Origin of the sequence: Bradyrhizobium sp. RDI18 (assembly GCF_043203335.1) — a bacterium.
Taxonomy (GTDB): domain Bacteria; phylum Pseudomonadota; class Alphaproteobacteria; order Rhizobiales; family Xanthobacteraceae; genus Bradyrhizobium; species Bradyrhizobium retamae.
Genome location: NZ_JBICRN010000008.1, coordinates 5,062,138 through 5,177,084 on the forward strand (window position 1 = coordinate 5,062,138; position 114,947 = coordinate 5,177,084).

The 114,947-nt window shown below is 63.4% G+C and carries 97 protein-coding genes, 2 tRNA genes and 10 pseudogenes (2 of these 109 only partly in view); 62 read left to right on the plus strand and 47 right to left on the minus strand.

What is annotated here, in order from left to right; genetic code table 11:
- The 6 genes and pseudogenes from ACFXS9_RS33545 to ACFXS9_RS33570 all read left to right on the plus strand — a co-directional run.
- On the plus strand, positions 1-831 hold the 3' portion of the coding sequence (locus ACFXS9_RS33545) for a cytochrome c oxidase subunit II (protein WP_392696652.1). 3 nt of this gene lie to the left of the window's left edge; 831 of the gene's 834 nt are visible here — the last part of the coding sequence; the start codon falls outside the window, past its left edge; the stop codon is at positions 829-831.
- Positions 832-907: 76 nt separating this feature from the next.
- A complete protein-coding gene (locus tag ACFXS9_RS33550) occupies positions 908-2,686 on the plus strand; it encodes a cytochrome c oxidase subunit I (RefSeq protein WP_392696655.1) in 1,779 nt (592 codons plus the stop codon).
- Complete coding sequence (locus ACFXS9_RS33555) at positions 2,683-3,387, plus strand: cytochrome c oxidase subunit 3 (protein ID WP_392696657.1); 705 nt, start codon at positions 2,683-2,685, stop codon at positions 3,385-3,387. The genes ACFXS9_RS33550 and ACFXS9_RS33555 overlap by 4 nt, the downstream gene beginning before the upstream one ends.
- 11 nt (positions 3,388-3,398) lie before the next feature.
- On the plus strand, positions 3,399-4,121 hold the full coding sequence (locus tag ACFXS9_RS33560; protein ID WP_392696660.1) for a heme-copper oxidase subunit III family protein: 723 nt from the start codon (positions 3,399-3,401) through the stop codon (positions 4,119-4,121).
- A 9-nt stretch (positions 4,122-4,130) separates the two neighbouring features.
- A pseudogene (locus tag ACFXS9_RS33565) lies at positions 4,131-4,534 on the plus strand (cytochrome C oxidase subunit IV family protein).
- A gap of 66 nt (positions 4,535-4,600) precedes the next feature.
- Positions 4,601-5,512: a heme o synthase gene (locus ACFXS9_RS33570; RefSeq protein ID WP_392696663.1), complete on the plus strand. Its 912-nt coding sequence runs from the start codon at positions 4,601-4,603 to the stop codon at positions 5,510-5,512.
- A 48-nt stretch (positions 5,513-5,560) separates the two neighbouring features.
- Here ACFXS9_RS33570 and ACFXS9_RS33575 read toward each other — a convergent pair whose 3' ends face one another.
- A complete protein-coding gene (locus tag ACFXS9_RS33575) occupies positions 5,561-6,631 on the minus strand; it encodes a DUF2336 domain-containing protein (protein WP_392696666.1) in 1,071 nt (356 codons plus the stop codon).
- 337 nt (positions 6,632-6,968) lie between these two features.
- On the opposite strand from ACFXS9_RS33575, the gene rimP reads away from it, so the two are divergent.
- The 9 genes and pseudogenes from rimP to ACFXS9_RS33620 all read left to right on the plus strand — a co-directional run bounded on the left by rimP (position 6,969) and on the right by ACFXS9_RS33620 (position 18,261).
- Positions 6,969-7,733 carry a ribosome maturation factor RimP gene (rimP, locus tag ACFXS9_RS33580; RefSeq protein WP_392696669.1) on the plus strand — a complete coding sequence of 255 codons (765 nt, stop codon included), beginning with the start codon at positions 6,969-6,971 and terminating at the stop codon, positions 7,731-7,733.
- Positions 7,734-7,736: 3 nt separating this feature from the next.
- A pseudogene (nusA, locus tag ACFXS9_RS33585) lies at positions 7,737-9,346 on the plus strand (transcription termination factor NusA).
- 75 nt (positions 9,347-9,421) lie between these two features.
- Positions 9,422-10,105 carry an RNA-binding protein gene (locus ACFXS9_RS33590; protein ID WP_392696672.1) on the plus strand — a complete coding sequence of 228 codons (684 nt, stop codon included), beginning with the start codon at positions 9,422-9,424 and terminating at the stop codon, positions 10,103-10,105.
- 75 nt (positions 10,106-10,180) lie between these two features.
- On the plus strand, positions 10,181-12,832 hold the full coding sequence (gene infB / locus ACFXS9_RS33595; RefSeq protein ID WP_392696675.1) for a translation initiation factor IF-2: 2,652 nt from the start codon (positions 10,181-10,183) through the stop codon (positions 12,830-12,832).
- 184 nt (positions 12,833-13,016) lie between these two features.
- Positions 13,017-13,430, plus strand: coding sequence for a 30S ribosome-binding factor RbfA (gene rbfA / locus ACFXS9_RS33600; protein WP_028347857.1), 414 nt, complete (start codon positions 13,017-13,019; stop codon positions 13,428-13,430).
- Complete coding sequence (truB, locus tag ACFXS9_RS33605; RefSeq protein WP_392700158.1) at positions 13,430-14,542, plus strand: tRNA pseudouridine(55) synthase TruB; 1,113 nt, start codon at positions 13,430-13,432, stop codon at positions 14,540-14,542. Before rbfA ends, truB begins: the two co-directional genes overlap by 1 nt.
- Before the next feature lie 2 nt (positions 14,543-14,544).
- Positions 14,545-14,814 (plus strand): 30S ribosomal protein S15, encoded by a 270-nt coding sequence (gene rpsO, locus ACFXS9_RS33610; RefSeq protein ID WP_028347859.1) that lies wholly within the window; start codon positions 14,545-14,547, stop codon positions 14,812-14,814.
- 319 nt (positions 14,815-15,133) lie between these two features.
- Positions 15,134-17,290, plus strand: a complete 2,157-nt coding sequence (pnp, locus tag ACFXS9_RS33615; protein ID WP_392696679.1) for a polyribonucleotide nucleotidyltransferase — start codon at positions 15,134-15,136, stop codon at positions 17,288-17,290.
- A gap of 224 nt (positions 17,291-17,514) precedes the next feature.
- Positions 17,515-18,261 (plus strand): superoxide dismutase, encoded by a 747-nt coding sequence (locus ACFXS9_RS33620; protein WP_334379593.1) that lies wholly within the window; start codon positions 17,515-17,517, stop codon positions 18,259-18,261.
- Positions 18,262-18,342: 81 nt separating this feature from the next.
- On the opposite strand, the gene katG is transcribed toward ACFXS9_RS33620, so the two are convergent.
- A complete protein-coding gene (gene katG / locus ACFXS9_RS33625; RefSeq protein ID WP_392696682.1) occupies positions 18,343-20,496 on the minus strand; it encodes a catalase/peroxidase HPI in 2,154 nt (717 codons plus the stop codon).
- A gap of 103 nt (positions 20,497-20,599) precedes the next feature.
- Between katG and ACFXS9_RS33630 the strand changes: the two genes are divergently transcribed.
- From ACFXS9_RS33630 to ACFXS9_RS33640, 3 genes are all read left to right on the plus strand, one after another.
- A complete protein-coding gene (locus ACFXS9_RS33630) occupies positions 20,600-21,538 on the plus strand; it encodes a LysR substrate-binding domain-containing protein (protein ID WP_392696685.1) in 939 nt (312 codons plus the stop codon).
- A 29-nt stretch (positions 21,539-21,567) separates the two neighbouring features.
- Positions 21,568-22,023, plus strand: a complete 456-nt coding sequence (locus ACFXS9_RS33635) for a GNAT family N-acetyltransferase (protein WP_392696688.1) — start codon at positions 21,568-21,570, stop codon at positions 22,021-22,023.
- A 167-nt stretch (positions 22,024-22,190) separates the two neighbouring features.
- Entirely contained in the window at positions 22,191-22,787 is a 597-nt protein-coding gene (locus ACFXS9_RS33640) for a glutathione S-transferase family protein (RefSeq protein WP_392696691.1), read from the plus strand.
- 110 nt (positions 22,788-22,897) lie between these two features.
- Here ACFXS9_RS33640 and fabI read toward each other — a convergent pair whose 3' ends face one another.
- The 3 genes from fabI to fabA all read right to left on the minus strand — a co-directional run bounded on the left by fabI (position 22,898) and on the right by fabA (position 25,680).
- Positions 22,898-23,698 (minus strand): enoyl-ACP reductase FabI, encoded by an 801-nt coding sequence (gene fabI / locus ACFXS9_RS33645; protein ID WP_392696694.1) that lies wholly within the window; start codon positions 23,696-23,698, stop codon positions 22,898-22,900.
- Between the two features lie 171 nt (positions 23,699-23,869).
- Positions 23,870-25,093 (minus strand): beta-ketoacyl-ACP synthase I, encoded by a 1,224-nt coding sequence (gene fabB / locus ACFXS9_RS33650; RefSeq protein WP_065746426.1) that lies wholly within the window; start codon positions 25,091-25,093, stop codon positions 23,870-23,872.
- Positions 25,094-25,155: 62 nt separating this feature from the next.
- A complete protein-coding gene (fabA, locus tag ACFXS9_RS33655) occupies positions 25,156-25,680 on the minus strand; it encodes a 3-hydroxyacyl-[acyl-carrier-protein] dehydratase FabA (protein WP_171578877.1) in 525 nt (174 codons plus the stop codon).
- Positions 25,681-26,014: 334 nt separating this feature from the next.
- Here fabA and irrA point away from each other — a divergent pair, with 334 nt between their 5' ends.
- Positions 26,015-26,506, plus strand: a complete 492-nt coding sequence (irrA, locus tag ACFXS9_RS33660; protein WP_057844747.1) for an iron response transcriptional regulator IrrA — start codon at positions 26,015-26,017, stop codon at positions 26,504-26,506.
- Positions 26,507-26,635: 129 nt separating this feature from the next.
- Here irrA and ACFXS9_RS33665 read toward each other — a convergent pair whose 3' ends face one another.
- Positions 26,636-27,163 carry an SH3 domain-containing protein gene (locus tag ACFXS9_RS33665; RefSeq protein WP_392696699.1) on the minus strand — a complete coding sequence of 176 codons (528 nt, stop codon included), beginning with the start codon at positions 27,161-27,163 and terminating at the stop codon, positions 26,636-26,638.
- 345 nt (positions 27,164-27,508) lie between these two features.
- Here ACFXS9_RS33665 and ACFXS9_RS33670 point away from each other — a divergent pair, with 345 nt between their 5' ends.
- Positions 27,509-28,510, plus strand: a complete 1,002-nt coding sequence (locus ACFXS9_RS33670) for a 2-hydroxyacid dehydrogenase (RefSeq protein ID WP_392696702.1) — start codon at positions 27,509-27,511, stop codon at positions 28,508-28,510.
- A gap of 311 nt (positions 28,511-28,821) precedes the next feature.
- Here the strand turns inward: ACFXS9_RS33670 and ACFXS9_RS33675 are convergent, their stop codons facing one another.
- The gene (locus ACFXS9_RS33675) at positions 28,822-29,859 is read right to left on the minus strand and encodes an IS110 family transposase (protein WP_392696705.1); all 1,038 of its coding nucleotides are present in this window, start codon (positions 29,857-29,859) and stop codon (positions 28,822-28,824) included.
- Between the two features lie 142 nt (positions 29,860-30,001).
- Positions 30,002-30,961, minus strand: a complete 960-nt coding sequence (locus ACFXS9_RS33680; protein ID WP_392696708.1) for a LysR family transcriptional regulator — start codon at positions 30,959-30,961, stop codon at positions 30,002-30,004.
- 118 nt (positions 30,962-31,079) lie between these two features.
- On the opposite strand from ACFXS9_RS33680, the gene ACFXS9_RS33685 reads away from it, so the two are divergent.
- A complete protein-coding gene (locus tag ACFXS9_RS33685; protein ID WP_392696710.1) occupies positions 31,080-32,075 on the plus strand; it encodes an aldo/keto reductase in 996 nt (331 codons plus the stop codon).
- A 3-nt stretch (positions 32,076-32,078) separates the two neighbouring features.
- Here the strand turns inward: ACFXS9_RS33685 and ACFXS9_RS33690 are convergent, their stop codons facing one another.
- Positions 32,079-32,882: a HesA/MoeB/ThiF family protein gene (locus ACFXS9_RS33690; RefSeq protein ID WP_392696712.1), complete on the minus strand. Its 804-nt coding sequence runs from the start codon at positions 32,880-32,882 to the stop codon at positions 32,079-32,081.
- A 164-nt stretch (positions 32,883-33,046) separates the two neighbouring features.
- Between ACFXS9_RS33690 and ACFXS9_RS33695 the strand changes: the two genes are divergently transcribed.
- Together ACFXS9_RS33695 and ACFXS9_RS33700 are read left to right on the plus strand one after the other, a co-directional pair.
- The gene (locus ACFXS9_RS33695) at positions 33,047-34,426 is read left to right on the plus strand and encodes a serine protease (protein WP_392696715.1); all 1,380 of its coding nucleotides are present in this window, start codon (positions 33,047-33,049) and stop codon (positions 34,424-34,426) included.
- A gap of 273 nt (positions 34,427-34,699) precedes the next feature.
- Entirely contained in the window at positions 34,700-35,467 is a 768-nt protein-coding gene (locus ACFXS9_RS33700) for an AAA family ATPase (RefSeq protein ID WP_392696717.1), read from the plus strand.
- A 116-nt stretch (positions 35,468-35,583) separates the two neighbouring features.
- Here ACFXS9_RS33700 and ACFXS9_RS33705 read toward each other — a convergent pair whose 3' ends face one another.
- Both ACFXS9_RS33705 and mutM read right to left on the minus strand, forming a co-directional pair.
- A complete protein-coding gene (locus ACFXS9_RS33705) occupies positions 35,584-36,102 on the minus strand; it encodes a GNAT family N-acetyltransferase (RefSeq protein WP_392696719.1) in 519 nt (172 codons plus the stop codon).
- Between the two features lie 35 nt (positions 36,103-36,137).
- The gene (gene mutM / locus ACFXS9_RS33710) at positions 36,138-37,019 is read right to left on the minus strand and encodes a bifunctional DNA-formamidopyrimidine glycosylase/DNA-(apurinic or apyrimidinic site) lyase (protein ID WP_392696722.1); all 882 of its coding nucleotides are present in this window, start codon (positions 37,017-37,019) and stop codon (positions 36,138-36,140) included.
- A 79-nt stretch (positions 37,020-37,098) separates the two neighbouring features.
- On the opposite strand from mutM, the gene ubiE reads away from it, so the two are divergent.
- The 12 genes and pseudogenes from ubiE (at position 37,099) to ACFXS9_RS33770 (ending at position 55,424) form a co-directional block, all read left to right on the plus strand.
- Entirely contained in the window at positions 37,099-37,860 is a 762-nt protein-coding gene (gene ubiE, locus ACFXS9_RS33715) for a bifunctional demethylmenaquinone methyltransferase/2-methoxy-6-polyprenyl-1,4-benzoquinol methylase UbiE (protein WP_392696725.1), read from the plus strand.
- Positions 37,857-39,431 carry a 2-polyprenylphenol 6-hydroxylase gene (gene ubiB, locus ACFXS9_RS33720; protein WP_392700160.1) on the plus strand — a complete coding sequence of 525 codons (1,575 nt, stop codon included), beginning with the start codon at positions 37,857-37,859 and terminating at the stop codon, positions 39,429-39,431. The genes ubiE and ubiB overlap by 4 nt, the downstream gene beginning before the upstream one ends.
- 57 nt (positions 39,432-39,488) lie before the next feature.
- Positions 39,489-40,931, plus strand: a complete 1,443-nt coding sequence (gene coaBC, locus ACFXS9_RS33725; protein WP_392696728.1) for a bifunctional phosphopantothenoylcysteine decarboxylase/phosphopantothenate--cysteine ligase CoaBC — start codon at positions 39,489-39,491, stop codon at positions 40,929-40,931.
- 5 nt (positions 40,932-40,936) lie between these two features.
- Entirely contained in the window at positions 40,937-41,386 is a 450-nt protein-coding gene (gene dut, locus ACFXS9_RS33730) for a dUTP diphosphatase (protein ID WP_392700161.1), read from the plus strand.
- 291 nt (positions 41,387-41,677) lie between these two features.
- Positions 41,678-44,176 (plus strand): ATP-binding protein, encoded by a 2,499-nt coding sequence (locus ACFXS9_RS33735; RefSeq protein WP_392696731.1) that lies wholly within the window; start codon positions 41,678-41,680, stop codon positions 44,174-44,176.
- The gene (gene tsaE, locus ACFXS9_RS33740) at positions 44,173-45,693 is read left to right on the plus strand and encodes a tRNA (adenosine(37)-N6)-threonylcarbamoyltransferase complex ATPase subunit type 1 TsaE (protein ID WP_392696734.1); all 1,521 of its coding nucleotides are present in this window, start codon (positions 44,173-44,175) and stop codon (positions 45,691-45,693) included. The genes ACFXS9_RS33735 and tsaE overlap by 4 nt, the downstream gene beginning before the upstream one ends.
- 90 nt (positions 45,694-45,783) lie before the next feature.
- Positions 45,784-46,107, plus strand: coding sequence for a PilZ domain-containing protein (locus ACFXS9_RS33745; protein ID WP_057844762.1), 324 nt, complete (start codon positions 45,784-45,786; stop codon positions 46,105-46,107).
- 131 nt (positions 46,108-46,238) lie between these two features.
- Positions 46,239-46,961 (plus strand): nucleotidyltransferase family protein, encoded by a 723-nt coding sequence (locus ACFXS9_RS33750; protein ID WP_392696737.1) that lies wholly within the window; start codon positions 46,239-46,241, stop codon positions 46,959-46,961.
- A 255-nt stretch (positions 46,962-47,216) separates the two neighbouring features.
- Complete coding sequence (gene addB / locus ACFXS9_RS33755) at positions 47,217-50,363, plus strand: double-strand break repair protein AddB (protein ID WP_392696740.1); 3,147 nt, start codon at positions 47,217-47,219, stop codon at positions 50,361-50,363.
- Positions 50,357-53,882, plus strand: a pseudogene (gene addA, locus ACFXS9_RS33760) (double-strand break repair helicase AddA). The gene addB and the pseudogene addA overlap by 7 nt, the downstream one beginning before the upstream one ends.
- Positions 53,883-53,955: 73 nt before the next feature.
- Positions 53,956-54,276 (plus strand): thioredoxin, encoded by a 321-nt coding sequence (gene trxA, locus ACFXS9_RS33765; protein ID WP_016847387.1) that lies wholly within the window; start codon positions 53,956-53,958, stop codon positions 54,274-54,276.
- A gap of 139 nt (positions 54,277-54,415) precedes the next feature.
- A pseudogene (locus ACFXS9_RS33770) lies at positions 54,416-55,424 on the plus strand (ATP-dependent DNA ligase).
- A 31-nt stretch (positions 55,425-55,455) separates the two neighbouring features.
- Here ACFXS9_RS33770 and ACFXS9_RS33775 read toward each other — a convergent pair.
- The 14 genes from ACFXS9_RS33775 to aroA all read right to left on the minus strand — a co-directional run bounded on the left by ACFXS9_RS33775 (position 55,456) and on the right by aroA (position 68,969).
- Entirely contained in the window at positions 55,456-56,196 is a 741-nt protein-coding gene (locus tag ACFXS9_RS33775; protein ID WP_392696747.1) for a metallophosphoesterase family protein, read from the minus strand.
- Between the two features lie 252 nt (positions 56,197-56,448).
- The gene (locus ACFXS9_RS33780; RefSeq protein WP_392696749.1) at positions 56,449-57,789 is read right to left on the minus strand and encodes a bifunctional folylpolyglutamate synthase/dihydrofolate synthase; all 1,341 of its coding nucleotides are present in this window, start codon (positions 57,787-57,789) and stop codon (positions 56,449-56,451) included.
- Positions 57,786-58,727 (minus strand): acetyl-CoA carboxylase, carboxyltransferase subunit beta, encoded by a 942-nt coding sequence (gene accD, locus ACFXS9_RS33785; RefSeq protein WP_392696751.1) that lies wholly within the window; start codon positions 58,725-58,727, stop codon positions 57,786-57,788. Before accD ends, ACFXS9_RS33780 begins: the two co-directional genes overlap by 4 nt.
- A gap of 157 nt (positions 58,728-58,884) precedes the next feature.
- Positions 58,885-59,721 (minus strand): tryptophan synthase subunit alpha, encoded by an 837-nt coding sequence (gene trpA / locus ACFXS9_RS33790; RefSeq protein ID WP_392696754.1) that lies wholly within the window; start codon positions 59,719-59,721, stop codon positions 58,885-58,887.
- Positions 59,718-60,935, minus strand: coding sequence for a tryptophan synthase subunit beta (trpB, locus tag ACFXS9_RS33795; RefSeq protein WP_392696757.1), 1,218 nt, complete (start codon positions 60,933-60,935; stop codon positions 59,718-59,720). Before trpB ends, trpA begins: the two co-directional genes overlap by 4 nt.
- Positions 60,932-61,591 (minus strand): phosphoribosylanthranilate isomerase, encoded by a 660-nt coding sequence (locus ACFXS9_RS33800; RefSeq protein ID WP_392696760.1) that lies wholly within the window; start codon positions 61,589-61,591, stop codon positions 60,932-60,934. Before ACFXS9_RS33800 ends, trpB begins: the two co-directional genes overlap by 4 nt.
- Before the next feature lie 61 nt (positions 61,592-61,652).
- Positions 61,653-62,045, minus strand: coding sequence for a DUF1049 domain-containing protein (locus tag ACFXS9_RS33805; RefSeq protein WP_392696763.1), 393 nt, complete (start codon positions 62,043-62,045; stop codon positions 61,653-61,655).
- A gap of 72 nt (positions 62,046-62,117) precedes the next feature.
- Positions 62,118-62,423 (minus strand): integration host factor subunit beta, encoded by a 306-nt coding sequence (locus tag ACFXS9_RS33810; RefSeq protein WP_057844774.1) that lies wholly within the window; start codon positions 62,421-62,423, stop codon positions 62,118-62,120.
- A 171-nt stretch (positions 62,424-62,594) separates the two neighbouring features.
- Positions 62,595-63,575 carry a signal peptide peptidase SppA gene (gene sppA, locus ACFXS9_RS33815; RefSeq protein WP_392696766.1) on the minus strand — a complete coding sequence of 327 codons (981 nt, stop codon included), beginning with the start codon at positions 63,573-63,575 and terminating at the stop codon, positions 62,595-62,597.
- Positions 63,576-63,858: 283 nt separating this feature from the next.
- Positions 63,859-65,562, minus strand: a complete 1,704-nt coding sequence (gene rpsA, locus ACFXS9_RS33820; protein WP_028347899.1) for a 30S ribosomal protein S1 — start codon at positions 65,560-65,562, stop codon at positions 63,859-63,861.
- Between the two features lie 429 nt (positions 65,563-65,991).
- A complete protein-coding gene (gene cmk, locus ACFXS9_RS33825; RefSeq protein WP_057844776.1) occupies positions 65,992-66,624 on the minus strand; it encodes a (d)CMP kinase in 633 nt (210 codons plus the stop codon).
- 6 nt (positions 66,625-66,630) lie between these two features.
- Positions 66,631-66,945: a hypothetical protein gene (locus tag ACFXS9_RS33830; protein WP_392696769.1), complete on the minus strand. Its 315-nt coding sequence runs from the start codon at positions 66,943-66,945 to the stop codon at positions 66,631-66,633.
- 70 nt (positions 66,946-67,015) lie between these two features.
- The gene (locus tag ACFXS9_RS33835; RefSeq protein ID WP_392696772.1) at positions 67,016-67,621 is read right to left on the minus strand and encodes a hypothetical protein; all 606 of its coding nucleotides are present in this window, start codon (positions 67,619-67,621) and stop codon (positions 67,016-67,018) included.
- 10 nt (positions 67,622-67,631) lie between these two features.
- Entirely contained in the window at positions 67,632-68,969 is a 1,338-nt protein-coding gene (gene aroA, locus ACFXS9_RS33840) for a 3-phosphoshikimate 1-carboxyvinyltransferase (protein WP_392696774.1), read from the minus strand.
- A 143-nt stretch (positions 68,970-69,112) separates the two neighbouring features.
- Here aroA and ACFXS9_RS33845 point away from each other — a divergent pair, with 143 nt between their 5' ends.
- From ACFXS9_RS33845 to ACFXS9_RS33855, 3 genes and pseudogenes are all read left to right on the plus strand, one after another.
- On the plus strand, positions 69,113-69,538 hold the full coding sequence (locus ACFXS9_RS33845; protein ID WP_392696777.1) for a TIGR02300 family protein: 426 nt from the start codon (positions 69,113-69,115) through the stop codon (positions 69,536-69,538).
- A gap of 65 nt (positions 69,539-69,603) precedes the next feature.
- Positions 69,604-69,679 (plus strand) — tRNA-Ala (locus ACFXS9_RS33850).
- 157 nt (positions 69,680-69,836) lie between these two features.
- A pseudogene (locus ACFXS9_RS33855) lies at positions 69,837-70,061 on the plus strand (GIY-YIG nuclease family protein); the annotation flags it as partial.
- A gap of 16 nt (positions 70,062-70,077) precedes the next feature.
- Here the strand turns inward: ACFXS9_RS33855 and ACFXS9_RS33860 are convergent.
- Complete coding sequence (locus ACFXS9_RS33860) at positions 70,078-70,536, minus strand: MarR family winged helix-turn-helix transcriptional regulator (RefSeq protein ID WP_392696779.1); 459 nt, start codon at positions 70,534-70,536, stop codon at positions 70,078-70,080.
- A gap of 165 nt (positions 70,537-70,701) precedes the next feature.
- Between ACFXS9_RS33860 and ACFXS9_RS33865 the strand changes: the two genes are divergently transcribed.
- From ACFXS9_RS33865 to ACFXS9_RS33900, 8 genes and pseudogenes are all read left to right on the plus strand, one after another.
- Positions 70,702-71,127: an organic hydroperoxide resistance protein gene (locus ACFXS9_RS33865; RefSeq protein ID WP_392696782.1), complete on the plus strand. Its 426-nt coding sequence runs from the start codon at positions 70,702-70,704 to the stop codon at positions 71,125-71,127.
- 174 nt (positions 71,128-71,301) lie between these two features.
- Complete coding sequence (locus ACFXS9_RS33870; protein ID WP_392696785.1) at positions 71,302-72,498, plus strand: CaiB/BaiF CoA transferase family protein; 1,197 nt, start codon at positions 71,302-71,304, stop codon at positions 72,496-72,498.
- Between the two features lie 269 nt (positions 72,499-72,767).
- Positions 72,768-74,081, plus strand: coding sequence for a sn-glycerol-3-phosphate ABC transporter substrate-binding protein UgpB (gene ugpB, locus ACFXS9_RS33875; protein WP_392696787.1), 1,314 nt, complete (start codon positions 72,768-72,770; stop codon positions 74,079-74,081).
- Positions 74,082-74,166: 85 nt separating this feature from the next.
- The gene (gene ugpA / locus ACFXS9_RS33880; protein ID WP_065746392.1) at positions 74,167-75,048 is read left to right on the plus strand and encodes a sn-glycerol-3-phosphate ABC transporter permease UgpA; all 882 of its coding nucleotides are present in this window, start codon (positions 74,167-74,169) and stop codon (positions 75,046-75,048) included.
- On the plus strand, positions 75,048-75,896 hold the full coding sequence (gene ugpE, locus ACFXS9_RS33885) for a sn-glycerol-3-phosphate ABC transporter permease UgpE (RefSeq protein WP_392696790.1): 849 nt from the start codon (positions 75,048-75,050) through the stop codon (positions 75,894-75,896). The genes ugpA and ugpE overlap by 1 nt, the downstream gene beginning before the upstream one ends.
- 16 nt (positions 75,897-75,912) lie before the next feature.
- Positions 75,913-77,000, plus strand: a pseudogene (locus tag ACFXS9_RS33890) (sn-glycerol-3-phosphate import ATP-binding protein UgpC).
- 185 nt (positions 77,001-77,185) lie between these two features.
- On the plus strand, positions 77,186-77,611 hold the full coding sequence (locus ACFXS9_RS33895) for an Hsp20 family protein (protein WP_027538067.1): 426 nt from the start codon (positions 77,186-77,188) through the stop codon (positions 77,609-77,611).
- A 52-nt stretch (positions 77,612-77,663) separates the two neighbouring features.
- Positions 77,664-77,930, plus strand: coding sequence for a DUF1150 domain-containing protein (locus ACFXS9_RS33900; protein WP_057844784.1), 267 nt, complete (start codon positions 77,664-77,666; stop codon positions 77,928-77,930).
- Between the two features lie 256 nt (positions 77,931-78,186).
- On the opposite strand, the gene ACFXS9_RS33905 is transcribed toward ACFXS9_RS33900, so the two are convergent.
- From ACFXS9_RS33905 to ACFXS9_RS33950, 10 genes and pseudogenes are all read right to left on the minus strand, one after another.
- On the minus strand, positions 78,187-79,875 hold the full coding sequence (locus ACFXS9_RS33905; RefSeq protein ID WP_392696795.1) for a methyl-accepting chemotaxis protein: 1,689 nt from the start codon (positions 79,873-79,875) through the stop codon (positions 78,187-78,189).
- A gap of 116 nt (positions 79,876-79,991) precedes the next feature.
- A complete protein-coding gene (gene ptsN / locus ACFXS9_RS33910) occupies positions 79,992-80,453 on the minus strand; it encodes a PTS IIA-like nitrogen regulatory protein PtsN (protein WP_028347914.1) in 462 nt (153 codons plus the stop codon).
- Positions 80,454-80,684: 231 nt separating this feature from the next.
- Positions 80,685-81,287 (minus strand): ribosome hibernation-promoting factor, HPF/YfiA family, encoded by a 603-nt coding sequence (hpf, locus tag ACFXS9_RS33915; protein WP_392696799.1) that lies wholly within the window; start codon positions 81,285-81,287, stop codon positions 80,685-80,687.
- Positions 81,288-81,416: 129 nt separating this feature from the next.
- Positions 81,417-83,064: pseudogene (rpoN, locus tag ACFXS9_RS33920) on the minus strand (RNA polymerase factor sigma-54).
- 206 nt (positions 83,065-83,270) lie between these two features.
- A pseudogene (lptB, locus tag ACFXS9_RS33925) lies at positions 83,271-84,280 on the minus strand (LPS export ABC transporter ATP-binding protein).
- A gap of 193 nt (positions 84,281-84,473) precedes the next feature.
- Positions 84,474-85,156, minus strand: a pseudogene (locus ACFXS9_RS33930) (LptA/OstA family protein).
- Positions 85,153-85,884, minus strand: a complete 732-nt coding sequence (gene lptC / locus ACFXS9_RS33935) for an LPS export ABC transporter periplasmic protein LptC (protein WP_392696803.1) — start codon at positions 85,882-85,884, stop codon at positions 85,153-85,155. The pseudogene ACFXS9_RS33930 and the gene lptC overlap by 4 nt, the downstream one beginning before the upstream one ends.
- 130 nt (positions 85,885-86,014) lie before the next feature.
- Complete coding sequence (locus ACFXS9_RS33940; RefSeq protein ID WP_392696806.1) at positions 86,015-86,629, minus strand: ribonuclease H-like domain-containing protein; 615 nt, start codon at positions 86,627-86,629, stop codon at positions 86,015-86,017.
- A 352-nt stretch (positions 86,630-86,981) separates the two neighbouring features.
- Positions 86,982-87,173 (minus strand): hypothetical protein, encoded by a 192-nt coding sequence (locus ACFXS9_RS33945; protein ID WP_392696809.1) that lies wholly within the window; start codon positions 87,171-87,173, stop codon positions 86,982-86,984.
- A 61-nt stretch (positions 87,174-87,234) separates the two neighbouring features.
- A tRNA-Leu gene (locus ACFXS9_RS33950) sits at positions 87,235-87,321 on the minus strand.
- Positions 87,322-87,470: 149 nt separating this feature from the next.
- Between ACFXS9_RS33950 and ACFXS9_RS33955 the strand changes: the two genes are divergently transcribed.
- Complete coding sequence (locus ACFXS9_RS33955; protein ID WP_392696811.1) at positions 87,471-88,451, plus strand: complex I NDUFA9 subunit family protein; 981 nt, start codon at positions 87,471-87,473, stop codon at positions 88,449-88,451.
- 197 nt (positions 88,452-88,648) lie between these two features.
- On the opposite strand, the gene ACFXS9_RS33960 is transcribed toward ACFXS9_RS33955, so the two are convergent.
- On the minus strand, positions 88,649-89,455 hold the full coding sequence (locus ACFXS9_RS33960; RefSeq protein WP_392696813.1) for an undecaprenyl-diphosphate phosphatase: 807 nt from the start codon (positions 89,453-89,455) through the stop codon (positions 88,649-88,651).
- 289 nt (positions 89,456-89,744) lie between these two features.
- Between ACFXS9_RS33960 and ACFXS9_RS33965 the strand changes: the two genes are divergently transcribed.
- Complete coding sequence (locus ACFXS9_RS33965) at positions 89,745-90,437, plus strand: glutathione S-transferase family protein (RefSeq protein WP_392696816.1); 693 nt, start codon at positions 89,745-89,747, stop codon at positions 90,435-90,437.
- Positions 90,386-91,573: a tRNA epoxyqueuosine(34) reductase QueG gene (gene queG, locus ACFXS9_RS33970; RefSeq protein WP_392696818.1), complete on the plus strand. Its 1,188-nt coding sequence runs from the start codon at positions 90,386-90,388 to the stop codon at positions 91,571-91,573. Before ACFXS9_RS33965 ends, queG begins: the two co-directional genes overlap by 52 nt.
- A 21-nt stretch (positions 91,574-91,594) precedes the next feature.
- Here the strand turns inward: queG and ACFXS9_RS33975 are convergent, their stop codons facing one another.
- Both ACFXS9_RS33975 and ACFXS9_RS33980 read right to left on the minus strand, forming a co-directional pair.
- The gene (locus ACFXS9_RS33975; RefSeq protein WP_392696821.1) at positions 91,595-92,065 is read right to left on the minus strand and encodes a nuclear transport factor 2 family protein; all 471 of its coding nucleotides are present in this window, start codon (positions 92,063-92,065) and stop codon (positions 91,595-91,597) included.
- Between the two features lie 146 nt (positions 92,066-92,211).
- Positions 92,212-93,018 carry an alpha/beta hydrolase gene (locus tag ACFXS9_RS33980; protein ID WP_392696824.1) on the minus strand — a complete coding sequence of 269 codons (807 nt, stop codon included), beginning with the start codon at positions 93,016-93,018 and terminating at the stop codon, positions 92,212-92,214.
- Positions 93,019-93,242: 224 nt separating this feature from the next.
- Here ACFXS9_RS33980 and infC point away from each other — a divergent pair, with 224 nt between their 5' ends.
- Positions 93,243-93,782, plus strand: a complete 540-nt coding sequence (gene infC / locus ACFXS9_RS33985) for a translation initiation factor IF-3 (RefSeq protein WP_028347926.1) — start codon at positions 93,243-93,245, stop codon at positions 93,780-93,782.
- A 65-nt stretch (positions 93,783-93,847) separates the two neighbouring features.
- Here infC and ACFXS9_RS33990 read toward each other — a convergent pair whose 3' ends face one another.
- Positions 93,848-94,276 (minus strand): hypothetical protein, encoded by a 429-nt coding sequence (locus tag ACFXS9_RS33990; protein ID WP_392696827.1) that lies wholly within the window; start codon positions 94,274-94,276, stop codon positions 93,848-93,850.
- A gap of 262 nt (positions 94,277-94,538) precedes the next feature.
- On the opposite strand from ACFXS9_RS33990, the gene rpmI reads away from it, so the two are divergent.
- The 6 genes from rpmI (at position 94,539) to ACFXS9_RS34020 (ending at position 101,250) form a co-directional block, all read left to right on the plus strand.
- Positions 94,539-94,739 carry a 50S ribosomal protein L35 gene (gene rpmI / locus ACFXS9_RS33995; RefSeq protein ID WP_008539890.1) on the plus strand — a complete coding sequence of 67 codons (201 nt, stop codon included), beginning with the start codon at positions 94,539-94,541 and terminating at the stop codon, positions 94,737-94,739.
- 77 nt (positions 94,740-94,816) lie between these two features.
- Entirely contained in the window at positions 94,817-95,176 is a 360-nt protein-coding gene (gene rplT / locus ACFXS9_RS34000) for a 50S ribosomal protein L20 (protein ID WP_028347928.1), read from the plus strand.
- A gap of 225 nt (positions 95,177-95,401) precedes the next feature.
- Positions 95,402-96,475: a phenylalanine--tRNA ligase subunit alpha gene (gene pheS, locus ACFXS9_RS34005; RefSeq protein WP_392696838.1), complete on the plus strand. Its 1,074-nt coding sequence runs from the start codon at positions 95,402-95,404 to the stop codon at positions 96,473-96,475.
- A gap of 83 nt (positions 96,476-96,558) precedes the next feature.
- A complete protein-coding gene (pheT, locus tag ACFXS9_RS34010) occupies positions 96,559-98,967 on the plus strand; it encodes a phenylalanine--tRNA ligase subunit beta (RefSeq protein ID WP_392696841.1) in 2,409 nt (802 codons plus the stop codon).
- A 217-nt stretch (positions 98,968-99,184) separates the two neighbouring features.
- The gene (locus ACFXS9_RS34015) at positions 99,185-99,955 is read left to right on the plus strand and encodes a sulfite exporter TauE/SafE family protein (protein ID WP_392696844.1); all 771 of its coding nucleotides are present in this window, start codon (positions 99,185-99,187) and stop codon (positions 99,953-99,955) included.
- A 314-nt stretch (positions 99,956-100,269) separates the two neighbouring features.
- Positions 100,270-101,250, plus strand: a complete 981-nt coding sequence (locus tag ACFXS9_RS34020) for an IS110 family transposase (RefSeq protein WP_392695954.1) — start codon at positions 100,270-100,272, stop codon at positions 101,248-101,250.
- 214 nt (positions 101,251-101,464) lie between these two features.
- Here the strand turns inward: ACFXS9_RS34020 and ACFXS9_RS34025 are convergent, their stop codons facing one another.
- A complete protein-coding gene (locus tag ACFXS9_RS34025) occupies positions 101,465-102,142 on the minus strand; it encodes an ATP-binding protein (RefSeq protein ID WP_392696847.1) in 678 nt (225 codons plus the stop codon).
- Entirely contained in the window at positions 102,142-103,539 is a 1,398-nt protein-coding gene (locus tag ACFXS9_RS34030) for a flavin monoamine oxidase family protein (RefSeq protein ID WP_392696849.1), read from the minus strand. Before ACFXS9_RS34030 ends, ACFXS9_RS34025 begins: the two co-directional genes overlap by 1 nt.
- A gap of 189 nt (positions 103,540-103,728) precedes the next feature.
- On the opposite strand from ACFXS9_RS34030, the gene ACFXS9_RS34035 reads away from it, so the two are divergent.
- Complete coding sequence (locus tag ACFXS9_RS34035) at positions 103,729-104,712, plus strand: YiiX/YebB-like N1pC/P60 family cysteine hydrolase (protein ID WP_392696852.1); 984 nt, start codon at positions 103,729-103,731, stop codon at positions 104,710-104,712.
- A 100-nt stretch (positions 104,713-104,812) separates the two neighbouring features.
- Here ACFXS9_RS34035 and ACFXS9_RS34040 read toward each other — a convergent pair whose 3' ends face one another.
- The gene (locus ACFXS9_RS34040; RefSeq protein WP_392696855.1) at positions 104,813-107,020 is read right to left on the minus strand and encodes a TonB-dependent receptor; all 2,208 of its coding nucleotides are present in this window, start codon (positions 107,018-107,020) and stop codon (positions 104,813-104,815) included.
- Positions 107,021-107,150: 130 nt separating this feature from the next.
- On the opposite strand from ACFXS9_RS34040, the gene nikR reads away from it, so the two are divergent.
- A complete protein-coding gene (nikR, locus tag ACFXS9_RS34045) occupies positions 107,151-107,597 on the plus strand; it encodes a nickel-responsive transcriptional regulator NikR (RefSeq protein ID WP_392696857.1) in 447 nt (148 codons plus the stop codon).
- 77 nt (positions 107,598-107,674) lie between these two features.
- On the opposite strand, the gene ACFXS9_RS34050 is transcribed toward nikR, so the two are convergent.
- On the minus strand, positions 107,675-107,950 hold the full coding sequence (locus tag ACFXS9_RS34050; RefSeq protein WP_057844804.1) for a metal-sensitive transcriptional regulator: 276 nt from the start codon (positions 107,948-107,950) through the stop codon (positions 107,675-107,677).
- A 49-nt stretch (positions 107,951-107,999) separates the two neighbouring features.
- On the opposite strand from ACFXS9_RS34050, the pseudogene ACFXS9_RS34055 reads away from it, so the two are divergent.
- Positions 108,000-110,397, plus strand: a pseudogene (locus ACFXS9_RS34055) (heavy metal translocating P-type ATPase).
- A 165-nt stretch (positions 110,398-110,562) separates the two neighbouring features.
- Here the strand turns inward: ACFXS9_RS34055 and ACFXS9_RS34060 are convergent.
- On the minus strand, positions 110,563-111,501 hold the full coding sequence (locus ACFXS9_RS34060; protein WP_392696860.1) for a hydroxymethylglutaryl-CoA lyase: 939 nt from the start codon (positions 111,499-111,501) through the stop codon (positions 110,563-110,565).
- A gap of 121 nt (positions 111,502-111,622) precedes the next feature.
- Between ACFXS9_RS34060 and ACFXS9_RS34065 the strand changes: the two genes are divergently transcribed.
- Positions 111,623-112,375 (plus strand): sulfate transporter family protein, encoded by a 753-nt coding sequence (locus ACFXS9_RS34065; protein WP_392696863.1) that lies wholly within the window; start codon positions 111,623-111,625, stop codon positions 112,373-112,375.
- A gap of 43 nt (positions 112,376-112,418) precedes the next feature.
- On the opposite strand, the gene nth is transcribed toward ACFXS9_RS34065, so the two are convergent.
- Positions 112,419-113,177 carry an endonuclease III gene (gene nth / locus ACFXS9_RS34070; protein ID WP_392696865.1) on the minus strand — a complete coding sequence of 253 codons (759 nt, stop codon included), beginning with the start codon at positions 113,175-113,177 and terminating at the stop codon, positions 112,419-112,421.
- Between the two features lie 22 nt (positions 113,178-113,199).
- On the opposite strand from nth, the gene ACFXS9_RS34075 reads away from it, so the two are divergent.
- Together ACFXS9_RS34075 and ACFXS9_RS34080 are read left to right on the plus strand one after the other, a co-directional pair.
- A complete protein-coding gene (locus ACFXS9_RS34075; RefSeq protein WP_392696868.1) occupies positions 113,200-113,721 on the plus strand; it encodes a DUF2244 domain-containing protein in 522 nt (173 codons plus the stop codon).
- A gap of 56 nt (positions 113,722-113,777) precedes the next feature.
- Positions 113,778-114,674 carry a methylated-DNA--[protein]-cysteine S-methyltransferase gene (locus ACFXS9_RS34080; RefSeq protein ID WP_392700162.1) on the plus strand — a complete coding sequence of 299 codons (897 nt, stop codon included), beginning with the start codon at positions 113,778-113,780 and terminating at the stop codon, positions 114,672-114,674.
- A gap of 50 nt (positions 114,675-114,724) precedes the next feature.
- Here ACFXS9_RS34080 and ACFXS9_RS34085 read toward each other — a convergent pair whose 3' ends face one another.
- Positions 114,725-114,947, minus strand: the 3' end of a protein-coding gene (locus tag ACFXS9_RS34085; protein WP_065746367.1) for a 2,3-bisphosphoglycerate-dependent phosphoglycerate mutase. It continues 401 nt past the right edge of the window; 223 of the gene's 624 nt are visible here — the last part of the coding sequence; its start codon lies off the right edge, out of view — the gene reads right to left on this strand; the stop codon is at positions 114,725-114,727.

Here is a 114,947-nt window from a genome sequence, read left to right on the forward strand (position 1 = left end):
ATTGTCGCCATCATATTGCTTCTGGTCGCAGTCGGCTCGGTGCTGTTTCACATCTACAGCCCGTGGTGGTGGACGCCGATCGCTACTAACTGGCGCTACATCGACGACACGATCAACATAACCTTCTGGATCACTGGGGCGGTTTTCTTCGCCGTCATCGCTTTCATGGCCTATTGCGTCTTCCGCTTCCATCACAAGGAAGGAAGACAGGCACACTACAATCCGGAGAACAAGAAGCTCGAGTGGTGGCTCAGCATCGGCACGGCCATCGGCGTCGGAGCGATGCTGGCGCCTGGACTGTTTGTCTGGCACCAGTTCGTCACGGTTCCGGCGAACGCTACCGAGATCGAGGTCATGGGCCAGCAATGGCAATGGAGCTTCCGCCTGCCGGGGAAGGATGGCCGGATGGGCACGACCGATGTCCGCCACGTCAGTCCCGAGAACCCTATGGGCCTGAATCGCGACGACCCGCACGGGCAAGACGACGTCGTGATCGAAAGTGGCGAGATGCACCTCCCGATCGGAAAACCGGTCAAGGTTTTGCTCCGCTCAGTCGATGTCCTGCACGATTTCTATGTGCCTGAGTTCCGGGCCAAGATGGATATGGTGCCCGGCATGGTCACCTACTTCTGGATGACTCCGATCCGAACCGGAACGTTTGATGTGCTGTGTGCCGAGTTGTGCGGCGCAGCGCACGCCCAGATGCGGGCCAAGGTCATCGTCGAGGAAGAAAGCGAATATCAAGCCTGGCTAGAGCAACAGAAGACGTTTGCGGAATTGTCAGGCCGAAGCGCCGTTACGAAGGCGACATACAGATCAGGCGGCAAGTAGGTGCCGCTACGAGGATAGATCGGGCGCGTGAGACCGAATCTTCACCCCCGACGGAAACGACCGAGGAGGTATTTCTATGGTCGATGTTCCATATGAAGCAACCGTCGACGTTCCGCCTGCCGAAGTGGCAGAGGTTGAACTCTATCACCCCAAAAGCTGGTGGACGCAGTACGTCTTTTCGCAGGACGCCAAAGTCATCGCCATCCAATACTCGCTGACGGCGACGGCAATCGGCCTGGTGGCCCTGGTGCTGTCGTGGCTGATGCGCCTGCAACTGGGATTTCCGGGCACATTCTCCTTCATTGATGCGAACCAATACCTCCAGTTCATCACCATGCACGGCATGATCATGGTGATCTACCTGCTTACGGCCTTGTTCCTGGGAGGCTTCGGCAACTACCTGATCCCGCTGATGGTCGGCGCCCGGGACATGGTCTTCCCTTATGTGAACATGCTGAGCTACTGGGTCTACCTGCTTGCGGTCCTGGTGCTGGCCTCGACGTTTTTCGTGCCCGGCGGGCCGACCGGCGCTGGCTGGACGCTGTACCCGCCGCAGGCGATTCTCTCCGGCACTCCCGGGCAGGATTGGGGCATCATTCTCATGCTGGCGTCGCTGATCCTGTTCATCATCGGCTTCACCATGGGCGGGCTGAATTACGTGGTGACCGTGCTGCAGGCGCGCACGCGCGGCATGACGTTGATGCGCATGCCCCTGACGGTGTGGGGCATTTTCACAGCCACCGTCATGGCGCTGCTGGCCTTCCCGGCGCTGTTCGTCGCCTCCGTCATGATGCTGTTCGATCGCTTGCTGGGAACCAGTTTCTTCATGCCGGCCCTCGTCGAAATGGGGCAGCAGATGAAGTATGGCGGCGGCAGCCCGATCCTGTTCCAGCACCTGTTCTGGTTCTTCGGCCATCCCGAAGTCTATATCGTCGCGCTGCCCGCCTTCGGCATCGTTTCCGATCTGATCAGCACGCATGCGCGAAAGAACATCTTCGGCTATCGCATGATGGTTTGGGCCATTGTGGCGATCGGCGCACTCAGCTTTATCGTGTGGGCGCACCACATGTACGTGAGCGGCATGCACCCGCACTTCGGGTTCTTCTTCGCCACGACCACGCTCATCATCGCCATCCCCACCGCCATCAAGGTCTACAACTGGGTACTGACCCTGTGGCGCGGCGACATCCATCTCACGGTGCCGATGCTGTTCGCCCTCGGCTTCATCATCACGTTCGTGAACGGCGGGCTGACCGGCCTCTTCCTTGGCAACGTCGTCGTCGATGTCCCGCTTTCGGATACCATGTTCGTCGTCGCGCATTTCCACATGGTGATGGGCGTGGCGCCGATCATGGTGGTGCTGGGCGCGATCTATCATTGGTACCCCAAGGTAACGGGACGGATGATGGACGACTGGATGGGCAAGTTTCATTTCTGGGTCACGTTCCTCGGTGCCTATCTGATCTTCTTCCCCATGCATTATCTCGGGCTGCAGGGTGTCCCGCGCCGTTATCACGACCTTGGCGAAGCGACGTTCATCACGCCGTCGGTCCATACGCTCAACGCCTTTATCACCGTCGTGGCTTTGATCGTGGGCTTCGCCCAGATGGTGTTCCTGTTCAACCTCGTCTGGAGCTATTTCAAGGGCCGTCCGTCCGGAGGCAATCCGTGGCGGGCGACAACACTGGAGTGGCAGACGCCGGAGACACCGCCCGGACACGGCAACTGGGGCAAGGAGCTCCCGGTGGTCTATCGCTGGGCGTATGATTACAGCGTGCCAGGTGCCAAGGAAGATTTCATTCCGCAGAACCAGCCGCCGCGACCGACACGGGCCGTTCAGGAAGCTGCGCCATGAGCGCCATCATCCTGTTCATGGCTGTGATAGCGGTCATCATTGGATGGTGGCTGTCGCAGCAACGGCTGACAGCCAAACCCTGGCTGGAAGAAGGTTCGATCGATCACTTCCCGGGCACGGGAGCAATGACCCTGCCGGCAGCGAAGATCGGACTGGGAGTGTTTCTCGCGGTCGCCAGTTCGTTGTTCGCACTTTTCATGAGCGCTTATTCCATGCGCATGAACATGGTGGACTGGCGGGCGCTGCCCGTGCCGGGGCTGCTGTGGTTCAACACCGGCGTCCTGGTCGTGAGCAGCGTCGCGCTGCAATGGGCATACGTGGCCGCGCACCGGAACAACATGGACGGTGTAATCGTCGGTCTGTGCGCAGGGGGAGCGTCTGCCGTAACATTCCTGGTTGGGCAACTGCTGGCGTGGCAACAGCTAAGGGCCGCGGGCTATTTCGTGGCGTCCAATCCAGCCAATTCCTTCTTCTACATGATCACCGCGGCGCACGGGTTGCACCTGATGGGCGGTCTGGTGGCGCTCGGCAGAACGACTGGCAAGGTGTGGCGCGGCGCTGAGATGCCCCAGGTGCGCCTGAGTGTGGAGCTCTGCACGATCTACTGGCATTTCCTGCTGTTGGTCTGGCTGGTCTTGCTTGGTCTGTTGACGGGCTGGACCGACGATTTCGTCGACATCTGTCGCCGGCTGCTCAGCTAGGGAGAGACCAGATGGCAGAGACGGTGCTGACAAACCCTGGAAAATCGCCTGCGCAGACTGCCGGCTGGAAGGGTATCGCCGCCGATTGGTCCTCCGATCAGCGCGCCTTCAAGAATGTTTCCTGGGGGAAGGCCATGATGTGGATCTTCCTCCTGAGCGACACCTTCATCTTTAGCTGCTTCCTGCTCTCGTACATGACGGCGCGGATGTCCACGACCGTGCCGTGGCCCAATCCGAGTGAGGTCTTCGCTCTCGAGATTGCGGGGCATCACATTCCGCTCATCCTGATCGCCATCATGACCTTCATCCTGATCAGCAGCAGTGGGACGATGGCGATGGCCGTTAATTTCGGCTACCGCCGCGATCGCGTCAAAACCGCAATCCTGATGCTCGTTACGGCAGCACTTGGCGCAACGTTCGTCGGGATGCAGGCTTTCGAGTGGACCAAGCTGATCCAGGAGGGAGTGCGGCCCTGGGAGAACCCCTGGGGTGCGGCGCAGTTCGGCTCCAGCTTTTTCATGATCACAGGCTTCCACGGAACGCACGTGACGTTCGGCGTGATTTTCCTGATCGCTATCGCGCGAAAGGTCTGGCGCGGAGATTTTGATCACGGACGACGCGGATTCTTCACGAGCAGGAAGGGGAACTACGAGATCGTCGAAATAATGGGCCTGTACTGGCACTTCGTCGATCTTGTCTGGGTTTTCATCTTTGCCTTTTTCTATCTTTGGTGAGGGCGACGCATGAGCGAGGCAGCAATACCATTAGAAGGTCGACGACATCAGCTACACACCCATGCGCCTGATACGGCCGCATCAGGTGCCACCACGCACGCAGAGGGCCAGCAGCACCCGATCAAACTCTATCTTGTGGTTTGGGGATGGTTGTTCGTCCTCAGCGCCTGTTCCTATCTCGTCGACTACTTCGGCTTGCACGGCTATCTCAGATGGTCGCTGATCCTGCTGTTCATGGTGTTGAAGGCCGGCCTGATCGTCGCCGTCTTCATGCATATGGCCTGGGAGCGGTTGGCCCTGAGCTATGCCATCCTGCTGCCGCCGATCTTGGTGTTGGTATTTGTGGCGATCATGGTGTTCGAATCGAGTATACGCACCTCATACGGGTCCTGTTCTTCGCGTCACCGACGTAGTCAGTCTTGCTTCGCGGAGGTGCTTCAGATCTCGCCAGTTCGCTTGCAACAGGGGGCATCAGTCTCATGCAAATCAATCGTTCGATTCTCCTTCGCGGCAGGTATGCCAACGTCGGAGATTATGTCGCGCTGACAAAGCCGCGCGTCATGTCGCTAGTCGTCTTTACGGCACTCGTCGGTCTGATAGTCGCGCCAGGCGACATCGATCCATTCGCCGGTATGGCTGCCCTTCTTTGCATAGCTGCCGGAGCCGGCGCTGCAGGTGCTCTCAATATGTGGTACGACGCCGACATCGACGCGGTAATGGCGCGTACTGCCATGCGTCCCATTCCTGGCGGCCGTGTATCTCGCTCGGAAGCATTGGTTTTTGGACTGACGCTCGGCGTGTGTGCCGTTCTGGCTCTCGGCACTTTGCTGAACTTGGCCGCGGCTGCGCTGCTTGCTTTCACAATTTTCTTTTATGTCGTCGTCTACACGATGTGGCTCAAGCGCCGAACACCGCAGAACATTGTCATTGGCGGTGCTGCTGGCGCACTCCCTCCTGTGATCGGCTGGGTTGCTGCCACCGGAAACGCCGGGATCGAGCCGCTCATCCTGTTCCTGATCATCTTCCTTTGGACGCCACCCCACTTCTGGGCACTGTCGCTCAATCTTGCCGGAGAATATACCCGGGCCGGCGTGCCGATGCTGCCGGTCGTAGCCGGCGAGGCCGAAACAAAACGCCAGATTCTTCTCTACAGCGTTTTTCTCGTTCTGATCTCACTGCTACCTTGGGCGCTGGGATTCGCCGGAGCGATCTATGGCGCGGCTGCGGCGATCCTTGGGGCAATCATGGTTTTTCTTTCATGGCAAGTACATCGGAGCGACGATAAGCAACGGCGGCCTGCTCGTCGGCTGTTTGCGTTTTCCATACTCTATCTGGTTCTTCTGTTTGGTGTGCTGCTGATGAATGCTACACCCTACGCTCAGCCCCGCTAGAACGAAGTCCGCCGCTACGCGCAATGACGCCGGCGGCCGGCAAGACCGTTACCGCGTCTTCCAGAACTCGACGACGCGCTGGGCGGTCATGGGCATCAGGCGCACGTAGTTCACACGCGCGCTTTCGATGTCGGCAGGTGATGCCGTCCGGTTCGGACCGAGCCGAAGGATGATCAGCGCGCGCACCGTTGCCCATTCGAGATCGATGGCTTTGCCGGCGATCAGGATCGGATCGTAGCGATCGCCGCTGATCAGGCGGTCGAGGGTTTCGATCTTGACGCCGGTCATCGCCGACAGCGCGGCGATCGATTCCTCGTATTTGAAGGCCCTGGCAAAGTTGAGCAATGCGCCTTCGCCGAGTGCGCCTTCGCGGTGAAGTTTCAGCACCGTGCGCTGCGCCGGCACGAAGTCGCGTCGTTCCTCGCGTTCGGACGGGCCGGTGATGGCAGTCATTGCCTGCTTGATATCGGCCTGCCGCTCGGGCTTGACGACCTGGAACAGGCGGCGACGGATGATGTCGATGGAGCCGGAGAGCAGCTCCTTCAATTGCTCAGAAGACAGATCGTCGCGCTGGCCGAGCCTGATCGTCAGCACGCCGTCCTGGCCAGCGCGCTTGATCAGCGTCGAATAGCCATCCGATGAAAAGGCCGCGCCCGAATTGCCGGCGGCGCGCCTGACCACCGCGCGGTCGCCGCGGGCGATCATGACGTCGGTGAGATCGGCCGAAAGCGTCGGCCGCTCCGCCATCGCCAGCAGATGACCCTGGCCCTTCATGGACGCAATTTCGAGCAGCATCTTTTCGTCGATGACCGGCGAGCAGCGCAGCAACGGGCCTGCAATGGCAATTTCATCCTCATGGACGAGTTGGCCGACCAGGCCACGCGGCGCATTCGCCAGCGTCGACAAGCGCTCGGCCAATTCGGCGCGCGCCTCGATCTCGGCATGCGGAACGAGGCTGGTCAGAACGCCGTCGAAAAAATCGACGTGATCGGGACGGAAGCTCGCTGCCCCCTGCAGGAAAAGCTCGCTGATACGACGCGCGGCATCGGCGCGGCGCTTGGGGTCGCCACGACTGACAATGTCGTCGAGTTCCGGGATCAGCGATGGTGAAACAATCATAAACCCACCCAAACCGGCCAAAATTGGCTGGTTTTCGCGAAATCTAGGCAGCGTTCATGAATGAAGAGTTAGACTTTACCCCGCTCTCAAAGCTTGGCAAAATCGCCCTTAACGGGATTGCGGGCCTTGTCGGATTGCGGAAAAACCGCTATATCCGCGGCAACTTATGGTTCTCATACGATCGCGTATTGAGAGTGGGCCCCCCGGGGCCCGCTCTTTTTTATTACCTGAACCCGCCTTGCCCAGAACGGGCGTCAAGGGCGGTTCGGGGAACCGGCCGGACCTCCGGTTAGGCCTGGCCTAAACCCATGCATGTAAGACGCTTTTGACCCTGGACATGACCGATCCAACTGCTGTTCCCGAGGATGCCGACCTCTTGGCCGAGCCCCGTCTCGTCGTCGAGCCGGGCGTGGCGGCGCGGGTGTCGGCCGTTGCCGGGCCGGTTTTGCAGGGAATGGGCTACCGGCTGGTTCGGATCAAGATTTCCGGCGAGGCCGGATGCACCGTCCAGATCATGGCAGAGCGGCCCGACGGCTCGATGCAGATCGAGGATTGCGAGGCAATCTCGCGGGCGCTGTCGCCGGTGCTCGACGTCGCCGATCCGATCGACCGCGCCTACCGTCTGGAGATTTCATCGCCCGGCATCGACCGCCCGCTGGTGCGCCGCTCCGATTTCGAACGCTACGCCGGTCATCTCGTGAAGATCGAAATGGCAGTCGCCCATCAGGGCCGCAAGCGCTTCCGTGGTACGCTGGCCGGTGTCGAAGGCAATGCCGTGCGGCTACATCGGGATGACACACGCGCGGACGAAGATGCCGACGTGCTCCTGGTGATGGAAGACATCTCCGACGCACGGCTGGTTCTGACCGACGAGTTGATTGCGGAATCGATGCGGCGCGGCAAGCAGGCCGAGCGCGAGTTGAAGCAGAATCTCGGGCTGGCGCCGCCGCCTCCGCCGCACGCAAAGAAGAGTGATCCGGCCAAAAGCAACAAACCGAAGCCGAAGCCCGGCAAGAAGCCGGAGCCGACGAATACCAAGAAACACCGCCTCGCCGCAGAAAGGCTGCGCAGAGGCGAGATCGATCCTACCGAAGGAGACTAAACCATGGCAGTCAGTGCCAACAAACTCGAGCTGCTGCAGATCGCAGACGCGGTCGCCCGCGAAAAGTCGATCGACCGCGGCATCGTAATCGCCGCGATGGAAGACGCCATCGCCAAGGCGGCCCGCGCCCGTTACGGCAGCGAGACCGACGTTCACGCCGAGATCGACGCCAAGAAGGGCGAACTGCGGCTGTCCCGCCACATGCTGGTGGTCGATCACGTCGAGAACTCGGCGAACCAGATTTCGCTGGCGGACGCGCAGCGCGCCAATCCGGGCGCCCAGGTCGGCGACACCATCGCCGATACCCTGCCGCCGCTGGAATATGGCCGCATCGCCGCGCAATCCGCCAAGCAGGTGATCGTGCAGAAGGTCCGCGAGGCCGAACGCGACCGGCAATACCAGGAATTCAAGGACCGCATCGGCGATATCGTCAACGGCGTCGTCAAGCGCGTCGAATATGGCAGCGTGATCGTCGATCTCGGCCGCGGTGAAGCCATTATCCGCCGCGACGAAATGCTGCCGCGCGAGGTGTTCCGCAACGGCGACCGCGTCCGCGCCTATATCTTCGACGTCCGCCGCGAAACCCGCGGACCGCAGATCTTCCTCTCCGCACCCATCCGCAGTTCATGGCCAAACTGTTCGCGCAGGAAGTGCCGGAGATCTACGACGGCATCGTCGAGATCAAGGCGGTGGCCCGCGATCCCGGCTCGCGTGCGAAAATCGGCGTGATTTCCCGGGATTCCTCGGTGGATCCGGTCGGCGCCTGCGTCGGCATGCGCGGCTCGCGCGTGCAGGCGGTGGTGAACGAACTGCAGGGCGAGAAGATCGACATTATTCCCTGGTCGCCCGATATTGCGACCTTCGTCGTCAACGCGCTGGCGCCCGCCGAAGTGGCCAAGGTCGTGATCGACGAGGACCGCGAGCGGATCGAGGTCGTGGTTCCCGACACCAACAACCAGCTCTCGCTGGCGATCGGCCGGCGCGGCCAGAACGTGCGCCTCGCTTCGCAGCTCACCGGCTGGGATATCGACATCCTCACCGAGCAGGAAGAATCCGAGCGCCGCCAGGCCGACTTCGAGAATTCGACCCGCGTCTTCATGGAAGCGCTGAACGTCGACGAAGTGGTCGGTCAGTTGCTGGCATCCGAAGGCTTCACCTCGGTCGAGGAACTGGCGCTGGTCGATGCCAAGGAATTGGCCGGCATCGAGGGTTTCGATGAGGAAACCGCCAACGAGCTGCAGAGCCGGGCGAGAGAATATCTGGAGCAGCTCGAAACCGAGCTGGAAAACAAGCGCAAGGAACTCGGCGTGGAAGATGCAATGAAGAAGGTCCCCGGCGTGACCTCGAAGATGCTGGTGAAGTTCGGCGAAAACGACATCAAGACGGTCGAGGATCTGGCGGGCTGCGCCACCGACGATCTGGTCGGCTGGACCGAGCGCAAGGAAGGCGGCGAGCCGACCAAGCATCCCGGCATTCTCGACGCCAACGAGATCTCGCGCGAAGATGCGGAAGCCATGATCATGCAGGCTCGCGTCATTGCCGGCTGGATCACCGAGGCCGAACTCGCCAAGCAATCCGAGACGGCTGAAGCCACCGAAGACCAGACGGCGTAATGCGGGTGTTCCGCAAAACCGAAACCCTTTTCTGCGCGCAGACCGTGCGCAGATGACTGGAGCCATAAAACAGGCATGCTTGCTTTGGCTGACCCCGATCTCGACCATGGGCCGCGGACCGACAAGTCCGCGACCATGCGGATGTGCGCGGTCAGTCGCGAGGCGCGTCCGGTCGACGAGCTGATCCGGTTCGTTGTCGCCCCCTCGGGCGAGGTGATCCCCGATTTGAAACGCAAGCTGCCCGGCCGCGGCCTCTGGGTATCGGCCTCGCGCCGGACGGTTGCGGAAGCGGTGCGGCGTCACCAATTTAACAGAGGGTTCAAGCGCGACGTCCGGGTCGCGGCGACCCTTCCCGCCGATACCGAGGCCCTGCTGGAACGAAGCTGCACCGAGGCACTGGCCATGGCGGCCAAGGCCGGTCAGGTGATTTCCGGCTTTGCCAAGGTCGAGGGCCTGCTCGAACAGGGCAGGGCCGAAGTCCTGGTCCACGCTTCCGACGGCGCGGCCGACGGAATCCGCAAATTGGACGCGATCGCCGGGCAAAGGGGCCGAAATATCGGTGAATCGCGGGATTTGCCGATTGTTACTGCTTTAACCTCGGCACAATTGGATTTGGCACTGGGCCGGTCAAATGTGATACATGCTGCGCTGCTCGCGGGCCCGGCGAGCAAGACGTTCCTGTCGCGCTGCCAGATCCTGGTTCGATACCGGACGGACGATGACGACAAGACCGGGATGGCGGCCAGAAATTCTGACTGACGAAGATTGGTTCCGAAGACCTGCTTCAATGACGGTGCGGAAAACGCACAACGCTAACGAGATTAGGACTGCTGAATGGTTGATACCAAAACGCCTGGCGACAAGACTTTGAGTGTTCCGACCAAGACCTTGACGCTGAAGCCGCGGGTCGAGACGGGCACCGTGCGCCAGAGCTTCAGCCATGGCCGGACCAAGCAGGTCGTGGTCGAAAAGCGTGGCAAGCGCCGCGTCGGCGGCGACGCGCCCGCCACGGAGACGCATGCGCCCGAGCCGGCCGCCGCCAAGGCGGCGCCCGCCGCAAAGGCCCCCCTCTCCCGCCCTGCAGCAACGCCGGGTGCCGCGCCGCGCGGCGGTTCGGGCGTGGTGCTGCGAACATTGACGGAAGACGAGCGTTCCGCCCGCGCCAGCGCGCTGGCCGACGCCAAGATGCGCGAAATTGAGGAGCGCCGTCTGGCCGAGGAAGAGGCCAAGCGCCGCGCCAGCCGTGAAGGCATCGAACAGGCCGAACGCGAGGCCGCCGAGGCCCGCCGCAAGGCCGAGGAAGAACGGCACCGCCTGGAAGAGGAAGCCAAGCGCAAGGCCGAAGTCGAGGCCAAGAAGCGATTTGGCGAGACCGAGGCCAAGCCCGCGGCGACGCCGGCACCCGCCGCAGCGCGACCCGCCGCCGCCCGCCCGGCCGGCGCCCGTCCGGCTGCAGTGCCGCCCGCGCGCGCCCCGGGCGTTGCCGCCGACGGTTCCGATGAAGACGAAGGTCCGCGTCTCGTTCGGCGTGGCCCCGGCGGCGCCATGCGCCCCGCAACCCCTCCCAAGACCACCCACAAGCCCGGCCCGCAAAAGGAACGCGGCCGCCTGACGGTGGTCACCGCGCTCAATGACGACGTGCGCGAGCGTTCGATCGCCTCGTTCCGCCGCCGCACCCAGCGTCTGAAGGGCCACGCCTCCAATGAGCCAAAGGAAAAGCTGATCCGCGAGGTCACGATCCCGGAAGCGATCACCATCCAGGAACTCGCCAACCGCATGTCGGAGCGCGCGGTCGACGTCATCCGCCTGCTGATGAAGCAGGGCGCGATGCACAAGATCACCGACGTGATCGATGCCGACACCGCGCAGCTGATCACCGAGGAAATGGGCCACTCCGTCAAGCGCGTCGCCGCCTCCGACGTTGAAGAAGGCCTGTTCGACGTCGTCGACGATTCCACCGATACCGAGCCGCGCTCGCCGGTGGTCACCGTGATGGGCCATGTCGATCACGGCAAGACCTCGCTGCTCGACGCGCTGCGCCACGCCAACGTGGTGTCGGGCGAAGCCGGCGGCATCACCCAGCATATCGGCGCCTATCAGGTGACCTCGCCCGAAAGCGGCAAGAAGATCACCTTCATCGATACGCCCGGCCACGCCGCGTTCACCGCGATGCGTGCGCGCGGCGCCAAGGTCACCGACATCGTGATCCTGGTGGTGGCGGCCGATGACGGCGTCATGCCGCAGACGGTAGAGGCGATCAACCACGCCAAGGCGGCGAAGGTGCCGATGATCGTGGCGATCAACAAGATCGACAAGCCGGACGCCAAGCCGGAGCGCGTGCGCACCGAACTCTTGCAGCACGAGGTTCAGGTCGAATCGTTCGGCGGTGAAGTCGTCGACGTCGAGGTCTCCGCCAAGAACAAGACCAATCTCGACAAGCTGCTCGAAATGATCGCGCTGCAGGCCGAGCTTCTCGACCTCAAGACCAATTCGGAGCGGCCTGCCGAAGGCACCGTGATCGAAGCCAAGCTCGATCGTGGCCGCGGCCCGGTTGCGACCGTGCTGGTTCAGCGCGGCACGCTCAAGGTCGGTGACATCATCGTGGCCGGCGCCGAAATGGGCCGTGTCCGCGCACTGATCTCCGATCAAGCCGAGAACATCGACGAAGCCGGCCCCTCGGTGCCGGTCGAGGTGCTCGGCTTCAACGGCCCGCCGGAAGCCGGCGACCGCCTTGCGGTGGTCGAGAACGAAGCCCGCGCCCGCCAGGTGACGAGTTATCGCGCCCACCAGAAGCGCGAGAACGCCGCCGCCTCGATTTCCGGCATGCGCGGCTCGCTCGAGCAGATGATGTCGCAGCTCAAGACCGCGGGCCGCAAGGAATTCCCGCTGATCGTCAAAGCCGACGTGCAGGGCTCGCTCGAAGCCATTTTGGGTTCGCTGGAAAAACTCGGCACCGACGAGGTCGCCGCGCGCATCCTGCACGCGGGCGTCGGCGGCATCTCCGAATCCGACGTCACGCTGGCGGAAGGCTTCAATGCCGCGATCATCGGCTTTTCGGTGCGCGCCAACAAGGAAGCTGCCGCGGCCGCCAAGCGCAACGGCATCGAGATCCGCTACTACAACATCATCTACGATCTCGTCGACGACATCAAAAAGGCGATGTCCGGCCTGCTCGCGCCGACGCTGCGCGAAACCATGCTGGGCAATGCGCAAATCCTGGAAGTGTTCAACATTTCCAAGGTCGGCAAGGTCGCCGGCTGCCGCGTCACCGACGGCACCGTGGAGCGCGGCGCCAATGTTCGCCTGATCCGCGACAACGTCGTCGTGCACGAGGGCAAGCTGTCGACGCTGAAGCGCTTCAAGGACGAAGTGAAGGAAGTGCAGTCCGGGCAGGAATGCGGCATGGCGTTCGAGAATTACGGCGACATGCGTGTCGGCGACGTGATCGAGTGTTATCGCGTGGAGACGATCCAGCGCAGCCTGTAAGTCTGAACCTTACGGCTTCGTTAGAAGGATATTGAACTAGTTCGGCGTCATGCCCGGCCAAAAGCGCGAAGCGCGTCTTCGCATTGATGTGCCGGGCATCTACGCCCCAGGATTCAGCAGCCAAAGAAGACGTGGATGGCCGGGACCAGCCCGGCCATGACGATTTGTTTTCGAAGGACGACAAATGCCCCGCCACCACAGCAAGGGTTCCGCTCCCGGCGGCTCGCAACGACAATTGCGCGTCGGCGAAACGGTGCGCCATGCGGTCGCCGATATTCTGTCGCACGGTAACGTGCACGACCCCGACCTCGAAGGCCACATCATCACCGTTCCCGAGGTGCGAATGTCGCCGGACCTGAAACTCGCGACGATTTACGTGATGCCGCTCGGTGGACGGGACACCGACGTCGTGATTGCGGCGCTCGAACGCAACAAGAAGTTCCTGCGCGGCGAGATCGCGCATCGCGTTAACTTAAAATTTGCTCCCGACCTTCGCTTTCGCGTCGACGAACGATTCGACGAAGCGGAACGGATCGAGAAATTACTGCGAACACCTGCGGTGCAACGAGACCTCGCACCCGATTCGGACGACAAATGATGGTTACGTCCACTGCCAACCGCGCGATCGAGCAGCAAACTGCCGATTCGCACGACGCGGAAAAAAATAATTCTTCCGATTCGCGCAACGATGGTGAACGCCGCGTCAACAACGATCCGCGCCACACCAAACAGCCGCGCCAGAACAACCAGCCGCGACGTGACAAGCGCGACGTTCATGGCTGGGTGATCCTGGACAAGCCAATCGGCATGACCTCGACGCATGCGGTTGCCATTCTCAAGCGCCTGTTCCAGGCCAAGCGCGCCGGCCATGCCGGCACGCTCGATCCGCTGGCGTCCGGCGGTCTGCCGATCGCGCTCGGCGAGGCCACCAAGACGGTTCCGTTCGTGATGGACGGCCGCAAGCGCTACCGCTTCACGGTCGCCTGGGGCGAGGAGCGCGACACCGACGATACCGAGGGGCGGGTGACCCAGAGCAGCGAACTCCGCCCGTCAGCGGACGCGATCCGGGCCCTGCTGCCCCAGTTCACCGGGCTGATCGAGCAGATCCCGCCGCAATATTCGGCGATCAAGGTCCAGGGCGAGCGCGCCTATGACCTTGCGCGGGACGGCGAAACCGTCGAATTGAAGCCTCGGCCGGTCGAGATTCACGAATTAACCCTTGTAGAACATGGAGATAACGGTCAATCCGTGTTCGAGGCGGAGTGTGGCAAGGGCACCTATGTCCGGGCACTGGCCCGCGATATCGGCCGAATTCTTGGCTGTTTCGGCCATATCTGCGCGTTGCGGCGGACGTTGGTCGGCCCGTTCCGCGAAACGGACATGATTCCGCTGGAAGAGTTGGAGGCTTTATGCAATAGAGCCGCGTCTGGCGAGGGAAGCCTCGCCGACGCGCTTTTGCCCGTTGAGACCGCGCTGGACGACATCCCGGCACTGGCCGTCACACGGGCTGATGCGGCAAGGCTCCACAGGGGCCAGGCCGTTTTGTTGCGCGGACGGGATGCGCCCAATAGTAGCGGCACAGTCTATGTCACGGTGGCAGGCCGCCTTTTGGCGCTTGCTGAAATTGGCAATGGCGAACTCATCCCCAAGCGCGTGTTCAACCTGACCGGGCTGACTGCCAGTCCCGGTCGCAGCAATGAGAGAGTTTGACGATGTCGATTACCGCCGAACGCAAAGCGGAAGTCATCAAGACGAATGCCACCAAAGCCGGCGACACCGGCTCGCCCGAGGTCCAGGTTGCGATCCTGTCGGAACGCATCAACAATCTCACGGGCCACTTCAAGACCCACGTGAAGGACAATCATTCACGCCGCGGCCTCCTGAAGCTCGTGTCGACGCGCCGCTCGCTTCTCGACTACATCAAGAAGAAGGACGAGGCGCGTTACAAGGCGTTGCTCGAAAAGCATAACATTCGCCGTTGATTTGAGTGTGCGCGCGCGCAGTTTGCGCGCGTTTTCGCATGATTTTCCGCAGAAGCGGACTCCGGTTTTTGGAGACGATCATGCGCAAGGAGCATCATCCGACAAGGATCGTGCTCGACAAACGTCCAGCAGCAATCCGGCCGCTGGACAGGGCAAGGTGCCCATGACTGCCGGGAGGATGGACGCCATCCGAAAGATGAAGACCATGGCAGGATCGCCGGATGCTGATCTCATGTTGCGATCAGCGGCCCGCCATCTTGCGCATGGTCTTTGTGTTTTTGGGCTCCGCCCTCTCGTGAACCCATGAAAGAAGACCACTATGTTTAATACGCATTCCGTCGAGATCGACTGGGGTGGACGTCCCCTCAAGCTGGAAACCGGCAAGATCGCCCGTCAGGCCGACGGCGCCGTGATGGCGACCTATGGCGAGACCGTCGTGCTTGCCACCGTCGTTGCCGCCAAAGCGCCGCGCGAAGGCGTCGACTTCCTGCCGCTGACCGTGGACTACCAGGAAAAGACCTACGCCGCGGGCCGCATTCCCGGCGGCTACTTCAAGCGCGAGGGACGTCCGACCGAAAAGGAGACGCTGGTCTCCCGCCTGATCGACCGCCCGATCCGTCCGCTGTTCGCCGACGGCTGGCGCAACGAAACCCAAGTAATCGTTACCGTGCTCTCGCACGACATGGAGAACGATCCCGACGTGGTGGCGATGGTCGCCGCTTCGGCCGCGCTGACGCTGTCGGGCGCGCCGTTCAAGGGACCGATCGGCGCCGCGCGCGTTGCCTTCAGCAACGACGAATACATCCTCAACCCGACGCTCGATGAAATGACCGACACGCAGCTCGAGCTCGTCGTCGCCGGCACGTCGGACGCGGTGCTGATGGTCGAATCCGAAGCCAAGGAGCTCTCGGAAGAGATCATGCTCGGCGCGGTCATGTTCGGTCACCGCCATTTCCAGCCGGTGATCAAGGCGATCATCGAGCTGGCCGAAAAGGCCGCCAAGGACCCGCGCGAAGTCACCACCATCGACAACAGCGAGATCGAGAAGGAAATGCTCGGCCTGGTCGAGCAGGACCTGCGCTCGGCCTACGCGATTCCGATCAAGCAGGAGCGCTATGCGGCGGTCGGCAAGGCCAAGGAAAAGGTGATTGCGCACTATTTCCCGGAAGGCCAGGAGCCGAAATACGACAAGCTGCGCATCGCCGGCGTGTTCAAGGAGCTCGAAGCCAAGATCGTTCGCTGGAACATCCTCGATACCGGCAAGCGCATCGACGGCCGCGACGTCAAGACCGTGCGCAACATCATCGCCGAAGTCGGCGTCCTGCCGCGCGCCCATGGTTCGGCGCTGTTCACCCGCGGCGAGACCCAGGCGATGGTCGTGACCACGCTCGGCACCGGCGAGGACGAGCAGTACATCGACGCGCTGTCCGGAACGTATAAGGAGACGTTCCTGCTGCATTACAACTTCCCGCCCTACTCGGTCGGTGAAACCGGACGCCTCGGCGGCACCAAGCGCCGCGAGATCGGCCACGGCAAGCTCGCCTGGCGCGCGATCCATCCGGTGCTGCCGCCGCACCACGAATTCCCCTACACTGTGCGCGTGGTCTCCGAGATCACCGAATCCAACGGCTCCTCGTCGATGGCCTCGGTGTGCGGCGCCTCGCTGGCGCTGATGGATGCGGGCGTTCCCTTGAAGCGGCCGACCGCGGGCATCGCGATGGGCCTGATCCTGGAAGGCTCCCGCTTTGCGGTGCTATCAGACATTCTCGGCGACGAGGATCATCTCGGCGACATGGACTTCAAGGTCGCCGGCACCGACCAGGGCATCACCTCGCTGCAGATGGACATCAAGATCGAGGGCATCACCGAGGAGATCATGAAGGTCGCGCTCGGTCAGGCGAGGGAAGGGCGTGTCCACATCCTCGGCGAAATGGCCAAGGCGCTGACCAACGCGCGCGCCGAGCTCGGCGAATACGCGCCGCGCATCGAGACCTTCAAGATCGCGACCGACAAGATCCGTGAAGTGATCGGCACCGGCGGCAAGGTGATCCGCGAGATCGTCGAAAAGACCGGCGCCAAGGTCAATATCGAGGACGACGGCACCGTCAAGGTCGCCTCCAACGACGGCGAGGCGATGAAGGCCGCGATCAAGTGGATCAAGTCGATCGCCTCCGATCCGGAGATCGGCCAGATCTATGAGGGCACCGTGGTCAAGGTGATGGAGTTCGGCGCCTTCGTGAACTTCTTCGGCGCCAAGGACGGCCTGGTCCACATCAGCCAGCTCGCCGCCAGCCGCGTGCAGAAGACCTCCGACGTCGTCAAGGAAGGCGACAAGGTCAAGGTCAAGCTGCTCGGCTTCGACGACCGCGGCAAGACCCGGCTGTCGATGAAGGTGGTCGATCAGGTGACCGGCGAGGACCTCGAGGCCAAACAGAAGGCGGAAGGCCAGGCGCCGCGTGAAGCCGCCGGCGAGTAAGGCATCGCTAAAATGTGAACAAAAGGGCGGCCGAACGGCCGCCCTTTTTTGTTGGCGGCCTGAGTTACATTGTCGGGACGGCAGCACCTGTGCGATTACGTCGCAGGCTTACGAGGACAGAAAACGAAACCCGATCCTGCCCATCATCCGTACATTGCCGCGCGCAGCGGCCTACGGCGTTCCGTCCAACGGATATTCACTCAGTTCACTTACAGGAGAAGTCGATGTCATCCATGTCCCGGCGCCACTTGATGTTTGCTGCAACCGGTATCGCGGCGGTGGCTACAGCCCCACGTCTGGTCTTCGCGCAGGCCGCTGCTCCCGCCCCGGCCGCCGCCCCCACCGGGCCGTTCACGCTGCCGCCGCTGACCTATCCGACCAATGCGTTCGAACCCCACATCGACGCCAAGACGATGGAAATCCACCATGGTAAGCACCATGCAGCCTATGTCGCCAACCTCAACAACGTCGCCAAGACCAATGCGCAATTGGGCACGGCGAAGATCGAGGACGTGCTCGGCAACCTGAATGCGCTCGACGACAGCATCAAATTCACCGTCCGCAACAATCTCGGCGGCCATGCCAACCACACCATGTTCTGGGAGATCATGGGCCCGAACGGCGGCAAGCCGGAGGGCGAGGTGCTGGCGGCGATCGACCGCGATCTCGGCGGCATGGAAAAATTCCAGAACGACTTTAATGCGGCCGGCGGACGCCAGTTCGGCTCGGGCTGGGTGTTCGTGACGGTGGGCAAGGACGGCAAGCTTGCGATCGAGACCCGTCCGAACCAGGACAATCCGATGATGGACGGCAAGCGCGCCCTGATGGGCAACGACGTCTGGGAGCACGCTTATTACCTGAACTACCAGAACCGTCGCGCGGATTATCTGAAAGCGTGGTGGAATACGGTGAACTGGGCCAAGATCGCGGAGCGTTATGCCGCGGCGAAGGCCGGTACGCTCGGCGTTTGAGCGCATCCCAAGTGAAATCCCATGTGAAAAGGGCGGCCTCTCGGCCGCCCTTTTTTGCTTTCCGGATAGTTCTTGTCAGGATCAGGCGATGTCGAATCGGTCGAGGTTCATCACCTTGGTCCACGCCGCCACGAAATCCTTCGCAAACTTCTCCTTCGAGTCCGTGCACGCATAGACTTCCGCGAAGGCGCGGAGCTGCGAGTGCGAACCGAAGATGAGGTCGACGCGGGTGCCGGTCCACTTGACGGCATTCGTCTTCCGGTCTCGGCTCTCGTATACGCCGTCGGAGCCGGCGGGCTGCCATTGCGTGCCCATGTCGAGCAGGTTGACGAAGAAATCGTTCGTCAGCGTGCCGGGCTTTTGAGTGAACACGCCGTGCTTCGACCCGCCGAAATTGGCGCCGAGGACGCGCAGGCCGCCAACGAGAGCCGTCATCTCGGGTCCCGTCAGCCGCAGCAACTGCGCCCGGTCCACCAATGCTTCCTCAGGCTTCATGAACTGGTGCTTCTTGGCACTGACGAAGTTGCGGAAGCCGTCGGCACGCGGTTCGAGCGGAGCGAAGGATTCGACGTCGGTCTGCTCCTGCGAGGCGTCCATGCGACCCGGCGTGAACGGCACCTTGACGTCCAGTCCGGCGTCCTTGGCTGCTTTTTCGACCGCCGCGCAGCCGCCGAGAACGATCAGGTCGGCAAGCGAAACCTTCTTGCCGAACTCCTTCTGGATCGCTTCGAGCTTCTGCAGCACGGTCTTGAGCTCGGCCGGCTGGTTGACCTCCCAGTCCTTCTGCGGGCTGAGGCGAATCCGCGCGCCATTCGCGCCACCGCGCTTGTCGGAGCCGCGGAACGTCGAGGCCGACGCCCATGCGGTCGAGACGAGCTGGGACACCAACAGGCCGGAGGCGAGAATCTTCGCCTTCAGCGCGGCGATGTCCTGCTCGCCGATCAGCGGATGATCGACCGCCGGAATCGGGTCCTGCCAGATCAACGTTTCCTTCGGCACCAGCGGGCCGAGGTAACGCGCGATCGGGCCCATGTCGCGGTGCGTGAGCTTGAACCAGGCACGCGCGAACGCATCGGCGAACTGGTCCGGATGCTCGTAGAAGCGCCGCGAGATCTTCTCGTAGGCAGGGTCGAGGCGCAGCGACAGGTCGGTGGTCAGCATGGTCGGCACATGCTTCTTCGACTTGTCGTAGGCGTCCGGGATCGTGGCTTCCGTCCCTTTTGCCTTCCACTGCTTCGCTCCAGCCGGGCTCTGCGTCAGTTCCCATTCGTTTTCGAACAGGTTCTTGAAGAACAGATTGCTCCACTTGGTCGGCGTCTGCGTCCAGGTGACTTCAGGGCCGCCGGTGATGGCGTCCGCGCCGACGCCCGTGCCATGCTTGCTCTTCCAGCCGAGGCCCTGATCCTCGAGCGCACCGCTTTCCGGGTCCGGTCCGACCAGCGACGGATCGCCGGCGCCGTGGGTCTTGCCGAAAGAGTGGCCGCCGGCAATCAGGGCGACGGTTTCCTCGTCGTTCATCGCCATGCGGAAGAAGGTCTCGCGGATATCCTTGGCCGCCGCGATCGGGTCCGGATTGCCGTTCGGCCCTTCCGGATTGACGTAGATGAGGCCCATCTGTACGGCGCCGAGCGGCTCGGCGAGCTGGCGTTCGCCGCTATAGCGTTCGTCGCCGAGCCAGGTGCCCTCAGGCCCCCAGAACAGCTCCTCAGGCTCCCAGACGTCGGGGCGGCCGCCGGCGAAGCCGAACGTCTTGAAGCCCATCGATTCCAGCGCGACGTTGCCGGCCAGAATCATCAGGTCGGCCCACGAGATTTTCCGGCCGTATTTCTGCTTGATCGGCCACAACAGCCGGCGCGCCTTGTCGAGGTTGGCGTTGTCAGGCCAGCTATTCAGCGGCGCGAAGCGCTGCTGACCGGCGCCGGCGCCGCCGCGGCCGTCCGTGATGCGGTAAGTGCCCGCGCTGTGCCACGCCATGCGGATCATCAGGCCGCCATAGTGACCGAAGTCGGCCGGCCACCATTCCTGCGAGTCCGTCATCAACGCGTGCAGGTCCTTGATCACGGCATTGAGGTCGAGCGTCTTGAATTCCTTGGCGTAGTCGAACGCCTCGCCCATCGGATCGGAGAGCGTGGAATTGCGGTGAAGGATCGAAACGTCGAGCGCGTCCGGCCACCAGTCGCGGTTCGTGCGTGCGCGATTGCCGCCCGAGAACGGGCATTTGGTCTTGTCATCCATGATTGTCTCCTGAGGTCGCTTCCTGTTCGGATTGGAAGCACTCTAAGCAGTGCCTTCCATCAGGTGAAGTTGATTTTAATGATCGGGCTGATAAGATATTCTGATGATCCAGATGACACTCAGACAGCTTCGCTATTTCGATGCGCTGGCACGTCACGGCCATTTCGGACGCGCAGCAGAGGCATGTTCGATCTCGCAGCCGGCGCTGTCGATGCAAATCAAGGAAATGGAAGAGGTCCTGGGCGGCGTGCTGCTGGAACGAAGCGCACGACAGGTGACGCTGACGAAATTCGGCGAAGAGATCATCCAGCGTGTCCGCGACATCCTGCGCTCGGTCGATGAACTCGGAGATTTTGCACGCGCGTCGCGTGACCGGCTCGCAGGGCGCTTACGCATCGGCATGATTCCTACGATTGCGCCCTATCTTTTGCCGAAGGTGATCGAGAATCTCGCGCGCCTGCATCCGGAGCTCGACATTCATGTGCGTGAGACCCTAACGCCGAAGCTGATCAAGGAAGTTGTCGAGGGTCGGCTCGATACCGCGATCGTTGCGCTGCCTGTGTCGGAGCCTTCGCTGACCGAGGTCGCGTGTTTTTCTGAGAATTTCCTGCTGGTGCGGCCGGGCGAGGATGAAGGAACGCCGGTACCGAGCCACGACACACTGCGCGAAATGCGGCTCTTGCTGCTCGAGGAGGGCCACTGCTTCCGCGATCAGGCGCTGTCGTTCTGCAACATGCAATCCTCGCCGCCGCGGGAAGTCCTGGACGCAAGCTCGCTGTCGACGCTCGTGCAAATGGTCGGCGCCGGTATCGGCGTCACCCTGATCCCGGAAATGGCGGTCGCGGTGGAAACCCGCTCGGCGCCGGTCTCCGTCGCCCGCTTCAGGAATCCGCAGCCGTCGCGAACCATCGGCATGGTCTGGCGCAAGACAAGCCCGCTCGCCGGGCAGCTCCAGCAAATCTCCGAAGTGGTTTGCCTCGCAGCCGACGCATTGCGCGAACAGCGCAAGACGGGATCGTCACCACGGAAAGCGCGGGCCTGACGAGCCGGGCATCTTGGGAGACATCGACCATGTCACAACCGATCATCCGCCTCGCCCGCGCCGACGAGTACGACGAGGTCGCCCGCATCTGGATGGAGAGTTGGGTCTCGACCGGATTGGAAGATGCCAGCGATGCCCTGCTGGCAAAATTGCGTGCGCGTGTCCCGATGGAGGTGGAGAAGGGCTGGAGCCTTTACGTCGCCGACGACAACGGGAAATTGGCGGCGATGCTCGCGTTGCATCTTTCAGATCGCTATCTCGACCAGTTGTTCGTCGCGCCGGAGTATCAGGGCAACAGCGTCGGACGCCAACTGCTCGCCTTTACGCGCAAACATCTGCCGGACGAAATCTGGCTGCGCTGCGTGCGAGAGAACGAAAAGGCCTGGCGCTGGTACGAGCGCGAGGGCTTCGTGTTCGAGAAGGAAGAGGTCGAACCGGCGATCAGCCGCTTCATGAAGTATTATCGCTGGCGAAAATCGGCGTGAAGGCCATCGCTCGGCTTGCGGACGGAGCCTGCATGCTGCGCGAAATGAAGTTGACCAACATATCGTTGGAACACGGCTCGTTAGTTCCAGGCGTAGTGCGTTGCCAATTCGCGGTAGACGCGCAATGAACAAGCGTTATTCGTCCACGCCGAAGAAAGGTTCGTCCCATGATCCAACTCTACTGCTCGCCGCGCTCCCGCTCCTTCTCCGCGATCTGGCTGCTGGAAGAAGCAGGGCTGCCTTATGAGCGCGTGCTCACCGACATCACCACGGGCGCGCAGAAGGCGCCGGAATATCTAGCGATCAATCCGATGGGCAAGGTGCCGGGATTGAAGGACGGCGACGCCGCGCTCGGGGAGGCGGCGGCGATCTGCGCCTACATCGCCGACCGCTATCCCGAAACCAACCTTGCGCCGGCTGTGACCGATCCGCTGCGGGCGCGATATCTGCAGTGGCTGTTCTTCTCGCCGAGCTGCATTGAGCCGGCCTTGATCCAGCTCTTCACGAAGCTGGAGGTGCCGTCGAGCACAGCGTCATGGGGCAGTGCGACCCAGACGTTCGACGTGCTCGATGCCGCCCTGCAGAAGGGCCCCTGGATCCTCGGCGAGAAGTTTTCGGCCGCCGACATCATGCTCGGCTCGGGGCTGAATTTTGCGGTGCGGATGTTCAAGATGGTGCCGCCACGGCCGTCATTCGACGCTTATATCGACCGCTGCGCGGCGCGTCCGGCCTTTCAGCGCGCGGAGAAAATCGCGGCGGGGTGAGGCGGTCGTAAGTGGGCAAAGCGCAGCGTGCCCACCATTCAAGGCACGCTGTGACGACGGATGGTGGGCACGACGCAAGTGCGCCTTTGCCTACCCTACCAATCAGCGAATTACTCCGCTTTCAAATCTTCGGGCCGCGGCATCGAGATCACGTTGTAACCGGAATCGACGTAGTGGATTTCACCGGTGACACCGCCTGACAGATCGGACAACAGATAGAGCGCCGAGCCGCCGAGTTCTTCCAGCGTCACGCCGCGGCCGAGCGGCGAGTGTTTCTGCTGGAAGGCGAACATCGCGCGCGCATCGCCGATGCCGGAGCCTGCCAGCGTGCGAACCGGGCCGGCCGAGATCGAATTGATGCGGATCTTGCGCGGGCCGAAGTCGGCGGCGAGATAGCGTACTGATGCTTCCAGCGCCGCTTTCGCCACACCCATCACATTGTAATTCGGCATCACGCGCACCGATCCGCCGAAGGTCAGCGTGATCATGGAGCCCCCGGTCTCGGGCATCAGCTCGGCGGCGCGCTTGGCGATTTCGGTGAACGAAAAGCAGGAGATCAGCATCGTGCGCGAAAAGTTCTCGCGCGTGGTATCGGCATAGCGCCCCTTCAACTCGTTCTTGTCGGAGAACGCGATCGCGTGGACGAGAAAGTCGAGCCTGTCCCATTTGGCCTTCAGAGCCGCGAAAACCGAATCGACGCTGGCAAGGTCTTCGACGTCGCACGACAGCACCGTATCGACGCCGAGCGATTGCGCCAGCGGCTTGACGCGCTTGCCGAGCGCCTCGCCCTGATAGGTGAAGGCGAGTTCGGCGCCCTGCGCGTGAAGCGTCTTGGCGATGCCCCAGGCGATCGAATGATCATTGGCGACGCCCATGATCAGCCCGCGCTTGCCTTTCATCAGGTCCTGCATCGTACGCACACTCCCATTGTCTTCGACGTCATCATCCGCGAAGGCGGGTGATCCAGTATTCCAGAGGCGTCAGTGATTTAGCCGAGAGGCCCCGGCGTACTGGATGCCCCGACGGAGCCTGTCATCGGGCTCGCCGAAGGCGAGACCCGGTGGCGGGGCATGACAAGTACATCACGCATCCAGCCGCTTGAACACCAGCGTGGCGTTGGTGCCGCCGAAGCCAAAGGAGTTCGACAGCACGGTGCCGAGCTTGGCGTTGTCGATGCGCTTGCGCACGATCGGCATGTCGGCAAACACCGGATCGAGTTCGGTGATATGGGCGCTCTCGCAGACGAAGCCGTTGTTCAGCATCAGAAGCGAATAGATCGCCTCCTGCACGCCGGTAGCGCCGAGCGAATGGCCGGTCAACGCCTTGGTCGCCGAGATCGGCGGGCACTTGTCGCCGGTGCCGAACACCTTTCGGATCGCCTCGATCTCCGGCGGATCGCCGGCCGGCGTCGAGGTGGCGTGCGGATTGATATAGTCGATCGGCGTCTTCACCGTCGAAATCGCCATGCGCATGCAGCGCTCGGCGCCTTCGCCCGACGGCGCCACCATGTCGTAACCGTCCGACGTTGCGCCATAGCCGACCAGTTCGCCGTAAATGCGCGCGCCGCGCGCCTTGGCACGTTCGAGCTCTTCCAGCACCACCACGCCGGCGCCGCCGGCAATGACAAAACCATCGCGGCTGATGTCGTAGGGACGCGAGGCCGTCGCCGGCGTGTCGTTGTACTTGGACGACATTGCGCCCATGGCGTCGAACAGCACCGACAGGGTCCAGTCGAGCTCCTCGCAACCGCCGGCGAAGATCACATCCTGCTTGCCGATCTGGATCGTCTCATAGGCGTTGCCGATGCAATGGTTGGAGGTCGCGCAGGCCGACGAGATCGAATAATTCACGCCCTTGATCTTGAACCAGGTCGCCAACGTCGCCGAGGCCGTCGATGACATGCCCTTCGGCACCGCGAACGGGCCGACCCGCTTCGGACCTTTGGTGCGCGCGATGTCGGCCGCTTCCACCAGCGTCCGCGTCGACGGTCCGCCCGACCCCATGATGATGCCGGTGCGCTCATTGGAAACTTCGTTGGCTTCAAGGCCGGAATCGCGGATCGCCTGCTCCATCGCGACGTGATTCCAAGCCGCTCCTTCGGCGAGGAATCGCATGGCGCGACGATCGATGACGTCAGCGGGATTGAGCGTTGGCGCGCCCTGCACCTGCGAGCGAAAACCGAGCTCGGCGTGCTTTTCCGCACGCGTGATGCCGGATTTTGCCTCGCGAAGGCTCGCAAGCACTTCCTGGGTGTTGTTTCCGATGGATGAGACGATACCCATCCCCGTGATGACAACCCGCCTCATGATCGCCTCGCCTTGCCGTTTACGTTGTTCTGTGAAGGTGTGTTGCTGCTTGATCGCGTTGCTCAGCCGCCCGGCGCGGAGCCCTGCTTGAACAGCCCGACCTTCAGATCCTTGGCGCGATAGATAATCTCGCCATCCATGGAAAGCCAGCCGTCGCCGACGCCGAGCACCAGCTTTGAACGCATCACGCGTTTCATGTCGATGTTGTACACAACCTTGCGGGCGTTCGGCAGCACCTGGCCGGAGAACTTCAATTCCCCGAGCCCCAGCGCCCGGCCGCGCCCCTCGCCGCCGATCCAGCCGAGGTAAAATCCGACCATCTGCCACATCGCGTCCAGGCCAAGGCAGCCCGGCATGACCGGGTCATTCTTGAAATGGCAGCCGAAAAACCACAGGTCCGGCTTCACATCGAGTTCGGCGCGGATCAGACCCTTGCCGAACTCGCCGCCCTTTTCGGTGATCTCGGTGATGCGGTCGAACATCAGCATCGGCGGCAGCGGTAGCTGCGCATTTCCGGGACCGAACATCTCGCCGCGGCCGCAGGCGAGCAAATCCTCATATTCATAACCGCTGCGCCGATCCAGCATCTATTCAGCCTCACCTTAGATGTCCCGATGGAGCGCTTTTGAGCGAACCGGACCCGTTTCCCCGCGGGAGAACGCTTGTTTTCCCGCAATTTGGCGCTACTTAGGGTGCTATCGGCGTTAGTCTCTGCCGAAATCGCATATGTGGTCCGCGCGCTCTGTAACATAGGCGTTAGGGCCCGGCAAAGCGCTGGAACGGGCTAAAACGCCCCATAGTCATGCTGGTTCCTCTTAACCTTGGGCCGGTTCTAGTTGCGAAAAACTTGCATCTACCTGATTTCCTTTTATATTGGGCAAGAATATTGCCCAAGTTACGCGTGTGGTACCCGAAGTGGACATGAACGACCAAGCCTCGCCCCTGAACGACGACGGTATCGATCCGGCTGCCCGCGCCGCCGGACACCAGCCGGCGTTGACCGGCTGTCCTTGGCACGACGTCAACGAAATGCTGCAGGCCGCGGGTCTGCGGCCCACCCGCCAGCGCATGGCGCTGGGTTGGCTACTGTTCGGCAAGGGCGCCCGCCATCTGACTGCGGAAATGCTCTACGAGGAGGCGACGCTCGCCAAGGTTCCGGTGTCGCTGGCCACCGTCTACAACACGCTTAATCAGCTCACCGATGCCGGCCTGTTGCGCCAGGTCTCGGTCGACGGCACCAAGACCTATTTCGACACCAACGTCACCGCGCATCACCACTTCTATCTCGAGAACAACCACGAGCTGGTCGACATTCCCGATCCGCATCTGGTGTTGTCGAAGATGCCCGACGTGCCCGAGGGCTACGAGATCGCCCGCGTCGACATGGTCGTGCGGCTGCGCAAGAAGCGCTAGCTGTCGTCCCTGCGAAACGCAGGGACCCATAACCACAAATCTATGTTGTGAGGAAAGGCATCTGCCCGCGTGCCCTATTGAGAAGCCGCGGTGTATGGGTCCCTGCGTTCGCAGGGACGACCAACATCCTCAATCCACCCTCTCGTCTGCATAGACGCCCCATAGGCGCTGCTGCTCGATCCAGCCGTCAAAGCCGTTGCCGACGACGCGGCACCAGCCATTGGCGCATTTCTTGACTTGCGCGACGACGCCGGCCTGCAGGCGGGCGGCGACCGCGCTGGTTCGATCGGGACTATCGTACAGCGACGCCAACTCGTCCTTGCTCTTCATGGTGACGACCGCAGTGCGGCGGCCGGACAGCAGCGAATGATAGACCCAGCCCTCGGCGCCTTCGGAATCGCGCACGCGCCGCCAGTTCTCGAACTCGGCGGTGATTTCGACAGGCAAGCCCGAGCGGGTATAGACCCAGGCGACGTCGTTGTCCTTGGTAGGACCGGCCCGCACATTCACATGATCGGATTTGAGGCTGACATAGCGTGGCACCGGCAGGCCGCTCGTGGTGGTGGCCGAATCCTTGGCCGAAAACCCTGTGCTGACGGAAGCGACAAGCCAGCACGCCGCCAGCACCGCTACCGAACAGAAACGCCCCAACGCCATCAACCCGTCTCCTGCCGAGCCACGCCCAACTCGAATGCTCCGAGTTGAAACCGCCCGCTAACGCCCGAAACCCCAGACCCCGTGCCCCGCTTTGGCCGCACCCGGTTTGCGACGGCCGAGGGTTCTTGTCTTGGCCCGGTCTTCTGATAGAGAGGACGGAACGCCTAGAACCAGAACGCCCGGATTTTCCGCCGAAAATCCGAGGCAAGTATTGGGGAACCCAAGGGACTTAACCTCAGCAAACAGCCGGATACCGAGACCGCGTGGCCATCGCAGTGTCGAACAACCGGGTTAATGAGGTCTGAACGGCGCGCCTTTCGCGCACCTCCCTCATGAGAGCAGGACATGTCGATCAAGAAAAAACCTCTCGTCGTCGTCACTCGCAAATTGCCGGACTCGATCGAGACCCGGATGCGCGAGTTGTTCGACGCGAGGCTGAATCTCGACGATATGCCGATGACGCCGCAGCAGATTGCCGAAGCCAGCCGCTCGGCGGACGTGCTGGTGCCGACCGTCACCGACATAATCAGTGAGGAGATGCTCAAGCACCCTGACTGCAAGCTGCGCATGATCGCCAATTTCGGCAACGGCGTCGACAATATCGACGTCACGGCGGCACATGCGCGCGGCATCACGGTGACCAACACGCCGAAAGTCCTGACCGAAGACACCGCCGACATGACCATGGCGCTGATTCTCGCAGTGCCGCGGCGACTGATCGAAGGCGCAACCATCCTCCCCGACGGCAAGAACTGGCCCGGCTGGTCGCCGACCTGGATGCTCGGCCATCGCATCGGCGGCAAGCGCCTCGGCATCATCGGCATGGGCCGCATCGGCCAGGCGGTGGCTCGCCGCGCGCGCGCCTTCGGCCTGCAGATCCACTATCACAACCGCCGCCCGGTAGCGCCTGTCATCGCCGAGGAACTCGGCGCGACCTATTGGGAAAGCCTCGACCAGATGCTGGCGCGGATGGACATCATCTCGGTGAACTGTCCGCACACGCCGGCAACCTATCACCTGTTGTCGGCCAGGCGGCTCAAGCTGATCCGCAAAGACGCCTACATCGTCAACACCGCACGCGGCGGCGTGATCGACGAGGACACGCTGGTCAAGCTGCTCGAAGCCGGTGACGTCGGCGGCGCCGGCCTCGACGTCTACGAGCACGAGCCCGCGGTCAATCCGAAACTGGTTCGGCTGGCGAAAGCCGGCAAGGTGACGCTGCTGCCGCATATGGGCTCGGCCACCATCGAAGGCCGCGTCGAGATGGGCGAGAAGGTGATCATCAACATCCGGACCTTCCTCGACAACCACAAGCCGCCGGATCGCGTGCTGCCCAGCATGCTGTGAGCGGGAGGCTTCAACGAAGTCGTCCCTGCGAAAGCAGGGACCCATATGTGGACGGCCCCCGTGGCACAAGAGCTTTTTGAGTGAGATCGGATCGCTTGCATCCATATGTCCGGCCTGTGAGTGCGGTTGTGTTGACCGCTGGCCAAGATGGGTTGCGCGATGCGAGTTCCAAACAACCTAGCGGCCTGTTGGCGGCCAATGGGTCCCACGGATTGTCTCGCATCGTTGCTCGATCGATCGCTCCATCTGCTCTTGCAGCTTCCGGGTCGGTCGGCGGACGAGCCGCCGGCCGGCCAACCTGTTTGACCTGTTTAAGCGGCGACTGCCGCCGTGGCATTGATCCGCGCCGCGTCGTACGCCTCCCCCGTGACCATCAGCTTCCAGGCGATGCGGGCCACCTTGTTGGCGAGCGCTACGGCCGCAAGCTTCGGCGGCTTGCGCTGGATCAATGCCAGCAGCCAGCGCGAGTGATGGCCGCGGCCACGCCTGGCCTGCTGGATCACCGCGGTCGCCCCGATCACCAGCAGGCGACGAAGGTCCTCATCGCCGGCCCTGATCTTGCCGAGCCTGGTCTTGCCGGCGGTGGAATGGTCCTTGGGCGTGAGGCCGAGCCAGGCCGCAAAGTGACGACCGGAGCGGAACGCGCGCGGATCTGGTGTCTTCATCACCAGCGCCGTCGCCACGATCGGGCCGACCGAAGGGATCTTTGCCAGCCGGCGGCCCATGGCATCGCCACGGTGCCAGGCCATCAGCTTGGCCTCGATCGCCTCCAGCTCGCCCTCGAGCCTGGTGCATTCGCGGCCCAGCACCGTAAACAGCTCGCGCGCCATCGCGGGAAGCGTCTCGTCCTGGGCAATCTGCGCCAACAACGGCTCGATCTTGTCCAACCCCTTGGGCGCAATCAGGCCATACTCCGCCGCATGGCCGCGGATCGTATTGGTCAACTGGGTGCGCCGGGCGATCAATCCATCGCGGATTCCTGTCAGCATTAATGCAGCCTGCTGCTCGGCGCTCTTTACCGGCACAAACCGCATGCTCGGCCGGCTCATCGCCTCACACAGGCCCTCCGCATCCCGCCAGTCATTCTTGTTCCGCGTCACATAGGGCTTCACCAATTGCGGAGCCATCAGCTTCACCTCATGGCCAAGCTTGCGAAGCTCCCGCGCCCAATATTGCGAAGCCCCGCAGGCCTCCATCCCGATCACGGTCGGCGGCAATTTGGCAAAGAACTCCAGCACCTGCTTGCGCGAAAGTTTCTTGCGCAACACCACCTGCTCCGCCGCATCAACTCCATGCAGCACAAAAATATACTTCGACGTATCCATTCCAATGCGGCTAATCTGCTTCACGGACGGCTCCCTTGTCTGAGATTTGCAACAACCTCATTCTGGCACACTGATGCCGTAGGGGGCCGTCCACACCATCAACCACGGGCCTTTGTGGTTACGACAAGCTGGGGCCCAAGTTCTTTCCGACAAGCCACATCGGTGGTTATGGGTCCCGGCTCGCGCTTCGCTTGGCCGGGACGACGGGAAATTTTCCGCTTTTCCGCCGCTCCCGCTTCCGCCATTCCGCGACGAAAGCCACGAACGCGGCAAGCGCCGGCGGCGGCTGGCGACGGCTCGGATAATACAGAAACGGTCCCGGAAACGGCGGGCACCAGTCGTCGAGCACGCTGACCAGCGCGCCCGACTTGATGCCATAGCGTACATAACCTTCGAATGTCAGCCAGAAGCCCACCCCGTCATGGACGGCGCGCAACGCCAGCCCCAGATAGGTCGCGACCAGCCTGGCCGGCGGGGAGACCTTTACGACACGGCCCGCTTTCTCGAACTCCCAATCCAGCATCGCGCCGCTGCCGAAGCGGGTGCGGATACAGGCATGGTCGAGCAGATCCTTCGGCACTTCCGGTCGACCATGCTGAGCAACATATTCCTTCGACGCCACCACTGCGTAACGCTGCGGCGCCCCGAGCGAGACCGCGATCATGTCCTGCGCCAGATGTTCGCCATAGCGCACGCCGGCGTCGAACCCGCCGGCGACGATATCGACAAACGCACTCTCACCGACGATCTCCAGCTCGACCTTGGGATGCTTCTCGAGAAACGGCGCGACCATCGGCGCCAGCACCAGGTCGATTGCCGGCGGCGGTGCATTGATGCGCAGACGCCCCGACGGCACAGCCCGCAGACCGCGCACCTGATCGAGCGCCGCGCCGACATCCGATAGCGCCGGGCCGACGCGCCCCAGCAACAACTCGCCGGCTTCGGTGAGGGCTACGCTGCGCGTGGTGCGATTCATCAGGCGCACGCCGAGCCGCTCTTCCATGTCGCGCAGCCGCTGGCTGAGACTTGAGACGGAGACGCCCTGCTCGATCGCGGCACGGCGGAAATTCCGGGTGCGCGCCACGGCAACAAAGGCGTCGAGATCGCGGAGGTCAAAGTCCTTCATTGTTCGATATAGTGAACAAGCTATTTGGGATTGTCCAGCTTATCGTCCCGAAGAAGAAGGTTCATATCAGCCTCGTCATCGGCGGCATCGCCGCTACCGCTTTACGAGGAGAACCACCATGGAAAACCGCAATCTCGGCACGACCGGTCCAACCGTGTCAGCCATCGGCCTCGGCTGCATGGGCATGTCAGACTTCTACGGCCCGGCCGACCGCAGCGAGAGCATCGCCACGATCCACGCCGCGCTCGATGCCGGCATCACCCTGCTCGACACCGGCGATTTCTACGGCATGGGTCACAATGAAATGCTGATCGGCGAGGCGCTCGCTAGCCACAACCGCGACAATCTGCAGATCAGCGTGAAGTTCGGAGCTTTACGTGATCCCAACAAGGGCTTTCTCGGCTATGACAGCCGCCCGGCCGCGATCCGGAATTTTGTCGCCTATTCGCTGCAGCGGCTCGGCGTCGACACGATCGACATCTATCGGCCTGCGCGTCTCGATCCGGATGTGCCGATTGAAGAAACCATCGGCGCGATGGCCGACATGGTGAAAGCTGGCTGGATCAGGCATATCGGCCTTTCCGAAGTCGGTTCCGATACCATTCGCCGGGCGCACGCTGTGCATCCGATCGTCGATCTGCAGATCGAATATTCACTGCTCGCTCGCGGCATCGAAGCCGACATTCTGAAAACCTGTCGGCAACTGGGCATCGGTATCACCGCCTATGGCGTGCTGGCGCGCGGCCTGATCAGCGGCCACTGGACCAAGGATCGTTCCGGCGCGCAGGATTTTCGTGCCATGAGCCCGCGCTTTCAGGGCTCCAATCTCGATGCGAACCTGATGTTGGCTGACTCGTTGCGGCGAATTGCCGATGACGTCGGCGCCTCGCCAGCCCAAGTCGCCATCGCTTGGGTCGCAGCGCAGGACAACGACATCGTGCCGCTGGTCGGCGCCCGCCGCCGTGACCGTCTCGCTGAAGCGCTTGGTGCGCTCGACGTCAAACTGACGCCGACCCATCTGGCCGCACTGGCCGAGGCGTTCCCGCCGGGCGTGGCCGCAGGGGCGCGCTACCCCGAAGCCCAGCTTGCGCATATGGACAGCGAGAAGCGGTGAATACTACGCCGCGTGCCCGCTCAAATCAGTGATCGTGGGCGCATCGCCGTTGAGCGGGTTTTGCGGATCGCGTGTGTAGCGCAATGTTTCAAACCGCATCGCGCGTGCATCGACCATCACCAGTCGGCCGACCAGGCTCTCGCCGAAGCCGACGATCTCGCGGATCGCCTCCAGCGCCATCATCGAGCCGAGCATGCCCGCCAGCGCGCCCATGACGCCGGCCTCGGCGCAGGCCGGTATGGTGCCGGGCGGCGGCGGTTCGGGAAACAGGCAGCGATAGGTCGGATTGAAGTGGCCGTCGCCGTCCCGTTCATGCGCCCGGATCGTGGTTAGCGATCCGTCGAACATCCCGAGCGCCGCCGTGATCAGCGGCTTGCCGGCAAAGAAGCAGGCATCGGACACCAGATAGCGGGTCTCGAAATTGTCGGAGCCGTCGAGCACGAGATCATAGTCGTCGATCAGCGACATCACGTTCCCCGCATCGAGACGCACCCCATGCGCCTCGAAACGAACATGGGGATTGAGCGCGTGAACGGTCTCCGCGGCGCTGTCGACCTTGCGCCGCCCGATGTCCGGCGTGGCGTGGATGATCTGCCGCTGCAGATTGGACAGCGAGACGATGTCGTCATCGACAGCGCCTAGCCTGCCGACACCGGCCGCCGCCAGATACATCAGGACGGGCGCGCCGAGGCCGCCAGCGCCGATCACCAGCACGGATGCCGCTTTCAGGGCGGCCTGCCCGGGACCGCCGACTTCGCGCAGCACGATATGGCGGGCGTAGCGTTCGAGTTCGTCGGCGCTCAGCATGGTCGTGTGCTGTCCTTCCTTCGCTGGCAAACCCTCGCTTCGCGGCTCCTCAGGATGGGGGGATAATCCCCCTGAACCGGGGCGCGGTTGTTGCCGACTAAGCAGATGTGCTTAATTGGCCGGGCGTCAATGATCGCACTCTCGTTATTCGGCCGGGATTTGTCATGAGATTGGTGCTTTCAGCAACATTGATGATCGCAGCCTCGGCTTTTGCGATCTCCGGGGCCGCCGCGCAGGCGCAAATGACGCCCCCTTCCACGGCGGGCGCCAAGCCGAAGCAAGTCACGACAGTGCCGATCCGTCCCGCGCTGCAGAAGCCGGAAGACACGGCGAAGGCCTTAGGCCAGGCCGAGCGGCTGGCGCTGCAGTCGGACCTCGCCTGGGTCGGGCAATATAACGGCGCCATTACCGGCGACGTCAGCGAGCGCATGGTCAATGCGATCAAGGAATTCCAGAAGTCGCGCGGGGCTAAGCCGACCGGCGTGCTCAATCCGCAGGAGCGCGGCCTCCTCGCCGATACTGCCAGGAAAAAGCAGGAGAGCGTCGGCTGGAAAATCGTCATCGATCCCGGCACTAGCGCGCGGCTCGGCATTCCCACCAAGCTGGTGCCGCAGCAGGCCAGCGACGCCAACGGCACCAAATGGACGTCACCAACCGGCACGATCCAGATCCAGCTTTCGCGGCGCAAGGAAGCCAATCCGACCACGGCAAAACTCGCCGAGCGCGAGAAGAAAGAGCCGGGCCGCAACATCGATTACACCGTGGTCAAGCCGGATTTCTTCGTGCTGTCCGGCCTGCAGGGTCTGAAGAAGTTTTATATGCGCGGCACCTTCAAAGGCGACGAGGTCCGCATCCTCACCATCATGTACGACCAGGCAACCGAGAACACCGTCGAGCCCGTGGTGATCGCGATGTCGAGCGCGTTCAACGCATTTCCGGCGGTCGCGCAGACGGCGGGGCCTCCCCCGCGCAAGAGCGTGGAATACGGCACCGGTGTCGTCGTCGGCGACGATGGCGCGATTCTGGCCGACCGCCAGATCACCGACGGCTGCCTCACGGTCGCGATCGCGGGCTTCGGCAATGCAGACCGTGTCGCCGAGGACAAGGAGCACGATCTGGCGCTCTTGCGCATCTACGGCGCGCGCGGGCTGAAGGCGCTCAATCTCGCCAATGCCGCCACCAAACCGGCGCTCGACCTCACCGGCATTGCCGATCCGCAGAACCAGGACGGCGGCGTGGCGGTGACCAGCACCAAGGCCACGGTGGCCCAGCTAGGCGGCAGCAGCGATATCGCGCTGACGCCGGCGCCGGCGCTTGGCTTCTCCGGCGCGCCCGCGCAGGACGGCGACGGCAAATTCGCCGGCATCGCGCTGTTGAAGCCGGTTCAAGTGGCGGGACCTACCAATGGCGTGCCGGCGGCGCAAGCGATGCTGGTGACCGCCGAAACGGTACGCGACTTCCTCAAGGCCAACGGCGTCAACGCGGCTGGCGGATCGACGGACGTCAAGGCGTCGGTGGTCCGCGTGATCTGCGTCAGGAAGTAGGAGTTCGCATGGTGGCTGACATCGGCCAGCCGAATATGGGCCATGCCGCCGCCGATGATCGGGCGCCGATGCGCCGCACGGCAGTATTTGCCCGGATGACCACACTTCCATAATCGGGCATCATTGCAAGCTGACTGATTCGGACTACCGCGATCCCCTGACCTTTGGATCGGGCTGGGCACGTCTGAACGAGCGCGTAACTCGGCGTCGCAGAATGCGGCGCGGCTCGTGTGCCGTAATCAAAATGCCTGAAAGCCATCCAAAGGATCTGAAATGCAGACGATCGTATTGGCCACCCAGAAGGGTGGCTCCGGCAAAAGCACGCTCGCCATCAGCCTTGCGCTTGCCGCCATCCGGGCCGGGCACAATGTCCGCCTGATCGAGACGGACTCGCAGGGCACCCTTTCGAACTGGAAGCGCCGCCGCCCCTATGCCGCGCCGGTCGTCGAGCCGGTCTACGCCGCCAGGGAGGTCGAACAACGCCTGCAATCGCTCGACCGCGAGGGCGTGACGGTAGCGATCGTGGATACCGCCGGCGGCATCAGCGCCGCGACCAATTCAGCGATTCGTTATGCGGATTTTTGCCTGATCCCGACGCGCCCGAGCATCGCGGACATTGAGGCGACCGCCCCGACGCTCAGCGTCGTCAGGGCCTGGCGCAAGCCGTTCGCCTATGTCCTGAACCAGACGCCGATCCGGGGCACGCGCCTCACCAGCGCGGAGAACGCGCTGAGCGACGAGGCCGCGCTCGACATCGGCGATATCCTTGCCAAACCCTTCATCGTGATGCGCAACGATCATCAGGATGCGCTCAGCGCCGGACTTGCGGTCTGCGAATACGCGCCGTGCGGCAAATCTGCCGAGGAAATCCGCGCTCTCTGGCAGTGGATCGAAGTGCAGCTCGGCAATATGGCAGCGGCCGGCGACGAACCGATCATCGAGGAGTTGGTGGAAACGCCTGCGATACTTCCGGCAATGGCTGCGCTGCCGGTCATCGCGAACGACAGCGCTCGCTTCCTGAGAGCGCCGGCTCGAGTCTGACATTCCTGCTTCGCGCAGCGTCGCGAGGCGAAGACGGACGCAATCCAGCCGACCAGCCCCGCTGGATTGCTTCGCGGAGCCTGTCATCCGGCGGCGCTTCGCGCCGACCGGGTGGCCTACCTGTTCCGGCGCAGCCACTGTTCCCGCGTCACACGCCATCGTTCCGCTAGCGTCTGACCGTTGTGATGGGCAAGCTCGGTGTAGCCGACCAATTCGGCGCCGGTCTTTTGCTTGACCCGGCGCGATGCCTCATTGGTTACCGCGTTACAGACGTAGAAAATCTCGAGGCCCAGTACGCCAAAGACGAAATTGTTCACCTCCGCGACGGCTTCACTCATCAGGCCTTGATTCCAATAGCGCTCCGCGAGCCAGAAGCCCCGGTTGCCCTTCGCACTGTCCGCCCTCGGGTGAAAGCGAATATTCCCGATCGCCTCGCCATCACCGCCGCGCAGCACCAGCATCCAATTATAGATCTCTTCCCCCGCGGCGACCCTCTCCAACTCCCTCGTGATGAACGTCGTCGCGCCGTCCTCCGGATATGGCCAGGGGACAACCGATGCGAGATGCTGGATGATATTCCAGTTGTTGAAATGACGTTGGATCGCCGGCGCATCGGATAGCGCCAGCGGCCGCAAGATCAGTCGCTTGGTTTCGAGCGTCGGCGTGACAGTCATTTCTGACATTTCGGACACCAGAAGGTTGAACGGCCGTTCTGTACAAAGCGTCGCACTACACCGCCGCAGCCTTTAGTTTGGCACTTCTCGCCCTCGCGATCATAGACCTGGAACGAGTGCTGGAAATAGCCGAGTTCGCCCGAGGTCAGCCGATGATCGTTGATCGAGGAGCCTCCGGCCTTGATGGCCTGATTGAGCACTGTGTGAATTGCATTCACCAGCCGCCCGGCGTGATCGGTCGGCTCGCCCTTCTTCGTTGCCAGCGTCGCCGCCAACCGGCGCGGCGAAAGATGCGAGCGGTACAGCGCTTCGCAGACGTAGATATTGCCGAGGCCGGCGACGACGCGCTGGTCGAGCAGCGCGGCCTTCAGGCTGGTCTTCTTGTTGAAGCAGGACCGCGCCAACATCGCGGCGTCGAATTCGTTGCCGAGCGGCTCCGGACCGAGACCCTTCAATAGCGGTTCATCCTCCAGCACGTTGCGGGCAATAATCTTCATGTAACCGAAGCGGCGCGGATCGTTGAACACGACGGATCTGCCCGACGACATGTGAAACACCACGTGATCATGCGCGCGGTCCTCGCTGCGCGGATGGTGGAATTGGCCGGGCGCATAGTTAGTGCCGCCATCGAGCACCCGGAACGAGCCGGACATGCCCAGATGCATCAGCAGCACGTCGCCGGAAGTAAGGTCCGCCATCAGGTATTTGGCGCGGCGGCCAAGGCCGGTCACGGTCTGGCCCTCCAGCCGCGCGATAAAGTCTTTTTGAAAGGGAAACCGCAAATCCTTGCGCCGGGCTTCCGCTTTGAGGATTTTCGACCCCTCCATGGCGGGTTGCAGGCCGCGGCGGACGGTCTCAACTTCGGGCAATTCAGGCATGCAGGCATTCACCTTATGGAGGTGACGTGATAGCGCCAATGCGACGGGCACGCTATGGTCCGGTAGCGGAGTACATCTAATGGATCGGCCGGATCAAACCACCCATTTTGGCTTCAGGGACGTGCCCTTAGGGGACAAGCAGACGCTGGTGAACGACGTGTTTCACAGCGTGGCAAGGCGCTATGACCTGATGAACGACCTGATGTCGGCGGGCCTGCACCGGGTCTGGAAAGACATCATGATCACGGCGCTCAACCCGCCGAAAAGCGATGCGCCGTTTGCGCTGCTCGACGTCGCCGGCGGCACCGGCGACATCGCCTTCCGCGCGGCCAAGGCCGCCGGCTTTGGCTTCCGCGCCACCGTCTGCGACATCAATACGGATATGCTCGAGGTCGGCCACAACCGCGCGCTCGCGCAGCATCTCGACCATCAGGTGTCTTTCGTCGAAGGCAACGCCGAGGCGCTGGCTTTCCCGGATCGTTCGTTCGACGCCTACACCATCGCCTTCGGTATTCGCAACGTACCGCGGATCGATGTGGCGCTGCGCGAGGCCTATCGCGTGCTGCGGCCGGGCAGCCGATTCCTGTGTCTGGAATTCTCCACCGTCGACGTTCCCGGACTGGACTGGCTGTACGACCAGTTCTCGTTCAGGGTGATCCCGCCGCTCGGCCGCGCCGTGACCGGCGATGCCGAATCTTATCAGTATCTCGTCGAATCGATCCGGAAATTTCCCCGGCCCAATGTATTTGCCGAGATGATCCGCGGCGCCGGCTTTGCGCGGGTGAAGTGGGAAAGCCTGTCCGGCGGGATCGTGGCGCTGCATTCGGGCTGGCGCTTGTGATTTCTGCGGCGACCCACATCGCGCGGCTTGTCCGCGCCGCTTACGTGTTCGCGCGCGAGGGCGTGTTCGGCGTCGTCGATCCGAGCCTGGTGCCGGCGCCCGGGCAGCTCGCGCTGCGACTGGCGCGATTGATCGAGCGGCCCGGCGCCAAATCCGGCCCACGGCTATCCCGCGCACTGACGCGGCTGGGACCGGCCTACCTCAAGCTCGGACAGTTTCTGGCGACACGCCCCGACGTGGTCGGGGTTGCGATGGCGCGCGACCTGGAAAGCCTGCAGGACCGGCTGCCGCCTTTTTCGCAAAGTGAAGCGGAGGCGGTGATCGCACTGTCGCTGGAACGCTCTGTGGCTAAGGCCTTTGTCAGCCTCGGCCCGGCGGTCGCCGCCGCGTCCATCGCGCAGGTGCATCGCGGCGAGATCGAGCGAAATGGCGTGCGCCAGCCGGTCGCGGTAAAGGTGCTCCGGCCCAACGTCGCCTCGCGCTTTCGCCGCGACCTCTCCGACTTCTTCTTTGTCGCGCACAACGCGGAAGCGCATTCGGCCGAAGCGCGGCGGCTGCGGCTGATCGAGGTCATCAACACGATGTCGCGCTCGGTCGCGATGGAGATGGACCTGCGGCTTGAGGCTGCCGCCTTGTCCGAGATGGCGGAGAACACCCGCGACGATCCGGATTTCCGCGTGCCGGCCGTCGACTGGGACCGCACCACTCATAACGTCCTGACGATGGAGTGGATCGACGGCATCGCACTGAACGACCATGCACGCCTCGAAGCAGCGCAGGTCGATTTGCCCGACCTTGGGCGCAAGGTGATCCAGAGTTTCCTGCGCCACGCGCTGCGCGACGGCTTCTTTCATGCCGACATGCATCCCGGCAATCTGTTTCTCGACGACACCGGACGGCTGGTGGCGGTCGATTTCGGCATCATGGGCCGGCTCGGCGTGAAGGAGCGGCGCTTCCTCGCCGAAATTCTCTTGGGCTTCATCACGCGCGACTACCGCCGCGTCGCGGAAGTCCATTTCGAGGCCGGCTACGTGCCGGGGCATCATTCGGTGGAAAATTTCGCGCAAGCCATCCGCGCGATCGGCGAGCCGATCCACAACCGCACCGCCGAAGAAATCTCGATGGCGAAGCTGTTGACCCTGCTGCTCGAGGTCACCGGGCTGTTCGACATGCAGACCCGGCCCGAACTGATCCTGCTGCAGAAGACCATGGTGGTGGTCGAAGGCGTCGCGCGCGGCTTCGACCCCAAGCTCGATATCTGGAAGGTGGCCGATCCCGTGGTGCGCGAATGGATCGAGCGCAATCTTGGTCCCCTCGGGCGGGTTCAGGGGGCCATGACCGGCGCCGGCGAACTCGGCCGCGTGATGGCGGGCCTGCCGGCGATCGCTTCGCGGGCGGTTGCCGTGATCGAGAACATGGAAAAGATGACCCGCGAGGGCCTGACGCTGTCGCCGGAGACTGTTGCGGCCCTGGGCCGGGCCGAAGGCCGCAAGAGCCGCTGGCGCACGGTGGCGCTCTGGATCATTGCGGCGACCTTTATCGGAATTCTGTTTGCAATCCTGCAGTTGTGATTGCAATGCTGGCATGACGTGCTAGCATTGACTGCACAACCTGCCGGAGGCCTCCCTATGGCCAGCCTGACCATCCGAAAACTCGATGAAGCCGTCAAAGCCTATCTGCGGCTCCGGTCGGCCGGAAACGGCCGCTCCGTTGAAGAGGAAGTCCGGGTCATCCTGGGAGAACTAATCCAAGGACGTCCCGAACTATCAGGCGGCACCACCTCACCGCCCTCCGTAGAGGTCCCCGCACAGGCAGTGCGATCGGTCGGCGCCTCCAGCACACCGAACGTCACCCTGATCATCGGCGGCGGCATTGCCGCGTTCAAGTCGCTGGAACTGATCCGGCGGCTTAAAGAGCGACACATCGACGTCCGCTGCGTGCTGACCAAGGCCGCCCAGCAATTCGTCACGCCGCTTTCGGCCAGCGCGCTGTCGCATGAGCGCGTCTATACGGACCTGTTCAATCCCGAGAGCGAATTCGACGCCGGCCATATCCGGCTGGCGCGCGAATGCGATCTGATCATCGTGGCGCCGGCGACCGCCGACCTGATGGCGAAGATGGCGCACGGCCATGCCGACGATCTCGCTACCGCCATCCTGCTGGCGGCCAACCGGCCGATCCTTCTGGCGCCTGCGATGAACCCCCTGATGTGGAACAACGCCGCCACCCGCCGCAACGTCATGCAACTTCGCCGCGACGGCGTTCACATGATCGGCCCCAGCGCCGGGGAGATGGCTGAGTCCAATGAGGCCGGCATCGGCCGGATGTCGGAGGCGGTCGAGATTGCCGCCGCCGCCGTCGACATCCTGCGCCCGCCGCGACCGCGTCCGCTCGCGGGCAAGCGCGTGCTGATCACGGCAGGGCCGACGCATGAGGCGATCGATCCTGTGCGCTATATCGCCAACCGCTCCTCCGGCAAGCAGGGTTTTGCCATCGCCGCCGCGGCACAGGCCGCGGGCGCGGACGTCACGCTGGTGTCCGGCCCGGTCGACTTGCGCGATCCCCCCGGCGTCACGGTGATCCGGGTCGAATCGGCGCGTGACATGCTGCATCGCGTGGAAGCCGCCTTGCCGGCGAACATCGCGATCTTCGCAGCCGCCGTTGCCGACTGGCGCGTTGCCAATGAAGGCGAGCAGAAACTGAAAAAGACGTCCGCCGGCATGCCGCAGCTCGAACTGGTGGAAAATCCCGACATTCTGGCGACGATCTCGAAGTTGAAGGAGAATCGTCCGCCGCTGGTGATCGGCTTTGCCGCCGAGACCGAACATCTGATCGACAACGCAAAAGCCAAGATCGCGCGCAAGGGCTGCGACTGGATCGTTGCCAATGACGTTTCGCCTTCAACCGGTGTGATGGGCGGCGACCGCAACACCGTTCACCTGCTGACGCGCGATGGCGAGGAGATCAACGTCGACAGCATTAAAGTGGAGTCTTGGCCGGTGATGACCAAGGAACAGGTCGCAGTCGAACTGGTGGCGAAGATTGCGCAGACCGTGGAGAAGAATTCGTGAACGTGATGGTGAAGGTCGACGTCTGCCAATTGCCACATGGCGAAGGTCTCGCACTGCCGGCCTATCAGAGCGCCGATGCCGCCGGGCTCGACCTGCTCGCGGCGGTGCCGGCGGATACGCCGCTGATCCTCCCGCCCGGAAAATTCGCGATGGTGCCGACCGCGCTCACGATCGCGTTGCCTTCCGGGTATGAGGCGCAGGTGCGGCCGCGCTCCGGGCTTGCCGCCAAACACGGCGTCACGCTGCTGAACTCGCCCGGCACGGTGGATGCCGATTACCGCGGCGAGATCAACGTGCTCCTGATCAACCACGGCGATATGCCCTTCCCAATCAAGCGCGGGGAGCGCATCGCGCAGATGGTGATCGCGCCTGTGGTGCAAGCGGAACTGGTTCCCGTCACTTCGCTGACGGCAACCGGCCGCGGCAGTGGCGGTTTTGGCTCGACCGGCCGCTGAATCGTTCGGTTTGACCGGTTCGGAACGATGCCGCCTTGATTTTTTCACAGGCAGTTTTGCGTTCACGGTCTGGACTCTTACCGGTCGACTTCCGAAGGGGATACTCTCGACCCGATTCGTGTAGAGCGCGACCAGCAAAAGTGGGGTCCGGTTTTGTGTCCGGGCGCGCTCAATCCTTAGTCGGCGCATAACCTCAACGCAAACCGCTCACATTTTGGCGGATTATGCGCTGGGGGTGGTGCCTGCAGTCATGCGTTCTTGGGGCAAATAATGTCGGGCGTAGTCGCTGCGATGCGTCGAACCCTGCTGTCGTGCACCTCACTGGCGCGCCACGGCGTGATTGCGCTCGCCACCGCTTTCTCCGCGCTGCCGGAGCCCGCGTTGGCCGACGAATTGACCATCACGCAGGCGATTTCCGCCTTGTTCGACCTCAATCACCAGGAGTTCGCGGTGCTGACGACGGCGCTATCGCTGCTCGGCTTTACCGTGGTGGCCGCAATCCTGCTGATGCGCACGCGCATTCGGGCCACCCGGATCGAACTCGACCTACGCTCCGACATCGCCGATCTGCAGGTACAGGCCGACCGGCTGCGGGCGCTGTTGTTCGCCGAGCCCCAGATTCTGATCGCCTGGGCCGCGGGGGACAACCGACCCCAGATCAGCGGCGACACTTCGCTTCTGATCTCGCAGGACGCACTGTCGAATTCGCCGCAGCGCATTCTTGCCTTTGGAACCTGGCTGCCGCCGGAACCGGCGCTGCGGATGGACCGTGCGGTCGACGCGCTGCGCGAGGCCGGCGAAGGTTTTCTGCTCAACCTCGCCACCTCGAACGGCCGCGCCATCGAAGCGATGGGCCGCGCCATTGGGGGGCAAGCCATTGTGCGGATTCGCGAACTTGGTGGCTTGCGCCGTGAGCTCGCCGAATCCAATCTCCGCTACAGGACGCTTTTGGAGGAGACCGAATTGTTGCGCGACTTCGCCGCCGCGGCGCCCTGGCCGATCTGGGCCAAGAGCGCCGAGGGCAATCTGCGTTACGCGAACACTGCCTATGTGCGGGCCACCGAAGGCGCAAGCGTCGCGGACACGATCTACCGCAACCTCGAGCTCCTGGAGAACGACCAGCGTTCCGAGATGGGCCGGGTGCTGAACGACAATTCCACCTACGCGGCGCGGCTGCCGATCGTGGTCGGCGGCGAGCGGCGCATCTATGACGTTCAGGCGCTCAAGCTCGGCGGCGGCAGCGCCGGCATCGCCATCGACGCCAGCGAGGCGACCCAGTTGCGCGACGCCATGGAGCGGATGGCGGAAGCCCATCGCCGCACCCTCGACCAGTTGTCGTCGGGGGTTGCCGTATTCGACGGCCAGCGACGGCTTGCCTTCTACAACGAATCCTACCGCCGGCTGTGGGGTCTCGATCAAGCCTTCCTCGATTCAAACCCCGACGATTCAAGCGTGCTCGACCGGCTGCGCGCGGCGCGCAAGCTGCCCGAACAGCCCGATTTCCGCGCCTGGAAGGCCAAGCTCCACGAAGCCTACCGCGCCGTCGAGCCGGAGAACTACACCTGGTTTCTGCCCGACGGCCGCGCTGTCAGCGTCGTCACCACGCCGAATCTCGAAGGCGGCGTCACCTATCTGTTCGACAATGTCACCGAAAGCTTGGATCTCGCACGCCGCTACGACCGCCTGACCCGGGTCCAGCATGAAACGCTCGACAACCTGGCTGAAGCGGTCGCGGTGTTCGGCAGCAACGGCCGCGTGGAACTGTTCAATCCCGCTTTCCTGAAAATGTGGAAGCTCTCGGCGGAATCGCTCAAAGAGCAGCCCCATATCGAGACCGTGGAAGCGTGGTGCAAGCCGCTGTTCGACGACGCGTTGACCTGGCGGGCGCTGCGCGAGGCGATCACCGCGATCGAGAACCGGGCGCAGGTGGCGCTGAAACTCGAGCGCAAGGACGGCAGTGTGCTGGATTGCATGACCATGCCGCTGCCCGACGGCGCGACCCTTCTGACATTCCAGGACATCACCGACACCGAGAACGTCGAGCGCGCGCTGCGCGAGCGCAACGAGGCGCTGGAAGCCGCCGACCAGATGAAGGTGGATTTCGTCCACCACGTGTCCTACGAGCTGCGCGCACCGCTGACCACCATCATCGGCTTTGCACATTTCCTCAGCGATCCCTCGACCGGCCCGCTGACGCCAAAGCAGGCCGAGTATCTCGACTACGTCACCAAGTCGACCAACGCGCTGCTTGCGCTCACCAACAACATCCTGGATCTCGCCACCATCGATGCCGGCGCCATGAAGCTCGAGCTCGGCCCGGTCAATATCGAAAAAGCCATTCAGGCCGCCGCCGAAGGCATTCAGGACCGGCTGGCGACCGACCGCATCGAGCTCAGGGTCGATATCGATCCTGAGATCGGCAACTTCACCGGCGACGAGCGGCGCGTGGTGCAAGTGCTCTATAACCTGCTCGCCAACGCGGTCGGGTTCTCGCCGCACGATGCCGCGGTGACGATCAGCGCGCGGCGAACCGAGCATCGCGTGATCTTCACCGTCTCCGATTCCGGCCCCGGCATTCCCGCCGAGGTGAAGGACAAGGTATTCGACTGGTTCGAGAGCCACTCCCACGGCTCGCGCCATCGCGGCGCCGGCCTCGGCCTGTCGCTGGTACGCTCGTTCGTCGAACTGCATGGCGGCAAGGTGCGCGTCGACTCGATCGTCGGCAGAGGCACGACCGTCACCTGCGATTTCCCGATCGACCAGAACGCCCACCGTAACGCTGCCGAATGACTGCGCCCGCGACATTTACAGTGGCGTTGGCGAACGAGGCGGCAACGGCGCATCTGATGGCCGACCTCGCGCTGCTGGTCGGCCCCGGCGACGTCATTACGCTGTCGGGCGATCTCGGCGCGGGGAAGACTGCGGCGGCGCGCGCCATGATCCGCTATCTCGCCGACGATCCCGCGCTCGAAGTGCCGAGCCCGACATTCACGCTGGCCCAGAGCTACGAACTGCCGTTTCCGATTGTCCACGCCGATCTCTACCGCATCAACGATTCGAGCGAGCTGGAGGAAATCGGCTTGTCGCCGCTGCCGGAGGGTACGCTGGCGCTGATCGAATGGCCGGAGCGCGCACCCGACGCACTGCCCGAAGATCGCATCGACATCGCCTTCAGCCATCGTCCCGCGCTCGGATCGAGCGCGCGGGCCGCCGAAATCACCGGCTATGGCAAGGCGGCGGCGCAGGTGGCGCGACTAAGCAGCTTGCGCAAATTTCTCACTGAGGCGGGCTTCCTGGACGCAGCGCGCAAGCGCATGCCCGGCGACGCCTCGACACGCTCCTATGCGCGCCTGATCGGCGACGACGGCACATCCATCCTGATGAATTCGCCGCGCCGCCCGGATGGACCGGCGATCTATGCCGGCAAATCCTACAGCGCGGCCGTTCATCTCGCCGAGGATGTCAAGCCGTTCGTCGCCATCGACAATGGCCTGCGCGCGCACGGCTTCTCGGCGCCCGCGATCCGCCACGCCGATCTCGATTCCGGTTTTCTGATCACCGAGGATTTCGGCAGTGCCGGCATCGTCGAAGGCGACCCGCCGCGGCCGATCGCCGAGCGCTATGAGGCGGCAACCGACATGCTGGCGGAGCTGCATCGCAATCCCCTACCGGAAACGGCGCCACTGACGCCGCAGGGCGCATACCAAATTCCCGTTTACGATATCGATGCATGGCTGGTCGAGATCGGGCTGATGCTTGAATGGTATCTGCCGGTTCGCGGCGCTGCGGTCAGTCCGCAACAACGCGACGAATTCATCGCGATGTGGCGAACGCTGTTGGAGAAGCCGGCGGCTGCACCGCGAACCTGGGTGCTGCGTGATTTTCATTCGCCCAACATCATCTGGCTCGACGACCGCACCGGGATTTTACGTGTCGGCATCATCGACTTCCAGGACGCCGCGTTGGGCCCTGCCGCCTACGATCTGGTCTCCCTGCTGCAGGACGCGCGGATCGACGTCCCCGAACCGCTCGAGCTGTCGCTCTTGACGCGCTACATCAAGGCGCGCCGCGCGGCAGATGGCCAGTTCGATCCGGCCAGCTTTGCCGAGCTCTACGCCATCATGTCGGCGCAGCGTAATACGCGCCTGCTCGGTACCTTCGCCCGGCTCAACGGGCGCGACGGCAAGCCGCAATATCTGCGCCACCAGCCCCGCATCTGGACCTACCTGAACCGCTCGCTGGCGCATCCCGCGCTGGCCGCGTTTCGCGAATGGTATGCCGCCAACGTGCCACCGCCGCTGTCCTGATTTACCTCCTGTTAGCCACCCCGCATTTAATCTGGAACCGGCACGCTGCGCAGGCGTGGACCAGCATTTTTTTGAACCGGAAGGACGGCCATGGCGGCGGCGGAACGGCGCAAGGGAGATCGAGTCGTATTCGAGCGCGGCTTTGCGGCGCACATGATGGGGATCGACGGCACCTGGCGGCGTGATTGCGTGATGGAAGACGTCTCCGAGACCGGCGCCAAGCTGACGGTCGAAGGCTCAGTCGAGGGCCTGCATCTGAAGGAATTCTTCCTGCTGTTGTCGTCGACGGGATTGGCCTATCGGCGCTGCGAGCTGGCCTGGGTCAATGGCGATCAGATCGGCGTCAATTTCCTGAAGCAGGGCGACAAGAAGAAGAAAATGGCCAAGCGTGGGGCCGAGGACGCCGAAGCCTGAAGTTGGCAAGCGCCAGCGGCCGTCGTACGGCCGTCATGTGCGGCCACTAAGGCCTCATGGTTGGCTGGGTTCAAGCGAGATCGCCGTGGTATGATCCGCGGCGCAAGTTGATGGTTCGAGAAACTCCAAAAATGTCCGTTACGCCCACCAAAGCCATGGTCCTTGCCGCCGGTCTCGGTTTGCGCATGCGCCCGCTGACCAACCACATGCCGAAGCCGCTGGTGACTGTGGCCGGCCAGCCGTTGCTCGATCACGTGCTCGACAAGCTCGCCGGCGCCGGCGTCAGCGAGGCCGTGGTCAATGTGCATTACCTGCCTGACCAGATCATCCAGCACACCGCGAACCGTAGCCTGCCCCGCATCATCATTTCCGACGAACGCGACCAGGTGCTCGGCACCGGCGGCGCGGTGGTGAAGGCGCTGCCGCTGCTCGGCAAGGAGCCGTTCTTCCACGTCAACGCCGATACGATGTGGATCGATGGCGTGCGGCCCAATCTGACACGGCTTGCCGAAACCTTCGATCCGGATCGCATGGACATCCTGCTCTTGATGGCGCCGACCACGAACAGCATCGGCTATGCCGGCCGCGGCGACTACGCCATGCTGCCGGATGGCGCGCTGCGCAAGCGGCGCGAACACCAGGTGGTGCCGTTCGTCTATGCGGGGGCTGCAATCATGTCGCCGTCGCTGTTTGCCGACGCGCCGGCAGGCGAGTTTTCGCTGACCAAAATGTTCGACCGCGCCAACGAGCAGGAGCGATTGTTTGGCCTCAGGCTCGACGGCGTCTGGATGCATGTCGGAACCCCCGACGCGGTACAGGCCGCAGAAGAGGCGTTTTTGGAGAGTGTGGCCTGATCCGACGCTGGACCGGCGTCGAACCGATCCGCCGTTAGCACGAAAGCATCAGCGATTCGTGCCCCCGGAACGCAATGCAGATACTCTTCGACGGTCCGCCGCAGGGCTCAGACAAAAAATCTCGAAAACAACCCCATGCAAAGTAGAATGGGCCCGGACTGCTTTGGCAGTGAGTAGCGGGGACGCCGCTCTCACCCGCATGACCTGCCCCTCTTCCCTCCCTATATTGGCCCCTGATCTCGAATCAGGAAGCCCATGCGCGTTTTCAGCGTTTCCGTCTCCGCACCGTTCCTGCGCACCGTCATCGCGGCGCTGGTCGACGGCCGGCTCGTCGAGGGATTCGAGGCGCGAAAGGATCCGCTGAATCTCGCAACGGCAACGCTCTACCTGCCGACCCGGCGTGCCGGGCGGCTGGCGCGGGAGATTTTTCTCGATGAGCTGAAGACCGATGCCGCGATCCTGCCGCGCATCGTAGCCCTCGGCGACATCGACGAGGACGAGCTGGCGTTTGCCGAAGGTTCCGAACAATTCAGCGGCGTCGCGCCGCTCGACGTTCCGCCAAAACTTGGCGAACTGGAGCGCCGCCTGACACTGGCGCATCTGGTTGCGGCATGGGCAAAAAGCCCGGTGTCGGCGCCGCTCGTGGTCGGCGGCCCGGCCTCGACGCTGGCGCTGGCCGGCGACCTGGCGCGGCTGATGGACGACATGGTGACGCGCGGCGTCGCCTGGGAAGCGCTCGACCGGCTGGTGCCCGACCAGTTCGACAAATATTGGCAGCACTCGCTGGAGTTCCTGCGCATCGCGCGCAAGGCATGGCCCGAGCACTTAAAGGAAATCGGCCGGATCGAGCCCGCAGAACGGCGCGACCGCCTGATCGACGCGGAAGCCGCGCGCCTGACCGCGCATCATGAAGGACCGGTGGTTGCGGCAGGTTCGACCGGTTCGATGCCGGCAACCGCAAAATTCCTCAATGCCGTAGCCCACCTGAAGCAGGGCGCGGTGGTGCTGCCGGGACTCGACACTGATCTCGACGAGGAGGCCTGGCAGACGATTGGCGGCGTCAGGGACGCGCAGGGCAAATTCACCACGCAGCCCTCCTCGAACCACCCGCAATTCGCGATGCAGGGATTGCTGGATCGCTTCGGCATCAAGCGAAGCGACGTCGAAATTCTCGGCACGCCGGCGCAGCAGGGCCGCGAAGTGCTGGTATCGGAGACGATGCGCCCGTCGACGGCGACCGAGCAATGGCATGACCGGCTGGCACAGTCGGAGGTGTCTGCGAGGATCGCGGCCGGCATGGCAAATCTCGCCGTCGTCGAAGCGCCCAATTCGGAGATGGAAGCGCTGGCGATCGCGGTGGCGATGCGCGAGGCGCGACACCTCGGTAAATCAGCCGCGCTGGTAACGCCGGACCGCGCGCTGGCGCGTCGGGTGATGGCGGCGCTGAGGCGCTGGAATCTCGAATTCGACGATTCCGGCGGCGACGCGCTGATGGATACGCCAAGCGGCATTTTTGCCCGCCTCGCCGCAGAAGCCGCCGCCCAGGGGCTGGAGCCTCCGACGCTGCTGGCGCTGCTGAAGCATCCGCTGTTTCGGCTTGGTGGCGCATTCGGCGCGTTCAAGCACGCCGTCGAGACCCTCGAACTGGCGCTGCTGCGCGGCACCCGGCCGCAGGCAGGAACGGCCGGCCTGGCGCGCGACTTCGATCGCTTCCGCGTCGAACTCGGAAAACTCCGGCGCAAGGAAACCTCCTCGCTTCACGCCTCGGAGCCACGCGCGAAACTAAGGGATGACGAACTCGATCAGGCCCAGGTGCTGATCGCGGCGTTGCAGAAGGCGCTGTCGCCGCTGGAAATCATGGGCTCATCAAAGCCGTACGATTTCGCCGAACTGGCGCTGCGCCATCGTGAAACGCTGATCGCGCTGTCCTCGGATCAAAACGGCATTGCGGTCGTCTTCGAGGAGGCGCAGGGCTCGGCATTGTCAGCGGCGTTCGACGAACTGCTGGCCGAGCAAAAGCCGAGCGGCCTGATGGTCCAGCTCGGCGATTACCCCGATGTGTTCCAAACTGCCTATGCCGACCGCATGGTGCGGCGTCCGGAATCCGCCGACGCGCAGCTCCAGATCTACGGCCAGCTCGAAGCGCGGCTGACCGAATCCGACCGCGTCGTCCTTGGCGGGCTGGTCGAAGGCGTGTGGCCGCCGGCGCCGCGGGTCGATCCGTGGCTCAGCCGGCCGATGCGCCATGAACTCGGCCTCGACCTGCCGGAGCGGCGCATCGGCCTCTCCGCGCACGATTTCGCGCAATTGCTGGGCACGCCAGATGTGATTCTCGCCCATTCGGCAAAAGTCGGCGGCGCGCCGGCGGTCGCCTCGCGCTTCCTGCACCGCCTGGAGGCGGTGGCGGGCGAAGCGCGCTGGGAGGAAGCCAAAAGGGCCGGAGAAAATTACGTCCGCTTCGCCGCCGAACTGGATCAGCCCGACGAGGTCAAGCCGATCGAGCAGCCCGCGCCGAAGCCGCCGGTCGAGACGCGGCCGCTCAAGCTGTCGGTCACCGCGATCGAGGACTGGCTGCGCGATCCCTATACGATCTATGCGAAATATATCTTGCGCCTCGATCCGCTCGATCCCGTCGACATGCCATTGTCGGCGGCCGACCGCGGCTCGGCGATCCATGACGCGCTCGGCGAATTCACGCAAGTATTCGCCGACGCGCTTCCGCCAGAGCCCGCGCTGGCGCTGCGCGGCATCGGCGAGAAATATTTCGCGCCATTGATGGAGCGGCCGGAGGCGCGCGCCTTGTGGTGGCCGCGGTTCCAGCGCATCGCCGCCTGGTTTGCGGAATGGGAAAAGGCGCGGCGCGACCATATCGAGAAGATTGCCGCCGAGATCAGGGGCGAGATCAAGATTCCGCTCGACAACGAGCGCATCTTCACGCTGTCCGCGCGCGCCGACCGGATCGAGCAGCGCCATGACGGCAGCTTTGCGATCCTCGACTATAAGACCGGACAGCCGCCGACCGGCAAGCAGGTGCGGATGGGCCTGTCGCCGCAACTGACGCTGGAGGCCGCGATCCTGCGCGAGGGCGGGTTTGAGAATATCCGCGCCGGCTCATCCGTCGGCGAACTCGTCTATGTCAGGCTCAGCGGCAACAATCCGCCCGGCGAACAGCGCTCGCTGGAACTGAAGATCAGGAACAACGATACGCCGCAGCGGCCGGACGAAGCGGCCGACTACGCGCGCGAACAGCTCGAGGCGCTGATCCGCAAATTCGAGAACGTGGAAACCGCCTATACCTCTCTGAACCTGTCGATGTGGTCGAACCGTTATGGCGCCTATGACGACCTCGCCCGCATCAAGGAATGGTCAGCGGCCGGCGGGCTGGGGATCGAGGAATGGTGAAAGCTGCCCGCATCATCCCCGACGCCGTTCGCGCGACGCAAGCGCGTGCGTCCGATCCGGCCGCGTCCGCCTTCGTTTCGGCGAATGCGGGGTCGGGCAAGACGCATGTGCTGGTGCAGCGGGTGATCCGGCTGCTGCTCGATGGCGTGCCGCCCGAGAAAATTCTTTGCATCACCTTCACGAAAGCCGCCGCCGCCAACATGGCGGAGCGCGTGTTCACCACGCTGGGCCATTGGGTGACGCTCGACGACGATGCACTGGATGCGGCGATTCGCGAGGCCGGCATTCCCCATCCCAGCGCACGTCTGCGCAAGTCGGCGCGCAAACTGTTCGCCTGCGCGCTGGAGACGCCGGGCGGGCTGAAGGTGCAGACCATCCACGCGCTGTGCACGCGGCTGCTGCAGCAGTTCCCGTTCGAGGCCAATGTGCCGGCGCGGTTCGCCGTGCTCGACGAGCGCGACCAGAACGAGATGATGGAGCGTGCCAATCTCGCCGTCTTCCTCGAGGCGTCGCGCAACCCTGACAGCGCGACCGGGCGCGCGCTGATGACGGCGATGGCGAGTGCTGCCGACGTCACCTTCAAGGACGTCGTGCGCGAGGCCTGTCTCAGCCGCGATCATTTCATGGCCTGGACGGATGCCGCCGGCAGCGCGCAAGCGGCCGCAGCGCAGATTTCAGCGGCACTTGGCGTCGGTCCCAATGATCGCATTGAAGACGTCGAGCGTGAGATCGTTGAAGGACCCAACCTGCCGCGATCGCAATGGCAGGAAATCGCCCTGGTTCTGGATACCAGCAGTAAAGCCGACCAGAAACAGGCTGACCGACTTCGTGAGGCGCTGGCATTTACCGGGGCTGCCCAGGTTGACGCGTATCTCGGATTATTTCTCACCGATGAACGCACGCCAAGAGCAACGGTCGTCACCAACAGCTTTGTCAAAAGAATCCTGCGGTTGGTCGATTGTTCGATTCGGAAGTCGGCCGCGTCCTTCCCCTGATCGAACGTCGCCGCGCATTGGTGGCACGCGACCGTACCGAGGCGCTGCTATATATCGCAACCGCTGCAGCGGCGAACTACCGCCGCGAGAAGCAGGAGCGCGGCCTGCTCGACTATGACGACCTGATCGACAAGACGCTGGAAATGCTCGACCGCGTTTCCTCGGGCTGGGTGCATTACAAGCTCGACCGCGGCGTCGACCATGTGCTGATCGACGAGGCGCAGGACACCAGCCCGCGGCAATGGGACATCGTCGCGCACATCATCTCCGAGTTCACTTCGGGTGCCGGCGCGCGCGACGGCGTGGTGCGAACGGTGTTCGCGGTCGGCGACGAGAAGCAGTCGATCTTCTCGTTCCAGGGCGCGGCCCCGCGCGAATTCGACCTGCGCCGTCGCGCCTTGCAACGGAAGTTCGAGGGCGCCGGGCTGAAGTTCGATCCGGTATCCTTCACCTATTCGTTCCGCTCCGGACCGGAGATCCTTCACGCGGTCGATCAGGTGTTCCGCGAGCAGGATATCTATCGCAGCATTCACGCGGTCGATATCGGCAACCCGATCCATCACGCGCTGGCCGATGCAGGTCCGGGCCAGATCGATCTCTGGGAGCTGGCGGAAGCCGATGACCGGCAGGATATCGAGGGCTGGCGCGCGCCGTTCGACGGCGTCTCCGCGACCAGCCCCGAAGTGAAGCTGGCCCGGCGCATCCAGGCCGAGATCAAGGCGCTGGTCGGCAGCGGTGCGATGACCGGCAGCAAGAACGACCGCCGCCCGCTGCGCTATGGCGACATGCTGGTCTTGGTGCGGCGGCGCGGCAACGCGTTTGACGCCGTGATCCAGGCGCTGAAGCACGCCGGCATCCCGGTCGCGGGCGCCGACCGCCTCAAGCTCACCGAGCACATCGCGATCATCGACCTGATGAACCTGGCCGACGCGCTGCTGCTGCCGCAGGACGATCTGGCGCTGGCAGTGGCGCTGAAGAGCCCGTTGTTCGGGCTCGACGATGACGACCTGTTCAAGATCGCCTGGCAGCGCAAGGGATCGTTGCGCGCCGCATTGACCGCGCGCGCCGCGGCTGATGGCCGGCTGAGGGATGCGCTGTGGCGGCTCGAACAGTGCGAGCGCCGCTTTGCCAGCGAAACGCCGTTTGCGTTCTATGCCTGGCTGCTCGGCGGCGATGGCGGCCGCGCGCGAATCCTGCGGCGGCTTGGGCACGAGGCGAACGACGCGCTGGATGAGTTTCTGGAGCTGGCGCTGAGCTATGAACGCAAGGCGCCGGCTTCGCTGCAGGGTTTCATGGCCTGGTTGCGCACTGCCGATCTCGAAGTAAAGCGCGACATGGAGATCTCGCGCGACGAGGTCCGCGTCATGACCGTGCATGGTGCCAAGGGCCTGGAAGCGTCCGTCGTGTTCCTGGTGGACACCACGACGTCGCCCTCGGACACGCAGCGGCTGAAGCTCATCAACCTGCCGCTGGGCAATGCCGATCCGCATGCGCCCGGTGTGGTGGTGTGGGCCGGCCGCAAGGCCGAAGATCCTCCGGCCGTCGTCGCCGCCCGCGCCGCGATGATCGGCGATACCGAGGATGAATACCGCCGCCTGCTCTATGTCGCGATGACGCGCGCAGCGGACCGCCTGATCGTCGGCGGCTGCATGCCCGGCAACATGAAGAGTGTCCGGCCGCTGTCCTGGTACGATCTGATCACCAAGGGGCTCGACGGCTCCGCCTTGCAGCTTCAGGAGATCGAGACCGCCATAGGCCGGGTAAAGCGCTATACGCGGCCCGAGGAGTCCGCACCGTCGGCCGCTCCGCCTGCTGCGTCATCCCCGGCGGCGCCGATCGCGTTGCCCACCTGGCTGCTGACGCCAGCACAGCCTGAAATTTCCCCGGAAAGTCTGTTGCGGCCTTCGGACCCCGCTGACAGCGACAGCCACCCGGTCCGGACGGCGGAGTCGCTCACACAGCGCGCCCGCGCCTTGCAGCGCGGCACATTGGTGCACCGGCTTCTGCAGTCGCTGCCCGATGTCGCCGCCGAGCGCCGCCGCGAGGCCGCGCTGGCCTATCTGGCCCGCAATGCCGATGGCTGGACCGATGAGGAGCGGCAGGTGCTGGCTGAAAGCACGCTCGCCTTGATCGCCGATGCACGGTTTGCGCACGCTTTCGCCCCCGGAAGCCGCGCCGAAGTCTCGATCGTCGGGCGGCTGGAGCGGCCGGGCGGCCGGCCGGCGCTGGTATCCGGCCAGATCGACCGCCTCGTGGTGACCGAGCGCGAGGTCCTGATCGTCGATTTCAAGACCAACCACGCCCCGCCGAGCCGGCCCGAGGAAGCGCCAAAGGGCTATGTCCGCCAACTCGCGCTGTACCGGGCGGTGTTGGCCAGGCTTTATCCCCAGCGGCCGATTCGAGCCGCGCTGCTCTGGACCGAAACCTCTGAATTAATGGAGATTTCAGCTCCAGCGCTGGAGGCCGAGCTGGCATCCATCATCTCGGCGTGACCGCGCTTGACCCGGCAGGATCGCGTTCATAGGTTTGCCACATGATACCCGGGGCGCGATTCTTGACCGCGCCCCTTAATTTCTAACCAAAACGAGGTAATTCCCATGGCCGTTGGCAAGGTTTCTGACGCCGATTTCGAAGCCGAAGTGCTCAAGGCGACCGGGCCGGTGGTCGTCGATTTCTGGGCCGAATGGTGCGGCCCCTGTCGCATGATTGCGCCTGCGCTCGACGAGATTTCCGGCGCGATGGGCGACAAGGTCAAGATCGTGAAGCTGAACGTCGACGAGAGCCCGAAGACGGCCTCCAAATACGGCGTGATGTCGATCCCGACCCTGATGATCTTCAAGGGCGGCGAGATGGCCTCCCGCCAGGTCGGCGCCGCGCCGAAGGCGAAGCTGCAGCAGTGGATCACTGCGGCAGTTTGATCGCCGTCTTGAGGCAATAATTTTTGACGACGGCCGGCAAATTGCCGGCCGTTTGCGTTGAGACGGCATGTCTCGTGTTGAAGAGTACCTCGGCCTGCCACCTGGCAAGGCTCGCCGGCGCCCCGCCCCGCTGGCGGCAATGGAGGCGCGCTCGGTCGATGTCATCCCGCGCGGCGCGGAATGGCAATACGAGCCGAAATGGGACGGCTTTCGCTGCCTGCTGTCCCGCGAGAGGGATCTGGTCGACCTTCGCTCCAAGGCCGGCGAGGATCTCGCCCGTTACTTTCCCGAATTGGTTCGCTCAGCGCTTGCATTGAAGGCGACCAGCTTCCTGCTCGACGGCGAAATCGTCGTGCCACGCGGAAGAGCATTTTCGTTCGACGATCTGCTGCAGCGGATTCATCCCGCCGCGAGCCGGGTCAAAAAGCTGGCAGGAGACGCCGGCGCTGTTTCTCGCGTTCGACCTGCTGAAGACCGCCGCGGACAAGAAGCTCGCCGCATCGCCGTTGCGGATACGCCGGCCGGCGCTGGAAGCCTTTGCGAAAGCGCAGTTCAGATCCAGTTCGACATTTCGTCTGTCGCCGGTCACCACGAGCTACATCACCGCCCAGAAATGGCTGAAGCAAGCCGGCGGCGGTTCAGATGGCGTCATCGCTAAGCGCGTCGACCTGCCCTATCAGGCCGGCAACCGCGACGGCATGCAGAAGATCAAGAAATTCCGCAGCGCCGATTGCGTCGTCGGCGGCTTCCGTTACGCCACCAACAGAATCGCGAGCCGGAAAGTCGTCGGCTCGCTGCTGCTCGGTCTCTACGATGATAAGGGGCTTCTGCATCACGTCGGCTTCACCTCCGCGATCAAGCAGGCGGATAAGCCAACGCTGACATATCGGCTCGAGCCGCTGATCGCGCCTCCCGGCTTCACCGGCAACGCGCCGGGCGGCCCGAGCCGATGGTCGACCGAGCGATCGGCAAAGTGGTGCCCGCTGAAGCCAAGACTCGTGATCGAGGTCTGCTACGATCATTTCAGTGGCGAGCGATTCCGCCACGGCACCTCGATCTTGCGCTGGCGGCCCGACAAGGCGCCGCGGCGATGCACCTTCGATCAACTCAAGCAGAAAGCTGCCGACCCGATGAAGCTGCTGAAGTGAAGCGGGCGCAGCACCGGTGCCGGTTTCGGAGCTATCTGATCCATCCTGTCGCTAGCGCGCTGGCGAGCTCGGCGTGACCGTTCTGTTGCGCGAGCGCGGCCATCGCGCCGTGATCATACGGCACATGCCGAAACGTGACGCGCCAGGTGCCGTCAGCAAGCTCGAGGATCGCATAACGCGCATCCGGCGTGCCGGCTTCGACGACATGCGGAAAGGGATGCACGTCGCGATAGCCGGGCGAGCCGACGCTGCCGGGGTTGACGATCAATCGGCCATCGCGAAGCCTGACCGCGCGGGCAAGATGGGTGTGCGCACAGAGGATCAGGGACTGCGTGACGCCCCGCGCGCGCTCCTCGATTTTATCCAGCGATGACATTCGCACGGTGCCGTCGGGCGACACCGTTTCCAGCCAATAGACCTCGTCATGCTCGGGCGTTGCATGGCAGAGGAAGACCCGATCGCGAAACACGGCCGTCTTCGGCACCGCGCGCAGCCAATCGAGATGGCGCTCTTCGAGCTGCGCGTGCGCCGGCCGGTCCCATGATCCCATCTTCTCCGGAGGCCGGTCGATCAGATACCGATCGTGATTGCCTAGTACGTGAACGGCGTCGAGCGCCATCAGCGCATCCATGGTGCGTCGCGCGTCGAGCGGTCCGCTCGCCATGTCGCCGAGATTGACGATTTCGCCAATGCCCAGTGCGCGGATGTCGGCCAGCACGGCTTCCAGCGCGAGATAGTTTCCGTGCACGTCGGCAATGGCAGCAAAACGCATGGCGATTCCAGCTTTGATGATTGTCGTACGGCCCTGCAAGAACGATGCTGCGCCATTTACCTCATTTGGGTGAAGCCGGCCTGCAACATTATCCTTACTTCCTATTGCGGAACGAAGGTTCCGACTCGCAGCTCTCAGGCGTCTTGGCTAGTCTTTGCAAAGACCGGGGCTGGCTAGTTTCATTATGCAATCGATATTTTTCCCGGGCGGCCGCTGGAAGCGATTCCAGCGGTCATTTAATTTTGGGGAATGCTATGCCGGCGGTGTGCCGTTGATGGCAAGCACATGGCCGACGAGATAGAGCGAGCCGGTGACCAGAATCCGCGGCGGCACTTCGTAGGCGAGACGCGAGAGCGCGTGCAGCGCGGCGTCGACGCTTGCAGCATTTTCCACGCGCATGCCGAGCGCGCGCGCCGCATCCGCCAGCCGGTCCGGCGTCATCGCATTGTCGCGTCCGGGGATCGGCACCGCCACGATGTGCCGCGTCAGTCCTGCGAAATTGGCGAGAAACGCGCCGGCATCCTTGTTCGCCATCATGCCCGCGATCACCACCAGGGGCCGCGACACCCGCTCTTCGAGATCGCCTAGCGCGGCCGCAGCGACGCGGCCGCCTTCCGCATTGTGTCCGCCATCGAGCCAGATCTCGCAGCCCTTCGGCCCCTGATCGACCAGTGCGCCCGAGACCAGCCGCTGCATCCGCGCCGGCCATTCTGCGCCAACGATGCCGGCCTCGAACGCCGCCATTCCGATCCTGAATACCTCGATCGCGCGCAGCGTGGCGATGGCAAGGCCGGCATTGTCGAATTGATGCCGCCCGAACAGCTTTGGCGCCGCAAGATCCATCAGGCCGCGCTCGTCCTGATAGACCAGCCGCCCGCGCTCGACACCGACATGCCATTGCTGCCCGGCAGCATGCAACGGCGCGCGCATGCGGTCGGCCTGCGCCTCGATCACCGCCATCGCCTCCGGCGCCTGCTCCGCGCAGATCACCGGCGCACCGCGCTTGATGATGGCGGCCTTCTCGCCGGCGATCGCGGTCAGCGTGTTACCGAGAAACTCGGTATGATCCATGCTGACTGGCGCGATCACGGTCGCGGCCGGCCGGTCGATGACGTTGGTGGCGTCGAGTCTTCCGCCGAGCCCGGTTTCCAGCAGCACGACATCGGCGTCGTGCTCCGCGAACAGGCAGAGCGCCGCCACGGTTTCCATCTCGAAAATCGTGATCGGATCGCCCGCGTTGACTTGCTCGCAATACTCCAGCACCCGGCGCAACTCGGCATCATCAGCCAGTCGGCCGCCGCCCTTCTCGCCCAGGCGGAAGCATTCGTTGATCCTGACCAGATAGGGCGAGGTGTAGACATGCACGCGCAGGCCTGCAGCCTCCAGGATCGCGCGCAGATAAGCGATGGTGGAGCCCTTGCCATTGGTGCCGGCGACATGGATCACCGGCGGCAACAACCGCTCCGGATGATCGAGCCGCGCCAGCAGGCCGTGCATCCGATCAAGGTTGAGATCGATGCGCTTCGGATGCAAGGCAGCCAGCCGCGCGATCAGTTCACCGAGCGGCTGGGATCTGGCGGCAGGCAGACTCACGCGTGGGGCGCAGCCGGCACCGCTTCCGGGGCCGAGACGATCTGGGCCGGGTCTGTGACCTCAGGCAAAGGCTTTGAGGCGACGTCAGGCGGCGGCGATTTGGTCAGGAGCCGGCATAGCCGCGCCAGCGTCGAACGCATCTCGTGGCGATGCACGACCATGTCGATCATGCCGTGGTCGAGCAGATATTCGGCGCGTTGGAACCCTTCCGGCAATTTTTCACGGATGGTCTGCTCGATCACGCGCGCGCCGGCAAAACCGATCAGCGCGCCGGGTTCGGCGATCTGCACGTCGCCCAGCATGGCGTAGGATGCGGTCACGCCGCCGGTGGTCGGATTGGTCAGCACCACGATGTAGGGCAGCTTGGCTTCCCGCAGCATCTGTACGCCGACGGTGGTGCGCGGCATCTGCATCAGCGACAGGATGCCTTCCTGCATGCGTGCGCCGCCCGAGGCCGCAAATACGATGAACGGCGACTTCTTCTCCACCGCAAGCTCGAGCCCGCGCACGATCGCTTCGCCCGCGGCCATGCCCAGCGAGCCGCCCATGAAATCGAAATCCTGCACCGCGATGACGACGCCGGCGCCCTCCAGCTTGCCGTAGCCAACCTTGATGGCGTCGTTCAGTCCGGTCTTGGCGCGGGCGTCCCTGATGCGGTCGGCGTATTTGCGTTCGTCACGGAACTTCAGCGGGTCCGCCGTCACTTCGGGCAGCGCGATGTCGTACCAGGTCTCGTTGTCGAAGATCGACTTCAGCCGCGCCACCGCGCCCATGCGCATGTGGTAGTTCGAGCCGGGAATGACGAACTGGTTTGCCTCGACGTCCTTGTAAAACACGAGCTGCCCGGAATCCGGGCACTTGATCCACAGATTCTCCGGCGTCTCGCGGCGCAGGATGCTGCGGATTTTGGGCCGGACGACATTGGTGAGCCAATTCATGGTTCGCTCCGAATGCGGTTGAACGCATTGATGGAATATATGGCGGCCTGGCCTGGACCCGGCAAGCCGCCGCCTACTGGTTTGGGCATGATCTTTTCGGAAAGCCGGTCTCCGCTTTTCCGGATCATGCCACGCCTATTTCCACGCAAATTGTGGCTTATTCCGCAGCCTGCTTCGCGCCCCGGACGCCCTGCGCCAGCGACGCCACGAGATCGGCCACCGCGGCCACGGTCTTGGTGGTCGCCCGCCCCTGGGTGTCGAGGCTGTCGCGCAACGCATCGACCAGGGCGGTGCCGACCACGGCGCCATTGGCCTTCTCGGCAATCGCGCGCGCCGCCTGCGGGGTGCGGATGCCGAAGCCGACGCACACCGGAAGCTTGGTGTGGCGCTTGATACGGGCCACCGCATCGCCGACCACCTTCGAATCGGCCGCCGCAGCGCCCGTGATGCCGGTGATCGAGACGTAATAGACAAAGCCGGAGGTGTTCGCGAGCACGGCGGGCAGGCGTTTGTCGTCGGTCGTAGGTGTCGCCAGGCGGATGAAGTTGAGCCCGGCCTTCAGCGCGGGAATGCAAAGCTCATCGTCCTCCTCCGGGGGCAGGTCGACGATGATGAGGCCATCGACGCCGGCGGTCTTGGCGTCGGCGAGGAACTTGTCGACCCCATAAATATAGATCGGATTGTAGTAGCCCATCAGCACCAGCGGCGTGGTGGTGTCCTCCTTGCGGAAGCCGCGCACCATATCGAGCGTCTTCCGCAGGGTCATGCCGCCCTTGAGCGCGCGCAAGCCCGCGGCCTGGATCAACGGTCCGTCCGCCATCGGATCGGTAAAGGGCATGCCGATTTCGATGATATCGGCGCCCGCCTTGGGCAGCGCCTTGATGATGTCGAGCGAGGTCGCGGGATCGGGATCGCCGGCCATCAGGAAGGTGACAAACGCCGAGCGGCCTTCTTTTGCGAGCTCGGCAAAGCGTGCGTCGATGCGGGTGGTCACTGCTTCCTGCCTTTCAAGATCTCCGTGATCTGCGGAATGTCCTTGTCGCCACGGCCGGAAAGGTTGACCACCATCAGATGGTCCTTCGGCCGCTTCGGCGCGAGCTCCGTGACCTTGGCGATCGCGTGCGCAGATTCCAGCGCGGGTGGAATGCCTTCCAGTCGCGACAGCAGCATGAAGGCGGCGAGCGCTTCCTCGTCGGTCGCGGAAAGGTAAGTGACGCGGCCGGTCTCGTGCAGCCAGGAATGCTCCGGGCCGATGCCGGGATAGTCGAGGCCCGCCGAGATCGAATGCGCATCCTGGATCTGGCCGTCATCGTCCATCAGCAAATAGGTGCGGTTGCCGTGGAGAACGCCGGGCCGGCCGCCGGCGATCGAGGCGGCATGCAGTTGCGTAAGTCCATGACCGGCCGCCTCGACGCCGAAAATTTCGACGGAGGGATCGTCGAGGAACGGATGAAACAGGCCCATCGCGTTGGAGCCACCGCCGATGCAGGCGACCAGCGAATCCGGCAAACGGCCTTCGGCCTCCTGCATCTGCGTGCGCGTTTCCTCGCCGATCACCGACTGGAAGTCGCGTACCATCATCGGATAGGGATGCGGCCCCGCCACCGTGCCGATGCAGTAGAAAGTGTTGTGCACGTTGGTGACCCAGTCGCGCAGCGCCTCGTTCATCGCATCCTTCAGCGTGCGCGTGCCCGACTGCACCGGCACGACCTTGGCGCCCAACATCTCCATGCGGAACACGTTCGGCGCCTGACGGGCGACGTCCACCGCGCCCATATAAACTACGCATTCGAGACCAAAGCGCGCGCACAGCGTCGCGGTGGCGACGCCATGCTGGCCGGCACCGGTTTCGGCGATGATGCGCTTCTTGCCCATGCGGCGCGCGACCATGATCTGGCCGAGCACGTTGTTCACCTTGTGCGAGCCGGTATGGTTCAGCTCTTCGCGCTTCAGATAAATCTTGGCGCCGCCGAGATGCTCGGTGAGCCGCTCTGCGAAATAGAGCGGTGATGGCCGACCGACGTAATCCTTGAGATAGCCGTTCATCTCGGCCTGGAACGACGGATCGGCCTTGGCTGCCGCATAGGCCTTTTCCAGGTCGAGGATCAGCGGCATCAGCGTTTCCGCGACGAAGCGGCCGCCGAAATTGCCAAAATGCCCGCGCTCGTCGGGACCGGTGCGTAATGAATTGGGCAAACGTGGATTCATCGGACCATCAATTCTTCGGTGGCGCGCGCGGCGCGAATGAAATGGCGGATCAGCTCGGGATCCTTGACACCGGGCGCACTTTCCACGCCCGAGGATACATCGACGCCGCCGGCGCGGGTAACGCGAATGGCGTCCGCGACATTGTCGGCGCTGAGCCCGCCGGAGACCATGAAGGGCAATTGGAGATCGAGCTTCTCCAAAACGTGCCAGTCGAACACCGTCCCCAACCCGCCTGGACGGGTGGCGCCCTTGGGAGCGCGAGCATCGAACAGGATGCGGTCGGCAACGCTCGCATAGCCCGGCAGCGCGGCGAGATCGGCCGAGGTTTCAACGGCGATCACCTTCATGACCGGCAATCCGAATTTTTGCTTGATGTCGCGCACCCGCGCGATGGTTTCCTTGCCGTGCAGTTGCAGCAGGTCCGGCTGCAGCGTCTCGGTGATATTTTCGAGCGTCGCGTCGTCGGCATCGACGGTCAATGCCACCTTGACCGCGCGGCCCTTGGCCTGCTGGCCGAGCTCGCGGGCCGTCTCAAGGCCGAGGTGACGCGGCGACGGGGAGAAGAACACGAATCCCACCATGTCCGCATCCGCCTCAAGCGCTACCTCGAGCGTCTCACGCGTGGACAGGCCGCAAATTTTGACGAGCAGGGACATGGTCTCTCGGGCACATATTTCGCCCCCTAACCGGCTGGAACAGGGGCTGACGGGGCGGGTTCTACAACGTCGCGCCCTGCTTGTCTCGCCCGGCGGCCCCGTAGAAGCCATACTGGGACGGTGCCGGAAGCCGCTGCTGATGGCCCCGCGAAACCGCCGCCGCGGCCCGTAAATCGGCCGCTTCCGCCCTTGCCCGGCGGGCATCCGCCTCATGCTGGCGCGCGGCGCGGCGCCAGTGCCGTTGGCGGAACCAGGTCGCCATGCCGCCCGCCGCCACCCCCAGAATGGCCACTGTGATGATCACCGCAAACAGCGGCAAGCTCACCGCTATTGCCGGATCTGTCGAATTGAAGGGATCGAACGACACCGTCACGAAATGGCGGTTGGCTACGGCGAAAACGATGAAGATCAGCCCTAAGGGAATGACGACCAGCGCCGTGAAGAACTTTCGCATGACCATCTCTCTTAGGTGATGGAGAAAGGCGGGCACGGGACCCGCAACACGGCTACAGATCGCAAAAATCGGTTACGCGCCGGCCTCGGGCGAGCCGTTGTCGCGGTTCAGCCGCTCGCGCATTTCCTTGCCCGTCTTGAAGAACGGGACGCTCTTCTGGTCGACCGGCACATGGGCGCCGGTGCGCGGATTGCGCCCCGCTCGCGCCGGGCGATGCTTGACCGAAAAAGCGCCGAAGCCGCGCAGCTCGACACGGTCGCCGCGCGCCAAGGCAGCGACGATCTCATCGAGGATCGCGTTCACAATGTTCTCCACATCCCGCTGATAGAGGTGCGGGTTGTGCTCGGCGATGCGCTGAACAAGTTCGGATTTGATCATCGAAGTTGGGGTCCGGGATCGTGCGGACTTCCATTTCCGTGAAAATGCCTTGCACTGTCAAGACGCTAATTCACTTTTGGGCATCGCGAAATGGCGTGACAAACCGCCCGGAAGGGATTTGTGACAACACCCGCAATGCGGGAGAACATCACAAAGGGCAGCCGCCGCGGCTCAATTGGAGGCTGCGGGGCGCCACAATGCCAGCATACCGTCGAGCGCGAGCTGATCGACCGCCTGGGCGACGCCGGCCTGTTCGATCTGGCGTGCGATGGAACTCAACCCGAGCGCATCGAACGCGAGGGAAGCCGCCGTTCGGAGAAACGTCAGGTCGCCAAGCTGCGGATTCAGCTTGTAATCCCGCACCGGCAGATCTTTCTTGATCTTCTTCTCGGCGACCAGCCATGCAACGGCTGCTTTTTCATCGCCGAGCTGATCGACCAGTTTCAGTTCGACCGCCTGGCGGCCGGTGAAGACCCGTCCGTCCGCGACTTTTTCCAGTAGCGCCTCATCCATGCCGCGCCGCTCCCTCACCAGGCCGCGGAACCAGGCATAGGAATCCTTCACCAGCGCGTCGAGCGCAGCGCGCGCTTCAGGACTGGTCGGCTCGAAACCATTGGGCGCGGCCTTTAACGGCGAGGATTTCACCTCCTCGACCTTGACGCCCACGGTCTTCATCAGCTCGGTGAAATTCGGATATTGAAACAGTACGCCAATCGATCCGACCAGCGAGCTCTGCCGGGCGACGATATGATCGGCGGCCATCGCCGAGATGTAACCGCCCGACGCGGCCAGCCCTTCGACCACCACGACCAGCGGCTTCTTGGCCTTCAGGCGCACCAGCGAGTCGTAGAGCTGCTCGGAGCCGGCCGTGGTGCCGCCCGGCGAGTTGATGTGCACGATAACCGCAGCATGGCTCGATTTCTCCAGCCGCTCCAGCGCCTCGACGCGCTTCTGATCGCTGCGGATCAGCCCTTCGATATTGACACGCGCGATCGACCCCGATGGGGCCAGGGCAGCCGGCCCGCTCGTTGTCGCGATTGCGCCGGCGGTGACGATCGCCGCGATCGTCACCAGGCCAGCCATGATACGCCAGAACGTCAGCTTCCGGCGGATCCTGCGGCGATCGACGATCACGTCCGAATCGAGCGACATCGAAATTCTCCTGAAAACATCAGCCCGTTTTGCAGTCGCAGCGTGAGCGAAGCGTTACCTGATTACACCAATTGCGATGCAATATGAAGAAAGCAAGGCCCGGCTTCTTCGCTTCGCCCCTGTGGGAGAAGGTATCGCGAAGCGCCGGAAGGGTCTGTCTCCGCGGATAGAACCCCTCATCCGCCTTCGCTGCGCGAAGGCACCTTCTCCCACAAGGGGAGAAGGAAAAGCAAAAGGCCCCGGTCGAAACCGGGGCCTGATGTCGCAGGCAATAAGCGAACGCTTACTTCTCGCGGTTCTTGAGCGCGGTGCCGAGAATATCGCCGAGCGTCGCGCCCGAATCGGAGGAGCCGTACTGCGCGATGGCTTCCTTTTCTTCGGCAACTTCCAGCGCCTTGATCGAGACCTGCACCTTGCGGGCCTTCTTGTCGAACTGGATCACGCGGGCATCGACCTTCTCGCCGACGGCGAAGCGTTCGGCGCGCTGATCGTTACGGTCACGGGCCAGTTCGGAGCGCTTGATGAAGGTGGTGAAGTCGGTGCCCGAGATCTTCACCTCGATGCCGGCTTCCTTCACCTCGAGCACTTCGCAGGTCACCACAGCGCCCTTCTTGACGTCGCCGGGTTCTGCGAAGGGATCGCCTTCGAGCTGCTTGACGCCGAGCGAGATGCGTTCCTTCTCGACATCGACGTCGAGCACCACGGCCTTGACCATGTCGCCCTTCTTGAAGTTGTCGATGACCTGCTCGCCCGGCAGCTTCCAGTCGAGGTCGGACAGATGGACCATGCCGTCGACGTCGCCATCGAGACCGAGGAACAAGCCGAACTCGGTCTTGTTCTTGACCTCGCCCTCGACCACCGAACCGACCGGGAACTTCTCGACGAAGACTTCCCAGGGATTGCGCATGGTCTGCTTGAGGCCGAGCGAGATGCGGCGCTTGACGGAATCGACTTCGAGCACCTGCACTTCGACTTCCTGCGAGGTCGAAACGATCTTGCCGGGGTGCATGTTCTTTTTGGTCCACGACATTTCCGAGACATGGATCAGGCCTTCGATGCCCGGCTCCAGTTCGACGAAAGCGCCGTAGTCGGTGATGTTGGTGACGCGGCCGGTGAAGCGCGCGTTCAGTGGGTACTTCGCCTCGATGCCCTGCCACGGATCGTCCAGCAATTGCTTCATGCCGAGCGAAATGCGGTGGGTCTCGTGGTTGATCTTGATGATCTTGACCTTCACGGTCTGGCCGATGGTCAGCACTTCCGTCGGGTGATTGACCCGGCGCCAGGCGATATCGGTGACGTGGAGCAGGCCGTCGATGCCGCCGAGATCAACGAACGCACCGTAATCGGTGATGTTCTTGACCACGCCGTCGATCACCTGACCTTCTTCGAGATTCTGCACCAGCTCCTGGCGCTGCTCGGCGCGGGTCTCTTCCAGAACCGTGCGACGCGACACCACGATGTTGCCGCGGCGACGATCCATCTTGAGGATCTGGAACGGCTGCGAGTTGTTCATCAAGGGAGCGACGTCGCGGATCGGGCGGATATCGACCTGCGAGCGCGGCAGGAAGGCGACAGCGCCGTCGAGGTCGACAGTGAAGCCGCCCTTGACCTGGTTGAAGATGACGCCGTGAACCTTCTCGTTGTTGTTGAAGGCCTTCTCGAGCTTGCCCCAGCTTTCCTCGCGGCGCGCCTTGTCGCGCGACAGCACGGCTTCGCCGAGCGCGTTCTCGATCCGGTCGAGGAACACCTCGACCTCATCGCCGACCTTGAGATCGCTTTCGCGGCCGGGGCCGGCGAATTCGCGCAACGCCACGCGGCCCTCGGTCTTCAGGCCGACGTCGATGACGGCCATGTCCTTTTCAATTGCAACCACCTTGCCCTTGATGACGGAGCTTTCCTGCAGATTGCCGCCGGCAAAGGACTCGTCCAGCATCGCAGCGAAATCGTCGCGGGTCGGATTATAAGAAGCAGCAGTAGTCGAAGCCATTTGTTCTCCAATGCGGGATCTTGCCGGCCGTTCGGGTTAAAGGGCGCATCGCGCGTGAAGTGTCAGGGGTCCGCAAAACCCTGACGACCGCATTTGCGGAGGGCGCAAAAGCGGGCCGGCAGCATGCCTGCACGTTCGATACGTTTGATGTCGCGCATTCCGCAAAAGCGGGTACCGGTTCAGCGGAAGAGTGCGCGTAGCGTCAGAAATCCGGAGCCTGAAACGAGCATATCGACTTCAAGAACCTGGAGCGGGCTTTCCTCCAATGACGGCGGGAGGTTCAAACCTCCGGCCGGCCCGCTCGGACAGCCCTGATCTCATCGATGGCGGCCCGGATGGGCGTGGATATAGCCCCACGGGCCATTTTCGGCAAGCCGGAAATGCCCGATTTACGGGCGGTTCGGGCCGCTGCGAGGGGTCAAATCCTGGCTATTTCCGCTGGGCCCGGACGGCCTCGACGATGGCAATTGCGGCGCGAACGCCGGCCTCGATGTCGAGATTGGAATTATCCAGGACGTGGGCGTCGTCGGCCGCTTTGAGCGGCGCGGCAGCGCGATTGCGGTCCCGCTCGTCGCGCTTGAGGATATCGGCCAGCACCAGCGCCTCATCGGCCTCCTCGCCCCGCGCGCGGGCTTCGAGCGTCCGGCGGCGGGCCCGCACCTGCGGATCGGCGACCACGAAGATCTTCACGTCGGCGTTCGGGCAGATCACGGTTCCGATGTCGCGCCCGTCAAGCACGGCGCCCGGCGGACCGGCCGCGAACTGGCGCTGAAAATTGACCAGCGCCTCGCGCACGCTGGGGATCGCCGACACCACCGAGGCGGCGTCCCCAATCCGTTGCGTCTTCAGCTCGGGATGTCCGAACTTCTCGGGATCAAGCTCCATCGCGACGGCGACGGCCCGCGCCTCGTCCGTCAGATCGAAACCCTCGTCCAGCAACGCCTTCGCCACCGCGCGATAGATCACGCCGGTATCGAGGTGGCGATAGCCGTAATGATGCGCGAGGCGTTTGCCGAGCGTACCCTTGCCGGATGCCGCCGGTCCGTCGATGGCGATGATCATGTTTACCTATGGCCTGGATGGATGAGGGCCGCGCGCCCGTCGCAGCGGCCGTTCTTCGGTGAAAATGTTGCGCGAAGCAAACTCGGCAGGGCTACTGAAGGTCAGGTATTCGCGCATGGCATCCGAAGGATTTGTCGCCGTAAACCAAGGGCGATCCAGACGGCGCGCGGGGTCGCAAACCCAGTGCGGAACGTGGCCCAGCCGGCGTTGCTTTGCCAGGTATTCGGCGATTGCGCCCACGAGGGCGTCAAGTCGGCTGTCGCCTGTCAGTTTCGGTTCGCGCTCGATCGACGCGTAACGGTCCTGGTCGGTTTGCGCCAAATCAAAAGCATCGACGAATTCCGCCAGAACGAAGTCCCGCGGCGAACCGGCCTGAATCGTTTCAACCGCTTCAGCGAGGGTACTTGGGCGCATTGGCCGCTCCCGTACGGTCCATGTTCTTCAAGAGGAACTGCTGCTTCTCCGGGGAAGCGGCGCTCAGGGGGAAGTATCGACCCAGTAAAGCTATCGCGTCCTCTGCGGTCGAGATCCCGACGACCCGCATCAAATTCAGGATATCCAACCGCTCGGTTTCGCCGCGAAGCGGGTCCATGATCCGGAATGCTTTCAGTTTGAGCGCCAGCAAGTATTCCGCCGAGGGGACCGAAACCACAAGCCCCACCGGCCCGCCGTCGCGCGGAAACGACCCGAACTCGAGATGATCGCCGGCGCTATCGGCAAACGGACTGAGGTGAAACGCCACTCCGTCATTGAACCAGTCTTCTTGCCAGTGGTTTTGCTCTGCGATTTCGTGCACGACCGTCGCCAGCCAGTCAGGCAGCGGCCGGTCAATTTTGGACACGTCAACATCTTCCGTAGCGAACCGGAAATTGCTTGCCAGCATCAGCGCGGATCCACCATACACGGCAATCTGTAGTTTCGTTCCCGCCTGCGCCGCCGCACGGCCGATCCTGTCGAAAGCGTCGAGGAGCGCATCGCGGTCGAAGGCTGCACTCATCGCGCCTGCCTCATGAAAACTCAGCTCCCAGCGACCGCATCATCGGAATGAAATCCGGAAAGCTGGTGGCGATGAAGGCGGTGTCGTCGACCTTGATCGGCTTGTCGGCTGCAAGCCCCATCACCAGTGCCGACATGGCGATCCGGTGGTCCATGTGGGTGGCGACGAGACCGCCGCCGGGCACGTGGCCGCGGCCCTCGACGATCAAATCATCGCCCGCGATCTCGACCCTGACGCCGTTGACGCGCAGCATGGCGGCGGTCGCCTCCAGCCGGTCGGATTCCTTGACGCGCAGTTCCTGCAGGCCGCGCATGATGGTGGTGCCTTCGGCGAACGAGGCTGCGACCGCAAGAACCAGATATTCGTCGATCATCGAGGGCGCGCGCTCCGGCGGCACCACGACGCCGCGCATTTTGGAGGCGCGCACGCGCAAGCGGGCCATCGGCTCGCCGGCGTCGCCGCGGACTTCGCTTTCCTCGATCGAAGCGCCCATCTCGTGCAGCGTCGTGAGCAGGCCGGTGCGCAGCGGGTTGGTCATGACGTCGGAGAAAGTCACGTCGGAGCCCTCGACGATCAGCGCAGCCACGATCGGAAATGCCGCCGAGGATGGATCGGCAGGCACCACGACCTCGGCGCCATGCAGTTCGGGCTGGCCGGTGAGCGCGATCTTGCGGCCGTGGCTACCTTCCCTGACTGAGACGATATCGGCGCCGAAATGTTTCAGCATCAGTTCGGTATGGTCTCGGCTGGCTTCCTGCTCGATGACGGTCGTGACGCCAGGTGCGGCAAGTCCCGCCAGCAGCACCGCCGACTTGATCTGAGCCGAGGCTACCGGCGTGCGATACAGGATCGGCACGGGATCGCGGGCGCCATGCAGCGTCAGCGGCAGGCGGCCGCCTTCCTTGGTCTCCCCGGCTTTGGCCCCCATCAGTTCCAGGGGATCGAGGATCCGGCGCATCGGACGGGAACGCAGCGAGGCGTCGCCGTCGAACACGGCCGTGATCGGACAGCCGGCCACAGCCCCCATCACCAGCCGGCACCCGGTACCGGAATTGCCGAAATCGAGCGGGGAGGCCGGCTGGGCGAAGCCTGCCACGCCCACGCCCCTGACCTGCCAGGCGAACGGCCCGGTTCGCTCGACCTGGGCGCCCAGCGCCTGCATCGATTTGGCGGTGTTGAGGACGTCCTCGCCCTCGAGCAGGCCGGAGATCCTGGTTTCGCCGACCGAAAGCGCCCCCAGAATGAGTGCGCGGTGCGAAATCGACTTGTCGCCGGGAACGCGGACTTTCCCGGCCAAGGGACCGCTGGCGCGGGATTCCAGCGGGGTCTGGGTGGTTGAATGGGTCAAGATGGTGGTCCTCTGCGGGGGCGGCAGTATCACATGGACCACACGGCGTCACGCGGCCCTCAAAAGCTTCAAAGCGCTATTGACAGCAGCCCCTCAACTAGCCAAGTGAAGCACCGTTTTTCAGAATTTCCCAGGATCTACACGTGGCCAAATCCGATCTCGGAACCAAGCGTATTTGCCCGACGACGGGTAAAAAGTTCTATGACCTGAACAAGAGCCCGGTGATTTCGCCCTACACCGGCGAGGTCGTTCCGATTGCCCCGGTCGCGCCGCCGCGAGCCGGCCGTGGCGATGCCGCGCGCGCTGCAGCCGCCGCGTCGGCTACCGCTGCTGCCGATATGCCGGAGGCCGCCGAGGCAGAAGAATTGGTCTCGCTCGAGGAGGCCGATGCCGAGGAGAACACCGGCAAGGTCAAGGCCGTGGTTCCCGAATCGGAAGACGATATCGAGATCGACGAAACCATCGAGGACGATGACGACGACGATTCTACCTTCATTCCCGACGAGGAAGAGGGCGATGAGGACGTTACCGACATCATCGGCGACGTCGGAGGTGACGAAGAGACTTGAGATCGGCCCTGAACTGTGGTTCAGGGTCATTGCCCGCACGCCGAATTGAGGCGCGCGATTCTTAAGGGGCCATAGCTCAGCTGGGAGAGCGCTTGCATGGCATGCAAGAGGTCGGCGGTTCGATCCCGCCTGGCTCCACCAGCCTTCGCTTGCTTCGCAAGCTACGGCTCGGCAAGCCACGCCGTGCCCTATCGTAGCGAAGCAAGCGAAGGCTGCCGCGGCGTAGCCCGAAGGGCGAAGCCGGGCCTCGGCAAAGCCCACAGGTCTATTGTAGGCTGAACGGCGGAGATGATCCGCCATGAAGTACGTCTACATTCTCGAAAGCCTCGATTCCCTGCACTTCTACATCGGCATCACTGACGATTTGCGTGCGCGACTAGCCAAGCACAATGCGGGTGAAGTGCCGCACACCTCGAAATACGGGCCGTGGCGAATCAAAACCTACATAGCTTTCAGCAATCAAACTCAGGCTGTCGCATTCGAGAAATACCTGAAGTCAGCCTGCGGCCGCGCCTCCGCCAAAAGCGCCTCTGACTTCCCTACTCTCCCAACACCGCATTCAACCGGTCGCGCAGCGCGACGATCTCGTTCTTCATCGCCACCAGCTCGCCGACCGAGCAGGCTGACGCCGCGAGAATCGATTGCGGCACTGTCCGTGCTTTCTCCCGCAGCGCCTCGCCATTTGGGGTCAATGCGATCAGCACCTGCCGCTCGTCCTCGGTGCTGCGTGTCCGCTTGATCAGGTCGGCGGCCTCCAGCCGCTTGAGCAGCGGCGTGAGCGTGCCGGAGTCCAGGTGCAGCCGCTCGCCGATGTCTTTCACCGGCACGCCGTCGCGCTCCCACAGCACCAGCATGACCAGATATTGCGGGTAGGTCAGGCCGAGCCGGTCGAGCAGCGGCTTGTAGACGCGGTTGAACGCGTGCGCGGTGGAATACACCGCAAAGCAGAGCTGATTATCGAGCTTCAGCGGCAGGTCGGCCGCGTGTTTTCTGGCCATCACAACCTCGTCAACGGTCGGCGCCCTGCCCCCGATTCGGAGCCGTAAGCGCTTGATTTCAATTGCATACAATTAAATTGCGGCCCCTGCAATGATTTATATTGTGCACAATCTATTTGTGTGCAATACATAATTCACCGAAACGGCAAACCCAGGGAGACCGACATGTCCGTGAACGTGCTCTACAAGACCAGCGCCAAGGCAACCGGTGGCCGCGATGGCCACGCCGCCACCCTCGACGGCGCGCTCGACGTCAAGCTCGCCACCCCGAAGGAACTCGGCGGCGGCGGTGGTGCCGGCAACAATCCCGAGCAACTGTTCGCGGCCGGCTATGCCGCCTGCTTCATCGGCGCAATGAAATTTGTCGCTTCGCAAGGCGGGCCGAAGGTGCCGGCAGATGCTTCGGTGACCTCCACCGTCGGCATCGGTCCGCGCTCGGCAGGCGGCTTCGGGCTCGATATCGACCTCGCCGTTTCGCTGCCCGGCCTTCCCAAGGCGGAAGCGGAAGCCCTGGTCGCGAAGGCCCACCAGGTGTGCCCCTATTCCAACGCCACGCGCGGCAATGTCGACGTCCGCCTGACCGTCGTCTGACGGCCTGATGCGAGCGGCCCGCCGCTGGTATCGGCGGGCCGTTCGCCCTGCGGAATTTCGCGTCCGTGCTACGGCGGCCGCGTCATGCGCCTGTGCGCGGGACGCCATTGCCGCCGCGCCTGAAGACCGCTAGCTCAAAACCTCCATTTCTCATCCTGAGCGAAGGTCTTCTCCATGAGTTCTCCCGGCGCAATGACCGGCCTGCGCGTGATCGATCTGACGCGCGTGCTTGGCGGCCCCTATTGCACGCAAATCCTCGCCGACCACGGCGCCGACGTGATTAAGGTCGAGCCGCCGGCCGGCGACGAAGTGCGCGACTGGGGCCCTCCGTTCCATGAGGAGGATGCGGCCTATTTCGTCGGCATCAACCGCAACAAGCGCTCGATCGGCCTTGACCTCGCGTCCGAAGACGGGCGCGCGGTGCTGATGAAGCTATTGGAGACGGCCGACGTCCTGATCGAGAATTTCAAGCCGGGCACGCTCGACAAATGGGGCATCGGCAACGACGTCCTGCGCGCGAAGTTTCCAAGACTGGTGCACTGCCGGATTTCCGGCTTCGGCGCCGACGGTCCGCGCGGCGGCAATCCCGGCTATGACGCGATCATCCAGGCCATGACAGGCATGATCGCGGCCACCGGCTCGCCGGAGAGCGGCCCGATGCGGATCGGCGTTCCCCTGGTCGACATCACCACCGGGCTTTATGCCGCGATCGGTATCCTGATGGCGCTGTCGGAGCGGCAGCGTTCGGGTCTCGGCCAGTTTCTCGAAACCACGCTGTATGAAACCGGCCTTGCGATCATGCATCCGCATACCGCGAACTATTTCATGCATGGCAAGCCGCCGTCGCTCACCGGCAACGAGCACCCGAACCTCGTTCCTTACGCGATCTTTCCGACCAAGACCGACAACATCTTCATCGGCGTCGGCAATGACGGCACCTTCCGCAAGCTCGCCAGGGAAATCGGTAAGCCCGAGCTCGGCACCGATCCGCGCTTTGCCCGCAACAAGGACCGTATCGCCAACCGCGAGGCGCTGCGCGCCGAGCTCGCCGCCGTGTTCAGCCAGCACGAGGCCGAACCGCTCTGCAATCGGCTGCTGGCGGCCGGCCTGCCGGCCGGTCCGGTGCAGAAGATCGACCAGGCGCTGACCAATCCGCATACGCTGCATCGTGGCGATGTCATCGAAAAGGACTGGTACAAGGGCGTCGCCTCCCCGATCCGGCTGGAGCGGACCAAGCCCAGCCTGCGCCGCACGCCGCCGAAATTCAGCCAGCACACATCGGAAGTGCTGGGCGAGTTCGGCTACTCGAAGGGCGAGATCGAGGCGCTGGTCGCCAAGGGCGCGGTCTGCGGCTCCGAACGCAAGCGCTAAACGTCGCCGCTCCTGCGAACGCACGGGCCCATACGCCGCGGCTTCGCTTCGGGAGCGGTGGCAGCCACCTTCGCAATCACAGACGGCTGTGGTTATGGGCCCGTGCGTTCGCAGGGGCGACGGCTACCATTTGCTCCTTCGCCTATTTTCCCGCTTCCCTCCGCGCACGCTTTCCCAATACCATCCTTTCGCTTATAGGGTCATTTGCACGTCATCCGGCGCTGTTATCGCGCGAAACGAAGGTGACGACCCCAACCTGGAGGAATTACATGGCATTTCGACAATTCGGCCCAGCCGCGGCAATTACTGCTGCGCTGGCGTTCGCAACACCTGCCCACGCTGTGACCGAGATCCAGTGGTGGCACGCCATGACCGGCGGCAACAACGACATCGTCAACAAGCTCGCCGAAGAGTTCAACGCCAGCCAGTCCGACTACAAGGTCGTGCCGTCCTACAAGGGCAGCTATCCCGACACCATGAACGCCGGCATCGCGGCGTTCCGCGCCGGCAACGCGCCGCACATCATGCAGGTGTTCGAGGTCGGCACAGCCACCATGATGAGCGCCACCGGCGCCATCAAGCCGGTTTACCAGCTCATGAAGGATGCCGGCGAGCCGTTCGATCCCAAGGCGTACCTGCCGACCATCACCGGCTACTACTCGACCTCCAAGGGCGACATGCTTTCGTTTCCCTTCAATTCCTCATCGACGGTGATGTGGATCAACAAGGACGAATTGAAGAAGGCCGGTGTCACCGAAATCCCGAAGACCTGGCCGGAAGTGTTCGAGGCCGCCAAGAAACTGAAGGCGGCCGGGCATGCGACCTGCGGCTTCTCCAACGCCTGGGCGAGCTGGGTGCATATCGAGCAGTTCTCGGCCTGGCACAACGTGCCGATCGGCACCAAGGCCAACGGCCTCGACGGTTTCGATACCGAGCTGAAGTTCAACTCGCCGCTGCACGTAAAGCATCTGCAGAACCTGGTCGATCTGCAGAAGGACAAGACCTACGACTATGGCGGACGCACCAACACCAACGAAGCCCGCTTCGGCTCCGGCGAATGCGCGATCTTCCTGACCTCGTCGGGCTATTACGCAACCGCCAAGGGTACGGCCAAATTCGACTTCACCTCGGCGCCGATGCCCTATTACCCAGACGTCGCCGGCGCCCCGCAGAACTCGATCATCGGCGGCGCGTCGCTCTGGGTGATGGGCGGCAAGAAGCCGGAAGAGTACAAGGGCGTCGCAAAGTTCTTCACCTTCCTGTCGGACACCAACCGCCAGGCCAAGCTGCATCAGGAGTCCGGCTACCTGCCGATCACCAAAGCGGCCTACGAGAAGTCGATCAAGGACGGCTTCTATGAGAAGAACCCGACCCTGCAGACTCCCTTGAAGGAACTCACCAACAAGGAGCCGACCGAGAATTCGCGCGGCCTGCGCTTCGGCAACATGGTGCAGATGCGCGACCTCTGGTCCGAGGAGATCGAGGCGGCGCTGGGCGGCAAGAAATCCGCGAAGGAAGCCCTCGATGCGGCCGTCTCTCGCGGCAATGCCATGTTGCGCACCTTCGAGAAGACTGCAAAGTAGGCGAAGCTGAATCAGAGACTACCGGCGCTCCTTCCCGAATTGCGGGAGGGAGCGCTTGCATCACCGGTAAGACCGCGACGCCTGAATGGAAAAGTCCACCGTCTTCAACAACCGCCTGCTGCCTTATCTGCTGCTGCTGCCGCAGCTCGTCATCACGGTTGTCTTCTTCTATTGGCCGGCAAGCCAGGCGATCTGGCAGTCCTTCCTGCGCGAGGACGCGTTCGGCCTGGTCTCCGAATTCGTCGGGCTGGAAAATTATCAGGCCCTGTTCGCTCAGCCGGAATACTACCGGTCGATGCTGACGACGGTGATCTTCTCGACGCTGGTTGCGGCGCTGTCGCTCTCGATCGCGCTGTTGTTCGCAACCCAGGCCGACAAGAATCTGAAGGCGGCGCCTGCCTACAAGACGCTGATGATATGGCCCTATGCGGTGGCGCCCGCAGTGGCCGGCGTGCTCTGGTTCTTCATGTTCCAGCCTTCGCTCGGCATGCTGGCGCGTCCGCTGCGCGGCATGGGTCTCGACTGGAATCCGCTGCTTAACGAGAACCATGCCATGATGCTGGTGGTAATGGCGTCCGTCTGGAAGCAGATCTCCTACAATTTCCTGTTCTTCCTGGCCGGCCTGCAATCGATCCCGAAAAGCGTGATCGAGGCCAGCGCCATCGACGGCGCCCGGCCGGTGCGCCGCTTCTGGACCATCATCTTCCCGCTGCTGTCGCCGACGACGTTCTTCCTGCTGGTGGTCAATGTCGTCTACGTCTTCTTCGACACGTTCGGCATCATCGACGCCGTCACCGGCGGCGGACCCGCCGGCGCCACCACCACCATGGTCTACAAGGTCTATGCCGACGGCCGTCTCGGTGGCGACCTCGGCGGCTCGGCGGCGCAGTCGGTGGTGCTGATGGTCATCGTGATCGCGCTGACCGCGATCCAGTTCCGCTATGTCGAGCGCAAGGTGCAGTACTGATGGTCGAGCATCGCCCGCTCACCGATTTCATCGCCTACGCCATCCTGACGCTTGGCGTGTTCATCGTCGCTTTCCCGGTTTATCTCGCGCTGATCGCCTCGACCCATGACGCGGCGACGGTGGTCGGCGGCCACATGCCGGCTGTGCCCGGCAGCCGCACGCTGGAGAATTATTATCGCGCCATCTTCGTCGGCGGCGCGCGCACCAGCCGCGAGCCGGTGGCCAACATGCTGATCAATTCCTTCGTCTCGGCGATCGGCATTGCGGTGGGCAAGATCTTCATCTCGATCCTGTCGGCCTATGCGGTGGTCTATTTCCGCTTCCCCTTCCGCAAGACCGCGTTCTGGATCATCTTCATCACGCTGATGCTGCCGGTCGAAGTGCGCATCTACCCGACCTACAAGGTGGTCGCGGATTTGCGCCTGCTCGACACCTATGCCGGCCTGATCCTGCCGCTGATTGCATCAGCCACCGGCACGCTGCTGTTCCGGCAATTCTTCATGACGGTGCCGGATGAACTTCTGGAAGCCTCGCGGATCGACGGCGCCGGCCCCTTCCGCTTCTTTTGGGATACGCTCTTGCCGCTGTCGGTGACGACCATGGCGGCGCTGTTCGTCATCCAGTTCATCTATGGCTGGAATCAATATCTCTGGCCGCTTTTGATCACCACGCAGGATTCGATGCAGACCATCGTGATCGGCATCAAGAAGATGTTGGTGACGACCGACGAACTGGCCGAATGGCAGCTCGCAATGGCGACTGCGGTCCTCGCCATGCTGCCGCCAGTCGCCGTGGTCATATTCATGCAGCGGCTGTTCGTGCGCGGCCTGGTCCAGACGGAAAAGTGAATATGGCGAATGCTCGATGGCTAATGTAACGCTCCGCAACGTCCGCAAAACCTATTTTGGTGGCTTCGAGGCCATCAAGGGCATCGACTTCGAGGTCGGCGACGGCCAGTTCTGCGTGCTGGTCGGCCCGTCCGGCTGCGGCAAGTCCACGCTGCTGCGGATGGTCGCGGGGCTGGAGACTATCACCGGCGGCGAGATCGATATTGGCGGGCGCGTCGTCAACCAGATCGAGCCGGCCGACCGCGACATCGCGATGGTGTTCCAGAACTACGCGCTCTATCCGCACATGAGCGTCTACAACAACATGGCCTACGGCCTGCGCAACCGCGGCATGGCGGAGGGCGAGATCAAGACGCGCGTCGAGGAAGCCGCGCGCATTCTCGAGCTTGGCGCAATGCTCGAACGCAAGCCGCGGCAGTTGTCCGGCGGCCAGCGCCAGCGCGTGGCGATGGGCCGCGCCATCGTGCGGCAGCCAAAGTGTTTCTGTTCGACGAGCCGCTGTCGAACCTCGATGCCAAACTGCGCATCGCCATGCGCGTCGAAATCCGCAAATTGCAGCGCCGGCTGTCCACGACATCGATTTACGTCACCCACGACCAGCTCGAGGCGATGACGCTGGCCGACATTCTCGTGGTGATGAACGGCGGCCAGGTCGAGCAGATCGGCAATCCGCTGGAAATTTACCAGAAGCCCGCCACCACCTTCGTCGCCTCCTTCATCGGCGCTCCGCCGATGAACCTGATGCCGCTGCGCTCCGAATTGAAATCGCAACTGGCCGGCGATGCCCGCGCTGGCGAAGCCGGCATCATCGGCATCCGGCCTGAGGACTTTGTCATCTCGAACCAAACGGTGTCCGGTGGCGTGGCGCTCGGCCTCACCGTTGAAGCGATCGAGCGCGTCGGCGCCGAGACTTTCGTCTACGGGACGAGGCAGCAGGAAATGCAGGGGGTAGCCACCACCCCGGGCGAGCTGCCGCCGGGGGAAATCATCGTGCGCATTCCCGGCGCCGTCGGTCCCGCCATCGGCGAGCGAATCAGGGCGGTCGCCGCGCCCGACAAGCTGCATCTATTTACCGCCGATGGAAGGAAGCGCGTGGGCGGGTAATCCGTCATTCCGGGATGGTCCGGACGGTGGAAAACCCCACCGCCGTCGATTTACGCTGCGTTCAGAGGCGCTTGAACCCTCCCCAAATCACCCCCATATTCCCTCCTGACCGGACGGCAAGTCGGCCGGCCGGTTGAATGGGGCGCCGCAAGGGCCCCTCAAAGTCGCTTCGAGAGGACTTTGTGATGTCTCGTGTTCCTTCGTTATCAAGTCCGTTCCTGCTTGGGTTCGACGAAATTGAGCGTGCGCTCGATCGCGTCGTCAAAGGCGCCGACGGCTATCCTCCCTACAACATCGAGCGGTGTGACCGCGCCAACGGCCAACCCGAACGGTTGCGCATCACGCTGGCGGTGGCGGGTTTTACCCGTGACCAACTCGATGTGACCATTGAGGAAAACCAGCTCGTGATCCGGGGCCGCCAGCAGGACGACAAGGCCCGGCAGTACATCCATCGCGGCATCGCCGCGCGCCACTTCCAGCGCACCTTCGTGCTGGCGGAGGGGATGCACGTGCTGGGCGCGGATTTGAAAAACGGGCTGTTGTCGATCGACCTTGCCAGGCCGGAGCCTGAACGGGTCGTTAAGACAATCGCTATCAATGAACACGAATAATAGTGGAACAAGGAGCGGACTCGACCGCTTAGTCTCCAGAGGAGTCGAGACCATGAGTGACATGAGTGTGACCTTCGAACCCGAAAAAGTTTCCGTTGAGGCGCTGGCCCATCTTGGCGAAGGCCATATCGCCTACGTGAAACAAGTCCGTTCCGAGGACGTGCCGGGACTGTTTCCGCAGGCGCCGAAAATCGCGCCAGGGCTGAAACTGTTCGCGCTGCATGCCGCCGACGGCACCCCGATCATGCTGACCGACAGCCGCGAAGCGGCGATCGCCAACGCATGGAGCAACGAGCTTCAGGCCGTCAGCGTGCACTGATGCAGCACTGCTGCTGTCACTGACGCAGCACTTGCTGCTGTCACTGACGAAGCTTCGCCGGCATCGACGGATCTGATGCCGAGTGAATGCGAGAAGAGAGTTTCGGATACGCGGGCATCGCCCGCGTATCTTCGTTAATAGCAAGTTCCAATCCGCTTATATCATGATGCGATTTCGTAGAATCGCATCATGATCTCATCTCTTTGTTGAGCATGATCTTTTCGGAAAACCGCTTCGCACTTTTCCGGATCATGCTCTAGGCCGCGCGCACGGTCGACAGGAATTTCTCCACTTCGCCCTTGAGATGATTGCTCTGTCCCAGCAGCGAGCGGGCCAGACCGTGCACATGCGTCGATGCCGCGCCGGTATCGGTCGCGCCGCGGTTGACGTCGGTGATGCTGCCTGCGACCTGTGTGGCGCCCTGCGCCGCCTGCTGCACGTTGCGCGAAATCTCCTGCGTTGTTGCGCCCTGCTCTTCCACCGCTGCCGCGATTGCCTGGGAGATTTCCGCGATGCGGCCGATCGTTCCGCCGATTTCCTGGATCGCCGACACCGACTGATTGGTCGCCGATTGCATCTGGCCGATCTGCTCGCTGATTTCCTCGGTCGCTTTCGCGGTCTGCGCGGCAAGCGCTTTGACCTCGGAGGCGACGACGGCAAATCCACGTCCCGCCTCGCCGGCGCGCGCCGCTTCGATCGTGGCGTTCAGCGCCAACAGGTTGGTCTGCTCGGCGACCGCGCTGATCATCTTGACCACTTCGCCGATCCGGCTGGCGGACTGCGCGAGATCGGCAATCCGCGCGTTGGTCTGCTCGACCTGGCTGACCGCCTCGCGGGATATCTTGTGCGGATCCTGGACCTGGCGGCCGATCTCCGACACCGACGAGGCCATCTCTTCCGCGGCCGCCGCGGCGGACTGCGCGTTGGCCGAGGATTGCTCCGATGCGGAGGCAACGGTTGCCGAGAGCATCTGGGTCACTTCGGCAGTCTTGGTTAGCTGTCCAGCCGATGATTCGAGTTCGGATGAGGCGGTCGATACGGTCTGGATGATCTTTCCAATCGCGGCATCGAAGCCGTCGGCCATCTGCTGCATCGCTGCCTTGCGTTCGCCTTCGGCCTTCGACTTCAGACTTGCCTGCTCCTGTTCCATCGACTGAACGCGCAGCGCGTTGTCCTTGAACACCTGAACCGCGCGCGCCATGGCGCCGACTTCGTCGTCGCGGCTGAGGGCCGGGACCGAGACCGAGAGATCGCCGCCGGCAAGGCCCTTCATCACGTCGGGCATTTCGGCGATGGGGCGTATGACGCCGAATGCCACACCGAAAATGCCGGCGCCGATGACCAGAAACACCGCGGCCGAAACGCCCCACAGCACCCACGTGAACGTGCTCACGCGCCCTGTCGCCGCGACCTCCGTCGCCGCGTTCCGCTCGTTGGTCTGCTTGACAATGTCGTCGATGATGGCGCGGTGCGCGGTATAGCGTGCAGTGATCTCGGCATAGGATTTCGCCGCAGCCGTACCGTCGCCCTTGGCGAGCGCAGGCAACAGGCCGTTCTGGATTGCGGTCCAGAAGCGGCGCACCTCGCTGTCGGACTTCTCGACCAGCTTCGTCTTCAGCACCGGATCGAGATCGGATTTGGTCCAGAAATCGTGCCGCTCGTCATATTCCTTCTTGAGCTGCGCAATACGGTCGCGATGCGACGAAAGCTGCGCCGGCTCGTGCAGCACGAGGGTGGCCTCGAGATAGGCCTCGATGACATATTCGGGCGGCGGCAGGATGTCGGCGATAAGGTCGTTGCCGAGCTTGATCTGGTTGTAAAGCGGACCACCGACCTTGAGCTGCGACAGCCCGTAGACGCTGGTGGCAATCACGGCACCGAGGCCTAAGGCGGTAACCAATCCGAAAATCAAAATTGCGCGCGAAATCGTCAGGCGCAGCGTCATGGCAATGTTCTCCGGGCCTAGTAAAAAATCCCAGCGCCCGAAATAAGCTGCTATTTAGCTTAAAATTGCGTTTATCCTGGCGTACTACCGCCAGGAAACTGTTCCGACGCGCGGAATTACGCTGCGCTTGCCGGCGGCAGTGCCAGCACCGAATAGATCGCCTGGGCGTCGCGGGAGGCACGCAGCTTCTTGGCCACGTCTTGGTCGCGCAACAGCCGGGCGATTCGGGCCAATGCCTTCAAATGATCGGCTCCGGCGCCTTCCGGGGCCAGCAGCAGGAAGATCAGGTCGACCGGTTGGCCGTCCATCGCCTCGAAATCGATCGGGCGTTCCAGCCGGGCGAACAGCCCGAACAGCTTTTCCAGTTTCGGCAGTTTGCCATGCGGAATGGCGACGCCATAGCCCACCGCGGTGGTGCCGAGTTTCTCCCGCTGCAACAGCACCTCGAACACCGACCGTTCGTTCTGGCCGGTCAGGGCGGAAGCGCGCGCGGCCAGCTCCTGCAGCGCCTGCTTCTTGCTGATGACCTTCAAAGCGGGGAGAATCGCCTCGGGTGCGACCAGATCGGTAATCGTCATGGGGCGTTCCGAGGTGAATTAAACCGTCAGGTTGCGAGATAGGTTCGAGAACCAGGGCGTCAAGAAGATGAGACGGGAGGCGAGGTTAAGCCCGGGTCCCGATTTGCACGGCTTCTACTCCAACGCAGGCGCGGTGCCAACTCCCGAACGGCCAGTTCCTGCACGCCATGCTTAAAGAGCGGCGGACCATAGGGAGGGTCAGTGGGGGCGTCAATGCCATGGGCATGGTTCTCAGGGGGTAACCGAGGGAGGATCGATCCAGCCGACATTGCCGTCCGGCCGGCGGTAAATGATGTTCACCCTGCCGCTGGACCCGTGCTGAAACACGATGCAGGCGGCGCCCGTCAGATCGAGTTCCATGACTGCCTCGCTGACCGAAAGCCGCTTCAGCGACGTGGTCGCCTCCGCGATGATGACGGGGCTATAGGATGTGACCTCCTCCTCGCCTCCCGCCGGCGCCTCGATCACATAGCTCGGCGCATCGAGCACCGGGGCATCGATCTCGGCCAGCGCCGCGGAGGCCGCATAGGCCTTGCGGGCCGAGCGGTCCTTCAGCCGGCTCTTGTAGCGGCGCAGACGCTTCTCGATCATCAAGAGCGCCTGGTCGGCGCTGGCATAGGCATCGGGAGCATTGGAATCGGCCTCCAGCGTAATCCCGGAGTCCAGATGCAGTGCGCAATCGGTGCGGAAGCCGAAGCCGTCCTTGCTCAGCGTGATGTGGCCGGAATAATTGCCGTCGAAATACTTCCTTAACACCTCATCGGTGCGCTCGCTGACGCGCGAACGAAGCGTCTCGCCGACACTGATGCTTTTCCCGGAGATCCGAAGGGTCATTTGATGCCTCGCTTGATGCCTCGACTACTCTGGTGTTGCCGGAGCATGGCCCATTCGGAAAACCGGTGTCGCTTTCCGGGCCGCGCTCTGTCGGGGACCTGACACTATCGCGATCTGACGCGAACGCAATCAGGCCGGCGCCGTATCGCGGGACCGGTCGGAGGAAGTGGCGGGAGCGGAAAGGGCGTTACCGAGCATGCTCTGTTTGTCGCGGCGGCGCTGGACCGAGGAAGGAATGCGCATGGCTTCGCGGTACTTCGCGACCGTGCGGCGGGCAATATCAATGCCCGATTCGCGCAATCGTTCCACGATGGTATCGTCCGAGAGGATCGCATTCGGCGCTTCCGCATCGATCAATTGCTTGATGTGGTGGCGGACCGCTTCCGCCGAATGCGCCTCGCCGCCGTCGGCTGAAGCAATCGAGGCGGTAAAGAAATATTTCAGCTCAAAACTGCCGCGATTGGTCGCCATGTATTTGTTGGCGGTGACGCGCGACACCGTGGATTCATGCATCTGGATCGCGTCCGCCACCGCTTTCAAATTCAGCGGTCGCAGATGCGCGACGCCATGGGTGAAGAACCCGTCCTGCTGGCGGACGATTTCGGTGGCGACCTTCAGGATGGTGCGGGCGCGCTGATCGAGCGCGCACCAGCCAGGTCGCGTTCTGCAGGCAGTCGCTGAAATAGGATTTGTCGCCGTCCTTGCGGATCGTCTTCGACAGCTCGGTGTAATAGACCTGATTGACCAGCACGCGCGGCAAGGTGTCGCTGTTGAGTTCGACATGCCATCCGCCGTCCGGGCCGGGCCGCACATAGACGTCGGGCACCATGGTCTGCGTGCGCGCCGAGCCGAACTTGAGGCCGGGCTTCGGATCGAGACGCCGGATCTCGCCGATCATGTCGGTGATGTCTTCGTCGTCGACGCCACACAGTTTGCGCAACGACGCAACGTCGCGCCGCGCCAGCAGATCGAGATTTTCCACCAGCGCCTGCATGGCCGGGTCGTAGCGGTTGAGTTCGCGGAGCTGGATCGCGAGGCATTCGCTCAGGTTCCGCGCGCAGACGCCGGGCGGATCGAACGTCTGCAGCACCGCGAGCACGGCATCGACGTCCGCCTGCGAGGCGCCCAGGCGCTCGGCGGCCTGCCCCAGATCCGGCGGCAGATAGCCGGCATCGTCGACCAGATCGATTAGGTACTGCCCGATCATGCGCTGCGCCGGCGCGCTGAAGGCGACCGCGAGTTGTTCGGCGAGGTGGCCGGATAGCGTCACCTCGGCGGCGACGAAGGCTTCCAGATTGTATTCGTCGTCGTTGGAGGCGCCCCCGCCCCATTCGGTATAGGCGGTCGGCGCCGCGTCCTGCGCGGCGCGCGCGGCGGCTTCGGCGGGCTCTTCGGAAAAGACGTTGTCGAGCCGGGTGTCGAGCGTCTGCTCGATCTCGGTCCGGCTGCCGAGGTCGCGGTTCAGCCACTCCTCCTGACCGGGCTCGAAGGTCTCGCTCCCAGGGCCGGTGCTCATATCGGGGGCATCGCCGCCGCCATCCTCGCCATAGCTGCCGTAATCGGCGAATTCGGCGCGTTCGGGTACCGGCTCGCCTGCAACCGGCGGTTCGGGGCCGTCGCTGGCCCGATCGAGCAGCGGATTGCGTTCCAACTCCTCCTCGACGAAAGCCGAAAGGTCGAGATTCGACAGTTGCAGGAGCTTGATCGCCTGCATCAATTGCGGCGTCATCACCAGCGACTGCGACTGCCGGAACTCTAATCTCTGCGTCAGCGCCATGAGGCCAAGAACCGATCCACTAAAAGTTGGTCCGATTCTTGCTTATCTTAGTCCAACGCCCTTGTACACGCCTTGACGAATGCGAAAATTGGGCTATGGCGCGATCAGCGACCGCGGGAAGCCGAGCCGCTCCCGGGCGCGCCAGAAAATCCTGATTGAGTGCAATACCTTATGACCGAACCGTCGATATTTTGGCGGGTCGCGCGCTATAGTCGGAATTCCTCGCCAAGGTAAAGACGGCGTACATCCGGATCGTTGACGATCTCTTCCGGACTGCCCTCGGTCAGGATCTGCCCGGCATAGACGATATAGGCGCGGTCGGTGAGGCCGAGGGTCTCGCGCACATTGTGGTCGGTGATCAGGACGCCGATGCCGCGGTTGGTGAGGTGGCGGACCAGGTCCTGAATGTCGCCGACCGCGATCGGATCGATGCCGGCAAAGGGCTCGTCCAGGAGCATGTAGTTCGGACGCGTCGCCAGCGCGCGCGCAATTTCGACGCGGCGGCGCTCGCCGCCGGAGAGCGCGATCGATGGCGATTTGCGCAGGCGCGTGATGTTGAATTCGTCGAGCAGCGAATTGAGTTCGGCCTCCCGCTTCTTGCGGTTGGGCTCCACGACTTCGAGCACGGCGCGAATATTCTGTTCGACGGTGAGGCCGCGAAAGATCGAGGCTTCCTGCGGCAGATAGCCGATGCCGAGCCGCGCGCGCTGATACATCGGCAGCTTCGTCACGTCGTGGCCATCGAGTTCGATGGCGCCGCGATCCGCCTTGATCAGGCCGGTGATCATGTAGAACACGGTGGTCTTGCCGGCGCCGTTCGGGCCCAGCAGGCCGACCGCCTCGCCGCGGCGAACATAGATGCTGACGCCGCGCACCACCTGCCGCGTGCCAAAACTTTTTCCACGCTATGCACAGCGAGAAAGCCGGGCCGCTTGATCAGGCGCGGCGCTTCGCCGCCATTGGACTTGGGACGCGATGCTTGCGTGCGGGGGCGCGCTCTGTCCTGGCGCGGGGGTTCGACATGGGGCTCGGGCTGCGGCAATTCCAGCCCGGGCAGCGAAGCCGAACGCGCCATTGGCGGCGCATCGCGCACCGGGCTCGCCAGCATGTCGCCGAAGGAATCGCCGAGCGCGGTGATGTCGTCGCGCGAACGCGCAAAGCCCACAGGGCCGCGTTTCGCGGGGCGTCGACGGAACATGCCGAATAAATCCACCATCCCGCTTCGCTTAAGCCTTTCACGGTGATTCCGCGACGCGCCCGCCGGCGAATCGCTTCGCTAGCGAACCATGAATGAATGGATGTCCCTGCCCAGCGAACACCCCGCCGTGCGCCCTGCCCAGTAGATACAGGCTCGCGCTACCGGCTTCAACCGTGACCGCCCCAAATAATCTTTAAGACGCTGATCTGGCTTATTTTTTGCCGGGGATCAGCGAGGGTATCTGGACCGGAGCGGGCTTCGCCCCGCCCGATCCCGGTCCGCAATTCTCTCCCTGGATGAACATGCCCTGCACCTTGCCGCTGTCGGATTCGACGCGCGACACGCCGGTCGTCATGTCGACCTTGAGGCGGTCACCCTTGAGCACGTTCTTGCACTGGGTCAGCACGACCCCGCCCACCATGGTGATGAGGTTGGCCCGCGTGTCGAAAATCGCAGTCTCTCCGGTCACGACCTGGTCCTTCTGCGTGACCACGACCGAGCCCTTGGCTTCGAGCCGGCGGATCGACGAGCTGCCGCCAGGCCGGGGCTCGCGGACTGCATCGCCGCGGATTTCGATCCCTTGGGTGCAGCGGGCGGCGCGTCCGATGCCGGGCCGGAGTCGTAAAACACCACCAGCGACTTCGAGGTCATGGTGGTATCGCCCTGCACGACCTTCACGTTGCCGGAAAAGGTCGCCTCCTTTTTCTTGTCGCGCATCTCGAGCGACGCCGCCTCGATCTGAATCGGTTGATCGCGGTTTTGCGAGAAGCCCTGCATCGCATTCGGCACGCCCGACATGGCGCCTTGCGCGAAGGCGCCATCGGAGGCGGTCAACGCGAGCACAAGCGCTGCCGCCGCAAACCTCCGCGTGAACAACTGCATCATGGAGATCATTTCGTGTTGGCGGACTTGCCGCTAATGGACCGCGTCTTGGGCGCTGGCTGCGGCTCGGGCTCAGGCTCGGGTGCCGGAGGGCTTTCCATGACCAGATTCATCACGACATTGCCTTCGAAGCGCACGACCTCGCCGCTGTTGATAATCCTAAGCCGATCGGCGGTGAGCGTGCCGTTCAGCAATTTGACGTCGACATGCTCGTCCGAGGTCACCGTTCCCTTGTTGATATCGACATAGGCCTGCGACAGTTTCGCCTCGTAGCCGGTGGAGGATTGCAGGAAGATGTCCTTTCGCAGGTCGAGCATCTGCTGCTTGCTGTCGAAAAATCCCGTGCGGGCATCCATCGTCACCGTGCTCTTGTCCTCCATCATGACCTTGGCCCGCAGCGTCTGGAGTTCGACGTGATCGGGGTTGGCGAGATCCTGGATCGCCGCCTTGGCCCACAAATCGTATGGGCGCTGGTCGGTGGAGAAGCCGGCAAGGTGCGGCGTTTCCATGGTGATCTTGGTGCCTGACACCACGAGATTGCCCATGTCGACCGGCAGCTTCGAGAGCCCCGTGATGCGGAACGGGTTGAAAACCGAGATCGCGACGATCCCGGCCATGGCCAGCAGCACGGCTGCCGGAACCGCGACCCGCAGCGCCCGCACCATCCGGCTGTGACGGGCGGCCGCAGCGAAGCGCGCCTCCATTCCGGTGGCAAAGGCTGGGTTCTGTAACGAGTTCACCGCGGCTCCAAAGACGCCCAAGAGAGCGCCATCCTACCCGCAATCGCGGGATTATGCAGCCCGGACACTCGCGATGAGTGTGACCGAAACGGGGCGGAAGCGGGGAGCCCGGCGCTTCAAATGGTCCCGGTCACGAATGCGCGAAGATGTCCTCGGCCTCCCAGCCGCCGAGATCGAGTTTTGCCCGGGTCGGCAGGAAGTCGAAACAGGCCTGCGCCATCGCCGTGCGTCCCTCGCGCGCCAACATGGCATCGAGCCGCTCGCGAAGGCCATGCAGATGCAGCACGTCAGACGCGGCATAGGCGAGCTGCGCCTCGCTCAAACTCGCTGATCCCCAGTCGCTCGACTGCTGCTGCTTCGACAGATCGATGTTGAGTAGTTCGCGCACGAGGTCCTTCAGGCCGTGGCGGTCGGTATAGGTGCGGCTCAGCCGCGAGGCGATCTTGGTGCAATAGACCGGCTGCGGCATCACGCCGAAGGTGTTGTAGAGCACGGCGACATCGAAGCGGGCGAAGTGGAAGATCTTCGTGATGGCCGGATTGGCAAGCAGCGCCTTCAAGTTCGGCGCGTCGGTGTGGCCCTTGGGGATCTGGATGACATCAGCGCTGCCATCGCCACTCGACATCTGCACCACGCAGAGCCGGTCACGATGCGGATTGAGCCCCATGGTCTCGGTATCGATCGCCACCGAATCCTTGTAGCGGGACAGATCGGGCAGATCGCCACGATGCAGGCGAATGGTCATGAAGGAAAGCCTCGTCTTAGTCGATTCGACGGAAACACTAGCGCCCGGAGCCGCGGGTGGCGAGCGGCCGACCATGGCTTATAGAACGGGAATTAGCAGCTTCGGGCTGATTTTGTCCGCCTATCGCTTGGCCGGGGTGCCGCGCCTGCAGGCGCGCTGTCGTCATGGCCGTGGCTTCGAGGCTCAAACGGCCCAGGCCGGCCTTTACCCTCGGATTTCGGACAGACCACGAGTTCAACCATTAATGCATTGTTTTTATTGCTGTATTTAGTCATCTTGGTGCCGGAATCTCGTTAAATGGAACCGGCGCCAGGGCGGACGCGAGTAAATTACTCAATTGTCTCAGTCGGGATTATTCCGATGTCCGATCTTCGCGGTGATGATGCTGTCGCCTGAGGCGTTCGCTCTTGGGGATCTTGTCCCGTTGGGCGATGGCGCGATCATAGTCGGGCTTGAGCGCGATGGCCGCGTTGAAGCTGGCGAGGGCTTCCTCTTGTCGGTCGAGGAAGGTCAGGGCAACGCCACGATTTCGACTGACGCCCAAGGCGGAGCGGACCGCCTGGCACCAAGGCCGCAGGTGTCTCAACTCGTTGGGGCAAGGGCAATGGTGCCCAGGAAAGGACTCGAACCTTCACGGCCGTGAAGCCACTGGCACCTGAAGCCAGCGCGTCTACCAATTCCGCCACCTGGGCCCGGGCGGGTTAGTAAGGATCCGTCACGCGCTTGTCAAATCGCTTCAATGCCATCCGAAATACGCTGTACAGCGGAGCCGTGTTGGCGTATCGCGAATCCGCTAAATCCCACCGATATCTTCGAATTTGACCGGCAGGAATTGACCCCGATGGCATTGCACGCGGCAGCGAACCTGGAAACGCTCATCACGGTGTTTGGCGGATCGGGCTTTCTGGGGCGAAACGTGGTCCGGGCGTTGGCCAAGCGCGGCTATCGCATTCGGGTGGCGGTGCGGCGGCCCGAACTGGCCGGGCACCTGCAACCGCTCGGCCGCGTTGGCCAGATCCACCCCGTGCAGGCCAATCTGCGCTACCCGGCCTCGGTGGAGGCGGTGATGCGCGGTTCCGAAACCGTGGTCAACCTGGTCGGCACCCTGGCCGAGAGCGGCGCGCAGACCTTCGACGCGGTGCAGACCAAAGGCGCCGAAACCATCGCCAAGGCCGCCGCCGCCATCGGCGCGCATATGGTGCATGTATCGGCGATCGGCGCCGACGAGAATTCGCCGTCGGCCTACTTCCGCTCCAAGGCGGCTGGCGAGAAGGCCGTGCTGGCGGCAGCGCCATCGGCCACGATCCTGCGGCCGTCGCTGCTGTTCGGGCCCGAGGATCAATTCACCAACCGCTTTGCGTCGCTCGCCCGGATATCGCCGTTCCTGCCGCTGATCGGCGGCGGCGAGACGCGGGTGCAGCCGGCCTATGTCGCCAACGTCGCCGACGCGGTCGCCGACGCCGCCGAGGGCAAGACCAAGCCGGGCGCGACCTACGAGCTCGGCGGGCCTGATGTGCTGACCATGCGCGAGATCATGGAAATCATCCTCAAGATCACCGACCGCAAGCGCATGCTGGTTTCGCTGCCGTGGGGGCTGGCGAGGCTACAGTCGCACTTGCTGCAATTCGCGCCGGGTCCGTTGAAGCTGACGCCCGACCAGGTAGCGATGCTGCAAGTCGACAATGTCGTGTCGGACGAAGCGAAGGCGGCTGGTCTGACGCTGCAGGGGCTCGGCATTACGCCGGAAGCGATGGAAGCGATCGCCCCGCAATATCTCTGGCGCTTCCGCGCCGCCGGGCAGTTTCAAAGGAAGAGCGCGTAGTTGGTCTCCGTGCCCCGGACGCTGCGCAGCGCCATAAGCGCGTTTACGCGCGTCTTCGACGCGCTATGGCGGTGCGCTGCAGAGCCCGGGCCCATCTTTGTATGGAGCCAGCCGTGGGTCCCGGCTCTGCGGAGCAGCGTGAAGCCGGACGATGCTTCGCATCGGCTAGGCTGCACCGCGTCCGGGACACGAAAGACCTACTTCCCCAGCGCCAGCGCGACCAGGCCGAGCATGCCGATGACGACGCGCCACCACGCAAAGAACGTGAACCCGTGGCGGGTGACGTAGGTGAGGAACGTCTTCACCACGATCGCCGCAGTGATGAACGAGACCACGAAGCCGATCGCGACGATACCGATGTGATCGGTCGTCATCTCGGCGCGGTTCTTGTAGAAATCATAGGCGAACGCGCCGACCATGGTCGGGATCGCGAGAAAGAACGAAAACTCCGCGGCCGATCGCTTGTCACCGCCGAGCAGCATCGCCGCCACGATGCTGGCGCCGGAGCGCGAGACGCCGGGAATCATCGCCACGCATTGCGCGATGCCGATCCACAGATACATCATTAGCGGATAGCGCGTGGCGTCATGCTGCGTCGGCTTGAGATAGAGTTGATCGACCCACAACAGAATTGCGCCGCCGGCGATCAGGGTGAAGCACACCACCCACGGATTGAAGAGAAACTCCTTTATGTACTTGCCGGCAACCAGGCCGATGACCACCGCAGGCAGAAACGCCAGCAATACGCCGATCACGAAACGCCGGTCGTCCGGGTTGGTGAACATGCCGAGCGCGACGCGCGACAATTTGACGAAATAGAGCATGACGATGGCGAGGATCGCGCCGAGCTGAATCAGCACGACAAAGCTCTGCCAGAACGCGCCCTCGCCAAGCCCGAAGAATCGTTGCGCGACCAGCATATGGCCGGTCGACGAAACCGGCAGGAATTCCGTGACGCCCTCGATGATGCCGAGAACCACCGCCTTCACTACATCCGACATCATGATGGGGGTCCGTTTTGACTGGAAAAGCCGCGTCCTTCTCGCCTATTCATCCTGATGCCGCAATCGCAAAAAAACGTCAAAGACAGTTGCCTCTTGCGCCGGCTTGGCTATAGCGTTTTCGGGCGAACTGAATCCCGGTTCGCGCAAACAAAACGCGTCAAAACAATGGCTGGAGCCTATTCGGTTCTGATTTCAGGCAGAACCGAATAGGCTCTAGCGTCGCGATTTGCATGACGCGGCTTGACCGCTCAGGTTCCTTGAGCGTCGCCGCGAATTGTTCAAGGATTTCATGTACACGCTCTATCATCATCCGTTCTGTCCGCATTCGCGCTTCATTCGCCTGGTGCTGGGCGAACACGGCCTCGACCTGCGCCTGGTGGAAGAGCGAGCCTGGGAACGGCGTGAAGGGTTTCTCGCGCTCAATCCCGCGTGCACCACGCCGGTGTTGATGGCTGACGGCTTTCCGCCGATTCCCGGCGCTGGCGTCATCGCCGAATATCTCGACGAGACGCACGGCCTGGAGGCCGGCGAGCGGCGGCTGTTGCCGGCGTCGATGGCGGAACGCGTCGAGGTGCGCCGGCTGATGGCGTGGTTCAACGAAAAATTCTTCGAGGAGGCATCGAACCCGCTGGTAACCGAGCGCATCTATAAGCGTTTCATGAGCGAGGAGAATGGCGGCGGCGCGCCAGCGGCCGACGTGATCCGCGCGGCCAAGGTCAATGTGCGCTATCATCTGGCCTATATCGGCTGGCTGGCGCAGACGCGGAACTTCCTCGCCGGCGACCGGCTGAGCTACGCGGATCTCGCCGCCGCGGCGCACCTTTCGGCGATCGATTATCTGGGCGATGTGCCATGGAGCGAGGACGAAGCGGCAAAGGCATGGTACGCGCGGGTGAAATCCCGTCCGTCGTTCCGTCCGCTCTTGAGCGAGTGGCTGGCGGGCGTGCCGGCGTCACGCACCTACGTGGACCTCGACTTCTGAACAAGGCCGTCAAGCTCTCCGCCAGCGATCTAAAGTCCGCGCTCGTGCGCGAAGCCGCGACGCTCGGTTTCGATTGCATCGGCGTCACCGATCCCGGCGCGCTCGGCAATGCCGGAAAGTATTTCCGCGAGTTCCTCGATGCCGGCGCGCATGGCGACATGGACTGGCTCGCCGCTCAGCCCGAGCGGCGGATGGATCCGCGCGTGCTGTGGCCGGGCGTGCGGTCGATCATCATGCTCGGCTTCAATTACGGACCCGATGACAATCCGCTCGCGCTTCTCGAAAGGCGCACACGCGGCGCAATCTCAGCCTATGCCCAGGGCGACGACTATCACGACGTGATCAAGAAGCGCCTGAAGACGCTGGCGCGATGGCTGGTCGCGGCATCGGGCGAGGAAGTGAAAGTGTTCATCGATACCGCAGCGGTGATGGAAAAGCCGCTGGCGCAGGCGGCAGGGCTAGGCTGGCAAGGCAAGCACACCAATCTGGTCTCGCGCGAATTCGGCTCATGGCTGTTTCTCGGCGCGATCTTCACCGCCGCCGAGCTGCCGCGCGACACCGCCGACACCGACCATTGCGGAACCTGCAACGCCTGCCAGAAGATCTGCCCGACTGCTGCGTTCCCCGCACCTTACAAGCTCGATGCGCGACGCTGCATTTCCTACCTGACGATCGAGAACAAGGGCCCGATCCCGCACGAATTCCGCAAAAGCATCGGCAACCGCATCTATGGCTGCGACGATTGCCTCGCCGTGTGCCCGTGGAACAAATTCGCGCAAACAGGCCGGGAAACCAAACTCGCCGCGCGCGCGGAATTGCGCGCGCCTTCGCTGGGAGAGTTGGCGCGGCTCGACGACGCCGCATTTCGCGCTCTGTTTTCGAGATCGCCAGTCAAGCGCATCGGCCGTGACCGATTTGTCCGCAACGTGCTGATCGCGATCGGCAATGCCGGGGATGCGGCGCTGGCGATTGAAGCAGAGCGATTGCTTGACGATGCAAGCCCGCTCGTGCGTGGCGCAGCGGTCTGGGCGCTGTCGCGATTGATGGAGCGGGACAAATTCGACGCGCTGGCTGCGAGAGCTTCGAAGAGTGAGGCCGATGAAAGCGTTCGGCAGGAATGGCTGCAAGCTTCCTAACCTCCGCCACAGCGCGCGTTGTCACTCCGCCAAATGCCGCTTCATCTCCAGCCGTGCCTTCAGCGCCGCGCCCTGCTTGGCCACGATCCTGGCGATCCGCTCCGGCGCGAATTTAAGATCGACGAAGGCCGGCGCGGTATTGGCGACCTCGTGATATTCCATGATCATGCCGTCGCGCAGCCGCATGACCGCGACGCCCTCGAACATCGCCCGCGCACCCTCGGCCTCCGGCAGCGTCGAGCGATAGCTGAACGTATAGCGCGCATAGAGCGTGTGGCCGTCACTGACGGGATCATGCATGTCCCAGCGAAAATCGGTCGCTGTGCGATAGAACCAGTCGTCGATCATGTCAGCGATTTTGGCCCGGCCCTCGAACGCGCCGTAGAACACGTCGTGATAGACGCCGTCCTCGGTGAACAGTTCCGAGAACGCCCTGCCGTTGCGCTGCTCGACGGCGTCGCAGAAGGCGCGGAGCATGATGGATGTGTTCATGGCGTTGTCTCGTTGTCTCCCGGGATGTCATGCCCCGCGAAGGCGGGGCATCCAGTATTCCAGAGAGGGTGAGACAAATCGATATGCCGCGGTGTACTGGATCATCCGCTTTCGCGGATGATGACACCGAACGATGCGGAAAGATTTCACCCCATCTCCGCCACCGCAGCGATGATCCGCGCGATGTCTTGCGGGCGGGACAGACGGTGGTCGCCGTCCTGGATCATGGTCAACACCACGTCCTCGGCCGGCAACCGGTGCGCCAGCGCGAAGGCGTGCTGCCAGGGCACGTCGGGATCCTGCGCACCCTGCAGGATGCGCACGGGGCATCCGACCTCGATGGCGCTGCCGAGCAGGAGATGGTTGCGGCCCTCCTCGATCAGTGCGCGCGTGATCGGATAGGGTGCGCCGTCGCCATACTCCGACGGCCGCATCCACACGCCCTTGGTCCGGATCTCCTCGCGGACCTCGTCGGAGAAGCTATTCCACATCAATTGCTCGGTGAAATCAGGCGCGGGCGCGATCAGCACCAGTCCGGCGAGGCTCGCCTGCGTTGCCTCACGCTCGGCAATGGCGCGCGCCAGCAACAGCGCCAGCCAGCCGCCCATCGATGAACCGATCACAACCTGCGGGCCCCGACAGAACTGCTCGAATACCGCAACGCTCTCTTCCAGCCAGCGCCCGATGGCGCCATCGATGAAAGCGCCGCCCGATTCGCCATGGCCGGAATAATCGAATCTAATACAGGCCCGGCCGTGTTCCGCGGCCCAGGCGTCCAGCGCGAGCGCCTTGGTGCCCCGCATGTCGGAATTGAAGCCACCGAGCCAGAATAGCCCGGGCCCGCTGCCGGCGCGGGCGCGCACCGCGATCCGGCGGCCGGCGGCGCCCTCTCCCACCTCGATAAACGTCGGTTCCTGGTCGATTGGCGCTGAATTTGTCGCTGAATCAGTCATGGATCTGTCACTCTCGCCTTGCCGCTTTGTCCGCGAGCGCGCCCTATCGGTCAAGCACGAGACCGCCCGGCGCTTGCGGATCAGGCCGCCGCGCTATATTTGCCGGACGTGACCGAAATGCCTCGCATTTGACGGTTTTCGGGCGCAGACCGCGAGTTCGCTTGCTGTCTTGAGCGTATTGCTTCAAACTACGGCCCTTCTTTCACAACTTTGGAGAGTTACCCATTCGCCGTCCCAACAGAGCCCCGCCCGCTGCAACCAAAGACGGGCCGCGCACCAATGATGATATCCGCAACGCGCAAATCCAGCTGATCGATCAGAACGGCACCAACCACGGAACGGTCGAGACCGTGGTCGCCATCAAGATGGCGCTCGAGGCGGGTATGGATCTTGTCGAGATTTCGCCGAACAACAATCCTCCCGTTTGTAAGATCATGGACTACGGGAAGTTCAAGTATTCGGCACAGAAGAAAGCCGCCGAGGCGCGCAAGAAGCAGAAGATCGTCGAGATCAAGGAGATCAAGCTGCGGCCGATGATCGACGATCACGATTACGACGTGAAAATGCGCGCCATGCAGCGATTCTTCGAGGAAGGCGACAAGGTCAAGATCACCTTGCGCTACCGTGGCCGCGAAATGGCGCACCAGGAAATCGGTACCAAGCTCCTGGACAAGGTGAAGGCCGACGTCGCCGAATTCGCCAAGGTCGAGCAGGACGCCAGGTTCGAGGGACGCCAGGTCGTGATGGTGCTGGCGCCGCGTTGATGTGAGTGAGTGGAATTGAGGGCGGCCCGTCGGACGATCCGGCGGGCCGCTTCCTTTTCCGAAGGTCAGCTCCGCGTGGCCTGCCAGGTGCCGCTGCAGTAGTCGCCGGTGATAATGCCGCGCCATGCGCCGGCGCCGTAGGCGCCGGCGAGCCGGCCACCGCCGCTCGCCCTGGAAGCGCCAACCGAAACGCGAACCGAAACAGCCCCGGCGCGATTCACCGAGCCCGAAACCCTGCCACCACCAGCCGATGAGACGCGGCCGCCTATCACGGTGAAGGGGACGCTGTAGCCGGACCTGCAATTGCCCCGCGTCGTGGCGAAGACCACGTTCCAGATGCCATCATAGGCTCCCGTGGCCCTGCGCCTGGTCGCGGCGTCGGCGGCGGGCGCCGCCGCTATCGCGGCGAATGCAGCCAATATCGGAAGCCAGCGCATGCTCCGCGGGCGTGGAAAAGCGGCAAAACGGGCAATCGATCGCTGAAAGCGGGCCATTTCTCTCGCTCCGGGCCGGGATGTTGATGATATCAGCGACTTGGTAACGGCACCGCCCCCCGCGGTTCATCGTTGCCATTTGGCGTTTCCTCTGCCATAAGCCCCACCTTCATCGCCCGGCTGATCAAGGGCTGCCGTGTCGATGTCCGTGCGGGTTGCCTCGTTTTTGGGAAAAACCTGAGCACTTTCAACGCTCTAACGAGCATTTTAAGCCGCAAAAGCGCCCCTCGGGCGCGCTTTTCTGCGGCCACAGGAGAGCCAAATGCCCAAGCTGAAGACCAAGTCAGGCGCTAAAAAGCGCTTCAAGGTGACTGCCACCGGCAAAGTGATGCACGCCCAGCGCGGCAAGCGCCACGGCATGATCAAGCGGACGAAGAAGCAGATTCGTCAGCTCCGCGGCACCCGCGTGCTGTTCAAGACCGACGGCGACAACGTCAAGAAGTACTTCTTGCCGAACGCCTGATCGCGTTCACGTCATTACAGCCGAGCCGCGCCCGCGCGGCGATCCCGTCATCTTATTTCTGATCAAGGATACCAGTCATGTCTCGCGTCAAACGCGGTGTGACCGCTCACGCCAAGCACAAGAAAGTCTACAAGGCCGCCAAGGGTTTTTACGGCCGCCGCAAGAACACCATCCGCGCCGCCAAGGCCGCGGTCGAGAAGGCCGGGCAATATGCGTTTCGCGACCGCAAGCGCAAGAAGCGCACCTTCCGCGCACTCTGGATCCAGCGTCTCAATGCCGCCGTGCGTCCGTACGGCATGACCTACAGCGTCTTTATCAACGGCCTCTCGAAGTCGGGCATCACGGTGGATCGCAAAGTGCTGTCGGATCTCGCCATCAACGAGCCGGCGGCGTTCCAGGCGATTGCCGAGAAGGCCAAGGCCGCGCTGGCGGCCTAATTCGCAATCGCTGCGGCGTTCTTGCAATTCCGGTGTCATGCTCCCGCCTTGTGCGCAATTGCGCACCGGGGCGGGGCATCCAGTAACCACCGACCGACATTTTGACTCCGGGGTTACTGGATCATCCGCCTTCCGCCTTCGCTCGTTGAGCTTCGGCGGACAAGTCGCGGATGGTGAGGGTCCCGTTTGGACTGCGAGCGCGCGTTGCCCAAAGGTACCGTCGCCATGTCCGACCTAGCTCAACTCGAATCCCAAATTCTCAGCCAGATCGCCGCCGCCGGCGACGAAGCCGCGCTTGAAGCCGTGCGTGTCGCTGCTCTCGGCAAGAAGGGCTCGATCTCGGCGCTGCTCGCCACCCTCGGCAAGATGTCGCCGGACGAGCGCAAGACGCAAGGCGCCGCGATCAACCTCGCCAAGGACAAGGTTACACAGGCGCTCTCCGCGCGCCGCGACATCCTGAAGTCGGCCGCACTCGATGCCCGGCTTGCCTCCGAGACGATCGACGTCACCTTGCCGTTGCGCGAGACGCCTACCGAGCAGGGCCGCATCCATCCGCTGAGCCAGGTCTTCGAGGAGGTCAACACGATCTTCGCCGATATGGGATTTGCGATCGCCGAGGGTCCTGATATCGAGACCGACGATTACAATTTCACGAAATTGAACTTCCCCGAGGGCCATCCGGCGCGGGAGATGCATGACACCTTCTTCTTCAATCCGAAGGAAGACGGTTCGCGCATGCTGCTGCGGACCCACACCTCGCCGGTGCAGGTGCGCACGATGTTGTCGCAGAAGCCGCCGATCCGCGTGGTTTGCCCGGGCCGCACCTATCGCATCGATTCGGACGCGACCCATACGCCGCAATTCCATCAGGTCGAAGGCCTCGTCATCGACAAGGGCTCGCATCTCGGCCACCTCAAATGGATTTTGCACGAGTTCTGCAAGGCGTTCTTCGAGGTCGACCATATCAACATGCGATTCCGTCCATCGTTCTTTCCGTTCACCGAGCCCTCGCTCGAGGTCGACATCCAGTGCCGGCGCGACAAGGGCGAGATCCGTTTCGGCGAAGGCGAGGACTGGCTGGAGATTCTTGGTTGCGGCATGGTGCATCCGAACGTGCTGCGCGCCTGCGGCATCGACCCCGATGTCTATCAGGGCTTTGCCTGGGGCATGGGCATCGACCGCATCGCGATGCTGAAATACGGCATGTCCGATCTCCGGCAATTGTTCGAGAACGACGTGCGCTGGCTCTCGCATTACGGCTTCAAGCCGCTCGACGTCCCGACGCTGGCGGGGGATTGAGCACGTGAGCCTCGCTGCCGCTGCGAGAGCCCCCACCCTGGCCCTCCCCACGAGCGGGAGAGGGGACAAGAGAAACTATCGTCATGAAATTCACGCTCTCCTGGCTGAAGGAACATCTCGACACCGACGAGCCGCTGGAAAAGCTTGCCGACAAGCTCACCATGATCGGGCTCGAGGTCGAGAGCATCGAGGACAAGGCGAAGGCGCTCGCGCCATTCTCCATCGCGCGGGTGATCTCGGCCGAGCAGCATCCCAATGCCGATCGTCTGCGGGTCTGCATGGTCGATACCGGCAATGGTGCTGCGCCGGTGCAGGTGGTCTGCGGCGCGCCGAATGCGCGCGCGGGGCTTGTCAGCGTGTTCTCTCCGCCCGGCACGTTCATCCCGGGCAAGAACATCACGCTCGGCGTCGGCACTATCCGGGGCGTCGAGAGCCGCGGCATGCTGTGCTCGGCGGCGGAGCTGCAGCTTTCCGAAGACCATGACGGCATCATGGAGCTACCGGCCGATGCGCCGGTCGGCAAGGGTTATGCCGAATGGGCCGGGCTTGGCGATCCCGTGCTCGAAATCAACCTCACGCCGAACCGGCAGGACTGCACCGGCGTGCACGGTATCGCGCGCGATCTGTCTGCCGCCGATATGGGCAAGCTGATCGATCCCGGCATCAGGCCGGTCAAGGGGGAATTCCTCTGCCCGGTGAAGGTCGCCGTCGAAGATGCGACGCTGTGCCCGGGCTTCGCGCTGCGGCTGGTGCGCGGCGTCAAGAACGGTCCCTCGCCGGAATGGCTGCAGAAGCGCCTGACCGCGATCGGGTTGCGGCCGATCAATGCGCTGGTCGACATCACCAACTTCATGACCTACGACCGCGCCCGGCCACTGCATGTGTTCGACGCCAGGAAGGCCACGGGCAATCTCACCGTGCGCCGCGCCAAAGAAGGCGAGAGCCTGCTGGCGCTCGACGGCCGCACCTACACGCTCGATCCCTCGATCTGCGTGATATCGGATGAGCATGGCGTCGAATCGCTCGCCGGCATCATGGGCGGCGAGACTTCCGGCTGCGACGAGAATACGACCGACGTACTGATCGAATCGGCGCTGTGGAACGAGATCAACATCGCGCAAACCGGGCGCAAGCTCGGCATCAATTCGGATGCGCGCTACCGCTTCGAGCGCGGCGTCGATCCGGCCTTCATGGTGCCGGGGCTCGAGCTCGCGACCAAAATGGTGATGGAGCTCTGCGGCGGCACGCCGTCGGAGACCGTGGTCGTAGGCAATGCGTTCGGCGATGATCGCATCATCGATTTCCCGCTCGCCGAGGTGAAGCGCCTCGCGGGCATCGAGGTGCCTCTGGTCGAGATGCGGCGCATCCTCGGCCATCTCGGCTTCATGGTCGCCGGCAACGGCCCGGTGGTGAAGGTCGCCGTTCCCTCCTGGCGCACCGACGTGCACGGCAAGGCCGACATCGTCGAGGAAATCGTCCGCATCGTCGGCGTCGACAAGGTGCCGATGACGCCGTTCGAGCGCGGCGACGAAGCGCGCAAGCCGGTGCTGACCACGATCCAGTCCCGCACCCGCCGCGCCAAGCGCGCGCTGGCCGCACGCGGCATGGTGGAAGCCGTGACGTGGTCGTTCATCCCCAAGCCGCACGCTGAGATGTTCGGCGGCGGTCAGGCCGAGCTCGTGCTCGCCAACCCCATCGCTTCCGATCTCTCCGACATGCGGCCGAGCCTTTTGCCGGGTCTCGTCGCCGCGGCGCAGGCCAATGCCAACCGCGGTTGCTCCGACGTCGCGCTGTTCGAGGTCGGCCAGATCTTTAAGGGCGACAAGCCCGAGAACCAGTTCGTTGCAGCCTCCGGCGTGCGCCACGGCTTTGCGTCGTCGAAGGGCATGGGCCGGCATTGGTCCGGCTCGGCCACAGCAGATGCGCTCGACGCCAAGGCCGATGCGTTCGCGGTGCTCGCGGCAGCCGGCGCGCCGATGCAGGCGCTGCAGATCGTTCCCGGGGGCCCTGCGTGGCTGCATCCGGGTCGTTCCGGCACGATCCAGATCGGACCGCAGAACGTGCTGGGCTATTTCGGCGAACTGCATCCGCGCGCGCTGGAGGCGCTCGGCGCCGATGGCCCGATGATCGCGTTCGAGGTGATCCTTGACCGCATTCCCGATGCCAAGAAGAGGCCGACCCGCGCCAAGCCGCTGCTCGAGCTCTCCGCGTTCCAGCCGGTATCGCGCGATTTTGCCTTCATCGTCGATCGCGCCGTCAAGGCCGGCGATATCGTACGCGCGGCGCAAGGCGCGGACAGGAAGCTGATCACGGATGTAGCCGTATTCGATGTCTATGAAGGCAAGGGCATCGATCCGGGCAAAAAATCGATCGCGATCGCCGTGACGATCCAGCCCCGCGAGAAGACGCTGACGGATCAGGAAATCGACGCAGTAGCGGCGAAGATCGTGGCCGAGGTGACGAAGAAGACCGGCGGCACGTTGCGAGGATGAGCCGACGGGTCTGACGGGATAACCGCACGACGAGCTGCAACCTCTCCCGCTTGCGGGGAGGTCGCATCGCATCTAAAGATGCGATGCGGGTGGGGGCTCTCTCCATTCGAACAGTCTCATTTGTTGCGACACCCCCATCCCAGCCTTCCCCCGCAAGCGGGAGAAGGAGCTCACCTCTGATGCGGTTGCAGCTCAACCCAATCTCAGGCGCTAAAGAATGAACTCGCTTGGCCTGATTCCACCTGACGTCAGCCTCAATGCTGCAATCGCGATCTGCGCGGTCGCCTTCGTCTCGGGAACGGCGCGGGGCTTTTCCGGGTTCGGGGCGGCGCTGATCTTCATGCCGCTGGCCAGCTCGATCGCCGACCCGCGGCTGGTGGCCGCGCTGCTCCTGATCATCGATTTCGTCGCCGCCGCGCCGTTGCTGCCGAATGCGTGGGAGAAGGCTGACCGCAAGGCGACTGCGGTCATAGTGTTGGGCGCGCTGATCGGCGTGCCGATCGGCACCTATTTCCTGAGCCGGTTAGAGCCGGTGACGACGCGCTGGATCATTTCTGTCTTCGTGTTCGCATTGCTGTTGCTGCTGCTCTCGGGCTGGCGTTACCGCGGCAAGGACCACGCGGCGGTCTCGATCGGCATCGGCGGACTATCGGGCTTTTGCAGTGGCCTCGCCCAGACCGGCGGCCCGCCGATCGTCGGCTACTGGCTCGGCCGCCCGGTTCCGTCCGTGATTGCCCGCGCCAACATCGTGCTGTTCTTCGGCGCCTCGGATTTCTTCTCCGCCGTGAGTTACACCGCGACCGGACTGATCACGACAGATGCGATCAAGTTCGCGCTGGTGGTCGGCCCCGTCTACGGCATCGGCGTCTGGTTCGGCGCGTCGCTGTTCGGCAAGGCCAGCGAAGCCGTATTCCGCTCGATCTGTTACGCGCTGATCGCGGCCGCGGTTGTCTTCGGCCTGCCGGCGCTGGATGGAGTGCTGCGGTGACGCAGCTTCGTAGCTGCGTAGGGTGGGCAAAGCGAAGCGTCCCCACCATCCCGCGCGCGGTGCGTGTTGTGGTGGGCACGGCGCAAGCGCGCCTTTGCCCACCCTTGTATTAGCGCGCCATGTTACACTTGTGTTGTTCCGTGAGGAATGGCCCAGCCTGGGTGGCCACCCGGACTGGGCCGCCGATTGATCGGATCAATGCCCACCGAAGCCTAGAGGGCTGTCTTACGTAGCAAGATCGCAGTCGGCACTTCATCGGGACCCGGATGGTTGAAGGAACTTTAGGTTCGCATCACAAGGGAGGGTCGACGAAGATGGCCAAGCGTACCACAATCTGCGCCGGGATCGATACCGGCAAACGCAAGCTGGACGTAGCGATCGATGGCAGCTCCTTGCAGCTGCAAGTCGAGAACACGGCTGAAGGCCACAAGGTGCTGTTGGAGTGGTTGCGGCGCCACAAGGTCAAGCGCATTGGGATCGAGGCGAGTGGCGGCTATGAACTCCCAGTCGTCATCGAGTTGCGGCGCAAGCGGTTCGTTGTGGTGGTGTTTCAACCGGCCCAAGTGCGGGCCTATGCCAAGTTCCACTTGCAGCGCGCCAAGAACGATAAGATCGATGCCGCGCTGATTGCCGCCTGCACTGCTGCGGTCAAGAAGATCCACGCCGCCCCCGATCCCCGGTTGCAGCCGTTTGCCGAACATCTGACGCTGATCGAACAGATCGGAGAGGATATTACGCTGTACAAAAACCGGCTCGAGACCTGCCGCGATCCGCGCATCCAGAAGGTCTGGAAGGAAGAGATTGCCCGCTTAACCAAGCGCGAGAGGGTCGAACGCAAGGCCTTGGTGGCCGCGATCCGCGAGCATCGCGACCTCGCCCAGCGGCTCGATCTGATCCACAGCGTTGGCGGTGCCGGGCTGCCGACCGCGGTCGCGATCCTGGTGCGCATGCCGGAGATCGGCCAGCTCAGCCGCGAGCAAGCTGCCGCGCTCGCCGGGCTTGCGCCCTATGATGATGACAGCGGCGAGCAAATCGGCGCTCGTCACATCGACGGCGGGCGCAAAAGGCTGCGCCGGGCGCTCTATACGGCTGCGCTGCCGGCATCCTTGCGCTGGAATCCGCAGCTTATCGCCCTGTACAGCCGGCTGAGGGCCGCTGGAAAAGAACACAAGCGAGCGCTCATCGCTTGCGCCAGGAAGCTGCTCATCTTCATCAACACGGTCGTCGCCCGTGGCACGCCGTGGCAAGCCAAGCCACCCTCGGCGGCAACGATTGGCGCCTCGCCAGCAAGCTAATCGAGGTTTCTTGGTTCGACCGCAGGACCGTTTCTTCGTCCCGACCTGCCATCCCACCGACGGCGCGCGCAGCCGTCGTCAAGGATGGCCGTCGCTCCAATTTCTCACCACCCACAGCCGCTGCCAGGCCACGCCTTGACGACGGCGAGCCCGCCGTCATCCTGCAACCACGGTCGGACAATCAATCGCACACAATCAATCCGTTTAATGGTTGCTACGGCACCGTTCGCATCACCAGATCGCAATACGCATACCCGTCGCGCTCGACGCGCTCGCCGGTCATCGCCGCAAGTCGTCGCGAAAACATCGGCCCTGCCACGACACAGGTGTGAAACTCGCCATTCTCGCCGCAGGGATCGATACCCTCCGGCAAATCGGCGAGCAGCGTTGCGTCGAATTTGCGACCGGCAAATTCCGCCGGCAGCTTCTTCAGATCGACGGTCGCAATGTGGGCTTCCAGCCCGCTTGCGATCATTGCTCGCGCGAGCTCCGGCGTTGGCCGCTCCCAGAGCGGAAACACCGGCGTGATTCCGGTGCCCGCGAGCTTCTGTTCGCGATAGGTGCGGATGTCAGCCAGAAACAGATCACCGAAGATCATGTGCGTGACGCCGTCGGCAACCGCTTGCGCGACCGCCTCGCCCATCCGCGCCTCGTAGATCTCGTTCGGACAGGGATAGGGTATAGACACGATCCGCTGCGGCAGGCCGGCGGCCTCGCATTGCGCCTGCAAGATTTCCTGCCGCACGCCATGGATCGAGACGCGGCCGAACGTCTCGGTCACGGTGGTCAGCGCGCCGACCACCTCGAATTCGCCCGCGCGCATCACTTCGTGCAGCGCAAAGGCCGAATCCTTGCCGCTCGACCAGGAGATCAGTGCTTTGGGACGGGCCATCAGTTGCTCGGAGACGGTGCGCGCCGCCGCTGCTTCGCCGGCCGCGCCTCCGGCTCGGGATCCTTCAACGCACCGATCCGCCGCAGGGCCGCCTCTGCCGCGCGTTCGCCGCTTTCCCAAGCGCCGTCGATCGTTCCCCACAGCGTTTCATGGGTCGCTTCGCCGGCGAGATACATGCAGCCGATCGGCTCGGTCAGAACCTTTCGCGAGGATTGCCCGCCAGGACCGGCCGCTGACATCGCGCCGAGCGTGAACGGCGCCGCGTTCCAGCGCGTCGCGCTCGATTTCGTCACCGCGGCGGCCGCCTCGCTGCCGTACAGCTTCGTCAGCCATTCCACCGCAAACGCCACCATGGCCTTCTCGCCCTGCGCGGAAAGATCGCGGCCGAACGAGCCGCCGACATCGAGGGTGCAGAGCGACGAGCCGCCGATATTGGCTGATATCAGCGCCGTCCTAGTCGAATTGCTCTGCTCGATGACAACATCGTCACGGGCGAGGCCAAGCGGATTACCGGTCATCTGCAGCGCGATCCGATCGTAGCTGCCGAGACTGAGTTTCGAAGCGGCGTCCAGCATGCGCTTCGGGATGTCGGGCGCGAATTTGATATTGCCGGCCGCCAGCACGTTGCTCGACACTGTGACGACGGCTGCGCGGGCGACGATCTTTCCGGCAGGTGTTTCCACCATGACGTCGCGGTTGCTCCAGACGATGCGATTGGCGGGCGTCGACAGCGCCACCGGCACCTGCTCGCCAAGTTTTGCGATCAGTGTGCCCAGTCCCTGGCGGCAGCCGATCGCGATGTTGCGATCCTGCGCGCGCGACTTGTCGCCGACCGAGACGTCGTTCAGATCCTTGCCAGAGAAGCTGGCCCCCAACACGAATTCCGCCGTGCCCGCCCAGACGCCGAGATCCTTCGGCAGCACGGAAGCACAGGAAACATCGAACCGCCGCGCGGCGTCGTCGATGGCGCGGTTGGCGCGCACCAGCGCCGCCAGAAACTCTTCGGTCTCGCCGGCTCGGGCATTGCGGCGACCGATGCGGATCTTCTGGCCCGATGGCGCGCTCGTGATCTCGAGCCCGGCCGCCCGCGCCAGCTTGATCATCGGATTGGTCTCGGGATTGTGCATCCAGCGCGCGCCGCGGTCGAACGGTACGTCGAAAGTCGAAACGTCGGTCTGGCAGCGGCCGCCGATCTGGCTCGTTGCCTCCACCACAATCACCCTGCGGTTCGCCGCCATGATCCGCCGCGCCGCAGCAATGCCGGCCGCGCCTGCGCCGATCACCACGATGTCGGCATCCCGCGGCAAGGGCGCGGCCCCCGCACGCGCACCAGACAAAACCGGAACTGCCGCCAGGCCTGCGGACGCCGACAGAAAGCTGCGGCGGGTCAATGTCATGTCATGGTTTCCAGGACCTGAAGGACGAGAGAACAGCTAGCGAACTGTGCAGCATCTCACGTGACGCAGCAACACTCATGGTGAATCAATCATGATTGACCGGCATTCCGCATGAACTAAATTGAAACGGCTTGCGACCATGATAAGGAAACAAAAAAAGCGGAAGAAAACCCGCGCTGGGGGAGTTTCATGGGCGTAATGCTCGACACCATCGGCCAATTGATCGCGGGCTACCTGCAGAAGGAAGTCCCGGGCTATGAGCCGTTCACGCCCAGCGACCCCGAACATTTGCGCGGCGTCATCGAGCCCGGCGATGTGCTGCTGGTCGAAGGCAACAACCGGATCTCCGGCATCATCAAATACCTCACGCAGTCGACCTGGTCGCATGGCGCGCTCTATGTCGGCCCGGTTGACGGCGCCACCGAGCCCGACGGCGAGCCGCATGTGCTGATCGAGGCCAATATCGGCGAGGGCGTCACCTCTGCGCCGCTGTCGAAATATTTTCCCTATCACACCCGCATCTGCCGCCCGGTCGGCCTGTCCTACGAGGACCGCACCACGGTGTGCCGCTACGCCATCAACCGGATCGGCTTCGGCTACGACACCAAGAACATCGTCGATTTGATGCGCTATCTGATTCCGTTGCCGATACCGCAACGATGGCGGCGGCGCATGATCGCGTTCGGCTCCGGCGATCCCACCAAGATCATCTGCTCGGCGCTGATCGCGCAGGCCTTCGACGCCGTGCGCTATCCGATCCTGCCGAAGATTACCCGCGCCGCGTCGCGAAAGGCCCGGCGCGAAATCCTGCATATCCGTGATTCCTCGCTCTACATGCCGCGCGATTTCGACATCTCGCCCTATTTCGAAGTCGTCAAACCCACCATCGTGCACGGCTTCGACTACACGGCCCTGCACTGGGCCGACAAGCAGAAGCCGCTCCCGGAGGTAGCGGGCCAATTCGGTGTGTTTCCAGAGGTCAAGTCGCCGCCGCTTGTTCCTGAAGAGATTGACGAAGAGGCGCCGCTTCCGACTGCGGCTGAAGAAGTGACCGTCGAAACCACGATGATCGAACGCGTCACCGTGTCGGAACATTATCTCGCCGTCGAATACGTCCCGGTCCGCGCGCCCGAGCGCCGCATGAGGCGGCGCAGGCCGGAGCCGGTGGCGTAAAAGCACGAACTTGTAGGGTGGGCAAAGCGACGCGTGCCCACCAGCGACCTACACCGCGTCACGCATGGTGGGCACGCTGACGCTTTGCCCACACTACAATCTAAAATCCTCCCGCCAGCGTCAGCCGTACCGCGAGCGGCTCGGCCGGATGAACATGGCGATCGGCGACCCCACCGATCGGCTCGCCCGGCAATCGCGACAGGTAGTAGTACTCGATCTGGTTGGTCTTTGCGTTGAAGAGATTGAGCACGTCGAGCTGCAGCCGCAGGCCATTGCCGAATTTGTAGCCCGCGCGTGCATTGAAGATCAGCGCTGATTGCGAACGGATGCTGTCGTCCTCTATCAGCGGACGCGGGCCGAAATAGCGCCCCCGCAGCGTGCCGAACCAGCCGGCCTCGCCGCCAAATGTCACACCGCCACTCGCGACCCATGCCGGCGCGCCCGGGATGAAGTTTCCGGCCGGATCGACGTCGGTAAACCGGGCGCGGGTGTAAGCGACATCGAAATCGAGCCGCATCCACGGCAGCATTTGATATTGGTTGGTCCATTCCACACCGACGCGCCGGCTGGGCCGGCTCGGTTCGGTGGTGCCGGCATCGCCGACGAACAGCAGCTCGGAATCGAAATTCAGCACGAACACCGCAAGCGAGCTGGTAAGGCCTTCAATCGCTTTGCTGCGGATGCCGATCTCGCCGCCCCTCGATCGCACCAGCAGCGGCACGCGATCCTGCGGTGTCACTTTGTCGATCGGATCGACGGTGATGGTTGCGCCTCTGATATCGTTGGAGTGCAGGCCGTAGCCCGCATTCCCGTAGAACTCGGTTCGATACCATGGCCCCAGCACAAACCCGGCCTTGGGGCTCGCCATCGACGCCTGCGCGTTGCCGGAATTTTGCGGCGTATCGCTCAGCACCCTTCCCGCGAAATAATCCTCGCGGATGCCGACCGTGGTGCGCAGCCAGTCGGTCCAGCGCGCCGTCGTGTCGGCCCAAAGGCCAACGTTGCCTTCCCTCACGCTGTCTTCGCGAACGGTCGAAAGCATCTCGCGCTGCAACGTCTTGAACAGGCCGACACGGATATCATCGCCCCGCGTCTGCAGTCCGATGCGGGTCTGCGTTTCGATCCCGCCCACGCGCACATCGAATGCGTGGCTGGCGTTAAGGCCATAGACCGTGCGCCGGTCCATCTGGCTGAACTGATCGCCATTGGCGGGATCGTCGAGAAAATAGGTAAAGTTGTTGTAGAGCCGCAGCGACGAGTTGATCACATAGGCGTTGACCTTGCTCTGCCCGTATTCGCTCGACTGCGCCCACTCGCTCGACAGCGAAAATCGGCTCGAGACACCGCCATCGGTCGGATCGAGCGTCCCGAACCGGCCGATCACGCCCTGGTCGATCGCGCGCTGCGCCACCTGGTCGGTCGAATTCCAGCCGTTCGAATAGGCCATGGCCGACAGCGTAAAGCCGTCGGTGGCAGTGCCCTGGCTGTAGCGCAACACGCCGTTCAGCTTGCGCACATTGTCAGGTACGTCCCACGGTCCGTCATTCCTCACGCCCTCGAAGGCGGCAAGCAACGTGCCCGCGCCGACCGTCGTCGACCCCGCCGCAAGCGCGCGGCGATAGCCAAAGCTGCCAAACGTCAGTTCGGCGATGTTCTTCGGCAGCCCGTTGATATAGTTGATGGCAACGGAGCCCGCGGAGGCAAAGTCGCCCTGGTCGGCGAAGTAAGGCCCCTTGCGGACAGTGACCGATTGCACCAGCTCCGGAATCAGAAAATTGATATCGGCATAGCCCTGGCCGTGACCATGGCTCGGCATGTTGACCGGCATCCCGTCAACGCTGATGGCGAGATCGGTGCCGTGATCGAGATTGAAGCCGCGCAGAAAATACTGGTTGGCTTTGCCCTCGCCAGAATGCTGGGTAACGATCAGCCCCGGCACCACCTCCAGCGCCTCGCCGACGCGCGAAAAAGGCCGGGCGTTGAGCTCCGTGCCGCTGATTGTCATGGCGCTGGCTGCGGTCGGCTGCAGGTATGCCGGCCCCGCCGTCGCGGACCCGGACGTCACGCCACCGCCGACCGGCTGCAGAACAGGTGCGCTCGGCTGAACGGCGGAGGAATTTCGTGCGGCTTGGTGATTGCGCGGCGGCTTGGCCCAGTTGCGCGGTCGCGCTTCGGGAGGACTGATGGTCACAGCAGGAAGCCGGTCGGCCCCTGCGGCAGCGACGCTCTGCGCGTTCTCCGACGACACCATCGCGAGCAGTAATGCGGCGGCGGAAAATGCCCCCAAGCAGATCGACGCAACGCTCATGCCCCTGCATGATAACTGCTACAATCGGCGCGCGACCGCATCAGTTCGACTTAACCCGGCGCATCACGCTAGCAAGCGCAGTATGACGATACAACAGGAATATCATACTGGAGCCAGAACGGAATTTTCCATGCAACGGATTACGATCACGATCGAAGACGAGCTGCTCGCCGAGATCGACGCGGCGGCGGAAGCCCGCGGCTATCAGAACCGCTCCGAGATCATGCGCGATCTCGCGCGCGCTGGCCTGCAGCAAAGCGCCGAGAACGCCACGCCATCGGGCCAATGCGTCGCCGCACTGGTCTACGTTTACGATCACGCCGCGCGCGACCTCTCAAAACGGCTGGTACAGAATTTCCACGGCCACCACGATCTGTCGCTGGCGACGCTACATGTGCATCTCGACGACGATAGCTGCATGGAGGTGACGGCGCTCAAAGGCGCGAGCGGCGAGGTCCGGCACCTGGCCGATCACATCATCGCCGAGCGCGGCGTGCGCTATGGCCGCGTGGTGATGATCCCGACTGGTTCGAGCAAGAAGCCGCGCGCGCGCAGGCACACGCACCGGCACGACTGACACTGATCTGGATCAAGGCACGCGGCCGGCGAGGAAGCGATAATCGCCGACCATCTCACGAGACCATTGCCGCGATGCTACCGGTCGGAGCGCCCGATCACGTCCATCAGTTCAGCGATCTTTTCTCGCTGGTCGGCCTTGTTGCCGCTGGTGATTGCGTGCTCGACGCAGTGCGCCACGTGATCCCGCAAGACCTCCTCCTCGACGCGCCGCAGCGCGGCCCGGACGGCGGAGATCTGGGTGACGATGTCGATGCAGTAACGATCCTCATCAACCATTCGTGACAGGCCGCGGACCTGGCCCTCGATCCGGCTGAGACGTTTCTGACAGGATGCCTTGATGTCTTTTCGCATGCGGCCTATATACCCCTACAGGGTATAGGTTTCAAGGCCGGAGATGATGATGAACAACAATGAAAACGCCGATCGAAACGGCGCTTCGAAGGGCGCCTGCTGCGGCGGTCATGGCCACGCCAGTCACAGCCACCACGGCCATCAAGCCGCCGGCTCGGCTACCGTGCGCGATCCCGTCTGCGGCATGACCGTCGACCCCGCGTCCAGCAAGCACCGCTTCGACCATCACGGCGAGACCTTTCATTTCTGCTCGGCCGGCTGCCGCACCAAATTCGCCGCCGATCCCGTCGCTTATCTCGATAAGGACAAGGCACCGAAGGCCGCCGTACCGGAGGGCACGATCTACACCTGCCCGATGCACCCCGAGATCCGTCAGGTCGGTCCTGGAAGCTGCCCGATCTGCGGGATGGCACTGGAGCCGGAAGTGGCAAGCCTCGATGCGCCGCCCAATCCGGAACTCGCGGACATGACACGCCGCTTCTGGATCGGCCTCGTGCTTGCGTTGCCGGCCGTCGTCCTCGAAATGGGCGGCCACCTCGTCGGCGGCCATGGCTGGGTCGACCAGACGCTGTCGAACTGGATTCAGCTAGCGTTCGCTACCCCGGTCGTGCTCTGGGCCGGCTGGCCATTCTTCGTGCGCGGCTGGCAGTCGCTGGTGACGCGCAATCTCAATATGTTCACGCTGATCGCGATGGGCACCGGCGTGGCCTATGCCTACAGCGTGGTCGGGACGGTTGCGCCCGGCACCTTCCCGGCCACCTTCCGCGGCCATGGCGGTGCGGTCGCGATCTATTTCGAAGCGGCGGCGGTTATCACCGTGCTCGTGCTGCTGGGCCAGGTGCTCGAACTCCGCGCCCGCGAAGCGACGTCAGGCGCGATCAAGGCGCTGCTGCAGCTTGCGCCGAAAACCGCGCGCCGCATCGGCGACGACGGCACGGATCATGAGATCGAAATCGACGCGTTGGCGGTGGGCGACAAACTGCGGGTCCGGCCGGGCGAGAAGGTGCCGGTCGACGGCGTCATCCTCGAAGGCCGCTCTTCGCTCGACGAAGCGCTGGTAACGGGCGAGATCCATGCCGGTCACCAAGGAGCCCGGCAGCAAGGTCATCGCAGGCACGGTCAACCAGTCCGGCGGCTTCATCATGCGCGCCGACAAGGTTGGCCGCGATACGCTGCTGTCCCAGATCGTGAAAATGGTGGCGGATGCGCAGCGCTCCCGCGCACCGATCCAGCGGCTGGCCGATCAGGTTTCCGGCTGGTTCGTGCCTGTCGTCATCGCCGTGGCGCTGATCGCATTCGGCGCCTGGGCTTGGTTCGGACCGGAGCCGCGCATGGCATTCGGCCTGGTCGCAGCCGTCAGCGTCCTCATCATCGCCTGCCCCTGCGCGCTCGGCCTCGCCACGCCGATGTCGATCATGGTCGGCGTCGGCCACGGCGCCCAGGCCGGCGTTCTGATCAAGAACGCCGAAGCGCTGGAGCGCATGGAGAAGGTCGACACGCTGGTGGTCGACAAAACGGGCACGCTGACCGAGGGCAAGCCGAAGGTGGTCACCATCGTGACGGCCGCGGGATTTGAAGAGGCAGAAATTCTGCGGCTGGCGGCGAGCGTCGAGCGGGCCAGTGAACACCCGCTGGCCGACGCCATCGTGCGGTCGGCCAAAGAGCGCAATCTCGATCTCGGCAAGGTCGAGGCATTCGATTCGCCGACCGGTAAAGGCGCCACCGGTAACGTCGACGGCAAGATCATCGTGCTCGGCAATGCGAACTTCCTGCAGTCCCTCGGCATCGATGCCAGCGCGTTGAACGATGAGGGCGAACGTCTGCGCGGCGATGGCGCGACGGTGATCAACATGGCGGTTGATGGCAAGCTTGCCGGATTGTTCGCGATCGCCGACCCCGTGAAGGCATCGACACCTGACGCCCTGAAGGCACTGGCGGCGGACGGCATCAAGGTCATCATGCTGACCGGCGACAACAGGACCACGGCGAACGCCGTCGCACGCGGCCTTGGTATCGCCGAGGTCGAGGCGGAAGTGCTGCCCGATCAGAAGAGCGCGGTGGTCGCAAAACTGCAGAAGGCCGGCAAGATCGTTGCGATGGCCGGCGACGGCGTCAACGACGCGCCGGCGCTCGCCGCAGCCGAAGTCGGCATTGCGATGGGCACGGGAACGGATGTTGCGATGGAAAGCGCCGGCGTTACGTTGCTGAAGGGCGATCTCGGCGGCATCGTCCGCGCCCGCCGGCTGTCGCAGGCGACGATGCGCAATATCAGGCAGAACCTGTTCTTCGCCTTCATCTACAACGCCGCCGGCATCCCGATCGCCGCCGGCATTCTCTATCCCGCGTTCGGGCTATTGCTGTCACCGATCATCGCGGCGGCGGCGATGGCGCTATCGTCGGTCAGCGTCGTCGGCAACGCACTGCGATTGCGATTGGCACGGCTGTAGCTGCGTCATGCGCTCCCCGGATGCAGCGCAGCGCGGCGCATTTGCGGCGTGATGCGCTGCTGTTCCGGGGTCCATACTTGCGGTGTTGGATCCCGGCTCTGCGGCGCATCGCCCAAGAGGCGCTGCACCGCGTCCGGGATACGGTCCACTCAGGCGGGCGCTAGTTCACGCCGCCTTCCCGCGCGGCAATCCGGCCCGCGCCAGACCGCCATACAGCGTCTCACCCGGCATTTCCGATTTCAGAATGCCGCGCACCGCGATCAACTTTTCAATATCGATGCTTGTGGCAAATCCCTTGCTCTCGCACAGGAACACCAGATCCTCGAACACCACGTTGCCGGTCGCGCCCGGAGCGAACGGGCAGCCGCCGAGGCCGCCGAGCGATCCATCGAGCACGCGCGCGCCGGCATCGAGCGCGGCGGAAGCGTTGGCGATCCCCATGCCGCGCGTGTCATGCAGGTGAATGCAGATCGGCTTTCCACCTGCGATCTTCACTGCGCCTGCGACGAGTTCGCCGACCTGCTTCGGCCCGGCATAGCCGACCGTGTCGGCGATCGCGACCATGTCGACGCCGGCCTCGAACAGCTTTTCCGTCAGCCGCAGCACTTCCGCAGAGGCCACGGGACCTACGATCGAACAGCCCAGCGCCATCGAGATCGCGGCGTTCACCACCGGTCTGTGCGCGCTGGCGTCGCGCAATTCGCAGAGCCGCCTGACGTTGGCGATCGCTGACACCCGCGACCGGTTGGCGTTGGCCTGGCTGTGTTCCTCGGTTGCCGAGACCACGGTTGCCACTTCGGCCACGCCAGACGCCAGCGCCTCGTTGACGCCACGCTCGTTCAGCGTCAGCGCGATGCCGTAGGCGCCGGGCAGCGACGCCACGGTCCCGATGATGTCGCGCACATCGGCGAATTGCGGAAACGTCCTTTGCGGCAGGAACGAGCCAACCTCGAAATGGCGCACACCGGCGGCATACTCATCGCGGATCCAGCGCTGCTTGGCGGATGTGGATGGAAATGTCTTCACGAGCTGCAGGCCGTCGCGCAAGCCGACCTCGCGCAGCACGATCTTGTTGTCGGGATAGATCTCTTCAACACGGGTCATGGCAGCCTCATCCGGCATTGTTCTCGACGGCAGCCTCACCTCCCGAGGGGGCAGGCTCTTGCCGAAGCCCTTGCGGCTATCTACCTCTCGCGAGGGCTTTTTCACAAGAGGCAGAACCGCCATGTTGGACGCCGCCGTCAAGGCGCTTTCGCAGATCCTGTCGCCGCCGATGCGCACCATCCTGTGGCGCTCGATCGGGCTGGCGCTGGTGCTGATTACGGTGCTGGCCGTCGGCTTGCAGCGCGCGTTGAGCTGGTTCGCTGAGTACGGCGAAGTCTGGGCCGAGGCGATGCTCGGCCCTGGCTTCCACACGTCGCTCAATATCCTTTCCTGGATCATCTCGATCGCGGCCGGCCTTGGCGTCGTGCTCGGCGGGATCTTCCTGATGCCGGCGGTCACCTCGCTGGTTGCGAGCGTGTTCGTCGATGACGTCGCCGAGCATGTCGAGCGCGAGCACTATCCGGCGGAGCGTCCCGGCGACGCGCTGCCGCTCGGCGTCGCGATTCCCGAGGGCATCAAGACGGCGCTGCTCACCATTCTGGTCTATCTGATCGCCCTGCCCTTCGTGCTGTTCGCAGGCGCGGGCTTCCTGATCTTCTTCATCGCTACGGCGTGGCTTTTGGGCCGCGAATATTTCGAACTCGCCGCCATGCGCTTTCGCTCGCCGGCGGAAGCCAAGGCGATGCGCAAGGACCACGCGGCAACCGTGTTTACCGCGGGGCTCTTCATCGCGGCGTTCGTGTCGATCCCGATCGTCAATCTGGCGACGCCGCTATTCGGCATGGCCTTCATGGTCCACATGCACAAGCGGTTATCGGGCCCGCGGCCGGAGTTGATCGAGCCCGCGCGCAAGCCGGGCATGCCAGTGGTGTAATCTTCTCCGTCTCCCGCTCTTCGCGGGGAGAGGGAGAAGGGACTCACACCGTCTTTTCGGGCCACCGGCACAGATCGTTGATCAAGCACACCTCGCAGCGCGGCTTGCGGGCGAGGCAGGTATAGCGCCCGTGCAGGATCAGCCAGTGATGGGCGTGCCGCATGAATTCCGGCGGGATCACCTTTTCGAGCCCCAGCTCCACCTCGAGCGGCGTGTTGCCGGACGCAAGACCAGTACGGTTGCCGACGCGGAACACATGCGTATCGACCGCCATGGTGTGTTCGCCATAGGCCATGTTGAGCACGACGTTGGCGGTCTTGCGCCCGGCGCCGGGCAGCGATTCGATTTCAGCGCGGGTGCGCGGCACCTCGCCGCCGAATTCATCAATCAGCTTTTGCGATAGCGCGATGACGTTCTTCGCCTTGTTGCGATAGAGCCCGATGGTCCTGATGTAGTCGCGCACCTTGTCTTCGCCGAGCGCCAGCATCTTCTCCGGCGTATCGGCCACCGCAAACAGCGCGCGCGTCGCCTTGTTGACGCCGGCGTCGGTCGCCTGAGCCGACAGCACCACCGCCACCAGCAGCGTATAGGGATTGAGATGCTCGAGTTCGCCCTTCGGCTCCGGATTGGCCTTACGAAATCGGCTGAAGGCCTCGTGGATCTCGGCCGGCGTCCAGGGTTTCGGCTTTGGTGCCCTTTTGGTCCGTACCCGTAACGCCTTGGCGGCCTTCTTCGCCGGTCTATTCGGCTTCGATGGAACGCCGGCTTTCTTGGCGCTGAGAGAGCGGATGATTTTGGCCATGATCGGGATATACTGACACGCGATGACCGCAAGCAACGACTTTGATCCGGAGCTTGATCAGCCGACGCTGTTTTCGGCGCGGGTGACGCCGCATCGTTCGCTGAACCGCACCGGCTTTTTGGTGCTGATGACATTCATCAGCGCCGTGAGCTTTGTTGCCGGCACCGCATTTTTGCTGATGGGCGCCTGGCCGGTGATCGGCTTTTTCGGCCTCGACGCAGTGGTGATCTACTGGGCGTTCCGGGTTAATTTCCGCAGCGCTGATGCCACCGAGGACATCATGGTGACGCCAACGGAGTTGCGCGTCCGGCGGGTCAGCCATCGCGGCCATCTGATGGAATGGTCGTGCAATCCGCTCTGGGTGCAGTTGGAGCAGACCGGCGACCCGGAATTCGGCATCGAGCGGCTTTACCTGGTCTCCCGCGGCCACCGGGTGTCGATCGGCCAAGTTCTGGGACCCGACGAAAAGGCTAGTTTTGCCAAAGCCTTATTGGCCGCACTACAGGTCGCCAAACGCGGGCCGACCTATAATCCGGTGGCTTGAGGTGCTTGTCAGAAATCGGGTGGTTTGGAGGCCGCATGCGCCCTAAATCGGATCCCATGATGATATCAGCCATACATGACCAGCGCCTGGCCAAGCCGGGCCACCAGAGCGCCGCGCTGCGCGACTATGACTCGGTGCGCCGGGCCATCGCGTTCATCTCGGAACAGTGGCGCACGCAGCCGACCATCGAGGCGATGGCGGATGCCGCCGCCGTGACACCGGACGAACTGCACCATCTATTCCGCCGCTGGGCCGGGCTGACGCCGAAGGCGTTTATGCAAGCGCTTACCCTGGACCATGCGAAGGGCTTGTTGCGCGATTCCGCGAGCGTGCTCGATGCCGCGCTCGACTCGGGGCTGTCTGGCCCGGGCCGGCTGCATGATCTCTTCGTCACCCATGAAGCGATGTCGCCGGGCGAATGGAAGAACGGCGGCGCCGGCATGACGCTGAGTTACGGGTTCCATGCTTCGCCATTCGGCACGGCCATCGTGATCGCGAGCGAGCGAGGCCTTGCGGGGCTCGCCTTCGCCGACCCCGGCGACGAGCCGACAGCGTTCGCCGACATGAAGCGGCGCTGGCCGAATGCGACCTATGTCGAGGACCATGACGGCACGGTCGGGCTCGCGCAACGCATCTTCGATACGCGGCTGTGGCGGCCGGACCAGCCGCTACGCGTGGTGCTGATCGGCACCGATTTCGAGGTGCGGGTGTGGGAAACGCTGTTGAAGATCCCGATGGGCCGCGCGGTCTGTTATTCCGACATCGCCACCAAGATCAAGAACCCGAAAGCCTCGCGCGCGGTCGGCGCCGCGGTCGGCCGCAACCCGGTGTCGTTCGTGGTGCCCTGCCATCGCGCCCTCGGCAAAGGCGGCGCGCTAACCGGCTATCACTGGGGCATCACGCGCAAGCAGGCGATGCTCGGCTGGGAAGCGGGGCAGGTCGGATTGCATTGAATTTCGTATGGTGGGCAAAGCGAAGCGTGCCCACCATACGATTTGATACTTCACGCCGCCAGATCGAGCTTCGACGCGACCGTCGAATCGGCATTGAGCCGGTAGATCACCGGCGCGCCGGTCGCGAGTTCGCGCTTCAAGATCTGCTCGGGCGTCAGCTTCTCCAGCACCATGATCAGCGCGCGCAGCGAGTTGCCGTGGGCGGCGACCAGCGTGCGCTCGCCGCGCAGCACGCCAGGCAGAATCTCCTGCACGTAATACGGCAGCGCGCGC

Coding starts and splice junctions, on each gene's coding strand:
- ACFXS9_RS33550 (WP_392696655.1), top strand. CDS start 908: ATGGTCGATGTTCCATATGAAGCAACCGTCGACGTTCCGCCTGCCGAA.
- ACFXS9_RS33555 (WP_392696657.1), top strand. CDS start 2,683: ATGAGCGCCATCATCCTGTTCATGGCTGTGATAGCGGTCATCATTGGA.
- ACFXS9_RS33560 (WP_392696660.1), top strand. CDS start 3,399: ATGGCAGAGACGGTGCTGACAAACCCTGGAAAATCGCCTGCGCAGACT.
- ACFXS9_RS33570 (WP_392696663.1), top strand. CDS start 4,601: ATGCAAATCAATCGTTCGATTCTCCTTCGCGGCAGGTATGCCAACGTC.
- ACFXS9_RS33575 (WP_392696666.1), bottom strand. CDS start 6,631: ATGATTGTTTCACCATCGCTGATCCCGGAACTCGACGACATTGTCAGT.
- rimP (WP_392696669.1), top strand. CDS start 6,969: ATGACCGATCCAACTGCTGTTCCCGAGGATGCCGACCTCTTGGCCGAG.
- ACFXS9_RS33590 (WP_392696672.1), top strand. CDS start 9,422: ATGCTTGCTTTGGCTGACCCCGATCTCGACCATGGGCCGCGGACCGAC.
- infB (WP_392696675.1), top strand. CDS start 10,181: ATGGTTGATACCAAAACGCCTGGCGACAAGACTTTGAGTGTTCCGACC.
- rbfA (WP_028347857.1), top strand. CDS start 13,017: ATGCCCCGCCACCACAGCAAGGGTTCCGCTCCCGGCGGCTCGCAACGA.
- truB (WP_392700158.1), top strand. CDS start 13,430: ATGGTTACGTCCACTGCCAACCGCGCGATCGAGCAGCAAACTGCCGAT.
- rpsO (WP_028347859.1), top strand. CDS start 14,545: ATGTCGATTACCGCCGAACGCAAAGCGGAAGTCATCAAGACGAATGCC.
- pnp (WP_392696679.1), top strand. CDS start 15,134: ATGTTTAATACGCATTCCGTCGAGATCGACTGGGGTGGACGTCCCCTC.
- ACFXS9_RS33620 (WP_334379593.1), top strand. CDS start 17,515: ATGTCATCCATGTCCCGGCGCCACTTGATGTTTGCTGCAACCGGTATC.
- katG (WP_392696682.1), bottom strand. CDS start 20,496: ATGGATGACAAGACCAAATGCCCGTTCTCGGGCGGCAATCGCGCACGC.
- ACFXS9_RS33630 (WP_392696685.1), top strand. CDS start 20,600: ATGATCCAGATGACACTCAGACAGCTTCGCTATTTCGATGCGCTGGCA.
- ACFXS9_RS33635 (WP_392696688.1), top strand. CDS start 21,568: ATGTCACAACCGATCATCCGCCTCGCCCGCGCCGACGAGTACGACGAG.
- ACFXS9_RS33640 (WP_392696691.1), top strand. CDS start 22,191: ATGATCCAACTCTACTGCTCGCCGCGCTCCCGCTCCTTCTCCGCGATC.
- fabI (WP_392696694.1), bottom strand. CDS start 23,698: ATGCAGGACCTGATGAAAGGCAAGCGCGGGCTGATCATGGGCGTCGCC.
- fabB (WP_065746426.1), bottom strand. CDS start 25,093: ATGAGGCGGGTTGTCATCACGGGGATGGGTATCGTCTCATCCATCGGA.
- fabA (WP_171578877.1), bottom strand. CDS start 25,680: ATGCTGGATCGGCGCAGCGGTTATGAATATGAGGATTTGCTCGCCTGC.
- irrA (WP_057844747.1), top strand. CDS start 26,015: ATGAACGACCAAGCCTCGCCCCTGAACGACGACGGTATCGATCCGGCT.
- ACFXS9_RS33665 (WP_392696699.1), bottom strand. CDS start 27,163: ATGGCGTTGGGGCGTTTCTGTTCGGTAGCGGTGCTGGCGGCGTGCTGG.
- ACFXS9_RS33670 (WP_392696702.1), top strand. CDS start 27,509: ATGTCGATCAAGAAAAAACCTCTCGTCGTCGTCACTCGCAAATTGCCG.
- ACFXS9_RS33680 (WP_392696708.1), bottom strand. CDS start 30,961: ATGAAGGACTTTGACCTCCGCGATCTCGACGCCTTTGTTGCCGTGGCG.
- ACFXS9_RS33685 (WP_392696710.1), top strand. CDS start 31,080: ATGGAAAACCGCAATCTCGGCACGACCGGTCCAACCGTGTCAGCCATC.
- ACFXS9_RS33690 (WP_392696712.1), bottom strand. CDS start 32,882: ATGCTGAGCGCCGACGAACTCGAACGCTACGCCCGCCATATCGTGCTG.
- ACFXS9_RS33695 (WP_392696715.1), top strand. CDS start 33,047: ATGAGATTGGTGCTTTCAGCAACATTGATGATCGCAGCCTCGGCTTTT.
- ACFXS9_RS33700 (WP_392696717.1), top strand. CDS start 34,700: ATGCAGACGATCGTATTGGCCACCCAGAAGGGTGGCTCCGGCAAAAGC.
- mutM (WP_392696722.1), bottom strand. CDS start 37,019: ATGCCTGAATTGCCCGAAGTTGAGACCGTCCGCCGCGGCCTGCAACCC.
- ubiE (WP_392696725.1), top strand. CDS start 37,099: ATGGATCGGCCGGATCAAACCACCCATTTTGGCTTCAGGGACGTGCCC.
- coaBC (WP_392696728.1), top strand. CDS start 39,489: ATGGCCAGCCTGACCATCCGAAAACTCGATGAAGCCGTCAAAGCCTAT.
- dut (WP_392700161.1), top strand. CDS start 40,937: ATGGTGAAGGTCGACGTCTGCCAATTGCCACATGGCGAAGGTCTCGCA.
- ACFXS9_RS33735 (WP_392696731.1), top strand. CDS start 41,678: ATGCGTCGAACCCTGCTGTCGTGCACCTCACTGGCGCGCCACGGCGTG.
- tsaE (WP_392696734.1), top strand. CDS start 44,173: ATGACTGCGCCCGCGACATTTACAGTGGCGTTGGCGAACGAGGCGGCA.
- ACFXS9_RS33745 (WP_057844762.1), top strand. CDS start 45,784: ATGGCGGCGGCGGAACGGCGCAAGGGAGATCGAGTCGTATTCGAGCGC.
- ACFXS9_RS33750 (WP_392696737.1), top strand. CDS start 46,239: ATGTCCGTTACGCCCACCAAAGCCATGGTCCTTGCCGCCGGTCTCGGT.
- addB (WP_392696740.1), top strand. CDS start 47,217: ATGCGCGTTTTCAGCGTTTCCGTCTCCGCACCGTTCCTGCGCACCGTC.
- trxA (WP_016847387.1), top strand. CDS start 53,956: ATGGCCGTTGGCAAGGTTTCTGACGCCGATTTCGAAGCCGAAGTGCTC.
- ACFXS9_RS33775 (WP_392696747.1), bottom strand. CDS start 56,196: ATGCGTTTTGCTGCCATTGCCGACGTGCACGGAAACTATCTCGCGCTG.
- accD (WP_392696751.1), bottom strand. CDS start 58,727: ATGAATTGGCTCACCAATGTCGTCCGGCCCAAAATCCGCAGCATCCTG.
- trpB (WP_392696757.1), bottom strand. CDS start 60,935: ATGAATCCACGTTTGCCCAATTCATTACGCACCGGTCCCGACGAGCGC.
- ACFXS9_RS33800 (WP_392696760.1), bottom strand. CDS start 61,591: ATGTCCCTGCTCGTCAAAATTTGCGGCCTGTCCACGCGTGAGACGCTC.
- ACFXS9_RS33805 (WP_392696763.1), bottom strand. CDS start 62,045: ATGCGAAAGTTCTTCACGGCGCTGGTCGTCATTCCCTTAGGGCTGATC.
- ACFXS9_RS33810 (WP_057844774.1), bottom strand. CDS start 62,423: ATGATCAAATCCGAACTTGTTCAGCGCATCGCCGAGCACAACCCGCAC.
- sppA (WP_392696766.1), bottom strand. CDS start 63,575: ATGTCGCTCGATTCGGACGTGATCGTCGATCGCCGCAGGATCCGCCGG.
- rpsA (WP_028347899.1), bottom strand. CDS start 65,562: ATGGCTTCGACTACTGCTGCTTCTTATAATCCGACCCGCGACGATTTC.
- cmk (WP_057844776.1), bottom strand. CDS start 66,624: ATGATCATCGCCATCGACGGACCGGCGGCATCCGGCAAGGGTACGCTC.
- ACFXS9_RS33835 (WP_392696772.1), bottom strand. CDS start 67,621: ATGAGTGCAGCCTTCGACCGCGATGCGCTCCTCGACGCTTTCGACAGG.
- ACFXS9_RS33860 (WP_392696779.1), bottom strand. CDS start 70,536: ATGGCCAGAAAACACGCGGCCGACCTGCCGCTGAAGCTCGATAATCAG.
- ACFXS9_RS33865 (WP_392696782.1), top strand. CDS start 70,702: ATGTCCGTGAACGTGCTCTACAAGACCAGCGCCAAGGCAACCGGTGGC.
- ACFXS9_RS33870 (WP_392696785.1), top strand. CDS start 71,302: ATGAGTTCTCCCGGCGCAATGACCGGCCTGCGCGTGATCGATCTGACG.
- ugpB (WP_392696787.1), top strand. CDS start 72,768: ATGGCATTTCGACAATTCGGCCCAGCCGCGGCAATTACTGCTGCGCTG.
- ugpA (WP_065746392.1), top strand. CDS start 74,167: ATGGAAAAGTCCACCGTCTTCAACAACCGCCTGCTGCCTTATCTGCTG.
- ugpE (WP_392696790.1), top strand. CDS start 75,048: ATGGTCGAGCATCGCCCGCTCACCGATTTCATCGCCTACGCCATCCTG.
- ACFXS9_RS33895 (WP_027538067.1), top strand. CDS start 77,186: ATGTCTCGTGTTCCTTCGTTATCAAGTCCGTTCCTGCTTGGGTTCGAC.
- ACFXS9_RS33900 (WP_057844784.1), top strand. CDS start 77,664: ATGAGTGACATGAGTGTGACCTTCGAACCCGAAAAAGTTTCCGTTGAG.
- ACFXS9_RS33905 (WP_392696795.1), bottom strand. CDS start 79,875: ATGACGCTGCGCCTGACGATTTCGCGCGCAATTTTGATTTTCGGATTG.
- ptsN (WP_028347914.1), bottom strand. CDS start 80,453: ATGACGATTACCGATCTGGTCGCACCCGAGGCGATTCTCCCCGCTTTG.
- hpf (WP_392696799.1), bottom strand. CDS start 81,287: ATGACCCTTCGGATCTCCGGGAAAAGCATCAGTGTCGGCGAGACGCTT.
- ACFXS9_RS33940 (WP_392696806.1), bottom strand. CDS start 86,629: ATGACCATTCGCCTGCATCGTGGCGATCTGCCCGATCTGTCCCGCTAC.
- ACFXS9_RS33955 (WP_392696811.1), top strand. CDS start 87,471: ATGGCATTGCACGCGGCAGCGAACCTGGAAACGCTCATCACGGTGTTT.
- ACFXS9_RS33960 (WP_392696813.1), bottom strand. CDS start 89,455: ATGATGTCGGATGTAGTGAAGGCGGTGGTTCTCGGCATCATCGAGGGC.
- ACFXS9_RS33965 (WP_392696816.1), top strand. CDS start 89,745: ATGTACACGCTCTATCATCATCCGTTCTGTCCGCATTCGCGCTTCATT.
- ACFXS9_RS33975 (WP_392696821.1), bottom strand. CDS start 92,065: ATGAACACATCCATCATGCTCCGCGCCTTCTGCGACGCCGTCGAGCAG.
- ACFXS9_RS33980 (WP_392696824.1), bottom strand. CDS start 93,018: ATGACTGATTCAGCGACAAATTCAGCGCCAATCGACCAGGAACCGACG.
- ACFXS9_RS33990 (WP_392696827.1), bottom strand. CDS start 94,276: ATGGCCCGCTTTCAGCGATCGATTGCCCGTTTTGCCGCTTTTCCACGC.
- rpmI (WP_008539890.1), top strand. CDS start 94,539: ATGCCCAAGCTGAAGACCAAGTCAGGCGCTAAAAAGCGCTTCAAGGTG.
- rplT (WP_028347928.1), top strand. CDS start 94,817: ATGTCTCGCGTCAAACGCGGTGTGACCGCTCACGCCAAGCACAAGAAA.
- pheS (WP_392696838.1), top strand. CDS start 95,402: ATGTCCGACCTAGCTCAACTCGAATCCCAAATTCTCAGCCAGATCGCC.
- pheT (WP_392696841.1), top strand. CDS start 96,559: ATGAAATTCACGCTCTCCTGGCTGAAGGAACATCTCGACACCGACGAG.
- ACFXS9_RS34015 (WP_392696844.1), top strand. CDS start 99,185: ATGAACTCGCTTGGCCTGATTCCACCTGACGTCAGCCTCAATGCTGCA.
- ACFXS9_RS34020 (WP_392695954.1), top strand. CDS start 100,270: ATGGCCAAGCGTACCACAATCTGCGCCGGGATCGATACCGGCAAACGC.
- ACFXS9_RS34025 (WP_392696847.1), bottom strand. CDS start 102,142: ATGGCCCGTCCCAAAGCACTGATCTCCTGGTCGAGCGGCAAGGATTCG.
- ACFXS9_RS34030 (WP_392696849.1), bottom strand. CDS start 103,539: ATGACATTGACCCGCCGCAGCTTTCTGTCGGCGTCCGCAGGCCTGGCG.
- ACFXS9_RS34035 (WP_392696852.1), top strand. CDS start 103,729: ATGGGCGTAATGCTCGACACCATCGGCCAATTGATCGCGGGCTACCTG.
- ACFXS9_RS34040 (WP_392696855.1), bottom strand. CDS start 107,020: ATGAGCGTTGCGTCGATCTGCTTGGGGGCATTTTCCGCCGCCGCATTA.
- nikR (WP_392696857.1), top strand. CDS start 107,151: ATGCAACGGATTACGATCACGATCGAAGACGAGCTGCTCGCCGAGATC.
- ACFXS9_RS34050 (WP_057844804.1), bottom strand. CDS start 107,950: ATGCGAAAAGACATCAAGGCATCCTGTCAGAAACGTCTCAGCCGGATC.
- ACFXS9_RS34060 (WP_392696860.1), bottom strand. CDS start 111,501: ATGACCCGTGTTGAAGAGATCTATCCCGACAACAAGATCGTGCTGCGC.
- ACFXS9_RS34065 (WP_392696863.1), top strand. CDS start 111,623: ATGTTGGACGCCGCCGTCAAGGCGCTTTCGCAGATCCTGTCGCCGCCG.
- nth (WP_392696865.1), bottom strand. CDS start 113,177: ATGGCCAAAATCATCCGCTCTCTCAGCGCCAAGAAAGCCGGCGTTCCA.
- ACFXS9_RS34075 (WP_392696868.1), top strand. CDS start 113,200: ATGACCGCAAGCAACGACTTTGATCCGGAGCTTGATCAGCCGACGCTG.
- ACFXS9_RS34080 (WP_392700162.1), top strand. CDS start 113,778: ATGATGATATCAGCCATACATGACCAGCGCCTGGCCAAGCCGGGCCAC.